Consider the following 115,343-nt stretch of genomic DNA (forward strand, 5'->3'; position numbering starts at 1 on the left):
ATTTTTCCTTTTGATTTAAAATTGCCTATAAGTTCGCCATCTAATCTAAAATCGGCTAACGAATCAATATCGCCACGAATAACGGTGCCTTCTACAATTCTGTTGGTTTTACCCAATACATCGGTTACAACTTTTGGTTTTTTGTCAAACATTTTTTTTGGTTTTTAGTTTATAATTTTCAGTCTTTAGTTTTTAGTTTTTGTGGTGGCACTTGGTGGTGCCAGTGTTGGCCCTGTGTCTTCTTGTAATGTTTGGTTATTCAAACTCTCGGCCTGAATGGTGTTTTGAGGTTTTTGAAAATCTTTTCGTTTTACTTCGTTGTCAACTGGTTGTTTTGGATTGTTATCAATTATTTCCTGCTGCACTGGTTTTGCTATTTTCTTAGGATCTAGCAAATAGTCGTCTATATTTTTCTTTATTTGTACTACTTTATAATTGGTGTTTGAAATTACAATTGGTTTTTCCGTTACGCTATATGCTTTTATTTCTTTTAAAACTACTCCAATGCCATGTGCAATTTCCTCACTTTTAAATCCATGCAAAACTACAAAGTTTTCGTTGAGGGTATATACATCAACAGAATATATTTTTTTAGTCCCTCTATCGTCGCTAAATTTTTTAATTTTGGCTAATAATGCTTGACTATTTTTATCCTCTATGGCACCAATTCGATACAAAACTTTCCAACTCGAAGGGGTTTCGCCGTTTATTTGTAGGGCTTCTAATTTTGGAACATTTTGGTTTACAAATGTTTCGGCACTTTTGCCTTCGGTGGTGTTTGGATAGGTAAGCGCTACATAATTCAAGGCTTTTCGTAGTGCCAGAACACCTTCTACTTTGCCAATGGTATTAGCCCTCAAAAGTTCAATTTTTGGCAATAGTTCATCTCCGTCCCATTGGGTTACTGCATTTTTTGTTTGGTCCAATACTGCTCTGTAATCGCCTTCGCTGTAAAGTTGGTACCATTTCATATACATTGTGGCTCCAGTTGCTAATTGGTTTTGCGAGCCTGGAGTTTGTAATAATATTTGTGCATATCTCGAATCTGGATATTGCGATAAAATGGAATTTTTTAGGGTTAATGCCTTATTTTTATCTGTAATTTCGTAAATTTTATACAAATTATAAAGCGTTGGCAATAATAATCTCTCTTCGGGTTTGTAATCTAATAAGGTTTCGAGTTTGGTTTGTGCCAATGGATATTCTGCAAATTTCTCTTTATAGATGATACCTAGCTGAAAATAAGCAAAATTTCTATCTTTTACTAGTTTTTGAATCTCTTCTGTTTTGGTAGGCAATTGGTTGCTATATGTGCTGGCATTATATTTTGGATTGTCATTCGGATTTGTTAAAACGTTGTCATTACTTGTATTTTTCATATTACCATCTGGGCTATTGTCTGCATCGGAGTTGGTATTTATCAACCTCCAATTGTCTTTCAAAGTTCTGTTGCCCCAGTTTTTTTGAAATTCGATTTTGCCCAATGTCAATGTTGATGTATTGTAAAAATAAAAATCACTTGGCACGCTTTGCAAATTACTTAATGCTTTTTTGCCCATATCCAAATCACCGTTTTTCAATTGGTTTTCCTTAGCTTTTTTTAGTGCATCGGCTTGTTTGAGCCCGTTTATTTTGTTTTCAAAATATTGCTTTCTGTCGGTATCATTCATTGCTAAAATGTGCAAAATACTATCGTTTTTTTGTGCAATTTCTTCATACTTAATTACATCGTCTAGGTTTTCTCGTTTCTTTTTGATGTTTCTAAACAATCTTGTTTTTTTATTCAAATAAGTTAAAGTACTATCAAAATATTTACCTGCCAAAACATATTGGGCATTATAAAAATGAATATCAGCTAATTTTTGATAATTGGTAGCCACTAACGTAAGGTCTTCGCCCCCGTGTTTTAAAGACAGATTGTAATATTTGATGGCTTGTTTAGTGTTTTTGTCTTGTTCATACATCAAGCCCAATTGGTGGTTAAGGGCGTCCAAAAAGGGTCTGTTTTCTCGGTCTTCTAATAATTTGTTGTAATTTTTGAAGAAAGCTACCGTATCCGAATTTTTGAAACTGGTATTTTTGAGTTGTTGGAGTTTAGCATGCACAATATACGCTCGAGGTGCTTGTCTATTCATATTGATGACCGTTTGAAATGCAGCAAAAGCACTGTCCTTATAGTTTACTTTGTCATACAATTGACCTAAAATAAAATGATAACGGGCTTTCTCTTCTTTATTTTTGGTGTAAGATGTTGCTATTTTAAGTTTTTGAATGGCTTTTGTGTGTTGTGCTAATTTGATGTATGCCTGAGCCAAAATAGCATTGGCATCGGCTAAAACTTGTGGTTCCAAATGCAATTCTTTGAGTAATTTGATTAAATTTTCAACGGCTTGCTCGTCATTATCCAATCGGATGTTGGTTTTTTCTCGCCATACTTTTACTTCGTTTATTGTATTGCTTTTTGGCGATTTGTAAATGATGTAGTTAAAAGCCTCGAGTGCTGGCACATAGCGTTGGTCATAATATCTTGCTTTGCCCAATAGCATGTAAGCTTCGTCTATTTGATAATTGCGTTCGGTTCCGTCTATATAAATAGATCTTTTTTGAATAGCTTTTGTTGCTTTTTCTTCTGCCAATTCAAACAAGGGGTTTGTTGGCTTTTTGTCATCTGTCGTATTCAAATCTAATGCCACATCTGGAGCAACATATTCCTGACGCTCTACGGGCAAAATGTCCCAAAAATGATCTCTGTATTTTAAATTCATTTCTAAAACGCCTTTGTCCAAGGCCTCATTGCCGTTAAACAATACATTGTATTTGGTGTTTAAAGCCTGAAAATTTCGGGTAGCAAAGGTGTCTTTTCTTGTAGAACAAGCCCACAAAAAGACAAACACAAACAGTGCAAATATGGGGAAAGTAATTTTATTTTTCAATGTAAAACGTTTTAATCTTTAACTTCAAATTTTAAAAATTATTATAAATGACTGGTAAAAATACGTTTCTTTTTGAAATATAGAAAATTTATGGGCTTTTTTATCAAAAAAAAATTAAAACACTCCCAACTTTGAAAAAATGGATCTCTGTAATATCATTTTTTCTGGCTCAAATCGCTTTTAATTTAATATTTAAAAATGCTACATGGTGGCATAAAACACTTTATGTTTTTGTTTAATAAAAATGAGGTATTTTATTATAAATGAGTTGTTTAAAAATAATTAATACGTTTTAATTATTAGATTTAATAATTTGTAAAACAAACAGTTGCTTTTGATTTTGTTAAAAAAATATAATTTCCAATATTTTTAAGGGTATTTTATTTTTATTAGTTAAAAAAAAACATACTTTTGTTTTTAATTGCATAAAATATAGCAAGGAGTATAATGTTTATTTTGGTGTTCTGAGTAATTTTTTTTGCAAAACAGGCACACCATTTGGACCAATTGTGGTGTTGTAAATCATTTTTAGATGTTTTTGCTAACCACAATTTTAACTGTATCCAATGCTACATTTTTTTTTTAATCAAACTAAAACAACTAAATTTTTATTGAAAATGAAAAAAACACTTTTATTATGGAGTTTTGTCGCCCTTGTAGTATCCTGCGACAAAAAGAAAGAAGCACAACCCAAAGACGCTGAAGTGATAGAGCATCAGGCAGCAGAACAAACACCAAGCACGGGTGCAGCTACGGCACCAGAATTTCAAAAAGGAGCCGATTTGATTGCTCAAAACGATTGTTCGGGTTGTCATAAAGTGGACGAAAAACTTACGGGGCCCTCTTTTAAAGAAATTGCCGCAAAATACACAACTGCAGATGTTGCTACTTTGAGCAAAAGTATCATTGACGGTAGCAAAGGCAAATGGGGTGAAATTCCTATGACTGCACACCCAAGTTTGAGTCAGGAAGATGCTAGTGAAATGGTAAAATACATATTGTCTAACAAATAATTTTTTTGAGATGAAAAAAATTGCAATAGTTGCCGTTTTGGCACTTGGCTTATTGGCCTGGAAACAAGTGGATACTAATACAAATCCTATAAAAGCCGCAGACAATGTATTGACTAAAGCTGAAAAAGCCGCTGGTTGGAAATTGCTTTTTGACGGCAAAACTTTAAATGGTTGGCACAAATATGGAACAGATTCTATTGGAAAGGCTTGGACTGTTAATGACCATGCCATACATTTAGAAGTGTCTGACTTGAAAGATTGGCAAACCAAAAATGGAGGCGACATTGTTTCTAAAAAAGAATTTGCTAATTTTCATTTAAAATTGGATTGGAAAATTGCCAAAGATGGTAATAGTGGCATTATTTTTTATGTGCACGAAGATCCAAAACAATACAAATATCCATGGATGACGGGACCCGAAATGCAAGTTTTGGACAATAATGGACATCCCGATTCTAAAATTATCAAACACCGTGCGGGTGATTTGTATGATTTAATTACTGGTAAAGAAACTGTAAAGCCAGCAGAACAATGGAATCATGCCGAAATTATTTCAAAAAACGGGGTTTTAACTTTCAAGCTTAATCATACGGTTGTATTGTCAACTACTATGTGGGATGACCATTGGAAACAAATGATTGCCAATTCTAAGTTTCATGAATTCCCTGGATTTGGTACTTATAAAAAAGGAAAACTTTGTTTGCAAGACCATGGCAATAATGTATGGTTTAAAAATATTAAAATCAAGGAATTGTAACCTTATAATAAAAAAAAAGACTTGTTCCATGAGCAAGTCTTTTTTTTTGAAATTATCCAAGCCAATATACGGCCATAATCGAGGGTATAAAATAGATGACAATAGTTCTGGCTCCGTCATAATCTTTGGCAATTCGTTGTCCTGTAAGCAACATGATGAGCGTTATACACGAAATGATTGCACCATATAAGCCAAATATTCTACCTCCGTTGATTATCAGTTGGATACACCCAACGATACACAATATTCCAGATAGTAACTCCATGATTAATAGGTGAAAAAGGGCAATAGCTACTAATTTTTTGAGGCTGGTTTCTGCAAAATGGGCTTTCATAAATTCCAGATTACCTTTCCAGTCTATCACTTTGTCTGAACTGGATTGTATAAACGTAATACCTAAAAAAATCAGAATTAAAATAGAAGCTGCGTTGTTCATGATGATTTATTTTTTATGAATTAAACGAGTGAGTTTGATAGACAAATCGGTTAAAATTATTTTGGAATTTCCGTTGCGTTCAATATGGAATATGGCCGTTTCAAGCTCTTTATAAATGCCATGAATGTTGTTGCCGTTTACAAAAGGGGCAAATTTTTCCATTTTGAAAGTATCTACTTTTGGTTCTAAATAGACTAGGGTAGGGGCTTCATAATGGAGTAACAAGGCTTGTCTGAACATTTCGATGCAAAAATCTAAAAATTTTTTTTGGGTTTCTCTTCCTAAAGTCGCAATGGTTTCGCTCCACGAAATCAAATCTTGGATAGCTGCAGCGTTGCCTTTTGCTTTAAAAGCGGCTCTTACCCATGTAACAAACCATTGTTCAAAAGGAAAGTCGTCTTCATTGTGTTCTAGTAATTGTAATGCTTTATTAAAATTACCGTGTGCCTGATGTGCTATTTTTTGAGCTGTAAGGTCGTCAATATTGTTTATAGATTGTAATTTTTCGGCTATGTCTTTTTGATTCAAGGCATTAAAATGCAATACTTGGCATCTTGATCGAATGGTTTGTATAATATCTTCTTCATTTTCAGATATTAATATAAACAAAGTATTGTCTTGGGGTTCCTCTAGTAGTTTCAAAATTTTGTTTGAAGCCTCAACATTTAGTTTATCGGCCATCCAAATGATCATTACTTTATAACCACCTTCATAAGCCTTTAACGACAAAGATTTGATCATTTCTTGAGCATCTTCAACTCGAATCAATCCTTGTTTGTTTTGAACGTCTAAAGCACGATACCAATCGAAAAGGCTTCCATAAGGATTTGAAAGCACAAATTTTCGCCAATCGGCTATAAAATCGAGGCTTTTTGGTTTGGTTTTTACAGTATCGGTACTTACAGTTGGGTATATAAAATGCAAATCGGGATGCGAAATACTATTGAATTTGATGTTGCAAGATGCGTTGCCTCCTGAATTTTCGTCGGACACGTTTTGACACAAAATGTATTGTGCATAAGCAATTGCCATTGGCAAAGTACCAGAACCTTCGGGGCCAACAAACAATTGGGCATGGGGTATCCTTCCAGTAGTTGCACTATGGATAAGGTGTTTTTTGATGTGGTTTTGACCTAATATTTCTGAAAATAGCATGAAGCAAAGATAGGAATTTAAGTATGATAAAACAAATGAGTATATGAAACCCATTAGATTTTTTTAATTGAGGTTAAAGATATATTTTTTTTACTTATGTTGTTTTAAGATAGTGCTGTTTATTATGTACTTGTATAAAATTTTTTGGTTATACTTTATACTAATACCAAATATACATATAAAATAGTCCAATCTAATGGTTTTTTTGCTAAAATGTGTCAAAAAATAACAGTTAAGTAGCCCAGCTAAGCAACGATTTTTTTTGAAAATTTTTTCTAAAAAATAACTACGCATTTTTAGTCTATTTTATAAACATATTTGATATTCATTTGGTTTGAAGTACTAAGTTTGCAATAGAGCCCTAGCCCAGATTGAAGTGGAAAGGACAAAGCCTCAAAAGGGATTTTTTTGTTGCTACAAAAGAGCGACCACCGGAAGCTCCTTTTGTAGCATACAAAAAACCCTTTTGAGGCTTTGGACTTGAAACGAAAAGCTGGAATAGCTTCTTGTAAAATAGTTAGTTGATGATTGATTTATTCTGTTGGTATAAACTCTTCTGTATTTTGTTCGACATTGGTTGTATCTACAACGGGCTTACGGTAAACAGGGGTATAACAATCTACTTTTATGGATAAATTTTCGGGTCTGGTAAAATTTTCTTTAGAAATATTAAGTGTTTCGTCGGCATAACATTTTTTCATAAAATAACCCCAAATTGGCAGTGCAGCAGTGGCACCTTGCCCATAAGTAAGGCTTTTGAAACGGGCCGAACGGTCCTCGCAACCTACCCAAACACCTGTTACCAAATTGGGTACCATGCCCATAAACCAACCATCGGATTGGTTTTGAGTAGTTCCTGTTTTTCCAGCAATGGGGTTTGTAAACATATATGGGTAGCCAGTCCAGCGGTTGTCTCCAGCACCACCCCCTTGTGTTCTCAATCTTTCGCCCGATCCGCCTTCGGTTACACCTTCTAAAAGTTTGATTACAGCAAAGGCAATATCTTTGTTTAAAACATCGTGGGTTTCTGGGGTGGGCTCGTAGATGGTTTTGCCATTTTTATCTTCAATTCGTACTAAAAATTGTGGTTTCATGTAAACTCCTTCGTTTGCAAAAGTACTATAAGCGGCTACCATATCGTGTACCGTAATTTCTACAGCACCTAGTGCTATTGATGGTTGAACAGGTATTTCTGATTTAACGCCTAATTTGTGTGTGAGTTCTACAACGTCTTCTGGACCTGTTTGGTCTATCAGCTTGGCCGATACGGTGTTGATGGAATTGGCTAAAGCTCTTTTGAGGGTTACCATGCCTCTATATCGGTTGTCTGAATTTCGAGGTTCCCAGTCTTCGGTAACATGATGACGGCCTTTGTGAATCATAAATGGGCCATCGATAATGGTGTCGCATGGCGATTTGCCCAACTGTTGTATGGCTGTTGCATAAACAAATGGTTTAAAGGTAGAACCTACTTGTCTGGCTCCTTGCCCTACGTGGTCGTATTGAAAATATTTGTAATTGATGCCGCCAACCCAAGCTTTTACTTGGCCTGTTTGGGGTTCCATAGACATTAATCCAGCTTGTAAAAAATGCTTGTAATATCTAATGGAATCCATTGGTGTCATTTCCATTTCTTTGTCGCCATCCCATGAGAATACGGTCATTTTGGTTTTTATCGAAAAAGATTTGATGATTTCCTCGTCCGTTTTATCTTGTTCTTTTAGTACTTTCCATCTTTCCGACGATTTCATGGCTTGCATCATGATTTTATCTGTTTCGGCTGCGGTGATGTTTACAAATGGGGCATTTTTATTGTCTTTGGCTTGGCTAAAAAATTCTTCTTGCAAATTTTTGATATGTGCCGATACGGCTTCCTCGGCATATTGTTGGATGCGAGAATCGATTGTGGTGTATATTTTTAATCCGTCTCTATACATGTCATAATCAGATCCATCTGGTTTTTTGTTCTCTTTTATCCAAGCTTTCATATAGTCTCGAAGGTATTCTCTAAAATAAGTTGCCATACCGTCCAGATGACTTTCTGGATGAAATTTTAAAACAAGAGGTTTGTTTTCTAATTTTGATTTGGCCGTTTCTTCCAAGTAGCCGTTTTTAACCATTTGGTGCAATACTACATTGCGACGTTCTTTGACTTTTTCTGGACGACGCACAGGGTTAAACAACGAAGGGTTTTTGAGCATTCCAACCAACATGGCACTTTCTTCGATGGTTAAATTGCGAGGTTCTTTGCCAAAATATACTTTTGCCGCCGATCGTATTCCAACTGCGGTATTTACAAAATCGGCTTTATTAAAATACATGGCAATAATTTCAGATTTGGTGTATTGTCGCTCGAGTTTGATGGCAATGATCCATTCTTTTACTTTTTGAACGATGGCAATAATTGGGTTTCTTGATCTTTCGCCATGAAATAATAACTTGGCCAACTGTTGTGTAATGGTGCTGGCACCTCCGTTGGTTCCTAATTTTAATACGGCTCTTAAAGTACCACGTGCATCAATACCCGAATGGTCATAAAAACGTTCGTCTTCTGTGGCCACAAGGGCATCTACTAAATGTTTGGGCAAATCTTTGTATTTGATAGAAGTACGGTTTTCATTATAAAATTTGCCTAGCAAAACCCCATCAAATGAGATGATTTCTGTGGCTAAATTTGAATTTGGATTTTCCAATTCTTCTACGGAAGGCATAGAGCCAAATAGTCCCCATGATGTTAAAAGCACAAACAGAAAAAGACCGCTTATTCCATACAAAAACAATCTCCAAAATTTTCTTTGATAGTGTTTAATATCTTTATTTATTGTGGGGTTTGAGGTGTTTTTTTGGGATATTTTCATGATTTTTTATTTTATTTCACGTTTCACGTTAGTTTGATGGTATGTCATGATTTAGTTTAAAGTTTCAATTCTAAAACCAACTTCGGTTATGCCTTTCAATTCTTTTACACCGTTTACTTCGCTCGATTTGCGAAGGGCTTGTTGGATGTTTACTTTGTAAACGCCATTTTGTTTGAACTGAAATTTTTCTTTGTAAAATAATTTACTCAGCTTTACATCGGTTATGCCTTCGCCCATCAGACTGCCATCTGGATTGGCCATTTCATATTCAAGAGTATCTACTTTGGTTACACCATCGGGTTGTGTCATGGAAACCAATACAAATATGTTGTTAAACGGGTAATCATCATTACATCTGATATTCAAAAATAAATTATAATATTGTTGCTTGTCGAGTTTTGGTAATGTAAACTTCAAAGTATCATTTTTGCTCCAAGTGCCACCAAGGGATTCGTATTCGTCAAAAACCCTTTGTTTGTCGCAACTAAAAAGACAAATGGAAAGCAATAAAATCCAGTAATTATTTTTCAGATTCATTGTTATTATTTGGTGTTTTGTTGTCGTTTCGGTTTGATTGATTGTTTCTGTTTTTGTTTTTATTTCGATTGTTTTTGTTTCGGTGATTGGGTTTTTTGGCAACCGATGTGTTTTCAGAAACAGTGTGGTTGGCTGCTGTTTTCTCCAAAGCTGGTGTTGCATTGGGTTTGATAATGGTTTTGTTTTCTGTATTGTTTTTAACCAACTTGTTCGATTGGTTTTTGTTTGGTACTATTTTATTTTGGTTTGGCACTTGGTGTGCCACTTTGCCACCCTCGGTTTTATTTTCGGGTTTTGCATCTGTGTTAGACACTCGTTTTTTGACAGGTCGTTTTTTTCGTTTTGGCTGATCAAAACGAGTCAAACTTTCTTGTCCCATAGCATTTTTAAATTCTTTTTGTGGCTCTTCAACAGTTTCTAAAGCATAATCTTCTAAAGATGACACTTTGTTTTTGAGTTTGTTTTCGGCAATAATTTCCTGCACTTGTTCTATCTTCAATACTTGCCAATTGGCAAAATTATTTGTATAGGCAAACCACATCAAGCCCTTGAAAATATCCTGTTTTTGGCATACGGCATCTCCTTTTTCTGTTATCAACTTGGTGTCAAAATCAGGAAAAGCTTTTAGTGCATCCATATAAGTGTCCAACTCATAATTCAAACAACACTTGAGTTTGCCACATTGTCCCGCTAATTTTTGTGGATTCAAAGACAATTGTTGGTATCGAGCAGCCGAGGTATTGACACTTCTAAAATCGGTAAGCCAAGTAGAACAGCACAACTCTCTACCACACGAACCAATACCACCAAGTCTTGAGGCTTCTTGTCGAAAACCTACTTGTTTCATTTCGATTCTGGTGCTAAATTCTCGAGCAAATTCCTTAATTAAGGTTCGAAAATCAATCCGATCGTTTGCGGTATAATAAAAAGTGGCTTTTGATCCATCACCCTGAAATTCGATGTCAGAAATTTTCATTTCTAATTTTTGTTCGATGGCTAGTTCACGAGCTTTCACTTTCATGACCTCTTCCTTTTCTCGCACTTTTGTCCAAACATCAATGTCTTTTTGCGATGCTTTTCTGTATATTTTTGCAATTTCGGCTGTTTGATAATCAGTACCTTTTTTTTTCATTTGAATTTTAACCAATTCACCTGTCAAGGTAACTATGCCAATATCGTGGCCTGGCGATGCCTCTGTGGCAACAATATCGCCAATAGACAATACGAGCTTTTCGGTATTTCTATAAAATTCTTTTCGGCCGTTTTTAAAACGTATTTCAACACAATCAAAAGTGGCTTCGCCATTGGGCAAACTCATATTGGAAAGCCAGTCAAAAACCGTCAATTTGTTGCAGCTATCGGTGCCACACGAACCATTATTTTTACAACCCTTTGGAGCTCCCCCCTCTGAAGTCGAACAACTTGTACATGCCATAATTGATATAGTAGTTTTGCATCAAATGCAAATTAAGTTCTTATTTTGTTTTGAGTGTAAAGATATTATTTTTAGTTAAACTTTATTACCATGTATTCAAGTTTTTTAAAAAATTATCATTTTGCAACAGATGTACAGACGCAATAACTCCAATATTTTATTCCAAAATCACTTTTTTGAACTTGAAGCAAACAAAACACGCCATTTTTTATGGCAATAATAAAGCTATTATTTCCAGGAATGTAAAACTGGCATCGACCTATCAATAAGAATAACATCATTATACCGATTCCCCAAAAGTCAATAAATTATGATCGGGGTCGAGAATGGAAAATTCTTTTTGCCCCCACGGTTTGGTTTGCAAATGTCCCGCTGGGTGGATTTTTACGTTGTTTTTGACAAAATTTTGATAAACCGTTTCAATATTTTCGGTTCGGATATAGACTTGCCCATAATTTTCTAGCGGATTGAGGCTTGGAAATTCAAAAAAATGGAGTTGGATTTGGTCTTTTTCGATCATCAAATAGCCTTCAAAATCAGCACTTCCAAAAACGTTAAAGCCCAATTGCTTGCAATAGAAATCTTTGGTAACGGCTTTGTTCCGCATGGGGAGTTTGGGGTGGGTTTGGGTGAGCATGGGTTTAGGTTAATTTTTTAGTTTTAAATTTTTCATTCTCTATAAAAGAACGCAACTTTTCTGCTGCATTTTTATCTACATTTTCATCCTTATGCTCGAGGTGACCACCAAAGAAATTTTTCTATTGTTTAAAATATTTTTTGGATTTATAAAAACCATCATTCTAATTCTTTTTTTATTAAATCCTCTAATTGATTTTTTGGTAACAATAATTGATATTCGGATACACCAATAGGTTTGTTGATGTCTTGCAGAGCAATTTCTACATCTAAATGGTTTTTATCGGCACACAAAATAATTCCAATAGGTTGGTTTTCGTCTGGTTTTCGTTCAAATTTATCTAACAAGGTTAAGTAAAAATTCATTTTACCAATATATTCTGGTTGAAATTCGCCTATTTTTAATTCAATAGCTACAAGCGATTTTAAATCCCGATGAAAGAAAAGCATATCTACAAAATATTCTTTCTCATTGTATTCTAAACGATATTGGTTCCCGATAAACGAAAAACCTTTACCCAATTCTAAAATAAAATGTTTTATTTTTTCGACCAGTCTCTTTTCCAGCTCTCGTTCTTTTATGGTTTGCGTTACTCCCAAAAAACCTAAATTGTAACTACTTTTTAATAGTTCATCAGCATGATTGGCTACGTTTTCGGGTAATGTTGCTGCAAAATTATGACTTTTTTCAAGGCTGCTTTCTTGCAAAAAGGCTTTGGCTTTGATGTAATTGAGCAAAATATCTCTGGTCCACGCCATTTCTACTGTTTTTGAAGCATAAAACAACGCTTCTTCATCAGTAGTGGTTTTGCTCATTATTAATAAAATATGACGCCACGGCAAAACTGCAACGCAGCGTTGCAGTTTTTCGTTTACACTACAAAATCTATCATAAAACTTCTTCATATTCCACAAATTACGTGGAGAAAGTCCCATGTCTGGAAACTCTTTTTTAAGGTCGATAGAAAGCTTTTTTATGACACCACTTCCGTAAGATTCTACGGCAACTTTTTCGGAAAGCAATTTGCCCAAATTCCAATATACAGAAATAGTGCCTTGATTTATTTTTATAGCAATACTTCTTCTAGCCGTTTGTATCTCGCTAATACAACTGCTTAATATTTCTTTATAAACTATAATTTTATCTTCCATAACTATATTGCAAAATTATCATATTCTTGTTTACTCAAACTAAACTCTGGCTCAACAACCAAAACTTCATCATAACTAAGCTCGTAAAGTTTATAAACCATGAGGTCGGTTTTGGCTTCTAAATCAGTAGTGTCAATGTTATCTTTTTTGTCCCCAAGCTTTGGTTTCCAAATGTCCTGCCGGATGAATGGCAATGTTGTTTTGTACAAAATTTTGATAAACCGTTTCAATATTTTCAGTTCGGATATAGACTTGCCCATAATTTTCTAGCGGATTAAGGCTTGGAAATTCAAAAAAATGGAGTTGGATTTGGTCTTTTTCGAGCATCAAATAGCCTTCAAAATCGGAACTTCCAAAAATTTCAAATCCCAATTGGTTACAATAGAAGTCTTTGGTAACGGCTTTGTTCCGCATGGGGAGTTTGGGGTGGGTTTGGGTGAGCATGGGGGTTACATTAATGATTAATACCGAATTTTTTTAATTTTTTTATTGATTTTAAAGCATTTAATATATTGATTTCTTTCACAGATTCATTTTTAAAAAGAGCCTTTTGAACAGATTTCAAATTCAATAATTCTAAATTATCAAATATTTTAGTTTGTTCACCTAAGTCGAATATTTTAGACCAATCATTTTTAGAAATTAGCTTTAATCTATCATAAATTGCTTTAATATCGATTACTTCAACTTCTACCTCGTTTGATAATGATTTTATTTCTTCAATATTAATATTGTTTTCTTCGATGTATAATAGTAATTTACTTCCAATTGAAATATCTCTGCTATTAAAATTTTTAGACCTTTTAATTTTACTTGCAATTTCCCATATATCGGTTGAAAATTCTTTAAATTCTTCAATATTCATTGACCATTTTGAAACACCATCCCAAAACTTATTACCGAAACCTAAAATTTTATTGATATTCATCAAATTATTTTCTGATTTGTTATCAATTTCTACTGTTTCTATTTCCCTTGCTAAGACCTGTTCTTTTGTTATGAAACAATCAGAATATTGTTCAAAATTGAATTTATAATCTTCATCTTTTAATGACTTCCAACTTGATTCTCTTTTTGCATATTCAGAAATAAGTGAATTATTTGATGATTTAACCAATTGATGGTAAACATAAACAATTAATTTTTGCAATTCATTTATTATTCTAGCGTCAACTCGCTGCTCTTCATAAATTTTCCACAAATCAATTCTGTTGTCAGTCAAAAAATAAAAGTAAGATAATGTATAAGCAACCGTAAATGATTTTAAGTTAGTATCTCCAATGGCATCTATGTTTTTTCGACCAAAAAGTTTGTCAACTACCTTAAAAAGAATAGCATTAGCAATTAATTTTTTATAAAAATTTTCACCAGGAAATTTATTTTTCTTCACTAATTCATTAATATTTTTTGTGTAATGAATAAAGTTTTTCTGAGCACCTTGTGAAACATAATGTGGTTCTAATTCCCAAATATTTATGTACTTAGCAACATCAGATTTAACAAATTTTTGATTGGTAGGATTTTGTTCCTTGAATTTTCTTTGTTGAGCTGGAGTTGCTAATTTATTTAAAGATTCCTTATACTGACCATTAACTCTTTCAAAATACCACAGTGTAGACATGTTTTTATTATCAGGATCAATAACATATTTTTTTCGTGATAATGATTCAATTTGAACAAAAAATGGATTATTAGAAGATAAATCTAATTCTGATACTTTATTTTGACTGTTGGCATATCTAGCAATGTTCGGAACTTCAATGTTCTTTTGTTCAACATCTTTTATAACCGTTAATTTCATCTGAACAAAAACATTACTCAAATCGGCATCTTTAAACTTCTTCTGTGTATGAAATAATGAGGCAGTCGTTTGACCACCATTTACAATTTGAAAATCTAATAATTTAGTTAGGTATAGTTGATTATCATTAAGAATGGTTTCAACATTTTCTGCTGTTGCAGTAATACCATTATTGTATGGAAGAAACATTTGAGGTTTTTCTCTAATTGTATCTCTTATACCTTTATTAAATTTACCTGTTTGACCTAAAAAAGCTCTAACATTACTTTCAAGTAATTCATTTGAATATTCTTTGTAAAGTTTGGATAAAATTTCACCTGGTAAAATTGCCAGATAACATTCATATAAATCATTAATATTAGGCATTTTCAAACATTGAATACCGTGCTGATTATTTGATATTAATTCTTTAAAATCAATTTCAATTGGTTCTCTATTGCTTGAAGATTCACTTAATTTATAAAACCTTGGAATATCCCAAACATGAACAAAAATATCCAAATCCTCATAATCTTTAATATTAACTTTTTCAACATCATAATTTGAATTACCATTTATTAAATAAAACACATTAACTCTTTCAAATTCTTTTCTCTGTTTTTTTATGGTGTCCAAAAGTTTATTTAATTCTGTTTGTGCTGGATCAATGTAATTAATAGAACCTTTTAGAGAAGAATTAAGAAATCTTTTTATTTGATTTATTCCTTTATCAAAATCAGCTTTAGTTATATTATAATCATATTTTAAATGATTATAATTTGTAATAAAAACATCAAGAGTTTCATAATAAATTTTCTTTTTCTCATCATCTTCAAATTCATCTTTAAGACAATAACCGTTTATTTTCCAGTCAATTCTTCCTTGAGAATCAGGGTTTATATAAGACAATACTCTGGCACCTTCTGATTTGCCAATATTATCCAATATTTCAATGCAATGCTCTGTAAATTTATCTTCAAAACTTGCTCCTTCGCCATCTGAATATACTAATGCTGAAACATCGGACTGAATGGCTTCAATATAATTTTTTAATCCTCTTTCCATTATTTTATTAATTCAAGAATTGATTCATTACTTAATAAAAATTGTTCTATTGCTGATAATTCAATGTTGTATTTTGTATCAAACAAACCAATAGGTAAATCTGAAGCTACTAATCTTGGAAAATCATTTGACACTTCATAAAAATTTCTCTTTCTAAAAGCATACTGACGTTTATAATTTTCAAAATCTTCATCAAAATATCCAACTAATAAAAGTCTCTCGTTGAAAAACTTTAAAGCATTCTGATTGTTATTAATTTTAGTTCTGATTTGCTCGATAATAGAATTTAGTGAAAATCCTTTATCCTTAACTTCTTCGACCACATATAATACTAAATATAACTTTGTTATATTCTCATTATCTAACTGTCTTTCACTTGAAATCTTAACTTTTGGAACTTTTGATGAAGTTAACTTTACTTCAATGCCAAATGAACCAAAACGAAAGTCTTTATCATTAAAATCTGGGCCAGTCCAACTTTCTAATAAAGCATCAATAGAATATTCTTCATCTAATATGGAATTGAATAATAAAAGTTCTCCAATTAATCCTTTTTGTCTTTCAATTGTTAGCCCTTGAAAATTTATTTTATCAAATAATTTCTTCCATTTTAAAACAACATTAGAAGTTTCAACTAGAGCTTCATTTTCGGTAATACTTTTTGAAATTTCTTCAACAATATTTTCAATAAATAAGCTAAAGATATCTTTTAATTGATTGTCTAAAAGATAAATATGTAACTCTTTTGTTTCATCAAATTCAAATATTTCAATGAATAATCCCTTGAATTTAAAATTTTTAAATTCTGGAAATTTTGCGTTTTTTGAAGTTTCAAATATGTATAAATGATTACCAGTAATATGATTTGTAGCCGCAAAACATTTGAACGGTTTAACGTGTTCAAGTTGCGTTTTTATAATAATTTCATCAGTAGGAACATGACTTTCCCAAATAGATTTAATACTTACCATAATTATTCATCTTCGTTAATTAAATCATCATCTTCTTGAGTTTCTTCATCAAAACCGTTATTTATTGTCGCTGTATAAGACACTTTTTTTTCATTGTCAATTATAGGAAAATGAATACTATAGCCAATAATTGGAATGTCATTCTTTACGTTTGGTGTACCACGTTCATCTAATGCGTAAATTAATAATAATCCTTTCTTTTCTTTTGAGCGTTCAATTTTAATATCACTATTCAATTTAAAGCCAGTTTTTGTTAAATCAATCTGTCTATCAGCAGTGTCATCAATTTGATTTTTTGAAATATGATAATATTCACCAGGTCTATTTAATTGTTGATTACGAACACTACAACCTAATTTAATTTCTTGATTACCAATTGAAATTATGTAGTTTTTTAATTCTTCATTTTTATCTCGTTCTCCTTTTTTTGAACCACCTTTCCAGTCAATAAAAACTCGTGTATCAGTGTTAGAAACTATAGCAACTGCCCATTCTTTTATTTCAGATTGTTTTAAAATGTATTCACCAAGTTTAGCGTTTTTAATTTTTGGTAAATCAATTTTAAAATTATCTAAAAAAGAAGCTATTTTTTCTTTGTCAAAATCCTTTATTAAAACATATCTTGGAATTGAATCGGTTTCTTTATGTTTAATTATTTCAATTTTTTTATTTCCAATGTTAAGTAATTCTTTAAACTGCTTGAAATTATTTTCAATAGCTGATTTAGTTTTCAATAATTGATAAGTTTGCGGATTTGTGCCAGAAAAGGAAATTTCAATTTTTTCGGAAAAATTTAATTTTGCTAAACTTGTTATCGTTAATAAACCATGATGATTTCGTACTTTGAGTTTGAAATCTTTTGGTTTTTGCAAAGCTGCTGTCATTTCATCAAAATCATCACGCATTTCTTCTGTAGCCATTGTAATATGGTTAAACCATTCAAAAATTTGTTCTGTTGTATAAAGTCTACATAAGTCTACATAACCGGGACGATAACCAAACCAACGCCCCATTTGCATTAATGAATCATACATTTTTGTAGTTCTTAGATAATAACTTACAGATAATCCTTCTAATGTTATTCCTCTCGATAATCTGCTTCCTCCAACTGCAATCACTGAAAAACCATTATCGTATCTACTATAATCAATTTCTTCAATATTGTGATATTCAAGATTTGTTGTAGAACGGGTTCCGTGAACAGAACGAACTTCAATTTTTGAAGCTGCTTTTTTCAATTCTTTTTTTATTTCTTCCCAAGAGTGTGTTTTAATTCTTATGTCTGTATAATCTAAATTTTCTATAACATTTTCAGTTGTCGGTAAAAAGTCGGACTCATACAGATGTTCTAAATCATTCATTAATGTTTCATCATTACCATCGATTGCGTTTTTGTATTCCCGCATTTTATCATTAACCAAATAGGCAACTTTATCAATCCATTTTACCAATAAAGCAACATGGATTAGCATAGAATTGTGTTTCTTTTCGTGACCTCTAACTCTTCTGATTGCACAAGTTAGAATGAAAGATTTTATAGCTTTTTCTAAACTTTTAGGTAAATATTCTGGCAAATCTACTTTATTATATTTATTGATTGTTTTGAAAAAAGGTGGGTCAAAATCGTCAATAGCACGAAAAATATCTAAAGGTTCATTTTCTGTTCCATTTGGATTTTCAAAACCAAATATTTTTGAAGCACCAATGTAATTAGTAGGTGCTTTTATATTTATTATAAAATCTCGAGGAAATAAATCTTCTCCAATTTTATATTCTTTATTTTTAACAATAGTTTTTAAGTCCTCATTGTGTTCTTGTGAAATAAATAAATTAGCATAAGGAGTTGCGGTGTAACCGATAAATGTATTTTGATTAAAAATATTTAATAAAGTTCTAATTAACTTATTGATTGTTTTTATATCATTAATGTTTTTTGTAGTATTAACAGAGGCTGCATCTGCCTCATCATCTATAATCAAAGCAGGAACATCAAACAATTTAGGAGTTCCATCTATGTTTTTAATGTTTTCATTTTTTGAGAACCAATCTATTAAATTTTCGAGAATACTTTTATTTTTTTTAATTACAAAAACAACAGGGTTTTTTCCAATTGGAATGTTTAATCGATTGGCTACTGATTGGCTAAAATCTCCCTCATCACCACTTTTATAATATGAAGAAGTTAGTGAATAAATATCTGTTTCCACTTTTAAGTTTCCAACACCAATAAGTCTATTTTCATTTTCTCGGATAAATGCGGAACTACTTCTTCCAATGAATCCAGCATCAATTCTTTCTTGCGTTTGCCTACGTAGTGAACTAATTGTTCCAGCAATCACAATAATTACTTTATATCCAGAATCAGTCGCTTTGTTTATTAAACCAACATAATTTGATGTTTTGCCCGATTGTACGTGTCCTACAACCATTCCACGTCTGTCCCAAGAATTTTTGTCTTTAGGATTTACACATTTATCCAAAATTTTATCTGTAAAATCATCCAAATCATTAACTGGAAATGATGGGTCATTTTGAGACATATATAATTTATATCTATTCCATAATTCAAAATTGATATTGCTTTTTTCTTCACTCAACCAAGGTTCAATGTCATCAGACATTATTGTTATTTCTCCTTTTCCTATTCCACATTCGGATCTGATTACTTCAAATAAATTTGTAAAATCAACATCTTTAAACTCTGGAGCTGATTTGATTTTTTCATTTATTATTTTTATTATAACATCATCAGTTATTTCTTCCTTAGATATCATATTTAGGAATGCATAACAAACTAATTTAGCAGTTTGATTTATATCGTTCATATTAAATAGTCATTTATTAATGGAAATAGATTGAATGGAGTTGAATTCATTATTTGCTGTTTTGCTAAATTTTCTGGTATTCCTTGAGTAATGTAAATTTTATATAATTCTAATGCTAAATTGATTAACTCATCACTAGGAATTTCAGGAATACTTTCTAACTCATGAAAAGATGGGTTCTCATTTTGATTGTATAAAATCAATTCTAAAGGAATATTCTCTTCAATTAGTTTTATAGCTTTTGAAAAAAGCTTGTTTTCTTTTTCGGAATCAAGCAATTGTTTTATAATTGGGTGCTTCTTATTTATTTTATATTTTTTTATTCCTTCTCTGTTTGTTTCATCTTTCCATAAACTCTCAAAAGATTGACTATTATAATCTGAAGACACTGTTTTTTGACCTCTCCAATTATATATTTTTGCAGATTTCATAACCGCCATTTTTGCTATTCTGGCTAATTCTTTTCTTATCTCAATTGGTGGTGTAGCAGTTGATTTTTTTATATCCAGATTCCAATCAAAATCGTTTGCATTAGGAAAGTTGATAGCAATTCTTGCTAGTTTTGAATATTCTCTCTTTTTTTCAATACCCAACCAGTCACCAGATACAAGCAATCTATCTCCTCTATAAATATAAAAACCTTGTTGTTGATACCATCCTAATGGACCTCCCGATTTTTCGTAATCTTCATTGCTGATTTTTGACATGTGAGGAAGAATGAAATAGGTTACTTCAACATTGTTGATTAACACTTCTAATTGTCCCATTTCAGGCTTCGGAGTAAGGTTTAAAAGGAAAGGATTCCATGGTTCTATTACATAGGTATTTGTAAAAAGTTTAATTTTTTTACTTTCAATAAAACGATGAAAAACTAAACTTAAATGCTCATTTACTGTTGCCATTTCTTGATAGAAAGCATTTTTAACAGCTTCATTATCAACTTTAGAATTACCAACAATTCTATCTAATAATTCCCAAACAATTAAAGTTCCACTTATTAATTTTTCGACTTTCTCTAAATATGATTCATCTGAAACATAATCTAATAAAGTCCATTCTTCTTCACTATTTATAAAATCAATATCCCAACATCTTTTAATAGTAGCAAAACCGTCTTTTTTTGTAATAACAGTAAGCCGTTTACATTGTGAAAATGAAGCGGTTTTTAGCCCCATACCAAACCTGCCCAAATCTTTTTCATCTCTAGTGTCTTCAGGATCTTTACTTCCTGGAGTCATAGCGATAATTAATTCCTCTAAATTCATTCCTTTCCCATTATCGAGAATTGAAATAGTAGAATCTTTACCTTTCCAAAGAAAATCAATTTCAATAGCATTAGCGTTAGCAGATATACTATTATCAATAATATCTGCTATTGCTGTTGAAAGGTTATAACCAAAACTACGATATGAATTTATTGTTGATTTTGGATTTGGCTTGGCGTTTTCGGCTTTGTATTGGTGCATAAATTTTTATATCATTTCTTTAATTTTCTTAGCAATTCCTTCTGCCATTAATACTGGCACAGCATTTCCAATTTGTTTAAATGCAGCGGTTCTGCTAGATTCAAAGAAATAGTCATCGGGAAAAGATTGAATTCTTGCGGCTTCTCTAACAGTTATCGAACGATTTTGTGTAATATCTGGGTGAATATAATAGTGTCCGTCTGCACAGATGTGTGCAACAACGGTATGTGAAACACCTTTGTGATTTACTACTTGAAACCTATTTGAAAATGTTGAGGTATTATTGTGTTTGATTAACCTTGTAGGTAATTCGGCATAATTTAATCTTTTGCCCTCGTTAGTCCATTTCTCAACAGCTATTCTATAAATTTCTAAATCATTTTCATTGTTAAATCTAGAAACGTGTTGTGTTGTAAAATCAATACCATTGCGAATCCCTGTTGATTCTAAATAACTATTTGTTTTCTTTGCATATTTAGAAACATTCCATTCACCTTGTCCGCTTTTTATTTTGGGTAAATCAGAAAATAAATGTTTTAATATTTCAAAATTATTTTCTTTGACTTCAAAATGAGGATATTTAAATCCTAATTCTCTTTTCCATCCGATGATAATTACCCTTTTCCTATCTTGAAGAACTCCAAAATTCTTGGCATTTAAAACAGATTTCTCTAGTTCGTAGCCGGCTTCTTTTACTGCTTCAAAAATTTTATCTAAGTAAATTCCATTACTTGCAGACAAAATTCCAGGCACATTTTCAAATACAAACATTTTAGGATTGTAGCGTTTTAAAAATTCAACGTAGTGAAGATATAAATGGTTTCGAGGGTCGTCTGCCATGTTTTTTCTTGCCCGTCCTGCAACAGAATAAGCCTGACATGGCGGACCGCCAATTACTAAATCTACTTGATTTTTTCCTAATTCTTGATCTATTTTTTCAAAAATAAAGGGTAACGTTTCTGTTGAAATTTCTTTATTTATAACAGAATCGATTATGTTGGTTGGCACTTTATTCCACAATTCTTGTCTTGAAATTTTGCCTTTCAAATAGTCATAATATATGTTTATTTCTTTATTTTCTTTTAAATGATGGAACGCAGCTCTTGTTTTTAAAGTGTCGCAAGCGTCTTTATTCATCTCCACATGGGCAATAGGATTAAATCCGTTACGGATAAATCCTTCGGATAAACCACCAGCTCCAGCAAATAGATCTATATAATTCATTTTGTTATTTCTTAAAAATTTCATCGTTAAAAAAAACAGAAAAATCCAACTCTAAAGCAACTATGATTTTTTCTAATACAACTAATGATACATTCCGTTTGCCTTTTTCAATATCAGATAGGTAATTTCTGTCTATGTTTGCAATATTTGCCAAATGTTCTATCGAAAACTTTTTTTGATTTCGTAGTTGATGTATTTTTTCGCCTGTTTTTTTATTGATATCCATAATATGTAAAATTAAATTTGAAATGATGGGCTAACCGCTTACTATGGTAAGCGTGAATTAATTTTTATCCACAATTTTTTTAGGTATATATTTAACGTGTGGCACAAATAAAATGGGTTGTTTTTCATTTGCAAGGGATAGTGTCAAAATAGGTTGTTTGGGTACCTTTTTGGCTCTTTTTGGAAGGTGCTTTTACCCTAAAACTAGGGTTCTAAGCATAAAAAAAACCGAAATCACACTGCTAATTTCGGTTTTTATATATCTAAACATTAATTATGTTTTTCAAACACGCTACAAAAAAAAACCCGTTTCAAACTGAAACGGGTTTTTGATGACTTTATATTTTTTTAATAATTAAAGTTGGCTCTGTTGTCCACAATTTTGGCATTGGCTTTTAAAGCTGGGATAACACCGTTAATTTTTCCGGCATTGGCGGCTTTTACTTTTGCCAAATAAGGGTTGTAATCTTTTAAAGCGAGTGCTTTTGTAACTGCTTTTGTACGTACTACATATACTCCTGCATTGCCATCTATTGGGCTAGAGGTTTTGTTGGCACCAATTCCAAAGGCGGTACCAACTACTTTTGCTTCTTGACCAATGTTTTGTAATACAGCGTTTTCTAGTGTTACATCTGCTGCGTTTTGTACTTTTACTTGGTTGGCCGTTGCCATTGCTTCTAATGAAGTACCTTTTAGTTTGGCTTTAATCATTTCGGCTTTTTTCTTGTTTTTCAAAACAGGTTCTACAGACAATCTGGCATCTTCTACAGCCATCAATCCTGCTGGATAGGATTTTTTGTACTTGGCAATTACTTGTCCTAAATTTGCTATTTCAAATCGTTTGATGTCGCCTACGTTTGTTTCTTTGCTAAATGCCCATCGGATAACCTGACGTTGTGGTCCTAATCCGCCTGCGTTTTCGTCTAAAGCTTTAAATTTTGTGGCTGGCGAAACCGTTAGTTTCATGGCTTTGGCCACTTCTTCAAAGGCTTTTGCGTTGGCATCCATTTCAAACTTGGTGGCTTGTGTGTATATATTGTCTGTTGTTTTTTCTGATGCTTGAATTTTTCTAGCAACAGTAGCAAGTCTTACAGCATCTTGTTTGTCTGTAACATTGATGATGTGAAAACCAAATTGTGTTTCTACCAAACCTATTTTGCCCACTCCGTTGTTGAACACAAAGTCGTTAAAAGGTTTTACCATTTGTCCTTGGCTAAAGTAACCTAAATCACCACCTTGCTGAGCAGATGAATCGTCGGAGTATTGAAAAGCCATCATCATAAATCCAGCTGGATTGGCCAATGCTTGTGCCAACAACGCTTGTGCTTTTGCTTGTGCTTCTTCTTTGGTACGTTTTTCTCTTTTGTTTGGTACAGGAGTACCTTCATAGCTGATCAAAATGTGGCTTGCTTTGGCATTGACATTGGCTTTTTTGCCTAATGATTTTGATAAGCAATAGTATTTTCCGTTAATATAAGGGCCATATACAGATCCTACTGGCAAGTTGAATAACTTGTCGGCATCCATGGCTGGCAAATCTTTTTTGGCTATGTATGTAGAGTCATAAGGTACGTCGGAATTGGCATTTACAAACTCGGCAACGTCTTTTGCAGCTCCAAATCCGGCAATGGTATCATTGGTTTTGGTGGTTGCATTATACACCACACTTTTAGACAACAAAGAGGTTATCGACGATTTGATGTCGTTTTCATCTTGTGCAGAAGGTTTGTCTTCTATTAATACATATTGAATTTCACGAGCTTCCTCAGTTTTGTATTTTTTCTCGTTCTTTTTCATATAGTCCGTAATTTCTGCGTCAGAAATTTTTACTTCGCTATCTTTGATAGCGGTATAAGGCACGTTTACATAATCAAAAGTAACTTTGTTTGTTTCAGCTTCATATTTCAATTTGGCTTCGGCTTTGGTTGCATGAAAACCTGCTTTGAGCAACGTGCCATATATTTCGTATTTGGCATTAAGTGCTGCATCATCTTCAGCACCTTTCAAAGAAGCGGCCTGATCTGGATTGGTTTTGAAATAATCTTTAAATTTTGAAATATCAAAAACACCTGCTTCGTTTTGAAACATTTTGTTTTGCCCAATATTTTGATTTTGCTTCAACGCATTTACAATTTGATTTTCGCCTACTCGCAAACCGATTTTTTTGAATTCAGCATTCAAAAGAGCCAACGAAATTTCTTGTTCCCACACCTGATTCACGGCTTGGATGTTGGTTGTGCCTCGACCACTTTTTTCTAAATTGTTTACTTTTTGGTTAAAACTTTGAAAATTAATATCTTCTCCGTTGATAGATCCTACGTCTTTTGAGGAACCAAAATCTCCTTTTCTCCAAAAATCTTGGATAATAAATGCAAACAAGGATATTGCAATAATTGAAATTAGTAATATCGAACGCTGTCTAATTTTTGCTAAAACTGCCATTTTCTATAAGTGATTAAATTTTATTTCAGTTTGCGAAAATACAATTATCTATTTAATAATTATACTTTGTTGGTTATTTTTACATGATTTTTTTAAAAAATATTGTTTTTTATTTTATTTTAGTCAATTTTACAGTCAATATTTTGTTGTTTGAAGCCTCTTCAATGTCAAATTTGAAATTTTCGATATATATTTCATCGTTTGTTTGAGGGATTTCGTTGGTATAATTGACAATATACCCTCCTAATGTTTCATAAGAATCTCCTTCTGGAATGTTGAGTTTGTAGGTTTCGTTGATGTATTGTACATCTAGCCGTGCCGAAAACAGGTAGCTGCCGTTGTCCAACGCTTGTTCCAAAAGTTCTTCGTCCAAGTCGTGTTCGTCCTGAATATCGCCAAAAAGCTCTTCTACAATATCTTCCATCGTAATAATACCCGATGTGCCGCCATATTCATCCAATACTATGGCTACGCTCTTTCTTTTTTTAGTAAGTAAATCCATAACATCTTTTATGAAAATGGTTTCGGGTACAAATTCAATTGGAATGGTAATGTCCTTTATATGTTTAGGTTTTTTAAACAATTCAAACGAATGGATGTAGCCTACGATATCGTCTAATGAATTTTGATACACTAAAATTTTGGAATACCCTGTTTCTATAAACATTTGTCTCAAATGGATGATGCTGTCGCCCATTTCGATAGCCTGAATTTCTGTTCGTGGTGTCATGATTTCTCTTGCCTTTACTCCAGAAAATTCTAATGCGTTTTGAAAAATTTGTATTTCCGAATCCAGCTCTTCCTGGTTGTCTATGGCATCCATTTGTTGCGAAATATAATCGCCAAGTTCGGTTTTACTAAAATGGAGTTGCACTTGATCGCCTTCTGTTTTGAAAAATTTTTTTAAAACAATATCCGAAATCCAAATGGTAAATACCGAAATGTAATAAAAAAGGGTGTAAAAAACATAAGCAGGAACTGCAAAAAATTTGATTAAATTATTAGCATATATTTGAAAAAACACTTTAGGTAAAAACTCGGAAGTTACTAATACCAAGAGCGTTGAAAGTATAGTTTGAATCAATAGATTTGTAAAATTTGTGAAATGGTACCCCCATGAAAGGATGTATGTCATCAGCAAATCGCCCATATAAAAACCATAAATTACCAATGCAATATTATTGCCCACCAGCATTGTTGTAATAAATTGCGAAGGTTTTTCGGTAAGTTTGGTAAGTATTTTTGAAATGAAACTGTCTTGTTTTTTTTCGATTTCCAAATAAATTTTGTTAGACGATACAAAAGCAATTTCCATACCCGAAAAAAAGGCACATAAAATTAGACAAATAACTATTATGATGATTTCCATTGCTTATTGTTTGGGTCCAAAACGTTTTGCCATTTTTCTTTTGATAAAAAAAAGGGCAATGGCCATGCCAACAAACAACAAACTAATCCAAAAAGTTTCGCCGTTTTGATATTGTCTTATCGCATCTATCAAAAAAAGAAGGGCAATGCCCAAATACACATATTGAATATATTTTTGAAAAATCATTTTTTTAAATTTATTTAGATTGTACTTCGCCAGTAAGTCTTTGGGTATTCATTATTTTAAAATCTTTACTAAAATCTACTCCTTCGCCAGTTAAATTGCCTTCGGGCGAATGAAATTCATAATATTTTTCTGTATAAAACCATTCGTTTTTTTGATCAAAAAACAGTTGATTGGTTTTCATTTGTTGTCCCATTTCGTTAGTAATGGTTACATTGCCTTGCAAATCAACGATTTGTGTTCGTTTATAATTAATGGCATATTTGGATTTTATAAACGTTCGTTTGCCATTTTTATCATATAATGTAAGGTCTATTCCTTTTGGAAATTCAATAAACGGGAACGAAACCGTGGAAAAATCCAACATTTTTGGGGTGATTAAAATAGCGGTTATACGTCCAGAATCAGTATATTTTAAATTGATATCATCCGATTCGCCTGCAGGTTTGAACGCTACAAAATTTATTTTTTGAACGTCCTTAAAGTGGCTTTCGCAACTTGTCAAGCCCAACAGTACACTCCCCAAAAGAAGTCGCATAACATAGTTTAGTTTCAAAATCATGTTTTTGGCACTTTTATGGTTTTGTTTATCCAACAATGCAATTGTAGGTCTTTGCCCGCTTTACCAGAATCCATAATTTCAGCTCGGTTTGGGGCCTTTTTCAAATATTTATCAGCAATAATGCGGGCAGTTTGTTTGTAATTGGCATCTACTTCTCCCGCTTTTTCTACCACCGAAGCCATAAGCCAATAGGTAGCTTTTTTTTCAAAATTGTTGCTGCCGCAGTTGCCCGATTCGTATAATTGGGCCATATATAAATATGCTTTTGCCAACTTGGGGTTTTCTATCAAGGCTTTTTCTAAATATTGAGCCGCTTTTTCAAAATCGGATGTGCCAAATACAGTAGTGGCCAATTGATAATATAACAAGGCCCGTTCTTGTGGGTCTGATGAACGGCTAACGGCTGTGTCTATCCATTGGGTGGTTAATGGGACATTTGATTGCATCAAATAAGTATATGACATAATTTTTGCCGAAATGGAATTGTGGTTCAATGCTTCAGACTGGGTGGCAATTTTATTAAAAAAAGGAGTGTTTACACAGTTTTTTTCAAACATCAATTGGGCCATTTCAAATAACCAAAACGAATCATTTTGATGACTTTCAAATGCTGCTTGTGCAAAATTTTGGATATTTTCGTTAGTTTCATAAGGTGCCATCAAAGCATTGTTGCCTTCTACAACCGTTTGAAATGAAGCGATCAACTGGTTGTTGCTGTCTATTTTTTGTTTGTAATGTTCTGATTGTATTGTAGATGAGTTGTCTAGCCCTATGTTATTATCCGCTTTTAGTGCGGCTAATTTATCTGCAATCAAAGCAGCTATTTCTATTTTTTTGGACATCAATTGGTGCAACGAAACTTTTTTATTGGCTAATTGATATTGTTTTTCTAACAATAAAAAATAAATACTCAAGGCTTCAGGATTTTGAAAATCAGCTTTGTTTTTAACAAATTCTCGATGTAAAATATCAAAAACTACGTCGTCTGTATCCCATTTTTGATTGAATAATAGCAATGCTTTTTTGACATTACTTCCCTTACTATTACTAGGATAATTCAAATTATATTGGGTATAAATTTGTATTAAATCCTTGTATATCATCACGTTTTCTTCTTTTGTACGTGCTATTTCTAATGATTGATAAGCTAATTTTTCGCCATCAACAAAAAAAGCTTCACTTGGATTGGGGCATGTTTTAAAAACGTCTTTCCAAATGGTATAAGCCTCTGTTGTTTTATTTTGATTAATAGCAATAGCCAATGCCTGTTTTTTCGACAGGCATTCTTGGTCTTTTTGTTGAGCAATTATTGCACTCGTAAAACCTAAAAATAGATATATTAGTTTTTTTGACATCAATTAATCATTTTAGTGTTGTAGGTTTATTTTAAAACAATTTTTATTATATGGCAAAATTAATCATATTTGCGTTTTTGAAACCATTTATCGTTAAAAGAAACGCCAATACTTATATTAAAATAATTTTCTTTAACCAAACCAGCTGTGGTTGTTCCTTTTGAGCCTAATTCTAACCCAATATTCAAGTTAGACGTGTAGCCAGGCAAAGGCAAGCCAAAACCTAACGATACAGATTGGTCTTTGATGGATTGATTGTTGATCATCAAACCTGTATTTTCAAATTTCAAACCTCCTCTATATACAATTCTATCCAAATAACTGGTAAAAGAATTGTATTTTGGTATATAATAGCCTCCAAAACTCCATTTTGAACCATTTTCAAAACGAACATTTGTTAATGGATCATTGAATACATTACTAAAATTACTGCTTTTTCTAAAATGATACTCTGTTCCAATTAACCATTTTTTGGGTTGTCCAATGGCAATGCCCATAGTGGTTTTTTCAGAAAAATTCAAAGTCAATTTGGATAAAATAGCATCATTGGTTTCAGTAACAGACCCACCATAAGATAGGGTAGATATTGACCTATTGTTATTGACGTTCAATTGAGATTCTGGACTATATGAAACACTGGCAGAAAGTTCTAATTTTTTAGAAATTTTATCTTTAAACGCCATGGCAAATGTAAAATTTGTTCCTTTTATAATAGAGGTATTGGCTTCAATAGTGCCAAGTTCTACATCTGATATAAATTCAGAACTTTGTGTTGTTATTTTTCCAAAATTATAATCAAAATTAATCCCTATACTCAAAGCTTTAGTAATCGAATAGCCCAATCCAGCATATACTTTATTCAAACCACCTGTGCCATTGTAGCGAATTAAATCGGTTTTTTGAATTTTGTATCCCACAGCAGAATAGGGTATTACACCAAAACTGGCACCAAGTTTTCCAATAGGAAGACCAACTGCCAAATAATCAAGAGAAAAACGTTTGACTGTTTCTGATTGAACATCAGATTGTATTTTATTCTGATTGTTATTAGTACCAATGGCAAAACTTGTAAGTTTTAAGTGCGAATATGAAGCGGGATTCTCCATATTGAGATGGATGCTATCGCACAACAAAGACAAACCTCCCATCGAACGATTTTCGACAGTTCCTTTAAATTTTACTTCACCAATACCAAAGTAGGAATAAGGCGACGAACTACCTTCCTGAGCGAAGGTGCTTACGGCTAAAAATAAGCAAAAGCTTGTAATAATATTTTTAATCATTTTTATTTATATATTGAAAAGTTTGATTCAAACTTTCGAGTAGAAAATTTGAATTGGCAAATATGGTGTTTTTTAATCGTTTAGCCAAAAAATTAGCATCGCCACCCGTTAAAATTATGATAAAATTGGCATATTTTGCCAAATATTGGTTAATAAATCCATCAATTTCATAAATCATACCATTTACAACCCCCGAATGTATAGCGGCAGTTGTCGAATTTCCAATCCAATCGTCGGGGGCTTGCAAGGTAAGTAACGGCAATTTGGCCGTATAATTGTTTAACGATTCATATCGTAATCGAAAACCAGGCGAAATAGCTCCTCCAAAATAGCGGTTGTGCTCGTCAACAAAATCATACGTTACACAAGTTCCTGCATCTATAATCAATCGGTTTTGATTTGGAAATTGTAAAACGGCACCTGCACTCAACACCAAACGGTCTATTCCAACTGTTTGAGGCGTTTGGTAACAATTTTGAAATGGAAATGATATATTTTGATCCAAAAAACAGATTTTTACTTTTGATTTGAGGGTAAAAAAATCGTTTTCAGCCCATTTTCCCACCGATGAAACTACCATATCGGTAATTTTTGGATATGAATTTAAAATATTTTCGATATTATTTAAAAATATTTTCGATTCAAACGATTCAATAAATACAATTCTATCCTCTTGAAATACAGCTACTTTGATTCGAGTATTTCCAATGTCTAAAGCTAAAAGCATATATTAATTTTGATTTTGCAAACATACAAATCATTTTTTTTATAAAAATGTTTTGGAGAAACAAAAAAACATCTTATATTTGCACTCGCAATAGCAAAGGTACCTTAGCTCAGATGGTAGAGCAATGGACTGAAAATCCATGTGTCCCTGGTTCGATCCCTGGAGGTACCACAAAACCCACTCAACAGAGTGGGTTTTTTGTTTCTTATCTTTTTACATTATTTTTCAATCAGGTTGCTAGATATACAATAAATCATCTTATTGGAGGTGGATCGCAACATCTCATAATTTGGTGCTACTTCGAGCTTTTAGATCATATATAGATAATAATACTAAATATACATTTAAAATAGTCCAATCTATTGGTCCTTTTTTGCTAAAATGAGTCAAAAAAAAATAGTTCTGTAGCCCGGCTATGCAACGATTTTTTTGGAAAATTTTTTCTAAAAAATATCTTCACATCTTTGGACTATTTTATAAAAATATTTGGTATAAAAGAGGAGGCATCATTTTTTTTACTTTTTTTAAATATATGGGTATTTATAAATTTTTCTATTCATTATTAGTTTTTTAAAGTTTGTTCATTATAATTGAAAGCAAACCAATAAGATATTAACTAAAATTAAAACAAATTTACATCGATTTCGCAATATTATTATCTGTTTTTTAGAAAAATGATGGTTTTGAAAAATATATTTATACTATATTTGTGAATAATTTTAAAATATTTAAACCCAATACAATATGAAAACAATTCAGGATTTTGATTTTCAAAACAAAAAAGCGATTATAAGAGTTGATTTTAATGTGCCATTAGACGATGAATTTAATGTAACAGATGCTACAAGAATAGAAGCCGCAAAACCTACTATTGACAAGATATTGAAAGATGGCGGCAGTGTGATTTTGATGTCGCACCTTGGCAGACCCAAAGGAGTGGAAGCCAAATACTCTTTGCAACATATATTGAAAAAAACTTCAGAAATACTGGGTGTTGATGTACAATTTGCTTCAGATTGTATTGGCGAAGTTGCCGCAACCGCTGCTCAAAACTTGAAACCCGGTGGTGTGCTATTGCTTGAAAATTTACGTTTTCATGCCGAAGAAGAAAAAGGAGATGTGGCTTTTTCAAAAGCCTTGGCAAGCTTGGGCGATATTTATGTAAATGATGCTTTTGGAACAGCACACCGAGCACATGCTTCGACCACCATAATTGCGCAGTTTTTTCCAAATGCTAAATGTTTTGGTTTGCTATTGGCAAAAGAAATTGAAAGTTTGAATAAAGTTTTAAAAGATTCTGAAAAACCCGTAACGGCGGTATTAGGCGGTAGTAAAGTGTCGTCTAAAATAACAGTTATCGAAAATATTTTAGATAAAGTAAACCACATGATTATTGGTGGCGGTATGACTTATACTTTTGTAAAAGCCCTTGGTGGCCGAGTTGGCGATTCTATTTGTGAAGACGACAAACAAGACCTGGCATTGGAAATATTAAGATTGGCCAAAGAAAAAGGAGTTCAAATTCATATACCTGTTGATGTAGTGGCAGCAAATGCCTTTTCAAAAGATGCGGATACACAAATTGTGGATGTTCGTGAAATTCCAGATGGATGGCAAGGCCTTGATGCAGGACCAAAATCGTTGGAAAATTTCAAAAAAGTTATTTTAGCTTCCAAAACTATTTTGTGGAATGGCCCATTAGGCGTTTTTGAAATGGATAAATTTGCTGCGGGTACTATCGAACTAGGGCATTATATTGCCGAGGCTACAGCAAACGGTGCTTTTTCATTAGTTGGTGGGGGCGATTCTGTTTCGGCAGTAAAACAGTTTGGATTTGAACACAAAATGAGCTATGTTTCTACGGGTGGAGGGGCCATGTTAGAAATGCTAGAAGGTCGAATTTTACCAGGAATTGCGGCTATTTTAGAATAAAAAATAATTTTTAACAAATTTTATACAATTTATTGGAATTAACCTTTTATTTTTGCAATTCTTTGAATTATAATTGATTGCTAAATTTAAGGTTTATGACTAAAAAAGTATATACACTCGCTATAGCATTTTTTGCATCAACAACGTTATTTGCTCAACATGAGACAGATAGCGTTGTTCGTGTAAATAATGCCCCTAAAGTTTCTGTTTTGGATTCTTTGAAAAAAACTTTTGTAAAACACGATGCTATTTCAAAAATTGATGCCCAATGGATGAAGGAGCTTTCAAATGATGCCCTTTCGGCCGAACAATTTGAGGATATATCCAATATGAATATGGACGAAACGGTTGCCTACGATTTGCCAACAGATATTTTAAAAGCTCGTTTGAAAAAATTAGATGCCAAATCGCCTTTCAATATCGAATATAATCCAGGTTTGGAAAACGTCATCAAATCGTTGTTAAAAAACAGAAAAAAATCGTATGCCCGTTTGATGGCAATTGCAGAGTATTATTTTCCAATGTTTGAAGATGCCCTTTCTAAATATGATATTCCTTTAGAAGTCAAATATTTAGCCATAGTAGAATCTGCTTTAAATCCAAGAGCCAAATCAAGAGTAGGAGCGGGGGGACTTTGGCAATTTATGTATGGTACTGGTTTACAATATAATTTGAATGTTAATTCTTATATAGACGAACGTAGCGATCCATTAAAATCGACCGAAGCGGCTTGTAAATACTTATCGGGGATGTACAAAATTTTTGGCGATTGGGATTTGGTTTTGGCCTCATATAACTGTGGGCCAGGCAATGTAACCAAAGCCATTAGACGTTCAAATGGGCAAAAAAATTACTGGAACATACGCAAAAATTTACCACAAGAAACGGCTGGCTATTTGCCCGCTTTTTTGGCAACTATGTATATTTTTGAATACCATAAAGAACATGGTATTACCCCATTAAAAGCTCCAGTAACTTATTTTTCTACGGATACCTTGATGGTAAAAAGGCAGTTGAGTTTTAAACAAATTTCTAATTTATTAGATATTCCAGTTACTGAACTACAATTTTTAAATCCATCTTACAAGCTAGATGTTATCCCTTTTGAAGCTGATAAACAAAATTATCTAAGACTACCACAGGATAAAGTAGCTGTTTTTGCATCAAACGAAGATAAAATTTACTACTATGCCGATTATGAAGATAATTTAAGAGAACGCCCAAATACCCGACCTTCTATAGCAAATGATTCTTTAAGAAACAATCGTCAAAGATATGTTACCCGCTATAAGTTTCATAAAGTGGGCAAAGGGGATAGTTTGAGCGAAATAGCACAAGCTTATGGAATTTCAAAATCTGAATTAAAAAAATGGAATCATTTGCGTAGCGACAAAGCACCATTGGGTAGAAATTTAAAAATTAGAATTATCGAGAAAGTTCAAGCAACAGAATTGGCAGAGGCAAAAACACCAAAATTGGATAAAGCTACTGACTTGGCCTCTCAAGATACCAATAAACCTCAAGTTGAAAAAACAAGTACTGATCATGTATCTGCATCGTCGGATTTGATAACAGAAAAGGTAGTATCATTTAAAAACGTTACCAAATCTTATAAAGTTAAAAAAGGAGACGATCTGGGCGATATTGCTAGACAATATGATGTAGCTGTTTCTGATATTAAAAAATGGAATAAACTAAAAGGCGATAAACTTAAAAAAGGAAAAACGTTAAAAATTCATACTACAGAAAGAGTTGTTACAACTGTTAGAAAAAAAGAGAAAAAACCGGTAACAACTCATGAAGATAATGAAACTTTAGTTGCCAATAATGACGAAAAACCAGAAGCAGCAACTAAAATTGAAAAAGAAGTAAAACCTGAAAGTAAAAACACCAAATTTATTTATGAAATAAAAGAGGAAAAAGTAGTAGCTTTCAAAGACGTAGCTAAATCTTACAAAGTTAAGAGTGGTGATAATTTGAGCGAGATAGCTGAAAAATTTAATGTGTCTGTTGCCGAATTAAAAAAATGGAATAAAATTAAAGGCTCGACTGTAAACAAAGGCAAAACTTTAAAAATCATTTCAAATGAAAAAGTAGTTACTGTTGTAAAGAAAAAAGTCAAAAAAGAAGTAGAATTTAAATCAGAACAACAACTTGCCACTGTAGAGCCAAAAGAAGTAAAAACTAAAAAAGTTCAAAAAGTAGATACAACAAAAGCTACTAACGAGTATTTAGTAAAAGAAGGGGAAACACTGGCTACAATTGCAAAAAATCATAAAACGACGGTTGCCAATTTGAAGAAATGGAATAATTTTGAAGATAATTCCGTAGAAGCCGGAACTAAATTGGTAGTGAGCAAACCAGAACATGCAGAAGCAGAATGGCAAGCCAAAGAGGTACAAGAATATGTAGTTGAAAAAGGAGATAACGTATGGAAAATTATAAAAAAATATAATATTTCATTAGCAGATTTAAGAGCTTGGAATAATTTGACAGACAACAATATTCAGTTAGGTACTACGCTTATCGTTTCAAAACCCGAGGTAAGTCCAAAGGAAAAGAAGCAGTTGCAAAACAATAAGATGGTTGCCAGTTCTAAAAATGGCGAAAAAATGTACCAAGTAAAAAAAGGGGATTCGCTTTTTAGCATATCGCAAAAATACCCTGGTGTTACCGTTTCTGATTTAAAAAAATGGAACGGCATTAGAGATGGCGATATCAAACCAGGAATGAAATTAAAAATCAGTGGTTAATCAATTGACACATAATATCCAACTAATTACCAAAAAGAGCGGTCTTTTAACCGTTTTTTTTGGTTCTTTTTTTTGGATGTCGTGCCATTTAAAAAAAGAAGAAACCCAACAAGTAACTTCGGATAAAATAAATAATGTATCGATTATTATAGACGATCAATTGTGGGATGGTGAAATTGGTGATACTTTACGAAATAAATTTGCATCACCAGTTTTAGGATTGCCTCAAGAAGAACCACTTTTTACAATAAACCAATACCCTTTAAAACTTTTGGAAGGTTATATGACCAATAGCAGAAATATTATGGTTATTAAAAAAGAATCCAAAAGCAAGTTCAGTCATCAAATTAATGAATATGCACAACCCCAAAATGTGTTTCATATATCGGGCAATTCTGTAAAAGAAATTATTGACACTATTGAAAAAAATAGCAATATTATTATTAGTAAATTAAAAAAAACTGAAATAAATGAAATACAAAATAGAAATAAAAACAATGTTTTACGAACCAAAAAAATAGCCAATAAATTTCATATTACGCTAGAAATTCCCAAAAATTTTAGCATCGTACGCAGAAAAGCCAAGTTCATGTGGTTTAAAAACGAAATCTTGGGAGGTAGTATTAGTATTGTTATATATGAATTGCCTTTTAAAAATTTTACCCAAAACGAGGTTATTCGAATCCGTGATTCTATTGGGAGTTTGTATATTCATGGTAATGAAATGGGTACCGAAATGAAAACCGAAGATTCCTATTCGCCGTATTCAACTTGGATACAAATGGCACATAAACGGGCTTATGAAACACGTGGGACTTGGATTATGAAAAATGATTTTATGTCGGGGCCTTTTTTGAATTACTTTATTTTAGATCATAAAAATAAAAGAATTATGGTTTTAGAAGGGTTTTGCTATGCACCATCAAAACCAAAACGTGATTTGATGCTAGAGCTAGAAGCAATAATAAAAACAATACAATTTAAAAAATAAATGGAAACAGTACAGTGGGAAGTAAAGCCTTTTGAGGCATTAACGGTTTTTGAACTCTATGAAATATTGCAATTGAGAAGCGAAATTTTTGTTGTTGAACAAAATTGTGTATATCAAGATTTGGATTTCAAAGATTATAAATCGTGGCATTTGATGGGCAAAATAAACCATCAAGTTGTTGCTTATTCCAGATTGTTTGATGCAGGCCAATATTTTGAATATACCTCTATCGGAAGGGTAACTGTAAATGCTCAATACCGAGCAATGAAAATGGGCCATGCCTTAATAGTCGAATCAAAAAAACAAATCAAAAACCTTTTTGGCACTACAAATATTACCATATCGGCACAGTTGTATCTTAAAAAATTTTATGAACAACATGGTTTTGTTGCCACAAGCGACGTGTATTTGGAAGATGATATCGAACATGTCGAAATGAAATTATCCTCCAATTGGGGTGTGTAATCTATAAATTGGCATGAATAGAAAATAAAAAACGTTACATTAAAATTGATTAAGTAACGTTTTTTTTTGATTAGTCCGAGTTTTAGTCGAATGCTTGTGCTATATCTGCCAATAAATCTTCAATATCTTCGATACCAACGCTCAACCGTACCATATCGTCTGAAATGCCAACTATTTTCCTTTTATCTTCAGGAATAGAGGCGTGTGTCATCAAAGCAGGATGATTGGCTAAAGATTCTACGCCACCCAAAGATTCGGCCAATGTAAATACTTTCAATTTTTCTAAAAATTTAATAGCCTCTGTTTTTTCGCCAGAAGCAAAAGTAAAAGTAACCATACCACCAAAATCAGCCATTTGTTTTTTGGCAATGTCATGATAAGGGTGGTTTTCTAATCCTGGATAATATACCGTTTTGACTTTTGGGTGTTGGTTTAAAAAAGTTGCCACTTTTGATCCGTTTTCACAATGCCTTTGCATTCGGATATGTAGGGTTTTGATTCCTCTAAGTACTAGGAAACTATCCATAGGGCCCAATGTAGCTCCAGTAGCAAATTGTTGAAAATGTAATTGATTGCCTAAAACTTCGTCTTTTACAATTAAGGCACCAGCTACCACATCGCTATGGCCACTCAAATATTTTGTGGCCGAGTGCATTACTACATCGGCACCTAGGTCTAGGGGTTTTTGCAAATAAGGTGTCGCAAAAGTATTGTCCACCGCAAATAGGATTTGGTGATGTTTTGTAATCGTTGCAATGGCTTCAATGTCTGCCAGTTTCATCAATGGGTTTGTTGGCGTTTCTACCCACACCATTTTGGTATTTGAATTGATTAATGCCTTAAAATCTTCCAACCGATTCATGTCTATAAAATGGAATTTGATACCTGAATCTTTATAAATTCGTGTAAACATTCTAAAAGTTCCACCATACAAATCGTCCATAGCAATCACTTCGTCGCCCGCTTTTAGTGAGCGTAATAAACAATCAGTAGCGGCTAATCCAGACGAAAATGCTAGGCCACGTGTACCGTTTTCAATACTTGCCAATGCGTTTTCTAATGCCGTTCGTGTTGGATTTCCTGCTCGGCTGTATTCATAAGCTCCAATTGGATTTCCTGGACTCGATTGTACAAATGTAGAGGTTTGATAAATAGGAGGCATTACAGCTCCCGTACTTGGATCGTGATGTTGCCCACCATGTATGGTTTTGGTATTAAATTTCATTTTAAATCAATTTATTTTTTACAAAGTTATTTTTTTTATTTTGAAATGACTAACAGAAGCTTTAAAAATTCTACTTTTGAACCAAAAAAAGTATGTTAGAGATTGAAAGAAAATTTAAAGTAACATCAAACGACTTTAAAACTGCTGCAAGTACATCCAACGAAATTGCTCAAGGCTATTTGAATAACCATCCAGATAGAACCGTAAGGGTGCGAATTAAAGGTGCTAAAGCTTTTTTGACTATAAAAGGCAAAAGCAATGCCGCTGGAACCACACGATTTGAATGGGAAAAAGAAATTCCCGTTCATGAAGCACGAGACTTACTTTTATTGTGTGAAAAAGGAGTTATTCAAAAAAAGCGTTATGAGGTTTCAATAGGCCAACATGTATTTGAAGTAGATGAATTTTTTGGAGACAATCAAGGTTTAATTATTGCCGAAATAGAACTGACCACAGAAAATGAAGTGTTTGAAAAACCATTATGGTTGGGGACTGAAGTTACAGGCGATGAACGCTATTATAATGCTTATTTGAGCCAAAACCCATTTGTTATGTGGGAAAAATAATTAATAGCATTAAAGGCGGCTATTTTGAATTTTACTTAGTGCAAAAAAACAACTTTTTTAAATTCATTTGTGATTCAAAAAAGTTGTTTTGAATATTTCAAATTGTTCCTATCTTGTAGTTGAACAATTTATTTGATTATGGTTTTGCCAATTCGGCAATGCTTACTTTGATAGAACCTCCATAACTTTTGGGTGCAATTTCCATAAAAGCTCTTTTTGTAAGGTCTATGTCTCGACCTTTTACAAATGGGCCTCGGTCTGTAACGGTTACAATAACAGACTTGCCTGTTTTGTCGTTTGTAACTTTTAATTTTGTTCCAAATGGATATTTTCTATGGGCGGCTGTATAACCATTGTTGTTAAAAATTTTGCCACTAGCTGTTTTTCGACCAGTAAATTTATCTGCATAATAGGAGGCATGGGCTTCGTTTTTTACGATTTTATAAGCCTCCTTTGGTGCCAACAAGGTATCGGGTAGCCATGTTTTTGTAACTTTTGAAAGGGCTTCGGCTTTTACAGTGTCTTGTATAGCCTCTGTTTTGGCCGAAGCTTTCTTTTGAACAACTGTTGTTGTTTTTTTGGTTTTGGTTTTTTTTGGTTGTTTTTTTTGAGCTTCTATTGTATTTACAAGTAACAAACAAAGCAAAAAGCTGAAAATTTGTTTCATATATGTGATTTTTATGAGTTAGCGGTCATATATGTTATCGCCGTTTGTTGTTGCTATTTGCAAAAAATATAGTTGTTGGCGATTTCATTTGAGTTAGTCTATAAGTTAAAAAATTATTAAAGTTGGGTGTTTTATTAATAATTTTTTTTGAAGATGACAATCAAATTCAAGCGTTGAAAAGAAGTTTTTTTAGAACCACAAATTCCAAGGGATTCTACTTAAAATAAGCAAAAGTCCTAATCCATAAAACAAAGCAATGGCTTTAAATTTGGATTTGCTGTCTGTGGCTTTTTTGTGTTTGACCCATCCAATGGTTATCAATACAATTCCAATAATATTAACCAATGGATGTTCTAATGAAGTTAATCGAAGGCTACTGTCTTGCATTTGTCCAAAGGCGGCAGCGCCAAGTGGCGAAATAAAATAAGTAATCAAACCAATGAGCAGTTGTGTGTGTGTAAATATAAGACCCAATAATGATATTTTTCGGTCTTTTGGAGTAAATTCTTTTGATGATTGAAGCCCTAAAACAGCATTTATTATGGCTATTACAAGGAATAACAATACCAAATAGGCCCAGCCAGAATGTAAGTGTTGCATGATAATTTGTTTTTAATTTATTTTTAGATTTCAAATATAATAAAAATCCATAAAAAAACGGCACTCTTTATTAAAGAATGCCGTTTTTTTGTGAAATTAATATTTTGATACTAGAAATTATATGTAATTCCAAAGTTCCAAGTGCGACCAAATCCAAAATTTACTTGGTTACCTGTTGCAACGCCATCATAAGTTTTACCAGAAGAGGCATAAGTTGGTCCAGAAGTTCCAGAAACGTAGTCGTTAGCAAAAATATTTGTACTAGATTCAGCAATGAAAATAGTATTCAAAACATTGTTTACATTAAATCTAAAACCTACGCTATTGGCTTTGTCTTTACCAACCAACATTTTATAAGAAAAACCAGCGTCAAGAAGGCCGTAAGAAGGCAATTTTAAAGCACCTTTATCCGCAGCTGCTTGTGTTTTGAAGGCAGATGGATCTATATTAGAATATAAGTTGTCCACAAAGTTATAATTTGCATCAAAAGATACTCTTTTTACTACTTCGTAGCTAGCACCAATACTTGCAGTGGTTTGGGCAGTATTACCTACTTTTAAACCATTGATGTATAAAGTTTCAGAAACTGGATTTCCTGCAGTATTTGTAATCACGTTATTGTTGATATCTTGATAAGATGCAGTTACATTGGAACCATATTTCCAGTTACCAATAGAAACAGAACCATTGATAGACAATTGTGTAAATGGTTTGTATGAAAAATCAACCTCTGCTCCAGTATGGATTTGTTCAACACCTGTTAAGAAAGCAGTACCCGCAATTGCAGGCGTTGATGACAATCCATCATGATCAATATTGGCAGTTGTAGTTACATAACGATCTTTCCAAGACGTTCTGTACAAGTTTACATTTGCATTAAATTTATCAGAACGGTATCCATATCCTAACTCAAAACCAAGAATTTTTTCGTTAGTTACATTTTCATTCAATACAGAAAGGTTGTTTGGATAAACAGAATTGAAGAAAGGTTGTTTTAGATAATAGCCTGCATTACCAAATACGTTATTGTGTTTGTCTAAATTGTAATTTAAACCTGCTTTAAAGTTACCTCCAGTTAGGTTTTTGTAGCTAGTACTAGACAATGGATTTGAAGCTAAATAACTAAAACGATCAACTCTTTTGAAACCTTGTTGAGAAACGGCAGCTTGAATAAATGCAGTTAAATCGCCTGATGCGTATTCTAATTGTGTAAAACCACCATACCAATTTACTAAACCATCATAATCTCTAACAACGGCTTTGTCATTCAAAACATTGTAAAAAGGATTCCAAGATGGAGTAGCAGTTGAAGTTTGGTTTACATATACTGTTGGGTTGTTTTTATCAGCAGTATCCAAGAAAGAAGTAGCACCAAATAAATAGTTCAAATTTCTTGTATGAATTCCTTTGTAGCTTCTAACATCAATACCAAAATCCAATGTGAAATTGTCGTTTAATTTGGTGTTCAAATTGGCTAAACCACCATACCAGTCATGAGAATTGATTCCAGATATCATCGAAATACCATTTGTAGTATTTGTACTTGTTGAAGCTGTATTTACAAAACCTTGTCCAGCAACTTGTGTTCTTGTATAGTTTACTCCTGTATTTGATGTAATTGTGTTTCCAGAGTTATAGTTGTAAATTCTGTCGTAATCGGTGTTTAAATTACTTGTCAATAACTTGGTGTCATTAAAAGCCAAACCGTTTATTCTACCATAAGCTCCAGATCCTCCTCCACGTCCCCATGAAGCATACCCAACTGCTGAAACTTTTGTGTTATCTGATACTTTCCACTCATAGTTCAAAGACATTACAGGTTTGCTATAAAAATTACGCATGATGTTGAATCTTTTGCCTTGTAAATATCCTGCATCTCTGTTATACTTAACATTTGGTTCGCCATTGGCACCTGCTGCTAAATAATCGGCAATGGTTAGACGAGTTGATTTTTGACTATGCCATTGAGGAGCACCTGTAAAAGTAAACATTACATTGTGTTTTGGGTTAATTTCATATCCTAAACCAATAAAATAGTTGTATCCTTCAGCCTCTGTCCCTTGAACATATCCATCTTGAATAGTTCTACTCATTAATATAGATGATGAAAAACCATTTTTAAGTTTTCCTGTATTGTAACTAGCTACCCATTTTAAGTAGTTTTGATTACCAACTGTAGAAGAAATACTTCCGCCTTCTTTTTTGTCTGATGTTCTTGTCAATACGTTTACAGTACCACCAACAGATGCAATGGCAAGTTTAGAAGAACCTAAACCTCTTTGTACTTGCATAGCGGTTGTAACGTCTGACAAACCTGCCCAGTTACTCCAATATACAGCCCCATTTTCCATGTCATTTACTGGAACTCCATTTATCATTACGGCAATATTTTCTTGAGCAAATCCTCGAATAGTCATACGAGAATCACCAAAACCTCCAGCACCTTTTGAAGTATATACAGATGGGGTATTTTTTAATATCTCTGGAAACTCTTGATTACCTAATTTTTGTTGAATTTCTGCGGCTTTTATAGTAGAAACTGCCACGGGTGTTTTTCTGTCTTTTGCCACGTCGATAATAGTACTTTTTACAACCACTTCGCTCAATTCATTGGAATCTGCAGCTAGTTGAATTGTACCCAAATCTTTAGTCTCCCCTTTTTGAACGGTAAAACTTACGGCTTTGCTTTGAAAGCCAATAAACGAAATGGTTATTTGCCCTGAAGCTGGTACATTTAAGGTAAATTTACCATCAAAATCTGTCGAAGTTCCTGTCGAAGTTCCTTTAACTACAACATTTACACCTGGTAATGCCCCATTTTGTGAATCGACAATTTTTCCTTTTACTTTTCCTTGTGCAAACATCATGGTTGCCATCAATAAAAAGAAACCTGAAAATAAACTGTTTTTAAAATTTTTCATGTTTGTTTTGGTTTAAAAATTTTTTGCAAAAATCCAATATTTTAAACTAACGTATGTTAAGTTAATGTTAAGAACTAAATAACATTTAACATATTTTTAAGTAAATTACCTTTTTTTAAGATTTTGCTAGTCTATGTTTGATTAAGACGTTAAAAGTATTTGGAGGAATAACATTCAAAGGTTTTTCTTATTTTTTATAAAAATTATTATGATCTATATATTCCCAAACTTTTTCTGATAAAAGGGGCTGTACATTAAAACCTTTTTGAATGTTGTTTCTGATCCATGTTGATGAAATTTCTACTTTTGGAGCCGCTATTTTTACGACATTCGTCAATGGTATTGTACTATTTTCTATTGCCGATCCAACTCTTGGATACACATAAATGGTGTAGTTTTTTACAATAAATTCATAATTTTTCCACTTGTGTAAACTGTCTAAATTGTCTTCGCCCATTATCAAAGCAAATTCATGTTGTGGGTATTTGTCGGCCAAATGAGCCAATGTATTGACTGTATAATTGGGTTGCGAAAGTTTAAATTCTATGTCTGAAGGGCGTAATTTTGGATAGTTTATTGTTGCAATTCGCACCATTTCAAGGCGACTGTAATTGTCCAATAACGTTTGCTTGTTTTTTAGTGGGTTATGTGGTGTTACTACCAGCCATATTTGTTCTAAATCGCTGTGTTCTGCCAAATGATTAGCAATAATCAAGTGCCCGATATGGATGGGGTTGAAGGAACCAAAATAAAGTCCTATTTTCATGAGGCTTTTTACTTTTTAGGGTTGCAAATTATTTTTTTACACAAATTTTAAAGCTAAAAATACTTTATGTCAAATTGAAAATTTTCTTAAAATGATGCTATTTCAAATTTTTATCTGTGGTTTGTGGCAATACAATAGGCAAAACAAATTGTGTGTTTACTGGGATTCCCCGTTTTATTGCAGGGCTAATCTTTGGAAAATCAGTTAATTTGATAGCCAAAACACTATCTGTTTTTTGTCGCATCACTTGGGTCGTGTCTTTTGGAAACTGACTTTCAAATTTGAGCTTGGAAGTTGCAAAAACAGTTACTTTTATTTTTAATGTATCCGCAGTTGCATATATAACGCTCAAGGAATCTGTCCCAATTTTATCCTGAATATTTTGAGTTAAAAACTCAAAAAAACAAGCTTTTTGTTGGTTGCTTTCAGTAACAGTTTCACAGGCAACAATAGAAGGTAATTTATCAACTTTTTTCCAATCAATTTCTTTCATCCTTTTGTCTAACAATTCTTGTTCTGTTGGTGCTTTTTTATCTAAATACTGGCAAGCAATTAATAAAAAGGGTATAACCGAAAATAGTATTTTTTTCATTTGACAATGTAATTTTATGATAAAGTCTTTTTTTAAATAATTTCCAAAATGAAGTTTAGTTTCCATAAAATAAGGTGCAAATTTACATAATTTATCATGAAAAACAGCACCAATAAGGTCTAATATAAAAAAATGCTTTTTTTTGTAAAGTTATTATTTTATAACTACAACCACAACTTTAAATTTTCTGAATGTTTGGAGCCTTATTATTTTATAACTGTCCGTAACTCATACCAAATAGGCTTGTTTTAATTTGTATTGCACTATCAACGGGCCTTCATAAAAGGGAAAGTCCTATTTTTTTTGAAAGAATATTTTTTTAGTATCAAAATAAGAATTTGTATTAGTAGTTTTTTATATATATTTGCAACAAAATTATTATTTAAAAATATATCATCAATTATGGCTTTTTGCCTTTCAAAACATACCAATAACAACAAATGATAACATTAATTGCTACGATAGGGTTAGGTGTTTTATGCCTTTTATTAGAGATTTTAGATTTTAGAAAAATTATAATTCCTATTACAATAATAGGCCTTTTGGGTATATTAGGATTCAATGCAATAGATTTATGGAGCATTGCTGCAGATTTTAATCAGTACAATAATCCAAAATATCATAATATGATCATGGTTGATGGGTTTTCAACCGGCTTTTCTACATTGTTTGTTCTTATCACTATTTTTTTAGTAGCATTAAGCCAGCCATTTTATGAAAATCACCAATCCAAACTTTCAGATTATATTGCTATAAAAATATTTTTGCTTTCAGGAGCCATTGCCATGGTGTCATTTGGTAATTTGGCCATGTTTTTTCTAGGTATAGAAGTTTTGTCCATCTCGCTTTATGTTTTGGCAGCTAGCAATCGCAATCAAATCAAAAGTAACGAAGCAGGAATGAAGTATTTTTTGATGGGATCCTTTGCCTCGGGTATTATCCTATTTGGAATATGTTTGATTTATGGTGCCATTGGAAGTTTTGATGTAGTAGAAATTAGCGAATTGGCACAAGGAACAGGACTTCCTGTTTGGTTTCCAATAGGTATTTCGATGATTACTATTGGAATGTTATTTAAAATTGCTGCGGTTCCTTTCCATTTTTGGGCTCCAGATGTGTACGAAGGAGCACCATCTTTGACAACTGCCACTATGAGTACGCTAGCCAAAGTAGTTGCTGTGGCTACTTTATATAAACTACTTACTGTTTTGCATGCCGATTTGACAGATGGTTTCAAAATAGTCATTTCGGTGGTATCTGTTGCATCCATGACAGTAGGCAACATTATGGCACTTAAACAAGCCAATGTAAAAAGAATGTTAGCCTTTTCGGGTATTTCACATGCAGGATTTATGTTAATGGCTTTCTTAAATTTACAAAACGCTGCACCTAGCTTATTATATTATACGGCAGCTTATGCACTGGCCGGAATAGCAGCATTTAGTGTTTTACTATATGTTTGTAAAAATAGAAATAATGAAGACCTTGTCAATTTTCAAGGACTAGGATCTACCAATCCATTGTTGGCAATAGTGCTTACAAGTGCGTTGTTGTCTATGGCAGGAATACCAATATTTGCGGGTTTTTTTGCTAAGTTGGCCTTGTTTAATCAAACCATACAATCTGGATATTTGATTGTAGTTATAGCAGCTGTTATCAACTCTATTATAAGTGTTGGTTATTATTTTAAACTAATTTTAGTAATGTACACCAAAGAGGCAAACGAAACCCGAACAGGAACTCCAATTGTTTTATATACAGTAGCCCTAGTATCGATAGTATTAAATTTGTTGTTAGGCCTTTTTCCTTCAATTGTTTTAAACTTGTTACATTAATTTAACCATCCATTGTTATAAAATGGCTCTTGTATTAAAAACACATAGATGATATTCTATACGAATAAACAAGATGTAACCCTATTCCTAATAGCAATTAATGACTTAATTATCTATTAAAATTATAAAATTCTATGACTAAAACCATCCAAGTAAATTTGATGGTTTTTTTTGTTTTATATTTAAAAATCATTAACTTTGAACCAATTAATACAAAAAAAAATGAGTGGTACATTAAACAAAGTTATGCTAATTGGTCATTTGGGCGAGGATGTCAAATTACATTATTTCGAAAATGGCAATTGCATAGGCAGATTCCCGTTGGCAACAAATGAAACATTTACCAATAAATTAACCAACGAACGCACAACGGTAACCGAATGGCATAATTTAGTAGTACGAAATAAAGATGCTGAAATTTGCGAAAAATACCTTTCAAAAGGAGATAAAATTTATGTAGAAGGCCGAATCAAAACCCGCCAATGGCAAACCGAAGACGGAACTGTCAAATATACATCAGAAATACAAGTACGTGAATTTACATTTTTAACATCAAAAAAAGAAAGTGAAGCAAGGGCAGAATCCAAAAAAAACACTACTTTTGACAACGCTAACGTACCAAAACCAGAAAACGATTTGCCGTTTTAATTGTTGAACTAAATTTTATCCAGTTGGACCCAGAACCCAGTTTTATTACAACGCCCTATTTTGATGTCAATTTAATCATTGGATTGCTAGGCATTGTTGTTTTGCTTTTTTGTTCAGCTCTTGTTTCTGCTGCAGAAATAGCATTGTTTTCGTTGTCGCCAAAAGATTTGGAAAAAGCTCAAGAACTAGATCCTTTCAAAGCTCAAACCATTCACAAACTTTTATCAAAACCCAAAAAATTATTGGCCACCATTTTAGTTACCTATAATTTTATGAATATTGGGGTGGTGATGCTTTTTTCATTTATTGCCGAAGTGCTTTTTGTTACCATTACGCCATATTGGTTGCGTTTTTTGATAGAAGTAGTTGTAGTAACCTTTCTGATTTTGCTTTTTGCAGAGGTATTACCCAAAATTTATGCCAGCAGAAACAACCTCAAATTCTCTTTTTTTATAGCCACACCACTCTCCATTTTGGACCAAGTTTTAACACCAATTAGCTTGCCCATGAGGGCCACAACAGTTTTTTTGACAGATCAATTGGGTAAACAAAAAACCAATTTTTCTGTAGATCAACTGTCTCAAGCCTTGGAGCTTACATCTACGGCTGAAACATCGCCAAAGGAACAAAAAATTCTCGAAGGAATTGTTAGTTTTGGCAATACTGATACCAAACAAGTGATGAGTCCTAGAATAGATATTTTTGGACTTGAAATATCTAGTAGTTTTGCCGAAATATGCGAACAAATTATTGCAAAAGGCTATTCAAGAATTCCAGTATATCAAGATAATATAGATAATATTAAAGGAGTATTGTTTGTAAAAGACGTATTGCCTTATATAGACCAACAACATTTTGATTGGAAGTCTTTACTTAGAGAGCCCTTTTTTGTTCCAGAAAACAAAAAACTCGATAATTTGCTCAAAGATTTTCAAACCATGAAAAACCATTTGGCCATAGTTGTAGATGAGTATGGCGGCACCTCGGGTTTGGTTTCATTAGAAGATGTTATCGAAGAAATTGTTGGCGATATTAGCGATGAGTTTGATGACGATCCAATAAATTATACCAAAATTGATGCTCATAATTTTGTGTTTGAAGGAAAAATCAACCTTAAAGATTTTTATAGAATCATCGATTGCGACGAAACCCCTTTTGAAACACACAAAGGCGAAGCAGAAACATTAGCTGGATTTATACTTGAAATTTTGGGTAATTTTCCCAAAAAAGACCAAAAAATTAGCTTTCATAACTATATATTTACCATATTGGTACTTGATAATAAAAGAATCAAAGAAATTAAAATAACAATTGAAAATACTTTGAAATAAATGAAAAATAGCGTCCTTATAATCCTAATATTTGTCTTGATGCCCCCTTTATTTACAGCTTGTCAAAAGGAAAAACTCCCAAAGCCTACGGGATATTTAAGATTGGATTATCCAAAAGCCCAATATGTACATTTTGAAAACCATTGTCCCTTTACATTTGATATGAATAGCGAGGCGATTATCAAAGAAAAGTCAAACTGCAATTTGGAAATAACCTATCCCAAAATGAAAGCAACATTATATTTGAGCTACAAACCCGTTAATCAAAACATCAAATTGTTATTAAAAGATGCTCAAAAATTGACTTACGAACACGTAATTAAGGCCGACGATATATTAGAGCAACCCTATTTGAATCCAACCAAAAAAGTGTACGGTATGTTTTATCAGGTCAATGGAAATGCGGCCACCAATGCCCAGTTTTATGTAACGGACAGTACCAAACACTTTGTAGATTGTGCTGTTTATTTTTATGCAAAACCCCATTTTGACTCTATCATGCCTGCCGCAAACTATATTAAAAACGATATGCAAACGATCATCGAAACATTGCGTTGGAAATAAAACCTAACAATTTGATTTTAAATTTTTTACAACATTTATTTAAACCATTAGTGCAGATAACAATATATCAGGCTCTCGTTTTTAAATAGATACCACATCATACCAAAAATATACATCTTCGTATAATGACTAGATAGGATTTTAAAAAAAATATTTAATACCAAATATATTTATAAAATAGTCCAAAGATGCATAGTTATTTTTTAGAAAAAATTTTCAAAAAAAATCGTTGCATTGCTGGGCTACGGGACTATTTTTTTTTGAATAATTTTAGCAAAAAAGAACAAGTAGATTGGACTATTTTATATGTATATTTGGTATAAAATAAACACTTAACGTTTAATGAAAATTATCAAAATAAAAAGAACGCTATGAAAATGATTTTTATAAAAAAATAAAATAAGATTGATTTTATCGGTACTTTTAGCATTATGTCTTTAAAACAAATAAAATCTAAAATTAGCAACAAAAAAATTGTCGGATTGTAGTTTTAATTTATATATCTTTGCACGTAAAAATAATATGAATACTAACCCCTTATAAAATTATGGGATTTTTTGATTTTATGACCGAAGATATTGCGATAGACCTCGGTACAGCCAATACTTTAATTATTCACAACGACAAAGTTGTTATTGATAGCCCGTCTATTGTAGCTCGAAATCGAGAAACGGGAGCCATAATTGCTGTTGGTAAAGAAGCCAACTTGATGCAAGGAAAAACCCATCAAAATATTAAAACCATCCGACCATTGAAAGACGGGGTAATTGCCGATTTTGATGCCTCGGAACAAATGATAAAAATGCTTATCAAAAGCATACCCGCTTTACAAAAAAAGATGTTCCAACCCGCACTTCGAATGGTAGTTTGTATTCCATCTGGGATAACCGAAGTAGAAATGCGAGCCGTAAAAGAATCGTGTGAGCGTGTAAATGGGAAAGAAGTATATTTGATACATGAGCCCATGGCTGCCGCAATTGGTATTGGAATCGATATCATGCAACCCAAAGGCAATATGATAGTAGATATTGGAGGCGGAACAACGGAAATAGCTGTAATAGCATTAGGAGGTATCGTGTGTGATAAGTCTGTAAAAATTGCGGGCGATGTGTTTACAAATGATATTGTATATTACATGCGAACACAACACAACTTATTTGTTGGTGAAAGTACAGCCGAAAAAATTAAAATAGAAATTGGTGCCGCCATCGAAGATTTGGACTCGCCACCAGAAGATATGTCTGTTCAAGGACGAGATTTGCTAACCGGCAAACCCAAACAGGTTGATGTTTCGTCGAGAGAAATTGCAAAAGCATTGGATAAATCGATTCAAAGAGTTGAAGATGCTATTTTAGAAACCTTATCCCAAACACCACCAGAATTGGCAGCCGATATTTACAATACAGGTATTTATTTAGCCGGTGGAGGCTCGATGTTGAGAGGTTTAGATAAACGAATTTCGTTAAAAACAGATTTACCTGTCTATATTGCCGAAGATCCATTAAGAGCCGTTGTGAGAGGTACAGGAATTGCCTTAAAAGGTTTAGCCAAATTTAAAAATATTCTAATTAAATAATTTTCAAATAACAATGGGTTATTTTATCATTTAGATTGAACAAAGATGCAGCAAATAGTAAATTTTTTAATTAAAAACAGTAATAACTTACTGTTTTTGTTGCTATTAAGTACTGGCTTGGGTTTTACCATTCAATCTCATTCCTATCATAAAAGTAAAATAATCAGTTCGGCCAATTTTGTAAGTGGAAATGTGTATAACGAATTGAGCAAACTAAACGAATACTTAAGTCTTCGTGGTCAAAACCAGGCACTTGCTGCAGAAAACGCCCGATTGAAAATGCTGTTGTTTAATAAGAAAGATACTGTTGTACCCATTATCAACCCAAATTTAAGTGGCTTTCATCATACAGATGTTATTTTGGCCAAGGTTATTAATAATTCTTATACCCGACAAGAAAATTATTTGACCTTGAATGTAGGACAAAAAATTGGTGTCAAAACCGATATGGGAGTTGTAAACGACCAAGGCATTGTTGGAATCATCGAAAATACATCTGCTAATTTTGCAACTGTACAAAGTATTTTGAACGTCAATTCTAAAATAAATGCCAAGTTAAAAAAATCAAATCACTTTGGCACATTAACTTGGAATGGTGAAAATACAGGTTTTGTACAATTAGTGGATATTCCAAGATTGGCCTCTGTAAAAAAAGGCGACACCATTGTTACGGGCGAACAATCAGATATTTTTCCTGAAAATGTCAATATTGGTATAGTAGAAAAATTATATACAGATGATGAAACCAATTATTTTACATTAGATATCAAATTGTTTAATGATATGACCAATTTAGGACATGTATATGTAATAAAAAAAGCAGTAAGTTTAGAAAAAAAATCATTAGAAGCCAAGACTACTAAAAATGAATAGTACTGTATTACATAATATGGCCCGTTTTGTGCTGCTTCTTGCCGTGCAACAAGTGATTTGTAGTCGTTTAAATTTGGGCGGTTTTTTAAATCCATATCCCTATATTTTATTCATTATCTTATATCCAGTAAATAGCAATCGGAATGGCCTTTTATTGGCAAGTTTTGCTTTAGGTGTTTTTATGGATTTGTTTTCAAATTCAGGAGGGGTTCATGCATCAGCTTGTCTTGTATTAGCCTATATTAGACCATGGTTGTTTAAAGCCGCATTTGGATTGAGTTATGAATATCAAACCGTTAGGCTCAACGATGTCCTTTCGCCCGAAAGATTTTCATTTATTCTTTTAGCTGTAATGATACACCACTTGGTGTTTTTTATATTAGAATTGTTTAGCTTTTATTTGCTTTGGGAGCTGTTTTACAAAACAATATTGACTGCTGCATTTACAATAATAATAAATATATGTATTATTTATTTAATAAAGCCAAATAAGAGATGAGAAAAATGTTACTACCCGCTATTGTTATTGGAGCTGCGGTATTGCTTTTGATTAGAATTTTTTATTTACAAATTATTGATGATTCTTTTAAACTAAAATCGGAAAATAATGCCATAAAAATCAATTATAATTACCCTGAACGTGGCTATATTTATGACCGTTATGGCAAATTGCTTGTTGCCAATCAGCCTTCTTATGATATTATGGTAACTCCAAGATATGTAAAGGAAATAGACACTTTAGAATTGTGTAATTTGTTGCATATTACAAAACAAGATTTTTTGCGAAAGCTGGAAAAAGCCAAAACGTATAGTCCCATGTTGCGTTCGGTATTTTTGCCACAATTGAACAAACAAGAGTATGCAGCTTTTCAAGAAAAAGCTCGAAAATTTTCAGGATTTGAAATTCAAAAGCGTTCATTAAGAGATTATCAAGTGGCTGTTGGGGCCAATGTTTTTGGATTCATTACGCAAGTAAACGAACGAATTATTTCCAAACAACCCTACTATAAAAGTGGCGATTTGATTGGAAAACAAGGTGTTGAAGAAAGTTATGAAGAAATTTTGAGAGGTGTAAAAGGCGTTAAATACCTTCAAAAAGACAAATACAACCGAGAAATAGGATCTTATAAAGAGGGCAAGTTTGATACCGTTGCCGTGCAAGGAAAAGACATCAAACTTACGATTGATATTGAATTGCAAAAATATGGCGAAGCTCTTATGAAAAATAAAAGAGGCGGTATAGTAGCCATAGACCCCAAGTCGGGCGAAATATTGGCTCTTGTAACAGCTCCTTCTTATAACCCAGCTTTACTTGTAGGACGAGAAAGGTCCAAAAATTACACCATGTTGTATAACGATTCGTTGGCAAAACCAACATACGATCGTGGACTTTTGGCAGAGTATCCACCAGGGTCGCCCTTCAAAATCCTTACAGGGCTTGTGGCACTTCAGGAGCAAGTAATCGATGAAGAAACAACATTTTTTTGCCACCACGGAATTGGCTTGGGTAGAGGTCATTTTATGAAATGTCATGGAGGTTCTGGTCCACACCAATTGCACAATGGTATTTATAGGTCATGCAATGCTTATTTTGCAAATGCTTATTTGCGAACTATTGGCAAATATAAAGCACCAAAAGCTGTTGATATATGGAGCAATCATGTAAAAAGTTTTGGTTTAGGTCAATTTATGGGATATGATTTGCCAACCGGTAGAAAAGGGCATGTGCCAGATGCCACTTATTATAAAAAAGTGTATCCAAACGGAGGTTGGGGCGGAACTACTATTGTTTCAAATTCTATCGGCCAGGGCGAAATTTTGACTACACCTATACAATTGGCCAATATGATTGCTACTGTAGCCAACAAAGGTTATTATTATACACCTCATATTATTAAAAATATTGAAGGACAATTGATCGACATAAAATTCAGAACCAAACACCAAACAAGTATTGATCCAAAATATTTTGATCCCGTAATTTCTGGTTTGTTCGATGTATATAACCACGGAACAGCTCACGGACTTGGAGTGCCTGGTATTAATATATGTGGAAAAACAGGAACTGCAGAAAATTATGCCAAAATTTATGGACGACGTGTAAAATTACAAGACCATTCTATCTTTGTAGCATTTGCACCCATGGAAAATCCAAAAATTGCCATTGCCGTTTTTGTTGAAAATGGAGGGTTTGGAGCCAATATTGCTGGGCCAATTGTGAGTTTAATGATAGAAAAATACATCAAAAAGAAAATAACCCTTACCAGATTAGAGCAACGCATGTTCAATACCAGTTTGCAACCACTTTATAACCGTTATGAAAATAAACCAACCGATACTATAAAAAAAGAAACTACTAAACCATTAGTACCAAAAAACACAAGCCCTGAAACAAAACCCGCAGTAAAACCTGCCGATAAGCCCAAACCTAATACCGTAGATGCCGAATTAGATTTAGGGAATCCATAACACCAAAACGACACCTAGTTTGTACTCTTAAAAATTATTGACCATACAAAAATTAAAAGTTCATGAGAAATCAAAATGTTATTGGTAATATTGATTGGATTTGTGTATCCATTTATTTTGTATTGGTCATCATGGGATGGATGAATATCTTTTCGTCCACCTTAACTACGCCTTTAGAAGAAACTTTTATCTTCGATTTGTCGGAGTTGTATGGCAAGCAATTGATGTTTATTTTACTTTCTATACCCATAATTTTGATGGTGCTGTTTGTAGAATCTCGTTTTTATGAAAAATATACCAGTATCCTTTATGTAGTTTCTTTATTATCATTACTAGGCCTTTTTGTTTTTGGCAAAACCATTGCCGGACAAAGATGTTGGTATGGGATTGGTAGTTTTACTTTGCAGCCCTCAGAATTTGCAAAAGCAGCAACCGCATTAGCATTAGCAAAATATTTGAGCGATGTCCAAATCAATTTAAAAAAATTGGACAGCCAAATCAAAGCTTTGGCAATTGTATTTTTGCCCGTATTACTCATATTGCCCCAGCCAGATCCAGGAAGCGCTATGATCTATTTTGTTTTCTTTTTTGTATTGTACAGAGAAGGTTTGCCCACTTGGTATTTGCAAATAGGTTTTTTAGCCATCCTATTATTCGTATGTGCTTTGGTTTTTCAGCCTATTTATATTTCGCTGGCGGTATTGCTATTGTTGATTATCCATTATGTCAAAAGCCGTAAAATCAACAGAAATCTCATTTTTAGTTCCATATTATTATTTTCAGTAACCAGCTATGTATTTTCGGTTGATTATGTGTTTAACCATGTTTTCAAACAACACCATCGAGACCGTTTCAATATTTTATTGGGCAAAGCAGTCGATATGAAAGGAATTGGTTACAATACCAATCAATCAAAAATAGCAGTAGGCTCTGGAGGCTGGTTTGGCAAAGGATACCTTGAAGGCACACAAACCAAAGGCGGTTTTGTACCAGAGCAGCATACAGATTATATCTTTACAACTGTTGGCGAAGAGTGGGGTTTTTTTGGTTGTGTACTTGTTATTGGCTTATTTGTAGTGCTAATTATTAGAATATTATACTTAGCCGAACGACAACAAACCAAATTTAGTAGGGTATATGGCTATTGTGTTGCGGGCATTTTATTTATACACACCTTTGTAAATATCGCCATGGTTTTGGGTATTTTCCCAACTGTTGGAGTTCCATTGCCGTTTTTTTCCTACGGTGGATCTGGCTTATGGGGCTTTACTATTTTGTTGTTCATTTTTTTGAAAATGGATGCTAAAAAAATATTTTAAGGCTCAATTCTAAATAAAGCACCCAATCAATAGCGTATATTTTGGGCGTTACCACAAGGGTCGGGCTATCCGTTGCAATCTTTTTTTGGGCGGGCACGGGCAGAAAAAGCCCGCACCCTCCCAAAAAAAGGATTTCCACTGCTATCCCTAACGCAAAATGCGGTAATATTAGCAATCAGCTAGTTTTATAGGTATATTTGGTATTAATTTATTTTAGCATTTTGTTTTGCACTATACATTGTTTTTATCAATGTAATGTTTTATATAGTAACTAATTAGTAGTAAATCAGCAGACACTGTATAGATTTTTTTTCCAAAACATAAAAGCACTAGTTACCGATAGGCATAAAGCTTAAAATAATCAATAATGCTTTTTTTTACTTAAAAATTTGTAACTTTTTCAGATTCTTACGTACAAATAGAAAAAAGTATTTCGTATGTACAAAAAATTACTTTATCTCGAGTGGAAATCTTTTAGCAGGTCGGCTTCTTTTACTAAAAATGTAGCTTACAGTATTTTTTTAATCTGTATGGCTTTTGTGTATGGTGCATTGCTGCTTTTGATGGGAATAGGGGCTTATTATGCCCTAAAACAAAATGGGTTAAACCCCTTATTTATGGTTAATAAATATTTGATTTATTATCTTTTGGTCGATTTAGTGTTTCGTTTTGGTTTACAAAAAATGCCCGTTGTGCATATCAAACAATTACTAACATTGCCTTTCAATAAAAACGGTATTGTTCATTATGCCATTGGCAAAACCATGGTGTCGTTTTTCAATTGGTTACATGCTTTGTTTTTTATTCCATTTTCTATTGTTCTAATTGTAGAGGGGTATGCCGTAGGGCAAGTTTTGGCTTGGCATTTGGCTATTATGGCCATTATCTATTGCTTGAATTTTATAAATATTTTATTAGACAACAGTACCACTTTTCTAACATATTGTTTCGCTGTTGTGGCTACCCTTGTGGCATTGGAATATTATCAAGTGTTTGTTATTTCAAATTATACTCAAGTTTTTTTTGATGCTCTTTTTAACCAATTCGGATTGTTTTTGTTGCCTTTAGGCTTGGCTGTTTTCTTGTATCGATACACCTTTCGTTTTTACAAAAAAGAATTGTATTTAGATGCGGGTTTAGCAACAAAAGTAGCCAATGCAACTACCGAAAACATGAAATGGCTGGACCAATTTGGACATTTGGGTACATTTTTGAAAAATGATATTCGATTGATCAAACGCAATAAACGGTCCAAAACAACCGTCATGATGAGCATTTTGTTTTTGTTTTATGGCATCCTATTTTTTAGAGAAAACGCCAACCAACCTCAAATTATGCACATTTTTGCAGGCCTCTTTGTTTCTGGTGGTTTTTTGTTTACTTTCGGACAGTTTGTTCCAAGCTGGGATAGTCAGCATTATTCGTTTATGATGACACAAAACATTCCTTATCGAGCCTATCTAACCTCAAAATGGTGGCTTATTGTTATAGCAACTACATTCAGTACGATAGTTGCCTCGGGATATATCTATTTTGGCATGCATGCTTATTGGTGTATAGTTGCGGGAGCTATCTACAATATTGGTATCAACTCACATCTTGTGCTTTTTGCGGGTGCCTATACTAAAACGCCTATCGATTTGGCTGCAGCTAAAGGGGCTTTTGGCGACAAAAAAGCTTTTAATGTACAAACCTTGCTCATCTCTATACCAAAAATGTTAATTCCCATACTGTTGTATGCCTTGGGCTTGTATTTATTTGATGCAAACACAGGTTTATTGTTAGTGGCATTTGCTGGAATATTAGGTTTTGCACTTAGAAATAGGGTTTTTACTCAAATTGAAAAAGTGTACCAATCAGAAAAATATAGTACAATTAGTGCTTATAAAAAATCATAATGCCGCTACAACAAGTCGTTTGTGTCAATAAAAGACTAAAAAAAAGTTTAATAAATTCAATAATTAATTTCCATTTTTAAAAAAACATTAATCCATTCAAACTACAAATTGATGATACAGATACAAAATTTAACCAAAACATACAACGGTACTACGGTATTGAATATAGCACAATTAGAAATAAAAAAAGGAGAAAGCTTTGGGCTTGTAGGTAATAATGGTGCGGGAAAAACTACATTTTTTAGTCTTCTTTTGGATCTTATCAAACCCACAACAGGACATATCATTAACAACAATGTTAAGGTAGCTATTTCAGAAGATTGGAAGCCATTTACTACTTCTTTTTTAGACGAAAGTTTTTTAATTAATTACCTTACTCCCGAAGAGTATTTTTATTTTGTGGGCGAATTAAGAGGCATGACAAAATCTGATGTTGATACTGATTTGAATCAATTTCAAGATTTTTTTAACAACGAAATATTAAATAGCAAAAAATATATTCGCGATTTTTCTAAAGGCAATATGAAAAAAATAGGTATTGTAGCCACATTATTGGGCAAACCAGAAGTGGTTGTGCTTGATGAACCTTTTGCAAATTTGGATCCTTCGACCCAATTTAGATTAAAAAAAATCATCAAAGACTTGGCCGACAATCCCAATATTACCGTTTTAGTATCTAGCCATGATTTGACTCATACCGTAGAAGTTTCAAACAGAATTGTAGCCCTCAACAAAGGCGTTATTGTAAAAGACATCCAAACTACTTCGGAAACGTTAGCAGAATTAGAACAATTTTTTGCGGTATAACTATTGATAGTCAATTGTTTATACGAAAATAATACCAAATATATTTATAAAATAGTCCAAAGATGCGTAGTTATTTTTTAGAGAAAATTTTCAAAAAAAATCGTTGCATAGCTGGGCTACGGAACTATTTTTTTTGGATAATTTTAGCAAAAAAGAACAAGTAGATTGGACTATTTTATATGTATATTTGGTATAATGTTTTGATATCGGTTTGACATTACAAGAGGGTGGCCTAAAAGTATAAAAAAATCAACTTTTTTGGCCACCCTTTATCTGTAAATATATTTTGTATTTGCTTTATTTGTAGTATTTACATTTAAAAATTTATTTATTTTTCAAATAATAATCCAATAAAAAAGCAGTCGAATGGTCATGTGCATTTATTTTACCTGTTTCAATTTCGGACAAAATAGAGTTGGCTAATTGTTTGCCAAGTTCTACACCCCATTGGTCATAACTAAAAATATTCCAAATGATACCCTGAACAAATATTTTATGCTCATACATAGCAATCAAAGCTCCTAAAGTACTTGGTGTTAGTTGTTGAATTAAAATAGTGTTTGTAGGTTTGTTTCCCTCAAAAATTTTGAAAGGTGTCAAAAAAGCTGCTTTGCCAGTAGCAAAATCATTTTTAGAAAATTCTGCTTGAACTTGATCATAATTTTTGCCATTGAGCAAGGCTTCGGTTTGAGCAAAAAAGTTAGACATCAGTTTGTTGTGGTGGTCTTCATTACCATATAACGATTTTACAAATCCAATAAAATCAGACGGAATCAGCTTTGTCCCTTGATGGATCAATTGAAAAAAAGCATGTTGCGAGTTGCTGCCAGGCTCTCCCCAAACAATAGTTCCTGTTTGATAAGTTACAGCATTGCCATTCCTATCAATGCTTTTGCCATTGCTTTCCATAATTCCTTGTTGCAAATAAGGAGCCAACTTTTGAAGGTACTGCGTATAAGGAATAATGGCTTCACTTTCTGCTCCAAAAAAGTTGTTATACCAAACACTGATTAAGGCCAAAACTACGGGTATGTTGTGATCGAATGGGGTGTTTTTAAAATGTTGGTCCATTTTATGAGCACCGCTCAATAAATTGTCAAATTGATTGTAACCAATAGCCAAACTTATTGTAAGACCAACGGCACTCCACAACGAAAAGCGTCCGCCAACCCAATCCCACATTGGGAAAATATGATCGGGGTGAATTCCAAATAAAGTTACATTTTGAATATTAGTTGATACCGCCACAAAATGTTTGGCAACATCTTCTGGCGAAGCTTTTTGCAAAAACCATTTTTTTATGGTTTCAGAGTTTGTTAAAGTTTCTTGAGTTGTAAACGTTTTAGAAACAATAACAAACAAAGTGGTTTCTGGATTTAAGTTTTTGATAATTTCCTGTGCATGATCACCGTCTATATTTGAAACAAAATGAACATTCAAATGATTTTTATAAAATTGCAAAGCCTCGACAACCATTGCAGGCCCTAAATCAGATCCTCCAATTCCAATATTCACTACATCAGTAAAATTTTGATTGGTATATCCTTTTTTATTTCCAAGAATAATATCGTCTGAAAATTGTTTCATTTTAGCTTTTACGGCCGCAATTTCCAAAAGTACATTTTGATTATCTACCATAACGGCTTCGGCTTCGGTACTTCGCAAAGCCGTATGCAAAACAGCCCTGTTTTCGGTTTTATTGATAATTCCGCCTTCAAAATATTGGTCTATGGCCTCTTTGAGCTGTACTTCCTTTGTCAAATCCAGCAAATGTTGCATGGTTTTGCTGTTTATAATATTTTTGGAATAATCTATCAAAAAATCATCCCATTGGATGTGGAATTTTGATGATCTGTCGGGGTCGCTTGCAAACATTTCCTTCATTGAAATAGTTTTCATTTCCTGAAAATGCTGTTCTAATAATTGCCAAGCACTCGTTTGTGTTGGATTGGTGTTTTGTAATGCCATTTTTTAGTTTTTTTATAATAGTTGCTGTATTATGAAATGCAAATTTACAAATTAACTCTTAATGAAACGACATTAAAATCTATTTGCTATAAAAAGTGATTAAAAAAGAGGCTAAAATTGTACTTTTTGAACCAAATCGAAAATCCAAAACCAATCCAAAAACCTTGTGTAAATGGATAATAAAACCATTGCACTACAATACAAAGCACCATCGGGGTAGTTACAATCGGTGGCTAGAAAATGAGGTATAAAAAGTCATCAAAAGGCTGGCAAATGCGGCGATTTAAAGAGGTATTGAATTGGAAAATAAACAGTAAATTACATTTAAAAACAGCTGTATCCTAAGTGCAATTTTAGAATGGCATCATAAAAAAAGGTAACTCGTTGAAAAGCAATAAAAAAAGAAAATAAAAATAGGTTTTGTATTTAAAATAAATAATGTACTTTTGCAGTCCGAATTTCGCATAGTCGAATTTGGAATGGAATGTTTAATTAAAAAAATTTATTGTGAACGCATTAAGCTACAAGACAATTTCAGCAAACAAAGCCACTGTAACAAAAGAGTGGATAGTTGTAGATGCTGAGGGTCATAACTTAGGACGTCTTGCATCAAAAGTCGCTATGATTTTGAGAGGCAAGTACAAGCCAAGCTATACCCCCCACGTGGACTGTGGAGATAACGTAATAGTTATCAACTCAGAAAAAATCAACCTTACAGGTACAAAAATGAATGACAAAATTTACATGCGTCATACAGGTTACCCAGGAGGACAAAGAACTTTGACTGCAAAAGTACTACAAAGCAAAAACCCTGCATTGTTAGTAGAAAAAGCAGTAAAAGGGATGTTGCCAAAAAACAAATTGGGAGCAGAACTTTTTAGAAACCTAAATGTTGTTGTAGGTTCAGAGCACAAACAAGCGGCTCAAAAACCTAGAACTGTTAACCTTAATGATCTTAAGTAATGGGAGTTATTCACAAAATCGGTAGAAGAAAAACCGCTGTTGCACGTGTTTACGTTTCGGAAGGAACAGGAGTAATCACTGTAAACAAAAAAGAATTTGCAACATATTTTCCAACAGCTACCTTACAATACAAAGTATTACAACCAATGTCTATGACAGAAAACGTAAGTAACTTTGATGTAAAAGTAAATGTTTATGGAGGTGGAGCAACAGGTCAGGCAGAAGCTGTTCGTATGGCAATTGCCAGAGCAATGTGTGAAGTTGGCGAAGGAAATAGAGCCATCTTGAAACCACAAGGATTATTAACAAGAGATCCAAGAATGGTTGAACGTAAAAAATTCGGTCAGAAAAAAGCTCGTAAGAGATTTCAATTCTCTAAACGTTAATATTTTCAGCTATTTTATAAAGGTTTTAAACCTTTTAAAAAGCAATTTAAAAAATTTAAAAACAATGTTGTTGTTGCCTACCGAGGTAGGAATTAGTTTAGCATCTAAATGAAACCGGGGTTAAAAAGTTTGAAACATCAAAATTTTTAAAACATCAAATCCAAAACGGAACATTGCTAATCAACAGAACGTAAACTAAGTAAAAAAAATGTCAAACAAAGTTGAAGTAAAAGAATTACTAGACGCAGGTGTTCACTTTGGACACATGACTAGAAAATGGGATCCAAATATGGCTCCTTACATCTATATGGAGCGTAATGGAATACACATTATCAATCTATATAAAACTGCAGCAAAAATTGAAGAAGCCAACGAAGCTTTGAAAAAAATTGCTGCATCTGGTAGAAAAATATTATTTGTTGCTACCAAAAAACAAGCCAAAGACATTGTAGCTGAAAAAGCAAAAGCTGCAAACATGCCTTATATTACAGAAAGATGGCCTGGCGGAATGCTTACCAATTTTGTAACTATCAGAAAAGCCGTTAAAAAAATGTCTTCTATTGATAAAATGAAAAAAGATGGTACATTCAACACACTTTCTAAAAAAGAACGTTTACAAGTAGATCGTCTTAGAGCAAAATTAGAGAAAAATTTAGGTTCAATTGCAGACATGTCAAGATTGCCAGCTGCATTGTTCGTTGTAGATATTAAAGCTGAGCATATTGCAGTAAAAGAAGCACAAAAATTAAACATTCCAGTTTTCGCTATGGTAGATACAAACTCTGACCCACGTGAGGTAGATTATGTAATTCCAGCCAATGATGATGCTTCAAAATCAATCGACAAAATTTTATCTCTTGTAACAGCTGCCGTAATTGACGGACTTTCTAACAGAAATGCTGATGCAAAAGAAACTGAAACAGTAGCCGAAGTAGCAACTGAAGCTCCTGCAACAGAAGAATAAATCAAACAAATTTAAAGATTGAAAGATTTAAGTTTTGAAAAACTACGGCCTTTAAATGGAGTTTTGTTTTTTAAATTTTTAAATTTTTCAATCTTTTAATCTTTAAATTAAATTATAAAAAATATGGCAACAATTACTGCTGCAGACGTTAATAAATTAAGAACAATCACAGGTGCAGGAATGATGGACTGCAAAAAAGCTTTGGTTGAAGCAGAAGGAGATTTTGATTTGGCAATCGAAAACTTACGTAAAAAAGGACAAAAAGTAGCCGCTAACCGCTCAGACAGAGAATCTACTGAAGGTGCTGTTATTGCAGCTGTAAATGCTGATAAAACTGTTGGAGTTGTAGTGTCTTTGAACTGCGAAACAGACTTTGTTGGAAAAAACGAAGGATTCGTAAAATTAGCTACTGATTTTGCTGCTTTAGCTTTGAACTTTGACACTAAAGAAGCTTTTTTGGCTGCCGACTACAACGGTATTACAGTAGCCGAAAAGTTAATCGAGCAAACTGGTGTTATTGGTGAAAAAATCGAAATTGGAGCTTTTGAAAGATTAGAAGGTGCTTTTATTGGTTCGTACATCCATGCTGGAAACAAAATTGCAACGCTTACGGCCCTATCAAAAAACATAGAAGGAGCAGACGAAGTAGCCAAAAACATTTCGATGCAAGCCGCTGCAATGGCACCAATTGCTTTGAATGAAGATGGTGTAGATGCTGAAACTATTGCTAAAGAAATCGAAATTGCTAAAGACGTTCTACGTCAGGAAGGTAAACCAGAAGCGATGTTAGACAATATTGCTAAAGGTAAATTAGCCCGTTTCTTTAAAGACAATACATTAGTAAACCAAGATTATATTAAAGACAACAAATTGAGCGTTGCGGCTTATGCCAAAACATTAGACAAAGATTTAGTTGTTACTGGATTTAGAAGAGCTGCGTTAGGCTAATCAAATACCAAAACCATTTTAAATAAAACCATTTCATACCTTTTGAAATGGTTTTATTTTTTTACTAAACATTTCAATAAAATTATACCGTTAGTTTGTACTTTAGTTTACAATCTGTCTAATAAATTTGGTACACAGTAGGCCTTTGGAGCCTTTGTAAGTAGCAATTATATTACTAACTTTGTGGGCAAGGTATTATGACCCAAGGATTAGTATTTGGGCGAGTGTGGATCCGTATCAATTTGATGGCACTTATTGGAACGGAGACCATAACGGCGGTTTTTATAACCAATTTAATTTTAATACTTATGGGTATTGTTATCAGAATCCAGTAAGACTAATTGATCCAAATGGTAAACAAACAGATGTTGTAAATAGAAATGTTATTTTCTCTGTAGACAAAGATGTTCAAATTGACAAGAGTTTAAGAGGTAGAGAAAGATTAGATGCAATCAGTCATGTTAGGGTAAATCAAAATATTATTAATTCTGCAAAGAATCAAAAACTTGAAACAGGAACATTTCATGTTTATGGTCATGGATGGGATGGATACTTTGCTGTTTTTGATTATCCTGGTACTAGGTCTGGATCTTATACGGGAGTTTATAATTCTGAGAATTTAAAAAGTTGGTTTAGTAAATATAAATTTGATTCTTCTATTTTAGATAAAGAAAACAATATTTTAATTTTCCATAGTTGTAAGTCAGGAGAAGAACAAATAGGAATAGCGTTAAAAATATCTAAAGAAAAACAAAATATCATTACAGTAGGTGTTTCAGGCCCTGTGTTGTATTCTAAAAATGGTGAAATTGGAACGGCAAGCAATGGGAGGAAGTAAAAAAGAGAAGTGGAATGTGTTTAAAGGAGGAAAAAAAATACACTCCTTTAATTGGGATTGGAAGCCAAATAAAAATGACATCATGAAATTATTTAAGAAATAAAAGTTATGAAAAGTATAAAAAAAAATGTTTTATTTTATTTTTTAATATTAATTTTATTTAATAGTTGTAAAAAAAGCACTGTAATAAATTTTGACGAAGTTTATTATTATAAATATTTTTTCAATGTAAGAAGTGAGGTGACAAGTCCAAGAGCGACAAAATTCATGAATATATGTAATAATGATACTGTTTTTGATAAAAAAGATTACTTAAATCTCCAGCATTTTGGATTTAAAGGAAAGAGAATAAATAATCAGATTATATATGAATTAAATTCTATTTTTGTAAATAAAAAAGAGTTGGTTAAAGAGGATTATAAATGTCTAAATGCTTATTGTGATATTTTAGTTTTTTTAAGACAAAAACAAATAGTTGGTGTAGCTAAATTTGATTTTAAATGTAACAATTGTATGTATAATAATTTTGATAATGAAATTGACAACGTGTTTATCAAGAATAATTGTTCAGATTTTGAAAAAATATTTAAAAAAGCATATGAAGAAGGAGATAATATCCCCGCTGTTGCACTAACCCTTTCGGGCAGTGGTATTTAAATGAATAAAGAAACATTAAAACAAACAGTTCATAACTAAGTACTCCTTGCTCCCCCTTCGGGGGTTGGGGGGGGCTTTGGAAGTTCCAATTATATTACTAACTTTGTGGGCGAAGTTTCGCAACACAGCGAGTACTTTGCCTTTGGGGAAACTTTCATTGAAGAGCATAAAAATAGCCATAACTCACCGTATAAGTTTAACGGCAAGGAGCTGGATGAGGAAAGCGGTTTGTATTATTATGGGGCGAGGTATTATGATGCGAGGATAAGTATTTGGGCGAGTGTGGATCCGTTGGCAGACTTTAACCCAGTGATGAATGACCAATTTTATTATGATGGTCAGCATAATGACGGATTATATAATTCTTTTAACCATAGTTCTTATACTTATTGTTACTTAAACCCTGTAAGACTAGTTGATCCTGATGGCAAACAAGTTGAATCTGAATATCTAGGTAGTTGGAGTACCAGAAGTTCCTTTGCAAATGGGATGATTGATGGAATGTTGAATAATATTCCTGGATTGGGTACTGCAAATGAAGCTTGGAAGTTAACAACAAATTCAGAGTATAGAGCTCAAGTAATGGGAGTTATTAAGCAAATTGCTGCTAATCCAATTGCTTTTTTAGAGAAAGTAGCCAAAGATAAAATTGAGGCTTATAAAGCGGTATTAAGTGGTGGCGGAACAGACCAACAAAGATATGATGTTGGGAATGATATAGGAGGTATCTTACCAGGGTTGATTGCTGGTGGAGTAATGGTAAAATTACTCAAGGACATAGAGAAACATGGAGCGAAGGCCGCCCTTAAAAACACAATAAAACAATTGTGCTTTGTGACAGGAACTTTAGTATTAACTTCAAACGGAATAAAAAAGATTGAAGTAATACAAGTTGGGGATAAAGTATGGTCGTTTAATGAGCAAACGGGTGAAGTAGAACTCAAAGAAGTAGTTTCGTTATCGCAAAACACAGCCAAAGAGCTAATTGAAATTTCAGTTGGTAACGAAAAAATTGTTTGCACACCAGAATATCCTTTCTATGTTTCCAACAACTGGGTTGAAGCCAAAGATTTAAAAGTTGGGGATAAACTTACATTAAAAGATGGTTCTTTTGTACTTATTACTGCTTTAAAGCAACTGGATAAAACCGAAAAAGTCTATAACTTTGAAGTAGCACAAAATCACAACTATTATGTTTCTGAACTTGGGGTTTTGGTGCAAAATGATTGTGGATTTTTAGCAATAAAATTTAAAGAAATAAATAAAGGAATTCAAGATGTGTTAGCAGGAAAGGGTAAACCCAGAGTTGATGGTAATGGAGTTCAAAAAAGTGTTTTAAAATAGAAAAAATACTACAAAGTAAAGAAAATGGGCAGGAGCAAAAGAATTTGAAGTTGAAGGACCAGCAGGAAATACTTATAGAATTTTAGAAAGACCCAATGCTGATGGTACAAAAACTTATGGTTATACAACAGATCATTATAATACAATTCATGAATTTAAAAAATCCAATTGATGATCAAAATAGAAGTAAAGTCCGAAGGAGTTAATTTATTTACAACAGATGACATATTAATAATAGCTAAAAATTATACTCTTTCTCATGATGTATTTTTCAACAATGAAGATTCATTAGCAAAATGCTTAGAGAATATAGAAATTATAGAAATTGATATTTATTTTACCAATGCAAAAGGTATAGATTGTCTGTTATATAATTTTTCTTTTATTATTGAAGATTTTATTCAAAATAAAAATGGTTTTTTTGGAAATTTAATTATTGATGAGTTAGTTAGTTATGATCAATATGTCATTAACTTTATGAGTAAATGGACAAATTTGAGTATAAATTGGGAAAAATTAAACACAGATGAAAAAAAAGCATACTTATTATGTTGCTTTTATTGGTCTGGGATACCAAAAAAAGTCAATGTCAAAGATTTAATAATTGATGCAAGTCAAATTTATGAAGAATATGATATTTACTATTATTTATCAAAAAATTTTGGGCAACATTTTTATTTTGGGCAATCAATTGAAAGTTTTGAGGATTGTATGTGTGAACTAAATTATCCTTTAATATCTATAACTAATAGTAACCTATTAAAAGAAAGATTGGATATGGAATATTTTAATTTTTTCATGGAAATTATTAAAGTGAAGCCAAAGATTTAATAGTTGGCGATAAACTAACATTAAAAGATGGTTCTTTTGTACTTATTACTGCTTTAAAGCAACTGGATAAAACCGAAAAAGTTTATAACTTTGAAGTTGCAGGAAATCACAACTATTATGTTTCTGAACTTGGGGTTTTAGTTCACAATGCATGTTTTAAAGATTTCAATCAAGCAAGAAATGCTGCCCTAAAATGGCTTCAAGAAAAAGGTGATTTTAAAGCAGAAGTAGAGGTTATAGGTAAGTTTGGAACTAGTAAAGGCAAAGTTATTGGTATGATGTCTAAAGATGGGAAGACTGGATTTCGAGTAGAATATGATGGAAGAAATGGGGCTCACATTAATGTGTGGAATGGTAAAGAAAAAGGTCCGCATATAACATTTGAAGGAACTGAAAAAGAGGTAAATAATATTATTAAGAATTATATCAAGCAAAGATAATGACAGAATATGATAAAGAACTTTTTGAAAAATTGAAAGATTTAGTAGATAATAAAATTATAAAAATTCATGAGAGTAATGAATTTGTCTTTAAAATATTGGAAAGTAATTATCCTATGGGATTTTCAGGAATAGAATGGAATGAAAATTATTATATAGAAAATCTAATCAACACAAAAATAGATTCTATATTTAATATACTATCGAATAATAAACTTAAAAACAATGAAAAAGTTTATGTTTTTGGAGATGGTTTAACAGATTTTTGCTATGAAATGAAGTTTGAAACATTCAAAGATTATTCATTTCTATTTTTAGAAATACCTCAAAACTTTTTTCTTTATTTTAAAGATACTCAAAAGTGCTTAAATATAACATTTGCAAATGAAATTTTTTTTGGATAAAACCCCGACCGCTCGGATATGTCTAACGGTCGATAGTGCGGAAATGCTTTCCGTGCCCACAAAGAGAATAAAACCAAAAACCACAACCCTAAAAAGTTGTGGTTTTAAAAAAAGTTCCTTGAAATATAAAGAGTAAGCAGCAAAATAGGCACCACCGCCAACCTCGATAAATTTTTACAAGACTGGACACTTATAGAAAATAGTAGTGGCGAGGCACCAATAAATTTAGTTTCTACCAGCCACGACCAATTGACTGTGGCTGAAGCTGGAGTGAATCATGTTTACTCACTTTTTTTAGGACAGTATCAAGAAAAAAAAACCAAAATTCACTTATTTGTAATGAATTTTGGTTTTTTAAATTTTTTATCCAAACTAATGTGAACGTCCTTTTAGTTTATACATGGACTTAATTTTTATATAATTAATGTTTGAAATGACGTGTTCCTGTGAACACCATGGCTATATTGTTTTCATTGCAATAATTGATGCTTAATTCGTCTTTTATAGAGCCACCAGGTTGGATTACTGACGTAATTCCCGCTTCTTTTGCTAAAGCTACACAATCTGGAAATGGAAAAAAAGCATCGCTAGCCATAACAGCTCCTTGTAGATTGAAGCCAAAAGTTTGGGCTTTTTCTACGGCTTGTTTTAAGGCATCTACTCTTGAGGTTTGTCCTGTTCCAGAGGCTATTAATGTATCGTTTTTGGCAAACACAATGGTGTTGGATTTGGTATTTTTACAAATTTTTGATGCAAATATCAAATCGTTTATTTCTTGTGGAGTGGGTGTGGTATGGGTTACTGTTTTCAAGTCTGTTGCAGCGTCTGTTTTGGTATTTCTATCTTGAACTAAAATACCATTTAGGCAGGTTCGCACTTGTTTTTCGGGCAATGGGACTTCGTTTAGAATCAAAATGATTCTGTTTTTCTTTTCGGATAATATAGTGAGGGCTTGTTCATCAAAACTTGGTGCAATGACTACTTCACAAAATAAGCTGTTAATTTCTTGAGCTGTTTCAAAATCGATCGGGCTATTTGCAATAAGTACACCTCCAAAAGCCGAAGTAGGATCGCAGGCAAGTGCGGCTAAATATGCGTCTTTTATGGTGTTTCTAGATGCTAATCCGCAGGCATTATTGTGTTTGAGAATTGCAAATGTTGGTTTTTCGTTTTTAAATTCAGATATTAATTGTACTGCTGCATCTACGTCTAACAAATTGTTATAAGATAATTCTTTGCCATGTACTTTATTGAACATTGAGTCAAATTCACCAAAAAAATAGCCTTTTTGGTGTGGGTTTTCTCCATATCTTAATATTTGTCCTTTGTCAAAACTTTGTTTTAAAATGGTTTCGTCTTCATTAAAATAATTAAAAATGGCAGCATCGTAATGAGAAGATACATGAAAGGCTTTTGTGGCCAATAATTTTCTGTTGGCTAATGTTGTAGCACCTTGTTGTGCAGTAATCATGTCCATCAAAACTGGATATTCGTTTACGGAGGCTACAATTGCAGTATCTTTAAAGTTTTTGGCAGCGGCTCTTATTAATGAAATGCCGCCTATATCTATTTTTTCTATAATATCGGACTCGCTGGCACCAGAGGCAACTGTTTTTTCAAAAGGATATAAATCAACTATAACCAAATCTATTTGTGGAATATCAAAAGTTTTCATTTGCTCTGCGTCCGAGGCGTTGTCTTGTCTGTTTAAAATACCTCCAAATATTTTGGGATGCAACGTTTTTACTCTACCTCCAAGTATCGAAGGGTAGCTTGTAACGTCTTCGACGGCTATAACAGGAATACCTAAACTTTTTAAGAATTCCTCTGTTCCGCCAGTTGAATAAAAGGTTACATTCAAATCATGTAATTTTTGTACTAATGGTGCTAATCCTTCTTTTGAAAAAACCGATATAAGCGCTGATTGAATTGTTTTTGTTGTGTTCATTGGTCTAGTTAGAGTTTAAGGTGCAAAAGTAGTTTTTTTGTAAACAAATTCAAATCAATTAACAGCCTTTTTGTGTTATTGGTAATTTGATACTTATGGGGTTTTGATACAGTTGTTTTTTAGGTTTATTGTTTAAAAAATAAAATTCTAAAAAACAAGTTATTATTTTTTAGAATTTTATTAATTAGTTATTTTAATATAAATATTATTTTACAACGTTCCTCTCAGTTCTTGTTCTCTTTCAATCGATTCAAACAAGGCTTTGAAATTTCCTGCTCCAAATCCTCTGGCGCCCATTCTTTGGATCACTTCAAAGAAAAGCGTTGGTCTATCTTCTACCGGTTTGGTAAAAATTTGTAATAAATACCCTTCTTCATCAGCATCAATCATGATTCCAAGTTTTTGAAGTTCGTTGATGTCTTCCTTAAATTTAGACATGTGATCTTTCAATCGTTCTGGAATGGCATCGTAATACGCTTGTGGAGGTGTGCTCAAAAATTCAATCCCTCTTGCTCGCATATCTGCCACTGTTTTGATGATATCGTCTGTTGCCACCGCAATATGTTGCACGCCTTCGCCTTCATAAAAATCTAAATATTCTTCAATTTGCGAACGTTTTTTCCCGTTTGCAGGTTCGTTGATTGGGAATTTTATTCTTCCGTTTCCATTGCTCATTACTTTCGACATCAAAGCCGAGTATTCTGTTGTAATTTGTTTGTCGTCAAACGATAAGAAATTCACAAATCCCATCACGTCTTCAAACCATTTTACGGCTTCATTCATTCGGTTCCAACCGGTATTTCCTACCATGTGGTCAATGAATTTTAGCCCAACAGGTTCAGGATTATAGTCTGATTTCCATTCGCTATACCCAGGTAAAAAGATGCCGTTGTAATTTTTTCTTTCTACAAAAACAAAAACAGTTTCGCCATAAGCCCCATAAATTCCTGCTCGAACCACTTCTCCGTTTTCATCTGATTCAACTACGGGTTCAAAATAAGGTTTGGCACCTCTTTTGGTAGTTTCTTCAAACGATTTTCTAGAATCTTCCACCCAAAGAGCGATTACTTTTACGCCATCGCCATGTTTTTTTACATGTTCACCAATTGGAGAATTGCTGTTTAGAGCAGTTGTTAAAACCAAACGGATTTTATCTTGTTTCAACACATAAGACGCTCGGTCTTTTACTCCCGTTTCCAATCCAGCATAAGCTAACGATTGAAATCCAAAAGCTGTTTTGTAGAAATGAGCCGCTTGTTTGGCATTTCCAACATAAAATTCTACATAATCGGTTCCTAATAAAGGTAAGAAGTCCTGTGCTCCTTCAAATATTTTTTCTAAGCCGTACTCGACTGATTTTAATTCTTTTTTCATGTTATTATAAATAATATTTAAGGTTTAAACTTCCAAAAAAATACGACTTTGACGGGCCAGGGTTCACATCTGTTGCTACTCCAGTAGGGTAATTGTTACCCACATCATTGTCATTAATATTATTTCCTAGAAATAAAAAGTTGTAATTTATTTTGTTTGTTAAATTATTTCCAGCAATATAAAAATCCAATAAACATTTACTATTAAAAAAATTTTTTTTGTAACCAATTTTCATGTTAAATTGTTCAAATCCATGAACCAAATTAGCATTTTCAAAATCAGTATATACACGTCCCATTTGACTATAAGTAGTATTGACATATAAATTTTTAATCAAATTAAAATCAAATCCTATTGAAAATTTATAGTCTGGAGTACCTACAACTATTTTATTGGTGTAATCAACAATGGAATTACCAAATTTAGTGTTGAAATTTTTATATTTAAAATCATTATAATTAAAACTAAAAAAAGGTTGAATTGATTGAATCACTTTACTAAATTGAGTTTCAAAAATATAACCCATACTCAATTCTATACCTTTGTTGGTTTGGTTTCCTGTATTAGTCCAATATTGATATGCTGTACCACCAATTGGATTGACACCAGAAAGTTGTGTAAGTTTGTTTTTGATTTGAATGTTATAAAAAGCCAATTGATAATCTAATTTGGTGTCCAAAAACAATCCGTGAATACTAAAATCAAACATTTTAGCCTGCTCGGCTTGTAATAGATCATTGGTTTGATTTAAGCCACTAATAAATGCAGTTGAAGCAGTTGGAGCATTATATCCATAACTCAAACTTAAATTAAAGATGTGATTTTTGATTTTTTTCTGAAAAGCCAAATGTGGATTTAATTTCCATCCGAACGACTTTGTCAATGACAAATCTTTATTATAATTATTTATTAAACCTGGAATAGCTAACAAATCTGTTCTTTTAAATTTTACATTATTGGTACTTAGACCTACTATGAATGTCAGCTTCAAGGGCTGGTATTCTAATCGGTTATTGGTAAAAAAAGATATTTGCTGGTTTTGATAATTAAAATATGAAGCCTTTGTAATATCAGACACCAACCAAGGATTGTTGTCATCAGTACCAAGAAAGCGATAATTAGATATAAGCGATGTGGTTACATGAATTTCTGTACCCAATTCATTGGAATAATGCCATTTTTCATTGATATTTTTTTTAAAAGTAAACTGGCTTCTAATGCCATAATTTGTGTTTTTACTTATTTCAAAAGCACCTGCGGCTATACGTTCAAAATCAGAATTATAATAAAAAAAAGTGGTGCTGTTTTTTATTGTTTTTGAAACCTGATTGTCATACGAAATTCCAAATCGTAAAGATTTTAATTTGTTACCCGCATTTTTTTTTATATAAGCACTATTCCCATTATCTATACCTTGATAATAATCGGAATACGAAATTTGACCCGCAACTTGTTCAAACGAAAAATTATGGCTTGCATATATATTCATTTTTTCTGAATCGGATATTTTGAAATCACCTAAATATGTTATAAAATTTTTTAGGCTTGCACCATGTGGTCTATACCCATTGGTTTCTAAATGGTTATAACTTAAACACATTTTAGTTTGATTCGTGTTATAATTAAAAATCAAATTGGATTGAAATAAATTATTAGTTCCAAAGCCTGTCCGTTGTTCTATAGAATGACCATTTTCGTTTTGAGTTTTGCTGTAAAATCTAACTACTCCTCCAATACCACCTCCGTAAAGTGTTGCAGCTGGCCCTTTGACCACATCGATAGCGTGTACAAACGAAAAATCAATATCGTCTAATATTGTTATTCCGTCAGCATTTGTAAGCGGCATATTGTTGTAATACATTTTAATTCCCCAATTATTAAATTTCTGATCATTGCCATACCCTCTTATCACAATGCGTTGCCCACCTATTGCAGTGCGTTTATCAACCTGAATTCCAGCAACAGTATTTAAACTTTGCTCAATAAAATTTGGATTGTTTCTATTCAATTCATATTCAGACAATGATTCTATACTTTGAGCATGTTTTTCAAATTCCTTATTTTCTTTATTTGTCTTTTTTCTAGCTTTTATTATTACCTCTTCCATTATTATAGGCTGTTCTTGTCCATTTAAAGCTGTAATCCAACATATCAACAATAACCTACATGTTTTTTTATACATTTTTCATAATTATTTTAACCACGATTGAAAATACGTTTCATCAGCAATTCCCATGGCATCTTCTGTTACCATAAGCGGTTTGAAAGTATCCACCATAACGGCTAATTCCAAAGTTTCTTTTTTACCAATGCTTCGTTCTGCGGCTCCTGGGTGTGGCCCATGCGGAATGCCTGCTGGGTGCAGTGAAATATTACCTGGTTTCACATCATTTCTACTCATAAAATCGCCATCAACATAATACAAAACCTCGTCGGCATCAATATTACTATGATTATAAGGTGCAGGAATAGAAAGCGGATGATAATCGTAAAGCCTTGGAACAAAAGAACAAATCACAAATGCACTTGTTTCAAAAGTTTGATGAACAGGTGGTGGCAAATGAATTCTTCCTGTTATTGGTTCAAAATCGTGAATAGAAAAGGCATACGGATAATTGAAACCATCATAACCAATCACATCAAAAGGATGCGAGGCATATACCAATTCAAAAATTTCGTCTTTCTTTTTTACTTTGATGACAAATTCTCCAGTTTCATTATAGGTTTCCAATTCTTCGGGACGACGAATGTCTCTTTCGCAAAAAGGCGAATGTTCTAATAATTGTCCGAACCAATTGCGGTATTGTTTTGGAGTATAAACGGGAGCGTGTGACTCTACAATAAACAAACGATTGTCTTCTGTGTCGAAGTCGATTTTATAAATCATGCCGCGAGGCACAACAAGATAATCCCCATAACTGAAATCTAAATTTCCGAGCATGGTTCTTAGTTTTCCTGTTCCTTTATGGATGAAAATGACCTCATCAGAATCGGTGTTTTTATAAAAATAATCGGTAGTTGATTTTCTAGGAGCAGCCAAAACAATATGACAATCGGAATTGGTCAGTACAATTTTTCTACTTTCTAGATAATCATCTTGCGGTGCTATTTCAAATCCTCTTAATTTATAGGATTGAATGTTGTTTGCTTTAGCAATTTTTGGAGCAACGCTGTATTGTTTTCTAATTTCTTTTACTTGCGTTGGTCGTTGTTCGTGATATGAGTTGGTGGACATTCCGTCAAAACCAACGGTTCCAAACAATTGTTCATAATACAAATCGCCATTTGGTTTGCGGAATTGCGTATGTCTTTTGCGAGGAATTTCTCCTAATTTATGATATATTGGCATTTCTTTAGGTTTAAAAATTAATATTTTAAAGTTTAAAAAATGGTTTTAAACTTATCTACAAAACAAAAAGAAACCTACTCATTCAGGATTTCTCTTGATGAGGAATTTAAGAAGTATGGGTAGATTTATCCAAATTTTCATATTAGTTGGATTAAAGGCAATTTTTTTTAAATTCAATATTTGACAGAAAATAAAATGTAGCCATAAAAACTATTTTTAAATAATTAAAATTCTAAAAACTTGAATTAAAAGGTTGAATTAGGTTTTAATTATGTCATCAATCGTTTTTTATAGGAGTAAAATTTTGATCAAAATTTAATGTTATAATATTTATTTTCTACAAATTAAACACATCAATTATCTTCTAGTAAAAGGCTATACAAATATATTAAAAAAAATCATTGTACAAAAAAAAAGGGTTTGTTTTTTAAATATTTAAAAAACAAACCCTTTTTTTAAGAATATAATAAAATTATTTTTTAACTCTCAAGAGGCTTAAAGAATAAATAATGGCATGAACTACAGAAAAACCTAATGCAAAATAATACAAATACACATCATCAATATTTGGATCGCTATGATGAATAATTGCAATAATAATTAAGGCAATAACCATTGCTAAACCTGAAAATGCAACAGTTTTATAGTTATTAAAACTAAATTCACCTTTGTTTAATATACTGTTTTTCATTCCATAAAAAATATAAATGTCAAAACCTATCATCATCCAAGCAATTAATCGAATCCATGTATCCAAAGGTAAAAAAACCATCATACCAAGGCAAACTAATATACCTAAAATAGGTACCAATGGCACCATTGGTGTTTTAAAGGCACGTGGCACTTCGGGCATTTTGACACGCATGATCCATACGCCAAGACAAACTAATATAAAAGCAAAAAGGGTTCCTATACTTGTCATTTCGCCAACAACACGAGCAGGGATAAATGCTGCAAAAATACTAACAATGAGCATAAACAACATATTGTTTTTTGCAGGAGTTCTAAATTTTGGGTGTATTTCAGAAAACACTTTTGGCATTAAACCATCTTTACTCATAGAAAAAAACACTCTACTTTGTCCCATAAGCATTACTAGAATTACAGAAGCATATCCACCAAGAATAGCTAAAATAATAGCTTTATTTAACCAAGGAAAAGCAGGTATAACAGCTCCCGAAGCACTAACTTCGCCCATATTGTCTATGGCAATGGCTACAGGAGCAATTCCATCTGCACCAGCAAAAGCAGTATAATTGACTACCCCTGTCATTACATGTGCAAATAATATATACAATACAGTACAAATTCCTAAGGACAATAAAATTCCAATAGGCATATCCTTTTTAGGGTTTTTAGCTTCTTGTGCAGCTGTTGAAACGGCATCAAAACCGATATAAGCAAAAAACACAATAGCTGCCGCTCTAATAATACCAGAAAAACCAAATTCGCCAAAAGTCCCTTTGTTTTCTGGAATATATGGAGTGTAATTTTCTGGTTTGATATATTGCCAACCTAAAGCAATAAAAATTAACACCACCGAAACTTTAAGCATTACAATAATTCCATTTACTGTTGCCGATTCTTTTGTTCCTCGCATCAAGATGAAAGACATGAGCATTACAATAAAAACAGCAGGAATATTTATCAAACCCCCTTCAAATGGCGAATGTGTAAAATTTTCGTTGAGATGAATTCCAAAACCATCGAGAAATTTTGTTAAATACCTGGACCAACTTATGGATACTGTGGCAGCCCCAACGGCATATTCGAGTACTAAATCCCATCCGATAATCCAAGCGATAAATTCACCCATTGTAGCAAATGAATAGGTGTAGGCACTTCCAGCAACGGGTATCATTGATGAAAATTCTGCATAGCACAATCCTGCAAATACACAACCGATAGCCGCTACAATAAACGAAATGGTTATGGCAGGCCCAGCATTAGATGCTGCTGCTAAACCAGTTATCGAAAATAACCCTGCGCCGATAATGGCTCCTACCCCCAAAGCAGTTAATCCTCTGGCGGTTAGCGTTCTTTTTAATCCTTTTTCAGATTCAGACGCTTCTTCTAATAATTGATTGATTGGTTTTCTTTTCCAAATAGACATAATTTTTCTATTTTAATTTAATTTGTTGGTTCAAATATATCAATTTTTTAATAATCTACAACATTTTTTATTTATTTCGTTTTTAAAACCAAAAACCTACGGCAAACCAAGTATAACCTTTGCCTGTTTCGGGCGAATAGGTTTGCTTAATTTCTATTGGGCCAATAACCGTTTCTATCCCATAGCCCAAGGCATAACCCGAATATTTGGATCTTGAAATCCAATTGACTTTTTCGAATAAATTATTTTCGATATTGGCAAAATTTGCCGAAAAATTCAAATGGTTTTTTTTGAAAATTTCATAATCCATCGTTACGGTTGCTTTTATATAGCTATTGCCCGAAACACTCAGAAAGTCATATCCATAAAAAGGTTTGATGTTTTTTGTAGGATTAAAACCATAACCTCCAAACACAAAATCAAAAGCGGCTGTTTGTCTTTCGCCAATACTCAAACCCGCATCTGCCTGTACTGTGAGGGTGGTTTTTTTGTGAAAACTTCTGGCTATTCCAAAATCTACTTTTAATATGGAAAATGGTTTGAAATTGGTTTTTAATGTTGACGAATACAAATAGGTTTGAAAATCGCTACTGAAATAAAATCCTTTTTTTGGAAAATATTTATTGTCAAAATTGTCAAATTTCAATGCCAAATAACCACTTGCAAATTCGTTTTTTTCAATGATTTGAGCGTTATTATCTAAATTATTAGAGGATATTTTTAAATGATCAAACTCTGCACCTATACCTAATAAAAATTGTTGTGCAAAAACCGTTTGTACATATATTTGGTTACTCAAACTGCTAAAATCAATGTTCAAACTTCGTAATCCTTCAAACTGCAAAAAATTATTTTCTTTGAAGTCAGAATATACATTTCTATTAAACACATTGTATTTTGATTTGACTCCAAAACTCCAATAAAATCCATTGTCAATATAATAGTCAAAATTATACCTAAAATTGTCTCCCAAAATTACGTCTATAGAGGCAACATCATTTTTAAATAATAATTTTTTTTGTGTCAAATTTAAAAGTAAACCACTTTTGTATAAACCATCATAGTGCATACCAAATTTTAGAAATGTTTTAACTCTATTTTCTTTTAACTCCATAATTAATTCGTTTTGACCATCGGAAGTTTGATGTATTTTGTAATTAATATCACTGAAGTTTTGTGTAGCATTGAGTTTATTTATTCCTAAATTCAAATCTGTAAATGTTATTTGACTACCACCCCTAAATCCTAGTTTTCCAATAACATAATCATAAGTGTAATTTTTTAGATGGTTGATTTGGATAGAAGCAATACATATACTTTCGTTTATTGGTTTGGCCTCTTGTTTTGTATCATTATTTTGGACGGCAGCCAATGCTTTGAATTTTTCATAAACAGCAAATGCGGCTTCCTCGCCTTTTTTGATAATCGCTCGGCCTTCGTCAAACGATACAACACCATATTTTTCTATATCAGGTTTGATGTATATATCGGTTAGATTTTTTTTGGCTTGCATTTTTTCAATCATCTGAAGATTGGAAATTTGTGTAAAAATTTTAGTAGCATCTGTCAATGCTCGTCTGCCTTTCAAATCGTCTTGTACATCTACCCCAATGATGATATCGGCTCCCATTCTTCGAACCTCTTCTACAGGATAATTATTGGAAACACCACCATCTACTATTAGTTTATGATCTATTTCTACGGGCATAAACAAGGTTGGAAACAAAATAGCTTGAGGCAAATACCCTCCTTTAAACAGCACTTCTTTGCCTGTTTCAACATCCGTTCCTACGCAGACAAATGGGATTGGAAGTTTTGAAAAATCATTTATATTTCTAACATGGTGCGTTAGTTTTGTAAGTAAATTGTAGTTATAAAGCCCTTTTGACAGTGCTAAAGGCAGTCCGATTCTGAATTTTCTGAAAGGAAGGGTTACGGCATACAATTCGTCATTTTTTTTCTCATAAAATGTTTTGGAGGACCTAGGTATAAAGTCTTTGATCAACTCATCAAAATCGGTCGATTTGAATATAGAATCAATTTGTTGTGCATTATAGCCCGAAGCATATAGCCCCCCAACTACAGAACCCATACTGGTGCCTCCAATGTAATCGATTTTGACTCCTGCTTGTTCTAATACTTTTAAGACGCCAATGTGTGCAAACCCTTTGGCTCCTCCTCCGCTCAAAACCAAGCCCACTTTGGGCCTTTGATTTTGAGCATAACTGTATTGATAGCTCCATAAAAAACTCATGATGACTATCATTTTTAGAGACTGCCAAAAAATAGTATTGTCCTTCATTTGATGTTTTTGAAGTTGCATAACTTTTATTTTTTTAAACAAATTATTCCAAACGATGTATTAAGTATGATTTTTAAACACTTTTAAAATTTAAGTAATTTGATGATTAATATAAAAAAAAAGACCGTTGCAGGGCTGCTGTAGGTATCCGTTTTATGGATTGACTATCAGGGTATTATTGTCTTTTTTAACATCGGCCATCAAATTCAAAGGGTCTATAGTTATTTTTTTAATATTTTTTTTAGTTTGTTGTATGTCAAATTGATACGTTGGATAAGCCCATGCCCAGTCTGTCAGTACAGTCCTTTTGATATCAGGCGTTGGGTTTGCTTTTTCGAAATGCATCATTCGCAGTGGAATATAAATATTTTCTGTAGAACCATCCGTATATGTGATATTCAAATCGATAGGCATTGGCATCCTACCTATTCTTTCCAACACGATACTGGTTTTTTCGCTATTGTCAATGACTTCTTTAATAGCATAATCAATAGTATTGGTAGTTGTAGTCCAATCTGTCAAATACCAATCCAGCGATGCACCAGATATTTTTTCTGCTACTCTTTTAAAATCGTTGGGTGTTGGGTGCTTGAATTGGAATGCAGTATAATATTGTTTCATGGTTTGCATCATCAAATCGTCGCCAATTAAATAACCCAATTGACGTGCAAACACACAACCTTTGCTGTATGACGTAATGCTATATACCCTGTTTTCATCAAATCTGTCGGCATGTGTGCTTTGTGGCTGTTCTTTTCCAGAATTGGCCATTGCCATATAACTTTTGTATTCAGCTTCAAATGGATTGTCCGTTTTTTTATCGGCAATGGCATTAACGCCCAAGTTTTCTATAAAAGTAGCAAAACCTTCGTCCATCCAACCGTGTTTGCTTTCGTTGGTTGCCAAGATGTGTTGAAACCACGAATGCCCCATTTCGTGTGCTATCAAGCCAGTCAATCCATCAAGGGTGCCTTCGCCAAGAATCAAGGTACACATAGCATACTCCATTCCGCCATCGCCTCCTTGAATAATACTGTATTGTTTATATGGATATTGACCAATTGTTTGGTTATAATATTGCATCAACTGAACCACTTTTGGCATTACAGCCTTCCAATTGTCAATAATTTTTGGATTGTTTTTATACAAAAAATGAAGCGTTGCACCATTTGGTACTTGAAGAACATCGTGCAAATAATTTTTATCTGCAGCCCATGTAAAATCATGTACATTTGGAGCTATAAAGTGCCATGTATTTGTTTTTTTCTTCGGCTCGTTTTTTACAACTACTCCCGCATCTTGGTAGCCATAACCTATTGCATTGGCATTTTCTAAATAGCCCGAAGCACCTAAAATGTAATCTTTGTCAATTGTAATTTGAACATCAAAATTACCCCAAACACCATGAAACTCTCTTGCAATATAGGGATCGGCATGCCAACCTTCAAAATCATATTCTGCAAGTTTTGGATACCATTGTGCCATCGACAATTCGACACCTTCTTTATTATTTCGACCAGAACGTCTAATTTGAACGGGGACTTGCCCTTCAAAATCCATTGTAAAAAGCGTTTTTGCATGAGGCAAAAGGGGAGTGCTTAATGTGATTTCTAATATAGTTCCTAGTTCTTTTGAAGTAGTAGCAATTCCATTTTGTTTCAAATTCGATACGTGTAAATACCCTATTTCATTTGGTAGCAATTTTGAAATCCGACTTTCTTTAACTTCCTTGTCGCCTATTTTAATTTTATTTACCATGCGAGCGTCAGGGTCTTTAATAGTTTGAAGTCGGGCATCCATTTCGCTTCCTGGTTGAAAAGCATTATTAAATAAATGAAAATATACTTTCTTTAAGGTATCAGGAGAATTGTTTGTATATTCTAAAATTTGATTCCCTTTATATTGGTATTTTTTGCTGTCCATAACTACTTTTATTTTGTAGTCCACATGTTGCTGCCAATAGCCATTTTGGGCTAAAACATTGCCAATGCTACTGCAAATCAGGGCGATGATTATTTTTTTTTTCATTTAAAATAAGGTCTTTAAGGTTGAATATTTTCTAAACGTTCATGATAACGACTATCTATGAGCTGTAAACAAAATTAACAAAAATACAATAACTTGTTTTGTTTTTTGATATTTTTATCAATATTTTGATAATATTAACATTTTGTTTTCAATAATGGATAATAAACAAATGAAAGCCTCTGCTAAATTGAAATGGCTTTGTTGGTTTGGATTCTTATAAAATTAGAAAACCAAAAAAACCAATTTAATAGTTTTTTTGGTTTTCAAAATGCTATTGTTTTTATTACAATATAATGGCATTTGAGGTTACCTATGGTTGTTTTAAGGAGTCATCTGGAGTTGCCGATGAAGGGTTTTCTGAAGCCTCGAACGGAGTGTCATCTGGAGTTACCGACGGATTTTCAACGGGTATTTGATAAACATCTTGCTGACTTAAATCATTCATATTGTTAGGATTGACTTCCTTATTTTCATTTGTTTCTTCTGTATGGATTGTTTCCTCCTCTGTATTATTTTTCGAGAAAAATCCCAATACTTTTTTCTTGAATGCACCAAAAAAGCCTAAAACAGCCAAAGCAATCAATTTTCCAAATTTGGCAATTAGAGCCAATATCCCAACTTTTGTAAGTACTTTACCAGCAACTAATCCGCCAATGGTCCAAGCAGCTACTTCGTCTATACTGCTGTCAAATTCTTCATATTTGTAACCGTCATTAAATTTTACTATATCCAATACTTGGTTTATGTCCTTTTGAACCAAAGGCAATTCCGATGTTTTGGCAATGGCATTAAGCACCAATACCCCTTTTCTGCCTAAAATACGAACGTTGTAGTTGAGTGTTGAATTTATAGAATCGGTGTCAAATTTAATTTCTTTTGCCCAATGCAATATTTTTCTTTCCTTGTCATAAAATGGTTTTGCTGCCCAGCCCACTAAATTGATTGCTCCATAACCTTCTTTTTTTCTGGCTTCGTTCTCTTCGTCTGTATCTTTTTTCATTTGCGTTAGCAGTTCATCATAATCTATTTCATCGGCATCATCATCTTTTACATAGCCAATTTCGTCATATTGAATATTAAAAACATAGCCATTGTCGCCCATGATGCTTTGTTTTTCGGGTAGGATTAATCCCATTGTAAGGTTGTCAGATTTTGGATTTCCCCATAAATCCACGAGTACTTTTTCTGCTTGGATTGGGTTCAAATATTTGAATCCGTTTGGTACATTGATGCTTCCTATGCCGTTTGCTAACATGATTGTTCCATGCTCGTAATGGAATGATTTTTCGATAGAGTCTATTTGAGTAACTGTAAAATCTTGTGCATAAGTGGAAAACCCAATCAAACACAGGGTAATGAATAAAGTGGTTTTGGTTATTAATTTTTTCATTTTTTGGAATTAGTTTAGTTTGTATTATATGGTACATATTATTTTATGACACTAATAAAATACTTATCAAATAATATATTCGACAAATTAAAAAAAAATATTTTAAACAAAAAAATTATTATTAAAATACTTTATAATTCCTATTTTTACCCCCTTATTTTTTAATAATAAAATGTTAATACCCCATTTATACCCAATATACATAAAAAATAGTTCCATGTTGTGAAGTTATTTGTTTGAAAAAATGAGCTAATTTCAACCAGTAAATGCACCTTTTTAGATTTTGATAATACATAAATATAATGAATTTGGTAAAAAAAGCAGCTAAAAAAATAGACGAATACAACTATAAATCGCAATGGAATCAAGTTTTAAATATCCTAGAACCAAACCCTTTCTTTCGATTTAGACACAAAAAAACCAGAGCCATACCTTTAAAAACATCACCTTATCTGGTGTCATTTGAAGTTCATAAAAACGGAAGCATTGTATATGTTTACTCGGTCTTTCATACAGCTCAAAACCCAACTCAAAACCCAAAATAGCATCAAAAAATATTTGAAGCCGCCACTTTTGGCATTTTCACGCAGGGTCAGTTCCCGCCTTACGCTACAATCTTTTTGTTTTTAAAGAAAAAACAAAAAGGATTTCCACTCCAGTCGGGGCTAGATTGCCACTTTTGGAGGTGTTCCCAAGTGCAAAGATTTTAAAAACCCTATCAGCGTTTGAATCGCCGATAGGTTGAAAAGGAAGTTTTAAGGGTTGAAGTATTGCACTTCATTTATTATTACGCAAGGTCAGGAGAACATTGCAGAACATCAAGGTACTATGGACTCTTTGCGGAGCTGAGATTATTTAGGAATATTAAATAAACCTTCCTCAGAAATAGAAAGCCCTTCAATATTTTGATCAAATAATTCGCAAAATAACATAACTGTTGTAAAAAAAACAACAAAATCTGTTGTATCTACAGGGTTATAAGAAATACTATTAATAATAATACACAATTTTTGTCTATTTTTTTTAAATAAAGACTTGTTGTAAAAATAATGTAATCCAAAAATGATTGCACTATGGTAACTTTCATTATAATCTAAAGGATTTTTATATGAAATTTCTACACCAACATCACTTTTTAATTCATATTCTATTGATAAATCACAATAAAACCCTTTCTTATTGACTAATTTTTTTAATTCGTAATTATATTGTTTCATCTATTCTGGTTTTAAAAATTCATCTATATTTTGTATTTTCCCATTCAAATAAAAGTCTGTTGAATTTTTGAGAGAAGGGTTTTGTATGATTTGATTTATTTCTCAATTAGTAGCCCCAGCTCCTTTTTCATAAAAATCCATTCCCTTTTGTGCGTTAACCAATGCAGGTTCTACATTGTCTAAATTAAATTTTATCCGTCCTCCTGATTTTAAAACTGCTGAAGTTGCTTCAAAAAATTCGTCTACGAAATTATTTGCTTCTCCTGAAGTTATTCCTAAGTTTCTCCATTGAGTAGCGTTAGGTGCAGAATACATCTTAGAAAAGGCATTTAAATCTCCCCATGCTGAACCAGCTAACCCTAATGCTATATCCGTTTTCATAGCTGCACTAACCTCTGTCTCCACAATTGCCACTTCGGGAGCTGCAACAGATGCAGGAATTAATTTAGTAGCAACGCTTGCTGCTCCAGCTGAAGCAACGTATGTAAGTGTTTCTCCAGCACTTTCAGAAACTTGTTCGGTGGTTAGAGTTTCTCCTGTTATTATATTTTTCTTGGTATAGAGTTCAACTCCAGATTTTACGACCGCTCCTGATAGTAATACAGTACCTGCTATTGATGCAGCTGATGTAATTGTTGCTACCGTACCAGCACCAACCGTTACTCCAGCAAAAGCTAATATTGCTGGGCCTGCTATAACAGCTACAGTTACAATTGCAGCAACTACAACTACAGCCTTAAGGCCTTTTATCACCCCTCTACCAAAAGCTCCCCAACTAAAACTTGATTTTTTTCCAGCAACCACAGAAACTTCATTCAATGTACCACCGTTTATTTCGTTGGCATCAGTCTGTTTTCCGTTAGGATCAATTAAATTTACAGGGTTTTGATAACAATAAATATAGGAGCCATGATTAAACATATTGTATAAACCACCATTATGCTTACCAGCCCAAAACGTACCGTCATACATCAACGGATCCACACTCGCCCAAAAACTTATCCTCGCATCATAATACCTCGCCCCATAATAATAAAGCCCACTTTCCTCATCCAACTCCTTACCGTTAAACTTATACGGTGAGTTATGGCTGTTTTTATGCTCTTCTACAAAACTTTCTCCAAATGCAAAGTACTCACTATGTTGTGAAACTTCGCCCACAAAGTTAGTAATATAATTGGAACTTCCAAAGCCCCCCAGCCCCCGAAGGGGGAGCTACTGCCGTATGAATGAAAAACTAGATTAAATTTGAAATTTTACTCAAGCAGTAGGTTTCAAAAAAATGAAAAAACCCCGTAGCGTTTGAACGCTAACAGGGTTTGAAAAATTAAATTATTGGTAAAAAAATAGAATTTTTTTATGAATTTATATTTGGTTCAATCTTAGTAATCAGGGGGGGCTGGGGTTAAAAATCTCTATCTCATTATTTTCGTTACTTAATAACACCATACCATTTAATTTATCATCATTGGCAATATATTTTTTAAAATCAATAAGTAATGAATTCAAAAATAACACATCTTTATATTGGATGTCAAAAAAATAGAAATTTTCATCATCAAAATGTTTTTCGATGATTTTTTGATTAGTTACAGAATAATCACGAATAAACTCCATTTTTCTATCATTGTAAATGAAATGAAAATATATTTCATTTCTTTTAGTTTTTGAATTTATAAAATAAATAGTGTCTTTGTCTTCAAAATCTTTCATTAACTTTGTGTTAGTTAATAAAAACACTTTAAATACATCAATTAATGACTTGTCTTTAGCAAAAAAAGTTAGTATTTTCATTTTCTTAATTTATTTCACTATCTTTTTTAATTCTGCAGGGTTGGTAACTACTCTTACGCCTTGATTAGCTGCTTCTTGTATTTGCTTTTTTGTTGCTTTTGGCATGTAAAGTAAATATCCTTTTCCTTGGTCTTTTGCGTATTGTGAATTTTTGTGCGATTGATTTAATTTCATCTTATTGCCAGATTTCACTTCAATGTTGAAATTTTTAGTTGATATATCAACATCTCCTGCACCTCCAGAAAATTTATAATTAACATCGATATCATCAACTAACTCTCCTAATTGATTAGCTAATTTACCTACAAAATTTCCATCAGTAGCACTATGCCAAACACCCGTTAGAGAATGGACTTTTTTTGCAGCCATCCCTAATTTTGTAACTAAACCTTTTGCAACATTGCTACTACCGTATTTAGAACAAAAATCCGCAAATTTTCCTCCAGCTAATTGTATAATAAAACCTAAAGCAAAATCTGTTCCTGCTTGTTCTAAACTATAATCGTCTTGGCTTAGTGCATTAGTCATTACATCAGTTGCTCCAGCAAAACCTGCTTTACCCCATTTACCGCCTGGAGCATTCCAAGGTATAGCTGCAAGGGCACCTGAAATTCCAACTTGCTTCCAATTCACTTTGTCAAACGCTTGTCCCCATGTATTTACACTTGAATCAAACAAATATGACATTGTCATTTGTGCCATCATATCAACAGAAGCACCAACTCCAAATTTAATCAACATTGGAACAATCGGAATCTTTCCGTTTGGATCAACTAAATTAACCGGGTTTTGATAACAATATCCGTAACTTGAAGAAGTTTGTTCAACTAAAGGATCCACACTAGCCCAAATACTAATCCTTGGGTCATAATACCTTGCTCCATAATAATACAAACCACTTTCCTCATCTAGCTCTTTACCATTAAACTTATACGGTGAGTTATGGCTGTTTTTATGCTCCTCTACAAAACTTTCCCCAAAAGCAAAGTACTCGCTATGTTGCGAAACTTCGCCCACAAAGTTAGTAATATAATTGGAACTTCCCAAATGGTCGGGGTGAAAAAAGTATTGTTCAGTTTCAAGCCCAAGCCCCCCAGCCCCCGAAGGGGGAGTTAGAAACGCAGGAACTGGCAAGAAAGCGGTGTTACTTGCAAAAGTCTGTGTTGGCATATTAAACTGCGTGTAAACATGATTTACAGCTGTTTCTGCCACAGTCAATTGGTCGTGGCTGGTACTTACTAAATTTATAGGTGCCTCGCCACTACTATTTTCTATAAGTGTCCATTCTTGTAAAAACTTTCCAAGATTGGTGGTTGTGCCTAATTTTACTACTTACTCTTTTTTATTTCAAGGAACTTTTTTTTTGTTTGCTTATTCTTGTTTGGCATAAACATAACGGACTATCATTGTTGGCACGAGCTTGAAGCTCGAGCTACCCCAAGGTTTTCTAATGCTCGGACTAGCGGAGCTTGAGTTTTTTATAAACCACAAGCAGTTAAAGATAAACTTTTTTGCAAAGCAATTTTACAATATTTTTGCTTTGATTAGTTAAAATATATCTTTATAATTTCAATTAGAGATGATTTCATACTCAAATTCATAACTATTTCAATAAAAAATAAATATGATAAGAAGTATAAAATTCGGTATGTTTTAAATTCATTTTTTAAATAATTTTTCCTTACAAAAAAAGCAATTATAATTGGTATTAATGAAATAAAAAAGTATAATAAAAAAATGCAATCTAAGTTAAATTTATAAAAAAACATAAAAAGAAAGTATATAATCACAAAAGAAATAATACTATAAATTAAACTAAAAATAAAAGATAGAATAAAATTTTTAAATAAATCAATGTATATCCAAATAATCGTTACAAAGGAAATTTCAAAACAAGAAAATATTCCATTATCTTTACTCTGATAAAATCTCAAATCATAGTTTCTTATACATTCTTCAATATAATTTATACAAAAAAAATATGAAATTATTATCAATAAAGGTACAAACAAAGTGTCTTTTTTCATGAACTATTTAGTTAATATAGCGTTTTCTACTTTATCATTTATTTGCTTTGTTGCTCTTGTAGCTACTTTTTCAGCGGCTCTAGTATTCCAATTTACTTTTTTTCCTTCAACCTCTGGAACTGAACCTTCATAACTTGAACCGCAACCTATGTCATGATTCATCCCCTTATGTGAATTTTCTCCTGTGCCAGGATAAATACCCGTTTTTAAATCTTTTTTTAGTTTGTCTGCAAATATTTCATATTTAGAATCTGATAATGCTTCTTGTAAGGTAGGTATTTTTGAAAATGCTGTTTCTCCATACACTTCTTTATAAATTTCTATATAATTCGAATGAGAATAAAAATCTTGAATTGCATGATATTCTTCACCTATTACCTTAGCTAATCCTACTGCATCAATTTTATTATTTTTAAAGGAATTAATTGCGGTTTCGATACTTTTAAAAGTTCCAGTAAAATTTAATAAAATTTCTTTATAATTCATGCAATCAAAATGATCAGATTCTATAGACTTATGACCGTACCCTCCAAGATACCAAGGTAAACTCCTTACATCAGGAGCAACAACGCTACCATCGAAAATTGCCAAACCATTTCCAATTAATCCTCTTCTAAATAGAATAATATTTTTAAGTTTTATTTTATCAGTTATATTAGTAATACTAGAAAAAGAATTTCTAGTAATTCTTTTATGAACATCAATTAAAAAACGACCATCAGGGTCTATAATATTAACTGGGTTATTTGCACAATATGTATAACCACCTATATTTGGGTAATCCTCCATCAACGGATCCACACTCGCCCAGATACTTATCCTCGCATCATAATACCTCGCTCCATAATAGTACAAACCACTTTCCTCATCAAGTTCTTTGCCGTTAAACTTATACGGTGAGTTGTGGCTGTTTTTATGCTCCTCTACAAAACTTTCCCCAAAAACAAAGTACTCGCTATGTTGCGTTACCTCGCCCACAAAGTTAGTAATATAATTGGAACTTCCCAAATGGTCAGGGTGAAAAAAGTATTGTTCAGTTTCGAGCCCAAGCCCCCCAGCCCCCGAAGGGTGAGCTAGGAGTACTTACTCATGAACTGTTTAATTACATGTTTCTATTTTTTTAAACTACCACCCGAAGGGATTCAGGCGGCAGCGGGGGAAAACTAGATTGGCTATTTTAATTTTCTTTATTTTTCATAATTGTGAAAATTATTATTAAGACAAGACTAAACGCAATCATAGAGATTAACCATCTGCTAGAATCTTCAGGAATATTGTGACCACTACCATAAGTAATAACACAAAGGAAACAAATCAAAATAAAAAAACATAAGCCAATATTAATAAAATATAAATTATTTTTTTCACTAGAAATTTTGTTTAAGAACATAAGTATTATCTAATTTTTTTGTTTTCTCTAAAACAAAACCATTTTCATAAAGTAAATTAGTAACTTTTTCCAATTGTTTATTCGACATTCCATTAAAATCTAATTTCATTCCATTTTTTAAATTAGCTGCATTATTTTTTTTATTAAATAAACTCAAAACAACTGCTGCAGTTTCCGTTATCAATTCTGCTTTTGAAGTATCACCATACATATCGTTTCTTAACATTTCTATCGCAGATATTGTAGGAAGTTTTAAGTGTTCATCAGTACTTGCTCCATTGTGTGCGTAAGCGTCCTGAAGTGCATGTAATCCTTGATATATTTTACTCTCATCCAATCCTTCTTCTTGAGCAAAAATATTTGACCATCCAAATTGCAATCCTCTTTGCATAGCTTCATAATGTGTCATTCCATTTTTCTTTTCTTCATTAGACATCATTGAATGCCACCTACTATTTTTTTCGTCCTGGGATCCAGCTGTTTTAGAATAATCCATATCATCTCTGTAATGCAGACTTCCTGATTTTCCTAAATTATTTAAAAAAAGAGCTTTTTTATCAGGGTGATCTGCATACATACTAGCTCCATGAGCAATTCTTCTAGCTACCTCCTTACTATAACCCATTTTAATCATTGCATTAACAGTAATACGATAATGAACAGAAACTGCATATCTCCCATCTGGATCTACCATATTCACTGGATTATTATAACAATACCCATAAGGTGACATTGTCTTCTCCGCCAGTGGGTCAACACTCGCCCAGATACTTATCCTCGGGTCATAATACCTCGCCCCATAATAATAAAGCCCAGATTCCTCATCAAGTTCTTTACCGTTAAACTTATACGGCGAGTTGTGTGAGTTTTTATGCTCTTCAACAAAAGTTTCCCCAAAGGCAAAGTACTCGCTATGTTGCGAAACTTCGCCCACAAAGTTAGTAATATAATTGGAACTTCCAAAGCCCCCCAGCCCCCGAAGGGGGAGTTTGAACTAGAAAAATATTTGAAGCCGCCACTTTTGGCATTTTCACGCAGGGTCAGTTCCCGCCTTACGCTACAATCTTTTTGTTTTTAACGAAAAAACAAAAAGGATTTCCACTCCAGTCGGGGCTAGATTGCCACTTTTGGAGGAGTTCCCAAGGGCAAGTATTTTAAACTCAAACACTAAACAAAATTAGGTAACATATTAAAAAAAAGTAAAAAAACCGAGTAAACATTTGTTTGTTCGGTTTTTTTGTTGTTATTTTGCAGTTACCTAAATAGGTTATATTTTATTATGGAAACAACTAAAAAAACACACCCTGATTGGGTTCTTATACACAAAAAACAAACACCGAAATCAAAAAAATAAACGGTAGATATTATCTCTATGGCGTAAAGTCTGTTTACGACAAAACCACCAAGCGATCAAAAAAAGTTTCCCTGGGTATTTTGGGAAGTATTACTCAGGAAAAAGGGTTTGTACCCTCTGAAAAAAATGAATTGAAACTAAAGGGTCAAAAATCATATCACAATAAATCCATATTGGCTTTTGAGTACGGATTGGCAAAATGGCTTTTGGAAACATTTGATAATGAAGGAATTACTTGCGAACTGAAAAAGCATTTTCCTAATCACTGGGAATTTATTATCATTATGGTTTATTGTAGAATCGGATATCAAGCACCTTTAAAAAATGTTCCGTTTATTTTAGAACAATCTGCCATTGGTGATTTGTTAGGTTTTGAAGATAAAATTAGCATCCAAAAGTGTAGTGATTTGTTGTTTGAATTAGGTTCAAATCAAAAAATGATTCACGATTTTATGACACCAAAAAACCAATATACCAGAACTGTTTTGATTGACGCAACAGATATTGCCTTGCAATCCAATAATATAGCACTGGCTCAAAAAGGGTATAATCAAAATATGGATTTTCAACGTCAGTTTGTTCTACTCTATCTCTATGATGCTACTAGTTTCAAACCTTTGTATTATAGAATTTTTCCAGGCAATCTGAAAGATGTTTCTACCCTAAAAAACACCATTTCTATAAGTGGACTTGAACAATGCGTGTATATTGCTGACAAAGGATTCTTTTCCGAAGCTAATATTTTAGAGCTTGAACGTTTGGGTATGCAATATATTATTCCGCTCAGAAGAGTAAATAAACAAATACCTTATGACCAAATAAAGGATATAGAACTTACAGATAATTATTTTGAACATGCCGAACGATTTATTTTTCATGCCCAAGGGATAAAACAAGAAAACAGAACCATTGAATTATTTTTGGACGGTAAACTAAAAGAGCAAGAAAAAAATGACTATTTGAAAAGAATTCATACTCTTCCAGAAGATTTTTCAAAAGCAAAATTCAATGAAAAAATAAAAGCAATGGGAACGCTTTCGCTTATTCATAACACCCAACTAGATTCTAAGGACGCATACAAAGAATATAAATCAAGACTCCAAATAGAACAGTTTTTTGATCACTACAAAAACACCATAGATGCATCCTGCACCTATATGCAAAGAGAAGAGTCTTTAAATGGTTGGATGTTCATCAATCATCTGGGAATGCAAATCATTTACAGCCTTTTTTACAAATTGAAAAACACTCCAATGACTAAAAAATTAATGCTCAATCACAAATATTCGATAAACGATACTATCGAACATTTAAAATCAATTAAAAAAATACAATTCTCCAAAAATGAATTCGTAATATCTGAACAAAATAAACTAACCAAGACCCTCCTAGAAAAACTTAATTTGTCTATTACCTAAAAGTTTTAGTGTTTGAGTTTAAAAACCCTATCAGCGTTTGAAAAGCTGATAGGGTTTGAAAAATTATTTAGTTTTAAAACCACAAGTTTTTAGGATTGTGGTTTTTGGCTTTTTATCACTTTTCTCTCTAAGGGATTCGCATGTGAGTCTAGGTGAGCTTCATAAAAATTTTTGAAAAAACCATAAAAATATACTGCATAATTAGAACAAAGCAACCTTAATGCGTGTATTTCAGATTCTTTATTTTTAGTTACTAAAAAAGAATATTCATTTCTTACGTAATTTTTTAAATTATCAAAAAAAAGTACAATTTCATCATTTTTTTGAATGTATTTATAACCATTGAAAAAAATCATAAAATCATCAAAAGTATAAATATTTAAAAAATGATTTTTCTCTAATAATGTTAACAATTTAACTTCTTTAGATAATTTATCAAAATCAGATTCTTCGTCATTAAAAATAACTTGAAATTTATTTTTATCATATACTTTTTTGAAATTTTCCAACAAATTAAAATATAATTCAATTGCACAATCCATATCTTTGCTGTTGAAAGAGATAATATATTGAGAACTAAAATGTCTCATTTTATAATGATCTTTTATATATTGCTCAAACTCAGAAAAAAAAACTATGAAATCATGATTACTTGTATTTTTGCAATAATTTAAAGCTGTTACTAATCCGCTAATAAACAACCACAATTCCTCAATTTTTTTGAACTCTTTATTTTTTATCTTTAAATTTATACCATTTAAAATTTTATCTATATCTTTCATATCATCTAGCTTTGTTAACTGTTTTTGCGCCATTAACAAGATCAGCACCAGAAACTACCCTTCTTGTCTTCAAATTAAAACCATCTATTTTCTTCATATAATCAGATTTCAAAAGTCCTTCTGGATTCATATTATCAAAAATAATTGATTTTCCGTCAACAATTTTTTCGACAAAATAATGATTATCACCATAACCTAGTGAGCCACTGTCACCAACATTAATGTTACTACCAATACTTTTAATTTCACCTCCTATTTTTTTTGCAATGTCATTAGCAAATTCAACACATTTATTCAATTTACCAGCCCATTTAGAAGAAGACGCTGTATTAACAATTTTGTCTAAAACCTTTTGTGATTGAGCAGAAATTTTCATTTCATATTTTGCTAAAGCTGCTAGCAAATGCTTGCTACCGCCTTCAGCAAAAACTACTCCACCTCTTTTTGCAGCTTGAGCAGCTGCAACTCTCGCTAAAACTTTGGATTCAGTTTTCAGAGCCATTTTAACTCCTGCTTTTAGAAGTCCTTTTCCTCCCGAACCCCCACCCAAAGTGCCAATATCAATTGCTAAGCCAACAATACCAATTGCTAAAGTTGTACCATCACCATCTCTAACCCCTCTAATTATATCTCTTATGCTTCCTACAACAGGAATAAAGTCTATAACATCAACCTGTTTTCCATTCGGATCTATAAGTCTTAAAGGATTTTGATAATAATAAGAATATATTGAATGATTGAAAGAATTTTCTAAACCTCCATTATGGTCGCCATCAATATAAAACTCATCGTCCATGAAAGGATTATAGTTTGCCAACGGATCCACACTCGCCCAGATACTTATCCTTGGGTCATAATACCTCGCTCCATAATAGTACAAACCACTTTCCTCATCCAACTCCTTACCGTTAAATTTATACGGCGAGTTGTGGCTGTTTTTATGCTCTTCAATGAACGTTTATCTCACATCGATTTTATTTTTTTATTGGAGTTCGATGAATTTTATTTCCCCAAAGGCAAAGTACTCGCTGTGTTGCGAAACTTCGCCCACAAAGTTAGTAATATAATTGGAACTTCCAAAGCCCCCCAGCCCCCGAAGGGGGAGCTACTGCCGTATGAATGAAAAACTAGATTAATTTTGAAATTTTACTCAAACAGTAGGTTTCAAAAAAATGAAAAAACCCCGTAGCGTTTGAACGCTAACAGGGTTTGAAAAATAACTTATTCGTAAAAAAAACTCAAATTTTTTATGAATTTTTATTTGGTTGAATCATAGTAATCCTTGAGGGCTTTTTCATAAATGTTTGAATCTTAAAAAAAAGTTTAATTCTTTTTTTGGAACACCATTTTTTTTACTAAATTTGTTTATTCTTAAATTAAGAAACAGAATGTATTATATAAAAAAATAAAGTGTTATTATATTATCTTTTTTAAATAAAATTAAAATAAATTTATATAAAAAAATATGATTTTACGAATAATAAAAGGCGATAACGAAAAACCTATAAAAAAGAGTTTATTAATGTTTTTATTCTATAAAGGCTACCTACAACACAATTAACTATTTATAAGAAATCATTATGATCCTATATAACGTAGCAATTCCCGACAACAAGCAACAATTTTTTCAAGAATTTTTGGAGCTTATAGGTGCTAATTATGAAAAAGAAAATCAAAACTTTTTTATAACCGACCAACAAAAAAATATATTGGAAGAACGTTTAAAAGAAGACAAAACAAGTTTTATTTCCGCAAGAGAATCTTTGAGTCAATTGCGAGAAAAATATGACTTATAACCTTGTTATTTTACCCCAAGCCCAAGATGAAATCCATAAGGCTTTTGAATATTACCAACATTTGTCCGCATCTGCGCTTACAAATTTCGATAAACAGTTAGAACAAGTATATCAAAACCTTGAGACAAATCCGTTTTATCAAATCCGATACAAACATTTAAGAGCTATACCCTTCAAATCGTTTCCGTTTTTAGTCTTTTTTGATGTGGACCAAGAAAATTATATCATTTATATATATTCGCTGTTTCACACCTCTCAAGACCCTAGTAAATATCCTATTAGATAACAAAAAAAATACCACATCTTTTTAGGGTTGTGGTATTTTTTACATTATGGGCACGAGCGTGATGCTCGCGTTATCGGGGTGAGAAAAGTAAATTTCAGTCGCAGTAAATGCCGCAATAGGAACAAAACTTGTTGCTATTAAATGTCTGCGTTGGCATATTAAATTGGGTGTAAACATGATTCAATCCGGCTTCAGCTACAGTCAATTGGTCGTGGCTGGTACTTACAAAATTTATAGGTGCCTCGCCACTACTGTTTTCTATCAACGTCCATTCTTGTAAAAACTTGCCAAGGTTGGTGGTTGTTCCAATTTTGCTACTCACTCTTTGCGAGCCCGCAAAATAATGCTTGGTGTAACTCAACGCTCCGTTTTCGCCAGGGTGTGCCACAAGCATACCACTTGGGTACAACATAAAATCGTTCTTTATGGCTGTGCCCACTTGCAGGGCATTTTCATAAATGGCAACACTAGTTGCGTTTTGTTTAATGATTCGTTCGCCACCTGCATCATACGTATATATCGCCACAGGATGTACAGTATTTGGCTCTGGGTTTAGGTCAATGGCACGCAAACGGTTTTCTTCGTCCCAAAGGTTTTTACGCAATACATCTGCGGTTTCGCTAGAACATATTTTGCTCGATATTTTGGTTTGATTCCCATTTTCATCATACTCAAACGACTTGACTTTTACGCGTGGGTCTATTTTTTTTTAGAAGCACACAACCACTTTCCAACACCCATTTTGTCCCGTTATCGCCTTTATCTCCCTCGCCCTACGGGACTTCAGGAGGATATCGGCTCTCCCGGGGCTAGAGTAGACGAGTATTATTTCAGTTGACTTATTGTTGCTTGTTTCAAGTTTATTTGGTTTTAAGTTTCAAGTTAAAAACCCCGTTAGCATTTGAACTCTAACAGGGTTGATTTACTATGTGGGCACGGATTGCAAATCCGCGCTATCCATTGTATGACTAACCCGAGTCATCGGGAACATTACCAATATTACCAAAGAGGAGTTGCTTTACCTACTTTATTTTTATAAATACCAGAAATCATTCTTTCTTCATATTTTCCTATCTTTTTTATTTTATTTGTTTTTAAATCGAATTGATAGATAATTGAAGAATTTGGTGATTGAAAAAATATTTCATTATCCAAAAGGTACATTTCTGCTCCACTAAAATCATTAAATTCAGATAGCTTAAATATTTTTTTACTTGACATATTACTAATATTGAATTCATTTAACGCAGAATCAAATGTATAATAAATAATTCTATCTCCTTTTAACAAAGGTTGAATTCTAGGCTCGAAATTAGATTTTTCTTGATAATCTATTTTTCCAGTTTTAGCATCAATTACTCTAATAAACCCACTTTCATAAGAGTAATTAGAACCTACAAATAATTTGTCTTTATAAAGTACTAATACAACACTTGTTGCTTCTTCTAACTTTAGTTTCCAAATTTGTTCACCATTACTTATTCTGTACTTCGTTATAGCATTACACATCCAACTAGAAATATAAAAATAATTTTTGTCTGATACTATTTGATAAGGTGAACTATCTGGCAATGAACAGTTCTTGTCATAAACATAATCTAATTGATATTTCTCTTTTCCTGTTTTTATATTTATTATTCTGAAACCAATTCCTTTAATATTTATTATTAAATTTTCATTATTTAAAATTTGTATATTACACAATTTATTTGATGTTTTTATTTTCCATAATGTTTTTTTGGATTTTAAATCATGGCAAATAAATTCTTCATCAGAGACAGGAAAGTAAATTTTACTATCTCTAATGATTGGTTTTAAATAACAAATATCTTTTAAATTTCGTTTAAATTGAATTTTGTTACTTAAAATGTTTTCTACTATAACTTCTTTCGAATTAAAAGTAGAATAAGCAAGAATTGAATCATACAAAGAACAGTAAACAATATCTCTATTATTAATTTTAATTTCTTTATTGTATTTACTACAAGATATCATCATACAACTTAATATGAAAAATTTAATATATTTCATTATTTTTTGTTTTTTTGTATATGAAAAAATGGTGAGATTCTATTCCATTGAGGTATAGCTACATTCATCCCATGATTAAATCGTTGTTTCCAATCTAATAAATTATTTCCCCTAAACTTCATATAACGAGGTTGCATATTATTTGGGAAACCAATTTGCTTAGCCATGTTATTTAATTCTTTTTTTACAGCAGCAGTTTGTTTGTTTGTTATATATTGGGGCCACAACATCTTTCTGTTCATGTGTTAGTATTTTTATATCCCAATTTTTAGCATCCTTCCCTTTTAAAGGTAAACCTGAATATAGCTTTCCTAAATCATCAAATACGTCATCAAAAATTGCTTTATTTCCTTCGTTTGCAAATTTTATCATTCTTTCTGATATTAGCCCAGCATCCTTCCCTATACCGCCAGTTGCCCCCATTTGATACGCTATAACATAAGCTCCACCTGCCCATTTAGTTTCAAAGCCCATATCTTCTGTTTCAAGTTGAAACCATTTATAAAATGCAGTTCTTTCAGGAATACTATTATATTCCAAATTTCCATTTTTTTGTTTTAAGTTATATTTATTAGCTTCTTGCCAGATTTTAGTGCCATTAATTCTATCAGACTTATGCCAATCTCCTTTACCCAATTTTTGGTCATCAGGTAATTCCTTAATCATCCCTGTAGGATCAACAAACATTATCGGATTATTTGAACAATAAACATATGGGCTTTCGTGTGGACTAACTTCCGCCAACGGATCCACACTAGCCCAGATACTAATCCTCGGGTCATAATACCTCGCCCCATAATAATAAAGCCCACTTTCCTCATCCAACTCCTTACCATTAAACTTATACGGTGAGTTATGGCTATTTTTATGTTCTTCAACAAAAGTTTCCCCAAAGGCAAAGTACTCGCTATGTTGCGAAACTTCGCCCACAAAGTTAGTAATATAATTGGAACTTCCAAAGCCCCCCAGCCCCCGTAGGGGGAGTTTGAACTAGAAAAATATTTAGCAGCCGCCACTTTTGGCATTTTCACGCTGGGTCAGTTCCCGCCTTACGCTACAATCTTTTTGTTTTTAAAGAAAAAACAAAAAGGATTTCCACTCCAGTCGGGGCTAGATTTCCACTTTTGGAGGTGTTCCCAAGGGCAAGTATTTTAAAAACCCTATCAGCGTTTGAATCTCCGATAGGTTGAAAAGGAAGTTTTTATATAAAAACCACAACTATTTAGGGTTGTGGTTTTTTTTATTTACCATTAGAAGGGGATCGGGCGGGATCGGTGGAAATATTTAATAACAATTTAATATTAAAAATTTAAAATATTCTCTATATTCTAAATCTATATTTTCTATTAAAAAACTATCTATGTTATTAATAGCATTAGTTTCATTATTACTTAAAAAGAAAATATATGAATCTAATAGTTTAAATATAAAGTCATCTATATAATTATAACATCTTCTTATAATATAATTATTAATGTAATCGAAAATCAAAACAACACCTGTTTCTTTATCTAAACATAAGTTCCCATCGCTACTCCCATCGTTTCCAATGTACAAATACTTTGTATCTTCTTTGAAGTCTTCCTCATTGTATATATTTATAAAAAATATTGAAAAATTTGATGTTTTGTAATTTAAAACTAATTCGACAAAAATGCTTTTATCATATTGATATTTTGTGTTTTTTCTTTTAAAATAGAAAGAATGAATAAGTTCTTTTTTAGATAATTCATCTAGTGTATTATCATTTTCAAAAATTTTTATAATTTTTTTTGTTTTTTCAAAGAATAAGTTAATATTATTTTTCATAAAATTCTATTATACAGTTTGTTTATTTATAATTGCTTCAAAAATTTACCTATTTTTACTCTAACTCTTTCTTTTCTCCAATTCCATTTATAATCTAAAAAAATAATAATACCAAATATACAGGCCATCTCTAAAAACTCAATATTTTTATCCAAATCATTTTTCTTGATTTTTTTTTTTGATTTGGATATTTAAGTTTTTATTTCAGGTCTCATTCTTAATTTTATAAATTATTGATAATCAGTATTTAACGTTTTTAATAGAATACAACAAACCGCACGTTCCCTTATTAAATAGCTTGTAATTGAATTTTTCTGAACATATTGTAGGTCAAATTCATCAATCCAACAATACCTTCAACTCTTTTTATTCCGATTGCATTTAAATTCATTCCGTTCATACTTCCTTCCATGAATCCAAAAATGTGTTCAACTCTTGATCGTATTCTTGATTTCTCTTTATTTATTACTTCGTCTTGTTCAGTCAATGGTTTGTTTTTATATCCTTTCTTACATGTTTTATCGATCTTTTCGTTTTTCAAAATTGCATCTTTTTGTTTTTTTCCACTATATGCACTATCGCCATATAAGTCTTCGTACTCATCTTTTTTATCTAACAGATTTTCAAGCATTTGAGAATCATGTACCGAGGCGTCCGTTACCTCATATTTTACAATTAATTTGCTCTTGGCATCTGCTTTTACATGGTTTTTATATCCATAAAAACTAACATTATTCTTTTTAGTCCATCTTGCATCTAAATCTTTCTGTTGCTTTTGATTGGGATTTTCTTCAAAGGATACTGGTGTTTCTCCATTCTTAATCTGTTTATTCTCGTCTCTTGAATTTCGTTGTTTTGGTACTTCTATAAAGCTTGCATCAATAATTTTACCTTCATTTACAACAAGTCCTAAAAGTTCTAATTCTTTTAAAAAATAAATCAAAAACCAGGTCAACTAGCTCTAAATTAACCATTTGCTCTCTAAAATTCCAAACTGTTTTACTATCTGGAATATCATCAGAAATAGTTAGATTAAGAAATCGCATAAAACTCATTCTATCTTTAATTTGATATTCTATTTGGTCATCAGATAAATTATAGTAACGTTGTAATATCAGTATTTTAAACATCATTACATAATCAAAGGGGCGACGACCGCCTTTGCCTTTGGCTACTTTTTCAAAGCCATTCTCTAGTACTTTTCTAAATAACTCAAAATCAACACCTTGGTTTAATTTTTCTAATGGATCACCTAATTTACTCAACTTTGTAAGTCTAATATCTTGGTCGAAAAAACCGTAATCTCTATATCTCTTAAATGCTTTCATAATGACCGCAAAATACTGATTTTTAATTTATTACACAAATAATTAATAGTGTTTTTTGTAATAAAGTAGTTTTTATAGGTTACCTATAATTGTCTTCATTTTTATTATTTTGACAGCTAAAGAAAATAAATAAAATATAGATAAAAAATACATTCATATTATTTAGTATCTTCTTTGTTCCAAATAAATGTTCCATTGAGTCTAATTTCTAAAATTGTAAATTTCTTTCGTTTTTGAATTAGGTGTGAATAAATTAAAATAGGAGACTTATTTGGTTTTTATTCTCCAAAAAAAATTAAAATTCTAATGGATCTTGTTCGCCATCTTGCTCATATACCTGATCAACAGACAATTGAGGCAAGCCCGATGCCATAACGGCCAAGGCATCGCAACGTTCGTTTTGGGGGTGGTTGTTATGTCCTTTAATCCATTTAAAATCAACCTGATGGGTTCTGTAAATTTTCATAAACCGCTTCCACAAATCAGGATTTTTTTTGCCTGCATAGCCTTTTTTTTCCCAACCAAAAACCCATCGTTTTTCTACAGCATCTACCACATATTTTGAATCTGAAATGACCAAAACACTCGTTTTGGGGTGTTTCAATTTTTCGAGCCCTACTATAACGGCCAAAAGTTCCATACGATTGTTGGTTGTATGCCTAAATCCTTCATAAAATTCTTTCTTATAGGGCTTGCCCACCCATTCCATAACCACGCCATAGCCGCCTTTGCCGGGGTTGCCTTTTGCGGCACCATCTGTATATATATGTACTTGATGTTCGTTCATGATGTCATTTTTGATAAAATGGCTTCAATTACTATTGGAAAAAATTGTTGTTCCAACTCATGAATTTTTACAGCGATGTCCTCTGGACCTAAACAATCTGTAATAGATACTTTTTCTTGAAAAATAATTTGGCCTTCGTCATAATTTTCATTCACAAAATGAATGGTAATGCCTGTTTCTGTTTCATGATTGTCAAAAACAGCACGATGTACACGCATACCATACATGCCTTTGCCACCATATTGTGGTAACAAGGCAGGATGCACATTGATGATTCTATTGGGGTATTGCAATACGATTTCTTCGGGAAATTTCCATAAAAAACCAGCCAATACAATCAAGTCAGGGCAAAATTCATTTATTTTTTGAGTTAATTTACCTAATAAAACATCATTTTTGTCAAACACAAAAGTAGGGATGTTTTGTTTTTTGGCTTTTTCTAAAACCAAAGCATTCGGATTGTTGCAACAAACAGCTTGCACACCAAAAAGGTTGGATTTTTGAGAATGAATGATAATATTTTCGGCATTTGTACCCGAACCAGAGGCAAAAATGAGGACTTTTTTCATGATAAAATATATTTATAAAGTGCAAAAAAAAGAATAAAAATCGACAAAAAATAGCAAATAAAAATCTTTGTTAAAAAAAGTTTTAAATACTTACTAATTATTTATTAATTAAAAATGTTGTTTTCAAATAAAGTTTTTTATTTTTGCCAACAATTAAAATTTTAAAATCAAAGATTATGTCAGACATTGCATCAAGAGTTAAAGCGATTATCGTAGACAAATTAGGCGTTGACGAAAACGAAGTAGTATTAGAAGCAAGCTTTACTAACGATTTAGGAGCAGATTCATTGGATACTGTAGAGCTAATCATGGAATTCGAAAAAGAATTTGATATTCAAATTCCAGACGACCAAGCAGAAAACATTGCTACTGTTGGTCAAGCAATATCTTATATCGAAGAGGCAAAAAAATAATAAATTCACTCGTTTCTATCAATAATTAGGAACGAGTGTTTTTATTTTTAATCAAAAAAGAAGACTTGTTTTTTTATAAATTAAAAAAAACACTATATATTTGTACTATCAAATAGGGTGGTACTAAGCCCATTGGATATGTTGTTTTATAATTATTATGATACTTTAAAATATGGAATTAAGAAGAGTCGTTGTAACAGGTTTAGGAGCACTAACTCCCATTGGCAATACGATTGAAGACTATTGGCAAGGATTGATTCATGGTGTAAGTGGTGCAGCTCCCATAACTTATTTTGATGCATCAAAATTCAAAACACAATTCGCTTGTGAATTGAAAAATTTTAATGTAGAAAATTTTATCGAACGCAAAGAAGCACGTAAAATGGACCGCTATGCACAATATGCGGTAGTATCATCTGAAGAAGCCATGAAAGATGCTGGTTTTGATATGGATGCCATAGACAAAGATAGAGCTGGAGTTATTTGGGGATCGGGTATTGGCGGTTTGGAAACATTTCAAATAGAAGTACTTAATTTTGCGGCTGGAGATGGTACACCAAAATTCAATCCTTTTTTTATACCAAAAATGATTGGCGACATTGCTTGTGGTCATATTTCTATAAAATATGGCTTTAGAGGCCCCAATTTTGGAACTGTATCTGCCTGTGCCTCATCAACTAATGCCATTATCGATGCTTTTAATTACATCCGATTAGGTCATGCCGACATTATGGTAACTGGAGGTTCTGAAGCCGCTGTAACCATAGCTGGTATGGGAGGGTTTAATGCCATGCACGCCCTTTCTACCCGAAATGACGACCCACAAACGGCCTCTCGACCAATGGACAAAGACCGTGACGGATTTGTACTAGGCGAAGGTGCGGGTGCCTTGATACTAGAAGAATATGAACATGCAAAGGCTCGTGGAGCCAAAATATATTGCGAAATTGGCGGTGGCGGTATGTCTGCCGATGCCCACCACATTACAGCACCTCACCCAGAAGGACTTGGTGCAAGAAACGTAATGCTCAATTGCTTACGTGATGCAGGATTGCAACCAACAGATGTAGATGGTGTCAATATGCACGGAACTTCTACACCACTTGGCGACATTGCAGAATCTAAAGCCATCTTACAAGTTTTTGGAGCACATGCTTACACTATGAACCTGAATTCTACCAAGTCAATGACAGGGCATTTGCTAGGTGCAGCAGGAGCTATCGAAACCATTTCGTCTATTTTGTCTATCAAACACGGGATTGTTCCTCCAACAATCAACCACTTTACCGACGACGAAAATATAGATTCCAAATTGAACTTTACATTTAACAAAGCTCAAAAACGTGATGTAAAAGTTTTGATGAGCAACACCTTTGGATTTGGCGGACACAATGCTTGTGTATTGGTAAAAAAATTAGAACTATAATGCTTTATGCAGTTTATAAAGAAAATATTCACAAAAAAATCCCGCTCCACTCAAGACGGGATTTTTTTTAATGATTTAAAAAAAATATTAGGCTTTGCTCCCATTCAATTAGACTATTACAAAAGAGCATTTACACACCGTTCGTCCAACAAAACCGACGATAAAGGCAATGCTATTAGTTATGAAAGATTAGAATTTTTGGGCGATGCCATGCTCAGTTCGGTTGTGGCGGCTCATTTGTATAAAGAAGTTCCCAGCGGCAACGAAGGTTATTTAACCAAAATGAGATCGAAAATTGTTAGTCGTGAGCATTTGAACGAATTGGGAAAAACCCTTTTATTAGTTGATTATTTAGACTGCAAAATACCCCCTCGAAATTTTGGGGAAAACATCCATGGCAATATTTTTGAAGCACTTGTTGGAGCCATCTATCAAGATTTAGGCTACGCTTATTGCGAAAAATTCATACACAATCGAGTGATCAAACCTTACGTTAATATCCAAAAATTGGAGGGTAAGGTGATCAGCTACAAAAGCCTCCTAATAGAATGGTGCCAAAAAGAGAAAAAAAACTTTTATTTTGATGTTTTTGATGATAATGGCATAGATGGCGAACGCCTTTTTGGTGTAAAATTAAGCATAGACGACAAAGTAATTTCAAAATCAAGAGCTACCTCCAAAAAGAAGGCCGAAGAGATTGCCTCAAAAAGAGCTTTTTTTGCATTTCAAGAAAAAATAGAGAATAAAAAATAAGAATTCTTAAACCTATAACGATTTCGTTAGTAAATTGTCAATTTTTTACAATTCGAGTTGTCGTTTTCTCAATTAGAAATACTATATTTACCAACAATTTATTTTGACATGGCAGTTCACAAATTAGAATTTGATGATTTTGAAGAAATAGATTATTTTTTATTGGCTATTCATACCCATTTAGAAGATTATAGATTGGCTTATTTTATCAATCAAGCATTACACATTAATCTTTCAAAAAGTGCAGAGGAAGTAGCAATTAGAAAAAATAATTTAGACTTATTATTTGAAAAATTTGACTATTTTGACGAAAATAGCGACTGGATTTGGACGCTCATTCAAAATAAATGTATAACAACAGCTTATAAAAAACAAGAAAATTTTAATTTGTTTGATAACGAAATAGTCGAAGAAACCAATACAAATTATTTATTACCAGAACTAAAGACGGTTTCGTATTTTTTGAGAATAAATGACGAAATAAACTTGGATGGTATAGAAAAAATCGTCGCAAAATTAAGTGCCGTTGAAAGAATTGCAATGGTATATCAAATTGATAAAAACAAAGTAAAGAACAAAAACAATTTAATTTTTTAATAAAAATGTCAACAAACAAGAAAACTAAAATTGTAGCCACACTTGGGCCTGCATGCAGCACAAGAGAAGTCCTGAAAGACATGATTGAGGCTGGAGTAAATGTATTTAGAGTTAATTTTTCTCATGCAGATTACAACGATGTAAAAGCAAAAATTGATTTAATTAGAGGATTGAACGAAGAGTTTGGCTATACAACCGCCATTTTAGGAGACCTTCAAGGGCCAAAACTTCGTGTTGGAGTAATGACAGAAGACGTTGTAGTAAACGATGGCGATTTGATTACCTTTCAAACGGCCGAGGATATTCCTGGAACTGCACAACGGGTATATATGAATTATAAGGAGTTTCCAAAAGATGTGAACCCAGGAGAAAGAATTTTGTTGGACGATGGTAAACTGATTTTTGAAGCCGTAGAAACAGACCGCAAGTCTGAAGTGGTGTGCAAGGTAATTCAAGGAGGACCTTTAAAATCTAAAAAAGGAGTTAATTTGCCTAACACCAAAGTATCTTTGCCTGCTTTAACTGCCAAAGATGTAAAAGATGCCATTTTTGCTATCGAACAAAAAGTAGATTGGATTGCTCTTTCTTTTGTTAGAACTGCCGAAGATTTGATAGAACTTCAAGAACTGATTGCCCAACACTCTGATCATAAAATTCCAATTGTAGCCAAAATTGAAAAACCTGAAGGGGTGGCCAATATTGATAAAATTGTAGCTTACTGTGATGGTTTGATGGTAGCCCGTGGTGACCTTGGAGTAGAAGTACCCGCACACGAAGTACCTTTGATTCAGAAAAAATTAGTAAACAGAGCCAAAACAGCTAGAATACCTGTTATTATTGCTACACAAATGATGGAAACCATGATTACGAGCCTTACTCCAACTCGTGCAGAGGTAAACGATGTGGCCAACTCGGTAATGGATGGAGCCGATGCTGTAATGCTTTCTGGAGAAACATCAGTGGGGAATTATCCTGTACAGGTTATCGAAAAAATGACACAAATTATAGAAGCCGTAGAAGACTCGCCTCTAATTCAAGTGCCACAAAACACCCCACAAGTACGTACAAATCGTTTTGTTACTAAAGCTATTTGTCATCATGCGGCCACATTGGCCAATGTAATTAAAGCAAAAGCCATTTGTACTCTTACAAATAGTGGTTATACAGCCTTTCAAATTTCGGCTTGGAGGCCTTCTGCTCACATTTTAGTGTACACGTCTAATAAAAGTATTGTTACCCAATTGAATTTACTTTGGGGTGTCAAATCATTTTATTACGACAAATCTGTAAGTACAGACGAAACGGTAACCGATGTAAACAATATTGCAAAAGAAAATGGATTTGTATCCAAAGGTGATTTTTTAATCAACCTTGCTGCTATGCCAATTGTTGATAAAGGAATGGTTAATACCATGAGAGTATCTGAAATAGAATAAACTTTTTTTTTATTGTACCAATATATACAAACCCTACTGGAATAGCTGCTATTTTAGTAGGGTTTTTTTAAATAATTTACTCATTTATAATCTTTCAATCATGATTCCTACAGCTGTTGCTATCAAAAATCCTCGTATAGAGGTTGTCGATGTGTTGCGTGGTTTTGCTATAATGGCCATCATGCTTTTACATAATGTTGAACATTTTGAGTATGTATATACGCCTGATTATTTTCCAAGTTGGCTTTTGGCACTCGACAAAATGATTTGGACCTCTATGTTTTACCTTTTTGGCGGCAAAGCCTATGCCATTTTTGCCTTACTATTTGGATTCAGTTTTTATATTCAAAACGATAATCAAGTACAAAGTGGCAAAGATTTTAGACTTCGTTTTTTTTGGAGAATGTTGCTTTTATTAGGTTTTGGATATCTAAACACGGCCTTTTATCAGGGAGATATTTTAACGCTGTATGCCATATTTGGTCTTGTTTTAATTCCAGCATGTCGTTGGAACAACAAAACGATTTTTGTAGTTGCTACTTTTTTAATGTTGCAACCTTTAGAATGGCTTCGATGGATTTATTATGTTTTGCACCCCGATTTTGTTCCTGAACCAAATGCCTCAGAAGCTTATTATGCACAAATTACCCATTACATGCAAAATGGCAATTTTTTGGATTATGTTATTGGCAATGTAACCCTTGGCAAAACAGCATCGTTGTTGTGGTCTTGGGAGTTTGGGCGGTTTTTTCAGGCTCCAGCCTTGTTTTTATTTGGTTTTTGGGCTGGCCGAAAACAGCTTTTCTCTTCAACAAACGACAATGTGCTTTTTTGGAAAAAAGTTCTAAAAATAGCTTTTATAGCATTTATCCCATTAAACATAATCGTAATGGTTTTGCCCAATGTAGTGGCCCACAAAGCCCAATTGAGCCGTTTGATGATAGTATTCATGTCTTGGAACAATGTAGCCTTAATGTTGGTTTGGGTGTCGCTCTTGTATTTAGCCTTTCAGTATGAAAAAGGCAAACGACTGTTATCCAAGTTAATTCCATTTGGCAAAATGAGTTTGACCAACTATATAGTTCAATCCATCATTGGATCTACCATTTATTATAAATACGGATTGGGAATGGCCATGAAAACGGGTGCTACATACTGCTTGCTGATAGGAATAACCTTGTTTTTGTTGCAACTTACTTTTTGTACCTGGTGGCTCAAAACCCACAAACAAGGTCCATTAGAATATATATGGGGCAAAGCCACCTGGATAGGCACAAAAAAATAACAAAATATTTAGAATGCTACTGCTTTTTAAACAACATTTTATGCAAAACTTATTTTATATTTGTCCAAAAAATAATAATTGTAGGATTCAATATTTTTTTTTGAAGGATTTACAATTTAAAATAATTTAAAAATATGAAAACAAAATCGATTTTAGTAGTATTGGGTGTAGTTACACTTGGTGTTTCACAGGCTCAAGCACAAATTAGTTTAGGCGAAAGAGCCTTGGGTGCGGTACAAAAAGGAATTGCTGGATTTACATTTAGCGATGCCGATGCAGCCAAACTGTCCAAAGATGCTGTTGTAAAAATGGATGCAGAAAACAAAGTGGCAGGGCCAAAGGATGCTTATGCCGTTCGATTGGAAAAAGTATTTGGAAAACACAAAAACGAAAATGGTTTAACTTTAAATTACAAAGTTTATTTAACCAAAGACGTCAATGCTTTTGCAACTGCTGATGGTAGCGTTAGGGTTTTTTCTGGATTGATGGACATTATGGACGACAATGAATTGCTGGCTGTTATTGGCCATGAAATTGGCCATGTTGCCAATCACGATTCTAGAGATGCTGCCAAGGCTGCCTATCAAAAAGAGGCACTTATAGACGCCGTTGCTTCGCAATCAGACAAAGTGGCTGCTGTAACAGACGGCCAATTGGGCAAAATTGGAAGTGCGATGATAGACAGCAAACACAGCCGCAAACAAGAATCTGAAGCAGATGATTATTCATACGAATTTATGAAACGCAACAAGTATAATGTCAATGCGGTTGCTTCGGCCTTTAATATATTGGCCACGATGAGTCAGGGTACCGAAGCATCTTTTTTAGACAAAATGATGAGTTCGCACCCCGATCCAAAAGATAGAGCAGACAAAGCCCGCCAAAGGGCCGAAGCTGATGGCTTGTTTAGCCCTTATGTAAAACAAACCAAAGCAACCAAAAAACCAGTAGCCAAAAAAACGACACCTAAAAAGAAATAAAACCATGCTTATTAGACCAGGACAACGCTCGGATGCCGCAGCCATATTGTCATTAATTAAGGAATTGGCGGTATTTGAAAAAGAACCCGAAGCCGTACTAGTAACTCAAACCGATATTGAAAATGACGGTTTTGGCGACAAACCACAATTTAAAACTTTCATAGCCGAATATGATCATGAAATCGTTGGAATGGCTTTGTTCTATAATCGGTATTCTACTTGGAAAGGTACTACCATTCATTTGGAAGATTTGATTGTAAAAGAAAAAATGAGAGGCAAAGGTGTTGGGCTTGCACTTTATAAAAAAGTAATGGAACAAGCACAAGAAGATGGCGTTAGACGGGTAGAATGGGCGGTTTTAGACTGGAACAAGCCTGCGGTAGATTTTTATGAAAAATCTGGGGCAACCGTTTTGCCTGATTGGAGGGTTGTGCAAATGAACGATGTAGCAATTGCCCATTTTTTGGACAAACTATAAATGACTAATGCCTATTTGAAACCGTATTTTGCGTTTGGGATAGTAGTGGAAATCCTTTAAGAAGCTCCAGTGTTGTATTGCACGAATATAGTTTCTGAATGTGGTAATCAAAAAAGATTATTTCACAATATTATGTTTCTTTTGGAGTTCATTGAACGTTGTTTGAAACGGATTGAACGACCCTTGGGGAACGCCCAAAAAAGGCAATTTTTCTTGCTGTTTTTTATATAGGACTGTCGTTGTTTATACCCAATTGTCAAAGTATTTCATTTACTTTATGTTTCTGGGACTTTGCGTGAAATGGTATTTGCAATGCCGCAAAGTAGGAATCAAGTTTTGTAAAAATAGTAGAAAACTAACCTATCGTTTATGAAGAAGTACTCGTTGCGGATAGTCATTTTTTTTTGATACTCTATTTAGGAGTATTTTTGGAATCATTAGAATTTAACCTAATCAAACTTTTTGAAAGCAATTGGCTTTTGAACTTAAATTAATTTTTTTTTGAAATGAAAATTTACAAATTTGGAGGAGCATCTGTAAAAGATGCCGATGGAATTAAAAACGTGTATGACGTTTTGCAAAAAGCGGGCTATCAGGATGTGTTGTTGGTGGTTTCGGCAATGGGCAAAACGACCAATGCCTTGGAACTTGTTGTTAAAGATTATTTTGACAAAGCACCCAGTTTACAATCAACGCTTCAGGAGGTAAAAAAGTACCATAATCAAATACTTTTAGACTTGTTTGAAGAGGATAATCACCCTGTGTTTGGAGCAGTAAATGCTTTATTTACTGATTTGGAATACTTTTTGAACCACAATAAATCTCCGAATTACAATTTTGTTTATGATCAAATTGTGAGTATGGGCGAGCTCGTTTCGACAACAGTTTTATCTCATTATATGAATTATAGAGGGATAGAAACCCATTGGGTTGATGTAAGAAATTTTATCAAAACAGACAATACCTATCGAGATGCCGAGGTGGATTGGAACGCTACACAAAAATTAATTTCAAACAATATAGCCCGAAACGTTTTGAATATTACACAAGGCTTTTTGGGGTCTGATTTGAATGGTTTTACTACAACCCTTGGCAGGGAAGGTTCGGATTATACGGCAGGTATATTTGCCTATTGTCTTGGAGCAGAAAGCGTTACGATTTGGAAAGACGTTCCTGGGGTAATGAATGCCGACCCTCGATATTTTGAAAATGCCAGTTTGTTGAATCAAATATCTTACAGAGAAGCCATAGAATTGGCGTTTTATGGAGCCAGCGTTATCCATCCGAAAACGCTTCAGCCATTGCAAAAAAAAGAAATTCCATTGTATGTAAAGTCTTTTCTAAACCCTTTGTTGCCAGGTACAAGTGTTGCTAAAGGGGCCGATTTAGAGCCACAATTGCCTTGTTTTATCGTAAAAAGAAACCAACTTTTGGTATCGCTATCGTCCATTGATTTTTCATTTATCATGGAAGAAAATATTTCCGAAATATTTGGGCTTTTGCACCAATTCAAGATGAAAGTGAGTTTGATTCAAAATTCTGCCATCAGTTTTTCTATATGTGTTGAAGATAAGTTTGGTAATTTTAACGACCTGAAAAACATTTTGTCCAACAAATTCAAACTCAACTACAACGAGAATGTTACACTTTATACCATTCGTCACTTTGATGAGGCGGCTGCCCAAATGGTTGAACAAGACAAAGAAGTATTGCTCAAACAAATAAGCCGAGAAACCATGCAAATTGTAACCATGTAGCAAATAACCAGCCACGTTAGTATTGAACCCAAAATATATGGTTTTATAATGGGTTTCATGTCATGATGCTGATGAAATTTAAAAAAATCTTTGTCAAAAGGGATAGCCTTTTGGCAAAGATTTTTTTGTTGCAAAGGGTTTTATGCAGCTTGGTATTTATTAAATCAGGCTGGCCTACCTTTTGGGTAGGTCGGCCTACCTTTTTAGTAGGCGAGCCTACCTTTTGAGTAGGTGAGCCTACCTTTTGGGTAGGTGAGCCTACCTTTTTAGTAGGCGAGCCTACCTTTTGAGTAGGCGAGCCTACCTTTTTAATAGGCAGGCCTAGCTTTTTAGTAGGTGAGCCTACCTTTTGGATAGGTGAACAAACTAAAACAACCAATTTGCAAGATTTTAATAAATGTATTACAAAGTAGGCGTTAAAATTATATTTGATTGGAAAAATTGAATAGCCTTTGGCTAAAGCCAAAGGCTATTCACTAAAAGAATAATTTAAAACGTTTTTTATTCGTTTTTCTGCTGGCCCGATTTACAAAATAGTCCAAAGTTGCGACCCGAGCGGTAGCAAACTGGCGAAGGAAGTTATTTTTTAGAAAAATTCTTCGGATAGTTGTGTTACGGAGCATTTTTTTTTTAAAGAAAATAAAGTACTGTTTTGCTATTTTCCCGACTTGATTCTATTATCGAGTTTGCAAAGCATTTGGCAGTTTTCGGCAGTAGTTTTGCCACCTTCGTGCCAAGGGGTAATGTGGTCGGCTTCCATTTCATTTAGTTCAAATTGTTCACAACATTTCACACAAATACCTTTTTGACGTTCAAAAGCTTCTCGCTTTTGTTTTTCGGAAAAAGCACGAATGCTTAAATGTTTTTCTTTTCGGGTTAAGATGTATTCATAAATACCTGATTTTTTGGTAACATCATCGTCTTGCATCAAATTTGAAATTTCTATTTCCAAGGCTTTGGTATCAAATATCTTATCTTTAAAAGAATCATACAAAAACCCCCAATTGATACCTTTCATTTCTTTTCGATAATTGGTAAAAGTAGCTTCGACCCATGAAATAACATCTTGAAAATAACGCCACAAAGCACTTGCATTTGGGTCGTGCTGATGATTAGACATATACACTTCAATATTGCCTTTTGAAATCCAACTGATAGCCGTTTCAAAATAATCTTGTCTGTTTACAGTTCCAGTTAAATATTTATTTCCAATTTGATAGGCAACACAACCCGATTTGCTAAAATATTTTTTAGCATCAGTAACCCACGAACCAGAATAAACCGCATTTCGTAATTCTTGATCAGATAATTTTTCGCCTGCTATATTTATTGTTTTAAACCATTCTAATTTTTCGCTTTCGGTGCCACTGCAAATATAGACCATCAATTTGTAAGCTAGAATTTGCTCTTGTTCATTGTCTTGCAAGTTATGAAATGCCCGATGATTCGGAATATTACCTACCATAACAGAATAATCACCGTTTATATACTGACAAATAGATAAAGTACGTTGTTGCCCATCAATCACTTCAAAACTACCATCTTCACGCACTGCCCAGTACATTACATTTAGCGGATAATCTTTTGTAAGGGTGTTTATCACGGCATCTCGTTGCTTGTCTTTATATATAAATTCCCTTTGATATGGAGGACGAATATCAAGTTTGCCACCATATCCAACAACACCATCTGCGTTATTGTCTTTATAACCGTTTACTAATTCTTGTACGGAAATTTCTTTGAGTGTTATGTTCATAGTTTTTTGTGTTTGATTATTATTCTCATATATGGAATTACGGGTTTACTATTTTTGTCATAATAGCCTAATACAGGATGATCTTCTTTAATAGAACCTGTTCCCCCACTTTTGTAATAATCTTCTACAAATTTTTTATTTAGCCCTTTATCGGTCATTTCCCTGTAAAGATTTCCTTGCCCTTGCCCTATTATTTCAAATTGATCAGGGTTATACTTATCTAAAAATGTTATTGGAACGCCAATATGCCCTTTATAATCTACTGGAATATCTTTGGTTTTGTTCACATTAATAGCGTCGTAATTGTCATAAGTGGGATATTCTTCAGGAGTGTATTTTTTATATAGGGTTAGGTCTAAGTGTCGTTTTTCAATGTCTAAATTCGTAAACCAAGTTACATTCCTGAATTTCACAAGTCCTGTTTCTAAATTATAGACTCCTTCAACAAAATTATCATTTGAATATGGTGTTTTAAAATAAGCATTACCGCCATTAAATCCATAACCAAGCCAAAGCTTATTTTCTTTAATTAATTTAAAAATATCTTTATAAGTAATTGAATTGTAACTTCCTACAATAACAAATTTTTTATCGTATTCAATCAATTGAGCTACATATTCTCGAAATAAAGAAAAGGGAGGGTTTGTTACCACAATATCGGCTTGTTTGAGCAGTTCTATGCTTTCGGCACTTCTAAAATCGCCATCGCCTTGCAAGGGTTTGATGCCTATTTCTTCAATATCTGGGATTTTATTGCCGTTTTTGTCGCCCGTGTATTCGAGGTAAACGGCTTGTTCGGAATCATTTTTGCTAAACAATTCCATGTTTTGATTTTTATAGCAAGTAGCAATGAGTTTTTTGAGACCCAAATGTTCGAAATTATAAGAGAAATAATGAAAAAAATTACTCACTCTGGGGTCGTCGCAATTGCAATACACGATTTTATCTTTAAAATGATGTTTATAATGCCGTAATTCGTTTTCAATATCCTCTCTTTGGGTATAAAACTCGTCTTTTTTATTGTTTTTGGCTTTGTGAAGATTGGTGTTAGATGATTGCTTTGCCATAATTTAGTTTAAAAGCGAAACTTGCTCTTAAACTAATAAGCAAAAAAAGAAGGTGTGGTTTCCGTTCTTTAATGCTTATCCGTAACTCAGGCTCTGGTAAGACCGTAACAGAAATAAGCACGAACGGTCCACACCTAATTGGTGCGAACCTCCGCGACTTATTCTCCTGTTGTATTTGAAATTTACCAGATTTCGAGTTACGAGAATAAGAGCTAAAAGCTCAACGATATGTTTATATTTTTTATGTTGCTATAATTTGTTTTTTATTATTTGGTTGCAAATATAATTTGTTTTTTTTGATTGTTTTTTTAAAATTTGTGAAAAAATAATCGAAAAGATTTTATTTCCCCTGTTTCTTTATCATAAATCCTCATTCTAACCTAAAATTAATTTTTTATAAGAATTATTTAAAATCGCTATTAAACCGAAAAATTTAGGCTGTATATTTTTGTCGAAGGTTAAAAGTTTTGAAAATCTCAAAGAACAATTAAATTTTGTGCTGCATAATTTTGGAACAAAACACGGCTTTAAATTTTGGCAATTACTTACATAAACGATTTGCCATTTTTTTTGGATGAAATATATAAACGATTTTTTTTTTTTTTATAATTGATAAAATTGTAATTTTGCACGATTATTGATAAGGATTATAAATTAAAATCTAAATTCTATTTATTATTTTAATACTTTAATTTAGACCATTCTAATTTTAGATAAATAGAAATTAACAAATAAATAGATGAAAAACAGTGTATTGCTTTTTATTTTACTGCCATTTTTAGTATTTTCTCAAACACAAGAATATTATGCAGGCATTGAAATAGGGGGTAAAGGAATGAAAACAACCATATTGCAAATCTCTAACATAAAAACGAGTAGTTACAATGTTATAGAATCATGGAGTGAAAGTACACCTATTAGCAAAAATATTTCGAAAACTGACTTTATAAGTAACGAAGATATGATTACTACATTAAACCTACTTAAGAAAAATTTTGACAAGGTAAAATCAATAAAAAATATCGACAAAAACAATATTTATATAGTAGTCTCATCTGGTGTTGGAATAGCTAAAAACACAAATGATTTTTTAGAGAAAATTAATGTATTATTGCAAGTAAAATCAAAAGTAATAAGTGTTGAAGACGAAGTAAGATTAATGATTTTAGGGGGGATTCCATTCTATAACATTAAAGATTCTTTTTCTATAGATATTGGAGGAGGCAATACAAAGGGGGGGTATTTATTAGACTTTAAAACTAAAAACGACTCCACTTTTTCGCCAATTAAATTAAATTATGGAACAGTTTCTCTAACTGAAAAAGCGAAAAAAAATCTAACAAACCCTGCTGATTTTAACGAATATGTTTCTGAAATTTCAAAATTAAGCGACTCTTTAAACCAAACATTTAAGCAAGCCTTTGGTGCTGATAGTGTTTTAAATAAAAGAAAAAAAATTTATTTTTCTGGCGGAACTTTATGGGCTTTTATTACCTTGACACAAAATCAAGACAAAGACGAATATAAAAAATTTCATGCAAATGAAGTAAAAATGCATCAAAATGATTTGTTAACTAATTTTGAAAAATTTCAAAATTTAGCTTTAACGAATTCTGAAATCAAAAGAGTACTAGATACCTACTCAAAACAATATTTGGTAACTGGAAATATCATATTGCTCAATTTTATCAATAATATAGATGACATCGAAACTAAAGATTTATATTTTGTTTCTAGCGGGCACTTATCATGGCTAAAAGCCTATATTTTAGAAAGCAAAAAAGACACTGATAAGGAAATAAAAAATTCAAAAATTATCAATCCAAAAAACATTGTATCTTTTAGATCTACTGAATTTTAAAATAATAAATACAAATAATACATTCAAATTATGAGAATAACATCTATTTCAAAAGCATTAATACTTTTAATATTGGCCACAAGTTGTGTTAGTAAGCGTCAAATAGCTGAGATCAAAAACAAAGTAGCAGAACAAAAGAATATTGAAAATCAATTATTCAATAGAATTACAAAATTAGAAGAAAAAAGAGTTGAAAAAAATGCACTAGGTGAATTAGATGACAGATCTAATATGTCTATCCAAAAAATAATAGATGGCGAGAAAAATGCTGTTATAAAAAAAGCAGATTCATTAATTAAAATTGATGAAATGCTATCCTCTAATAAAAGAATTAAGGTAAAAGATTTTAGAAAAATAGTTACTGTTATTTCAATTTATAATGATGAAGTGAAGGATGTAAAAACGGAGACCCTCGATTTTATCGAAAATTTATTTAATCAAAAAACATTTATAAAATTTAACAGTGCTGCTTTTTTTGGACCTGGAGGATATAAAATCCCTGACGAAAAAATGGAGGAAGCTAAAAATGTTTTCTCGCCTATTGTGGATAGTTTATTAGTTTTTATTAAAAAATACCCTAAAATAAATTTATCTTCGTCAATTGTTTCTAGTGGATATGCAGATGGTCAGGGGTTTAGCGAAGGGGAATTGGTTAATCAATTAACAGCTAATTTAAACAAAGCTCTGGCTTCTAAAGAAGAGCTAAATGCCGAGCTTTCTAGATTAAGAGCAGAAGAAGTATTGTCTATTTTGATGCAAATTTATAAAAACAAGATTCAAAATATTGACAATCAAAATAAATTTCAAACTGATTTTTTCGCAATAGGAAAAGGAGAGGAGTTTCCTAATAAAAAAATAACTAATTATCAAACAGACGACGAAAGAAGAAGAATTGTTGTTATTTATTGGAATTCCTTACCAAAAGATTAGATTATTTTTTTTGGATCAAAATACTTCTTTGATCACAGCCCTTGATTGATTTGATACATTTTATATAACAAAGGACGGTTTTTGACTGTCCTTTGTTATTTCTAGTAAATTATCATACTAAAACCATCAATACATTTCATTTTTTTGCACACTCTCAGGAGGATTTTTATATATACCCAACCCGTTTTTGCTTTTGAAAAATATTTATCAAAATAAAACTATAAAATTGAAGTTTTGTTTACCTTTGTCGCATTAATTTTTACAATGAAACAAGCAGATAAAAATAATTTTTGGGAACACATTGCGGGTGTTGTACTACAAAAAAGAGGGTATATTTTAGGTTTAATTTTTGGCATTACCCTGTTTTTAGGTTACCAATGGAAAAACCTAGCCATGACTTATACAGAGGCAAACCTGCTTCCAAAAGACCATATTGTAAACCAGCAATATGATGATTTTTTAAACAAATTTGGCGAAGAAGGCAACTTGATAGTCATTGGTTTTCAGAACAATACATTTTTTACACCCAAAGTTTACAAGGCTTGGAACGAAATGATGACAGGCTTAAAAAAATCTAAAGAT

General features: G+C 32.7%; 100 protein-coding genes, 1 tRNA gene and 2 pseudogenes (2 of these 103 running past the window's edge). 46 read left to right on the plus strand and 57 right to left on the minus strand.

Features of this window, described 5'->3' with window-relative positions; genetic code table 11:
* Together FBFL15_RS00775 and porW are read right to left on the minus strand one after the other, a co-directional pair.
* Nucleotides 1-152 carry the 5' portion of a bactofilin family protein gene (locus FBFL15_RS00775; RefSeq protein WP_014082781.1) on the minus strand. Its footprint begins 247 nt before the window's first position, so only the first 152 of its 399 coding nucleotides appear in the window; it begins with the start codon at nucleotides 150-152; the stop codon falls past the left edge of the window.
* A 33-nt stretch (nucleotides 153-185) separates the two neighbouring features.
* Nucleotides 186-2,933: a type IX secretion system periplasmic lipoprotein PorW/SprE gene (gene porW / locus FBFL15_RS00780; protein WP_014082782.1), complete on the minus strand. Its 2,748-nt coding sequence runs from the start codon at nucleotides 2,931-2,933 to the stop codon at nucleotides 186-188.
* Nucleotides 2,934-3,550: 617 nt separating this feature from the next.
* Here porW and FBFL15_RS00785 point away from each other — a divergent pair.
* Nucleotides 3,551-3,946 carry a c-type cytochrome gene (locus tag FBFL15_RS00785; protein WP_014082783.1) on the plus strand — a complete coding sequence of 132 codons (396 nt, stop codon included), beginning with the start codon at nucleotides 3,551-3,553 and terminating at the stop codon, nucleotides 3,944-3,946.
* Nucleotides 3,947-3,956: 10 nt separating this feature from the next.
* Nucleotides 3,957-4,703 carry a 3-keto-disaccharide hydrolase gene (locus tag FBFL15_RS00790; protein WP_014082784.1) on the plus strand — a complete coding sequence of 249 codons (747 nt, stop codon included), beginning with the start codon at nucleotides 3,957-3,959 and terminating at the stop codon, nucleotides 4,701-4,703.
* Between the two features lie 52 nt (nucleotides 4,704-4,755).
* Here the strand turns inward: FBFL15_RS00790 and FBFL15_RS00795 are convergent, their stop codons facing one another.
* From FBFL15_RS00795 to FBFL15_RS00900, 21 genes are all read right to left on the minus strand, one after another.
* The gene (locus tag FBFL15_RS00795) at nucleotides 4,756-5,139 is read right to left on the minus strand and encodes a hypothetical protein (RefSeq protein ID WP_014082785.1); all 384 of its coding nucleotides are present in this window, start codon (nucleotides 5,137-5,139) and stop codon (nucleotides 4,756-4,758) included.
* Between the two features lie 6 nt (nucleotides 5,140-5,145).
* The gene (locus tag FBFL15_RS00800; protein WP_014082786.1) at nucleotides 5,146-6,294 is read right to left on the minus strand and encodes a DNA polymerase III subunit; all 1,149 of its coding nucleotides are present in this window, start codon (nucleotides 6,292-6,294) and stop codon (nucleotides 5,146-5,148) included.
* A gap of 533 nt (nucleotides 6,295-6,827) precedes the next feature.
* A complete protein-coding gene (locus FBFL15_RS00805) occupies nucleotides 6,828-9,152 on the minus strand; it encodes a penicillin-binding protein 1A (RefSeq protein WP_014082787.1) in 2,325 nt (774 codons plus the stop codon).
* Nucleotides 9,153-9,203: 51 nt separating this feature from the next.
* Entirely contained in the window at nucleotides 9,204-9,689 is a 486-nt protein-coding gene (locus FBFL15_RS00810) for a gliding motility lipoprotein GldH (RefSeq protein WP_014082788.1), read from the minus strand.
* On the minus strand, nucleotides 9,673-11,124 hold the full coding sequence (locus tag FBFL15_RS00815) for a PSP1 domain-containing protein (RefSeq protein WP_014082789.1): 1,452 nt from the start codon (nucleotides 11,122-11,124) through the stop codon (nucleotides 9,673-9,675). Before FBFL15_RS00815 ends, FBFL15_RS00810 begins: the two co-directional genes overlap by 17 nt.
* Before the next feature lie 280 nt (nucleotides 11,125-11,404).
* Nucleotides 11,405-11,761, minus strand: a complete 357-nt coding sequence (locus FBFL15_RS00820; RefSeq protein ID WP_014082790.1) for a bleomycin resistance protein — start codon at nucleotides 11,759-11,761, stop codon at nucleotides 11,405-11,407.
* Between the two features lie 158 nt (nucleotides 11,762-11,919).
* Nucleotides 11,920-12,912 (minus strand): PDDEXK nuclease domain-containing protein, encoded by a 993-nt coding sequence (locus tag FBFL15_RS00825; RefSeq protein ID WP_014082791.1) that lies wholly within the window; start codon nucleotides 12,910-12,912, stop codon nucleotides 11,920-11,922.
* 138 nt (nucleotides 12,913-13,050) lie between these two features.
* Complete coding sequence (locus FBFL15_RS00830) at nucleotides 13,051-13,356, minus strand: glyoxalase/bleomycin resistance/extradiol dioxygenase family protein (RefSeq protein WP_014082792.1); 306 nt, start codon at nucleotides 13,354-13,356, stop codon at nucleotides 13,051-13,053.
* Nucleotides 13,357-13,366: 10 nt separating this feature from the next.
* On the minus strand, nucleotides 13,367-15,757 hold the full coding sequence (locus FBFL15_RS15625) for an AIPR family protein (protein WP_014082793.1): 2,391 nt from the start codon (nucleotides 15,755-15,757) through the stop codon (nucleotides 13,367-13,369).
* Nucleotides 15,757-16,728 carry a PD-(D/E)XK motif protein gene (locus tag FBFL15_RS00840; RefSeq protein WP_014082794.1) on the minus strand — a complete coding sequence of 324 codons (972 nt, stop codon included), beginning with the start codon at nucleotides 16,726-16,728 and terminating at the stop codon, nucleotides 15,757-15,759. Before FBFL15_RS00840 ends, FBFL15_RS15625 begins: the two co-directional genes overlap by 1 nt.
* 2 nt (nucleotides 16,729-16,730) lie before the next feature.
* The gene (locus tag FBFL15_RS00845) at nucleotides 16,731-19,553 is read right to left on the minus strand and encodes a Z1 domain-containing protein (RefSeq protein WP_014082795.1); all 2,823 of its coding nucleotides are present in this window, start codon (nucleotides 19,551-19,553) and stop codon (nucleotides 16,731-16,733) included.
* Nucleotides 19,550-21,019 (minus strand): ATP-binding protein, encoded by a 1,470-nt coding sequence (locus tag FBFL15_RS00850; protein WP_014082796.1) that lies wholly within the window; start codon nucleotides 21,017-21,019, stop codon nucleotides 19,550-19,552. Before FBFL15_RS00850 ends, FBFL15_RS00845 begins: the two co-directional genes overlap by 4 nt.
* A 6-nt stretch (nucleotides 21,020-21,025) precedes the next feature.
* Nucleotides 21,026-22,243 (minus strand): DNA cytosine methyltransferase, encoded by a 1,218-nt coding sequence (locus FBFL15_RS00855; protein WP_014082797.1) that lies wholly within the window; start codon nucleotides 22,241-22,243, stop codon nucleotides 21,026-21,028.
* A gap of 4 nt (nucleotides 22,244-22,247) precedes the next feature.
* Nucleotides 22,248-22,469, minus strand: a complete 222-nt coding sequence (locus FBFL15_RS00860) for a helix-turn-helix domain-containing protein (protein ID WP_014082798.1) — start codon at nucleotides 22,467-22,469, stop codon at nucleotides 22,248-22,250.
* Between the two features lie 347 nt (nucleotides 22,470-22,816).
* Nucleotides 22,817-24,910, minus strand: coding sequence for a peptidylprolyl isomerase (locus tag FBFL15_RS00870; protein ID WP_014082799.1), 2,094 nt, complete (start codon nucleotides 24,908-24,910; stop codon nucleotides 22,817-22,819).
* A 109-nt stretch (nucleotides 24,911-25,019) separates the two neighbouring features.
* A complete protein-coding gene (locus tag FBFL15_RS00875; RefSeq protein ID WP_014082800.1) occupies nucleotides 25,020-26,279 on the minus strand; it encodes a hemolysin family protein in 1,260 nt (419 codons plus the stop codon).
* A gap of 3 nt (nucleotides 26,280-26,282) precedes the next feature.
* On the minus strand, nucleotides 26,283-26,465 hold the full coding sequence (locus FBFL15_RS00880; protein ID WP_014082801.1) for a hypothetical protein: 183 nt from the start codon (nucleotides 26,463-26,465) through the stop codon (nucleotides 26,283-26,285).
* Nucleotides 26,466-26,475: 10 nt separating this feature from the next.
* A complete protein-coding gene (gene lptC, locus FBFL15_RS00885) occupies nucleotides 26,476-27,024 on the minus strand; it encodes an LPS export ABC transporter periplasmic protein LptC (RefSeq protein ID WP_014082802.1) in 549 nt (182 codons plus the stop codon).
* The gene (locus FBFL15_RS00890) at nucleotides 27,021-28,379 is read right to left on the minus strand and encodes a tetratricopeptide repeat protein (protein WP_014082803.1); all 1,359 of its coding nucleotides are present in this window, start codon (nucleotides 28,377-28,379) and stop codon (nucleotides 27,021-27,023) included. Before FBFL15_RS00890 ends, lptC begins: the two co-directional genes overlap by 4 nt.
* 59 nt (nucleotides 28,380-28,438) lie before the next feature.
* A complete protein-coding gene (gene bamG, locus FBFL15_RS00895) occupies nucleotides 28,439-29,662 on the minus strand; it encodes a BamG family beta-barrel-assembly machinery protein (protein WP_014082804.1) in 1,224 nt (407 codons plus the stop codon).
* Nucleotides 29,655-30,389, minus strand: a complete 735-nt coding sequence (locus FBFL15_RS00900; protein WP_014082805.1) for a type III pantothenate kinase — start codon at nucleotides 30,387-30,389, stop codon at nucleotides 29,655-29,657. The genes bamG and FBFL15_RS00900 overlap by 8 nt, the downstream gene beginning before the upstream one ends.
* Nucleotides 30,390-30,487: 98 nt before the next feature.
* On the opposite strand from FBFL15_RS00900, the gene FBFL15_RS00905 reads away from it, so the two are divergent.
* The 5 genes from FBFL15_RS00905 to FBFL15_RS00925 all read left to right on the plus strand — a co-directional run bounded on the left by FBFL15_RS00905 (nucleotide 30,488) and on the right by FBFL15_RS00925 (nucleotide 36,530).
* Nucleotides 30,488-30,560, plus strand: a tRNA-Phe gene (locus FBFL15_RS00905).
* Nucleotides 30,561-31,133: 573 nt separating this feature from the next.
* Nucleotides 31,134-32,321 carry a phosphoglycerate kinase gene (locus tag FBFL15_RS00910; protein WP_014082806.1) on the plus strand — a complete coding sequence of 396 codons (1,188 nt, stop codon included), beginning with the start codon at nucleotides 31,134-31,136 and terminating at the stop codon, nucleotides 32,319-32,321.
* A 95-nt stretch (nucleotides 32,322-32,416) separates the two neighbouring features.
* Nucleotides 32,417-35,074 carry a LysM peptidoglycan-binding domain-containing protein gene (locus FBFL15_RS15970; RefSeq protein WP_014082807.1) on the plus strand — a complete coding sequence of 886 codons (2,658 nt, stop codon included), beginning with the start codon at nucleotides 32,417-32,419 and terminating at the stop codon, nucleotides 35,072-35,074.
* Nucleotides 35,075-35,078: 4 nt separating this feature from the next.
* Nucleotides 35,079-36,065 (plus strand): DUF4837 family protein, encoded by a 987-nt coding sequence (locus tag FBFL15_RS00920; protein ID WP_231847476.1) that lies wholly within the window; start codon nucleotides 35,079-35,081, stop codon nucleotides 36,063-36,065.
* The gene (locus FBFL15_RS00925; RefSeq protein WP_014082809.1) at nucleotides 36,066-36,530 is read left to right on the plus strand and encodes a GNAT family N-acetyltransferase; all 465 of its coding nucleotides are present in this window, start codon (nucleotides 36,066-36,068) and stop codon (nucleotides 36,528-36,530) included. It abuts the gene before it with no gap.
* Between the two features lie 82 nt (nucleotides 36,531-36,612).
* On the opposite strand, the gene FBFL15_RS00930 is transcribed toward FBFL15_RS00925, so the two are convergent.
* Complete coding sequence (locus FBFL15_RS00930; protein WP_014082810.1) at nucleotides 36,613-37,755, minus strand: cystathionine gamma-synthase; 1,143 nt, start codon at nucleotides 37,753-37,755, stop codon at nucleotides 36,613-36,615.
* 92 nt (nucleotides 37,756-37,847) lie between these two features.
* Here FBFL15_RS00930 and FBFL15_RS00935 point away from each other — a divergent pair, with 92 nt between their 5' ends.
* Entirely contained in the window at nucleotides 37,848-38,321 is a 474-nt protein-coding gene (locus FBFL15_RS00935; protein ID WP_014082811.1) for a CYTH domain-containing protein, read from the plus strand.
* A gap of 136 nt (nucleotides 38,322-38,457) precedes the next feature.
* Here the strand turns inward: FBFL15_RS00935 and FBFL15_RS00940 are convergent, their stop codons facing one another.
* The 5 genes from FBFL15_RS00940 to FBFL15_RS00960 all read right to left on the minus strand — a co-directional run bounded on the left by FBFL15_RS00940 (nucleotide 38,458) and on the right by FBFL15_RS00960 (nucleotide 43,867).
* A complete protein-coding gene (locus tag FBFL15_RS00940; RefSeq protein ID WP_014082812.1) occupies nucleotides 38,458-38,988 on the minus strand; it encodes a septal ring lytic transglycosylase RlpA family protein in 531 nt (176 codons plus the stop codon).
* A 189-nt stretch (nucleotides 38,989-39,177) separates the two neighbouring features.
* Entirely contained in the window at nucleotides 39,178-39,588 is a 411-nt protein-coding gene (locus FBFL15_RS00945; protein WP_014082813.1) for a hypothetical protein, read from the minus strand.
* A 110-nt stretch (nucleotides 39,589-39,698) separates the two neighbouring features.
* Nucleotides 39,699-42,509 (minus strand): TonB-dependent receptor, encoded by a 2,811-nt coding sequence (locus FBFL15_RS00950; protein WP_014082814.1) that lies wholly within the window; start codon nucleotides 42,507-42,509, stop codon nucleotides 39,699-39,701.
* Between the two features lie 187 nt (nucleotides 42,510-42,696).
* Entirely contained in the window at nucleotides 42,697-43,275 is a 579-nt protein-coding gene (gene nadD / locus FBFL15_RS00955; protein WP_014082815.1) for a nicotinate (nicotinamide) nucleotide adenylyltransferase, read from the minus strand.
* Nucleotides 43,276-43,372: 97 nt separating this feature from the next.
* Nucleotides 43,373-43,867 (minus strand): hypothetical protein, encoded by a 495-nt coding sequence (locus tag FBFL15_RS00960; RefSeq protein ID WP_014082816.1) that lies wholly within the window; start codon nucleotides 43,865-43,867, stop codon nucleotides 43,373-43,375.
* A gap of 440 nt (nucleotides 43,868-44,307) precedes the next feature.
* On the opposite strand from FBFL15_RS00960, the gene FBFL15_RS00965 reads away from it, so the two are divergent.
* The 11 genes from FBFL15_RS00965 to FBFL15_RS01015 all read left to right on the plus strand — a co-directional run bounded on the left by FBFL15_RS00965 (nucleotide 44,308) and on the right by FBFL15_RS01015 (nucleotide 57,187).
* Complete coding sequence (locus FBFL15_RS00965; protein WP_014082817.1) at nucleotides 44,308-45,702, plus strand: NADH-quinone oxidoreductase subunit N; 1,395 nt, start codon at nucleotides 44,308-44,310, stop codon at nucleotides 45,700-45,702.
* Nucleotides 45,703-45,924: 222 nt separating this feature from the next.
* A complete protein-coding gene (locus FBFL15_RS00970) occupies nucleotides 45,925-46,350 on the plus strand; it encodes a single-stranded DNA-binding protein (protein WP_014082818.1) in 426 nt (141 codons plus the stop codon).
* Nucleotides 46,351-46,373: 23 nt separating this feature from the next.
* Nucleotides 46,374-47,681 carry a gliding motility-associated protein GldE gene (locus tag FBFL15_RS00975; RefSeq protein WP_014082819.1) on the plus strand — a complete coding sequence of 436 codons (1,308 nt, stop codon included), beginning with the start codon at nucleotides 46,374-46,376 and terminating at the stop codon, nucleotides 47,679-47,681.
* A complete protein-coding gene (gldD, locus tag FBFL15_RS00980) occupies nucleotides 47,682-48,245 on the plus strand; it encodes a gliding motility lipoprotein GldD (protein WP_014082820.1) in 564 nt (187 codons plus the stop codon).
* 547 nt (nucleotides 48,246-48,792) lie between these two features.
* Nucleotides 48,793-49,821 carry a rod shape-determining protein gene (locus FBFL15_RS00985; protein WP_014082821.1) on the plus strand — a complete coding sequence of 343 codons (1,029 nt, stop codon included), beginning with the start codon at nucleotides 48,793-48,795 and terminating at the stop codon, nucleotides 49,819-49,821.
* 45 nt (nucleotides 49,822-49,866) lie between these two features.
* On the plus strand, nucleotides 49,867-50,694 hold the full coding sequence (mreC, locus tag FBFL15_RS00990; RefSeq protein WP_014082822.1) for a rod shape-determining protein MreC: 828 nt from the start codon (nucleotides 49,867-49,869) through the stop codon (nucleotides 50,692-50,694).
* Nucleotides 50,687-51,193: a hypothetical protein gene (locus tag FBFL15_RS00995; RefSeq protein ID WP_014082823.1), complete on the plus strand. Its 507-nt coding sequence runs from the start codon at nucleotides 50,687-50,689 to the stop codon at nucleotides 51,191-51,193. The genes mreC and FBFL15_RS00995 overlap by 8 nt, the downstream gene beginning before the upstream one ends.
* Nucleotides 51,190-53,163 carry a penicillin-binding protein 2 gene (mrdA, locus tag FBFL15_RS01000; protein WP_044031975.1) on the plus strand — a complete coding sequence of 658 codons (1,974 nt, stop codon included), beginning with the start codon at nucleotides 51,190-51,192 and terminating at the stop codon, nucleotides 53,161-53,163. The genes FBFL15_RS00995 and mrdA overlap by 4 nt, the downstream gene beginning before the upstream one ends.
* Before the next feature lie 62 nt (nucleotides 53,164-53,225).
* A complete protein-coding gene (gene rodA, locus FBFL15_RS01005) occupies nucleotides 53,226-54,482 on the plus strand; it encodes a rod shape-determining protein RodA (protein ID WP_014082825.1) in 1,257 nt (418 codons plus the stop codon).
* Between the two features lie 437 nt (nucleotides 54,483-54,919).
* Nucleotides 54,920-56,380, plus strand: coding sequence for a DUF5687 family protein (locus FBFL15_RS01010; RefSeq protein WP_014082826.1), 1,461 nt, complete (start codon nucleotides 54,920-54,922; stop codon nucleotides 56,378-56,380).
* A gap of 111 nt (nucleotides 56,381-56,491) precedes the next feature.
* On the plus strand, nucleotides 56,492-57,187 hold the full coding sequence (locus FBFL15_RS01015) for an ABC transporter ATP-binding protein (protein WP_014082827.1): 696 nt from the start codon (nucleotides 56,492-56,494) through the stop codon (nucleotides 57,185-57,187).
* A 324-nt stretch (nucleotides 57,188-57,511) separates the two neighbouring features.
* Here the strand turns inward: FBFL15_RS01015 and pgi are convergent, their stop codons facing one another.
* The gene (gene pgi, locus FBFL15_RS01020) at nucleotides 57,512-59,155 is read right to left on the minus strand and encodes a glucose-6-phosphate isomerase (RefSeq protein WP_014082828.1); all 1,644 of its coding nucleotides are present in this window, start codon (nucleotides 59,153-59,155) and stop codon (nucleotides 57,512-57,514) included.
* Between the two features lie 507 nt (nucleotides 59,156-59,662).
* Here pgi and rplM point away from each other — a divergent pair.
* The 11 genes and pseudogenes from rplM to FBFL15_RS01065 all read left to right on the plus strand — a co-directional run bounded on the left by rplM (nucleotide 59,663) and on the right by FBFL15_RS01065 (nucleotide 66,930).
* A complete protein-coding gene (gene rplM / locus FBFL15_RS01025; RefSeq protein WP_014082829.1) occupies nucleotides 59,663-60,118 on the plus strand; it encodes a 50S ribosomal protein L13 in 456 nt (151 codons plus the stop codon).
* Nucleotides 60,118-60,504, plus strand: coding sequence for a 30S ribosomal protein S9 (rpsI, locus tag FBFL15_RS01030; protein WP_014082830.1), 387 nt, complete (start codon nucleotides 60,118-60,120; stop codon nucleotides 60,502-60,504). The genes rplM and rpsI overlap by 1 nt, the downstream gene beginning before the upstream one ends.
* Before the next feature lie 208 nt (nucleotides 60,505-60,712).
* On the plus strand, nucleotides 60,713-61,468 hold the full coding sequence (gene rpsB / locus FBFL15_RS01035) for a 30S ribosomal protein S2 (protein WP_014082831.1): 756 nt from the start codon (nucleotides 60,713-60,715) through the stop codon (nucleotides 61,466-61,468).
* Between the two features lie 123 nt (nucleotides 61,469-61,591).
* Nucleotides 61,592-62,416, plus strand: coding sequence for a translation elongation factor Ts (gene tsf / locus FBFL15_RS01040; RefSeq protein WP_014082832.1), 825 nt, complete (start codon nucleotides 61,592-61,594; stop codon nucleotides 62,414-62,416).
* 181 nt (nucleotides 62,417-62,597) lie between these two features.
* Nucleotides 62,598-63,254 (plus strand): RHS repeat-associated core domain-containing protein, encoded by a 657-nt coding sequence (locus tag FBFL15_RS01045; RefSeq protein WP_044031977.1) that lies wholly within the window; start codon nucleotides 62,598-62,600, stop codon nucleotides 63,252-63,254.
* Between the two features lie 108 nt (nucleotides 63,255-63,362).
* On the plus strand, nucleotides 63,363-63,911 hold the full coding sequence (locus FBFL15_RS01050) for a hypothetical protein (RefSeq protein ID WP_014082833.1): 549 nt from the start codon (nucleotides 63,363-63,365) through the stop codon (nucleotides 63,909-63,911).
* A 105-nt stretch (nucleotides 63,912-64,016) separates the two neighbouring features.
* Nucleotides 64,017-65,255: a polymorphic toxin-type HINT domain-containing protein gene (locus FBFL15_RS01055; protein WP_044031980.1), complete on the plus strand. Its 1,239-nt coding sequence runs from the start codon at nucleotides 64,017-64,019 to the stop codon at nucleotides 65,253-65,255.
* A 171-nt stretch (nucleotides 65,256-65,426) separates the two neighbouring features.
* A complete protein-coding gene (locus FBFL15_RS01060; protein WP_014082834.1) occupies nucleotides 65,427-66,086 on the plus strand; it encodes a hypothetical protein in 660 nt (219 codons plus the stop codon).
* 44 nt (nucleotides 66,087-66,130) lie between these two features.
* A pseudogene (locus tag FBFL15_RS17185) lies at nucleotides 66,131-66,229 on the plus strand (hypothetical protein); the annotation flags it as partial.
* Nucleotides 66,230-66,361: 132 nt separating this feature from the next.
* Nucleotides 66,362-66,526 (plus strand): hypothetical protein, encoded by a 165-nt coding sequence (locus FBFL15_RS16730; protein WP_158309081.1) that lies wholly within the window; start codon nucleotides 66,362-66,364, stop codon nucleotides 66,524-66,526.
* Nucleotides 66,526-66,930: a hypothetical protein gene (locus FBFL15_RS01065; protein WP_014082835.1), complete on the plus strand. Its 405-nt coding sequence runs from the start codon at nucleotides 66,526-66,528 to the stop codon at nucleotides 66,928-66,930. Before FBFL15_RS16730 ends, FBFL15_RS01065 begins: the two co-directional genes overlap by 1 nt.
* Nucleotides 66,931-67,351: 421 nt before the next feature.
* Here the strand turns inward: FBFL15_RS01065 and purH are convergent, their stop codons facing one another.
* The 8 genes from purH to FBFL15_RS01105 all read right to left on the minus strand — a co-directional run bounded on the left by purH (nucleotide 67,352) and on the right by FBFL15_RS01105 (nucleotide 81,434).
* Nucleotides 67,352-68,878 (minus strand): bifunctional phosphoribosylaminoimidazolecarboxamide formyltransferase/IMP cyclohydrolase, encoded by a 1,527-nt coding sequence (gene purH, locus FBFL15_RS01070; RefSeq protein ID WP_014082836.1) that lies wholly within the window; start codon nucleotides 68,876-68,878, stop codon nucleotides 67,352-67,354.
* A 210-nt stretch (nucleotides 68,879-69,088) separates the two neighbouring features.
* A complete protein-coding gene (gene hppD, locus FBFL15_RS01075; RefSeq protein ID WP_014082837.1) occupies nucleotides 69,089-70,252 on the minus strand; it encodes a 4-hydroxyphenylpyruvate dioxygenase in 1,164 nt (387 codons plus the stop codon).
* A 4-nt stretch (nucleotides 70,253-70,256) separates the two neighbouring features.
* Nucleotides 70,257-72,434, minus strand: coding sequence for a TonB-dependent receptor (locus FBFL15_RS01080; protein ID WP_014082838.1), 2,178 nt, complete (start codon nucleotides 72,432-72,434; stop codon nucleotides 70,257-70,259).
* Between the two features lie 9 nt (nucleotides 72,435-72,443).
* Nucleotides 72,444-73,601 carry a homogentisate 1,2-dioxygenase gene (locus FBFL15_RS01085; protein ID WP_014082839.1) on the minus strand — a complete coding sequence of 386 codons (1,158 nt, stop codon included), beginning with the start codon at nucleotides 73,599-73,601 and terminating at the stop codon, nucleotides 72,444-72,446.
* 472 nt (nucleotides 73,602-74,073) lie between these two features.
* A complete protein-coding gene (locus tag FBFL15_RS01090) occupies nucleotides 74,074-75,714 on the minus strand; it encodes an amino acid permease (protein WP_014082840.1) in 1,641 nt (546 codons plus the stop codon).
* A gap of 82 nt (nucleotides 75,715-75,796) precedes the next feature.
* The gene (locus FBFL15_RS01095) at nucleotides 75,797-78,037 is read right to left on the minus strand and encodes a patatin-like phospholipase family protein (RefSeq protein WP_014082841.1); all 2,241 of its coding nucleotides are present in this window, start codon (nucleotides 78,035-78,037) and stop codon (nucleotides 75,797-75,799) included.
* A gap of 132 nt (nucleotides 78,038-78,169) precedes the next feature.
* Nucleotides 78,170-80,044, minus strand: a complete 1,875-nt coding sequence (locus tag FBFL15_RS01100) for a M1 family metallopeptidase (protein WP_014082842.1) — start codon at nucleotides 80,042-80,044, stop codon at nucleotides 78,170-78,172.
* A gap of 310 nt (nucleotides 80,045-80,354) precedes the next feature.
* Nucleotides 80,355-81,434, minus strand: coding sequence for a DUF2167 domain-containing protein (locus FBFL15_RS01105; protein ID WP_014082843.1), 1,080 nt, complete (start codon nucleotides 81,432-81,434; stop codon nucleotides 80,355-80,357).
* A gap of 302 nt (nucleotides 81,435-81,736) precedes the next feature.
* Here FBFL15_RS01105 and FBFL15_RS01110 point away from each other — a divergent pair, with 302 nt between their 5' ends.
* Nucleotides 81,737-81,979 carry a hypothetical protein gene (locus FBFL15_RS01110; RefSeq protein WP_014082844.1) on the plus strand — a complete coding sequence of 81 codons (243 nt, stop codon included), beginning with the start codon at nucleotides 81,737-81,739 and terminating at the stop codon, nucleotides 81,977-81,979.
* Nucleotides 81,980-82,285: 306 nt separating this feature from the next.
* Here FBFL15_RS01110 and FBFL15_RS01115 read toward each other — a convergent pair whose 3' ends face one another.
* The 6 genes from FBFL15_RS01115 to FBFL15_RS01145 all read right to left on the minus strand — a co-directional run bounded on the left by FBFL15_RS01115 (nucleotide 82,286) and on the right by FBFL15_RS01145 (nucleotide 88,796).
* On the minus strand, nucleotides 82,286-82,651 hold the full coding sequence (locus FBFL15_RS01115; protein ID WP_014082845.1) for a hypothetical protein: 366 nt from the start codon (nucleotides 82,649-82,651) through the stop codon (nucleotides 82,286-82,288).
* Between the two features lie 102 nt (nucleotides 82,652-82,753).
* Nucleotides 82,754-83,812 (minus strand): RHS repeat-associated core domain-containing protein, encoded by a 1,059-nt coding sequence (locus FBFL15_RS01120; protein ID WP_044031983.1) that lies wholly within the window; start codon nucleotides 83,810-83,812, stop codon nucleotides 82,754-82,756.
* A gap of 228 nt (nucleotides 83,813-84,040) precedes the next feature.
* On the minus strand, nucleotides 84,041-84,445 hold the full coding sequence (locus FBFL15_RS01125) for a hypothetical protein (protein WP_014082846.1): 405 nt from the start codon (nucleotides 84,443-84,445) through the stop codon (nucleotides 84,041-84,043).
* A 9-nt stretch (nucleotides 84,446-84,454) separates the two neighbouring features.
* On the minus strand, nucleotides 84,455-85,657 hold the full coding sequence (locus FBFL15_RS01130; RefSeq protein ID WP_231847478.1) for an RHS repeat domain-containing protein: 1,203 nt from the start codon (nucleotides 85,655-85,657) through the stop codon (nucleotides 84,455-84,457).
* An 818-nt stretch (nucleotides 85,658-86,475) separates the two neighbouring features.
* Nucleotides 86,476-87,450, minus strand: coding sequence for an RHS repeat domain-containing protein (locus tag FBFL15_RS01135; protein ID WP_197535533.1), 975 nt, complete (start codon nucleotides 87,448-87,450; stop codon nucleotides 86,476-86,478).
* 389 nt (nucleotides 87,451-87,839) lie between these two features.
* Nucleotides 87,840-88,796 (minus strand): RHS repeat domain-containing protein, encoded by a 957-nt coding sequence (locus tag FBFL15_RS01145; protein ID WP_044031995.1) that lies wholly within the window; start codon nucleotides 88,794-88,796, stop codon nucleotides 87,840-87,842.
* Between the two features lie 345 nt (nucleotides 88,797-89,141).
* Here FBFL15_RS01145 and FBFL15_RS01150 point away from each other — a divergent pair.
* Nucleotides 89,142-90,634: pseudogene (locus FBFL15_RS01150) on the plus strand (transposase).
* Nucleotides 90,635-90,723: 89 nt separating this feature from the next.
* Here the strand turns inward: FBFL15_RS01150 and FBFL15_RS01155 are convergent.
* Both FBFL15_RS01155 and FBFL15_RS01160 read right to left on the minus strand, forming a co-directional pair.
* On the minus strand, nucleotides 90,724-91,416 hold the full coding sequence (locus FBFL15_RS01155; RefSeq protein WP_014082849.1) for a hypothetical protein: 693 nt from the start codon (nucleotides 91,414-91,416) through the stop codon (nucleotides 90,724-90,726).
* Between the two features lies 1 nt (nucleotide 91,417).
* Complete coding sequence (locus FBFL15_RS01160; RefSeq protein WP_262493581.1) at nucleotides 91,418-92,368, minus strand: RHS repeat-associated core domain-containing protein; 951 nt, start codon at nucleotides 92,366-92,368, stop codon at nucleotides 91,418-91,420.
* 628 nt (nucleotides 92,369-92,996) lie between these two features.
* On the opposite strand from FBFL15_RS01160, the gene FBFL15_RS01165 reads away from it, so the two are divergent.
* Together FBFL15_RS01165 and FBFL15_RS01170 are read left to right on the plus strand one after the other, a co-directional pair.
* On the plus strand, nucleotides 92,997-93,212 hold the full coding sequence (locus FBFL15_RS01165; protein ID WP_014082850.1) for a hypothetical protein: 216 nt from the start codon (nucleotides 92,997-92,999) through the stop codon (nucleotides 93,210-93,212).
* Nucleotides 93,202-93,498, plus strand: a complete 297-nt coding sequence (locus tag FBFL15_RS01170) for a type II toxin-antitoxin system RelE/ParE family toxin (protein ID WP_014082851.1) — start codon at nucleotides 93,202-93,204, stop codon at nucleotides 93,496-93,498. The genes FBFL15_RS01165 and FBFL15_RS01170 overlap by 11 nt, the downstream gene beginning before the upstream one ends.
* A 94-nt stretch (nucleotides 93,499-93,592) precedes the next feature.
* On the opposite strand, the gene FBFL15_RS01175 is transcribed toward FBFL15_RS01170, so the two are convergent.
* The 8 genes from FBFL15_RS01175 to purN all read right to left on the minus strand — a co-directional run bounded on the left by FBFL15_RS01175 (nucleotide 93,593) and on the right by purN (nucleotide 100,022).
* Nucleotides 93,593-94,102 (minus strand): hypothetical protein, encoded by a 510-nt coding sequence (locus FBFL15_RS01175; protein ID WP_044032003.1) that lies wholly within the window; start codon nucleotides 94,100-94,102, stop codon nucleotides 93,593-93,595.
* A 395-nt stretch (nucleotides 94,103-94,497) separates the two neighbouring features.
* Entirely contained in the window at nucleotides 94,498-95,529 is a 1,032-nt protein-coding gene (locus FBFL15_RS01180) for a YncE family protein (protein ID WP_014082852.1), read from the minus strand.
* Between the two features lie 168 nt (nucleotides 95,530-95,697).
* The gene (locus tag FBFL15_RS01185; RefSeq protein ID WP_044032005.1) at nucleotides 95,698-96,459 is read right to left on the minus strand and encodes an RHS repeat domain-containing protein; all 762 of its coding nucleotides are present in this window, start codon (nucleotides 96,457-96,459) and stop codon (nucleotides 95,698-95,700) included.
* Nucleotides 96,460-96,813: 354 nt separating this feature from the next.
* Nucleotides 96,814-97,338, minus strand: coding sequence for a hypothetical protein (locus FBFL15_RS01190; RefSeq protein WP_014082853.1), 525 nt, complete (start codon nucleotides 97,336-97,338; stop codon nucleotides 96,814-96,816).
* Nucleotides 97,339-97,627: 289 nt separating this feature from the next.
* Nucleotides 97,628-98,293: an IS5 family transposase gene (locus tag FBFL15_RS16665; protein ID WP_197535535.1), complete on the minus strand. Its 666-nt coding sequence runs from the start codon at nucleotides 98,291-98,293 to the stop codon at nucleotides 97,628-97,630.
* Nucleotides 98,232-98,666, minus strand: coding sequence for an IS5/IS1182 family transposase (locus tag FBFL15_RS16670; protein WP_050881265.1), 435 nt, complete (start codon nucleotides 98,664-98,666; stop codon nucleotides 98,232-98,234). Before FBFL15_RS16670 ends, FBFL15_RS16665 begins: the two co-directional genes overlap by 62 nt.
* Before the next feature lie 295 nt (nucleotides 98,667-98,961).
* Nucleotides 98,962-99,453 (minus strand): ribonuclease HI, encoded by a 492-nt coding sequence (rnhA, locus tag FBFL15_RS01205; RefSeq protein WP_014082854.1) that lies wholly within the window; start codon nucleotides 99,451-99,453, stop codon nucleotides 98,962-98,964.
* On the minus strand, nucleotides 99,450-100,022 hold the full coding sequence (gene purN, locus FBFL15_RS01210; protein WP_014082855.1) for a phosphoribosylglycinamide formyltransferase: 573 nt from the start codon (nucleotides 100,020-100,022) through the stop codon (nucleotides 99,450-99,452). The genes rnhA and purN overlap by 4 nt, the downstream gene beginning before the upstream one ends.
* 176 nt (nucleotides 100,023-100,198) lie before the next feature.
* On the opposite strand from purN, the gene FBFL15_RS01215 reads away from it, so the two are divergent.
* The 9 genes from FBFL15_RS01215 (at nucleotide 100,199) to FBFL15_RS01255 (ending at nucleotide 109,147) form a co-directional block, all read left to right on the plus strand.
* Nucleotides 100,199-100,435, plus strand: a complete 237-nt coding sequence (locus FBFL15_RS01215; RefSeq protein ID WP_014082856.1) for an acyl carrier protein — start codon at nucleotides 100,199-100,201, stop codon at nucleotides 100,433-100,435.
* A gap of 172 nt (nucleotides 100,436-100,607) precedes the next feature.
* On the plus strand, nucleotides 100,608-101,861 hold the full coding sequence (fabF, locus tag FBFL15_RS01220; RefSeq protein WP_014082857.1) for a beta-ketoacyl-ACP synthase II: 1,254 nt from the start codon (nucleotides 100,608-100,610) through the stop codon (nucleotides 101,859-101,861).
* 6 nt (nucleotides 101,862-101,867) lie between these two features.
* Entirely contained in the window at nucleotides 101,868-102,614 is a 747-nt protein-coding gene (locus FBFL15_RS01225; protein WP_014082858.1) for a ribonuclease III family protein, read from the plus strand.
* A gap of 108 nt (nucleotides 102,615-102,722) precedes the next feature.
* Entirely contained in the window at nucleotides 102,723-103,211 is a 489-nt protein-coding gene (locus FBFL15_RS01230) for an IPExxxVDY family protein (protein ID WP_014082859.1), read from the plus strand.
* Between the two features lie 5 nt (nucleotides 103,212-103,216).
* Nucleotides 103,217-104,647 (plus strand): pyruvate kinase, encoded by a 1,431-nt coding sequence (gene pyk, locus FBFL15_RS01235; RefSeq protein ID WP_014082860.1) that lies wholly within the window; start codon nucleotides 103,217-103,219, stop codon nucleotides 104,645-104,647.
* A gap of 100 nt (nucleotides 104,648-104,747) precedes the next feature.
* Complete coding sequence (locus tag FBFL15_RS01240; protein WP_014082861.1) at nucleotides 104,748-105,932, plus strand: DUF418 domain-containing protein; 1,185 nt, start codon at nucleotides 104,748-104,750, stop codon at nucleotides 105,930-105,932.
* A gap of 134 nt (nucleotides 105,933-106,066) precedes the next feature.
* Entirely contained in the window at nucleotides 106,067-106,912 is an 846-nt protein-coding gene (locus tag FBFL15_RS01245) for a M48 family metalloprotease (RefSeq protein ID WP_014082862.1), read from the plus strand.
* A 4-nt stretch (nucleotides 106,913-106,916) separates the two neighbouring features.
* Entirely contained in the window at nucleotides 106,917-107,390 is a 474-nt protein-coding gene (locus FBFL15_RS01250) for a GNAT family N-acetyltransferase (protein ID WP_014082863.1), read from the plus strand.
* A gap of 506 nt (nucleotides 107,391-107,896) precedes the next feature.
* Nucleotides 107,897-109,147 (plus strand): aspartate kinase, encoded by a 1,251-nt coding sequence (locus FBFL15_RS01255; RefSeq protein ID WP_014082864.1) that lies wholly within the window; start codon nucleotides 107,897-107,899, stop codon nucleotides 109,145-109,147.
* Between the two features lie 55 nt (nucleotides 109,148-109,202).
* Here FBFL15_RS01255 and FBFL15_RS17190 read toward each other — a convergent pair whose 3' ends face one another.
* The 3 genes from FBFL15_RS17190 to FBFL15_RS01270 form a co-directional block, all read right to left on the minus strand.
* Complete coding sequence (locus FBFL15_RS17190; protein ID WP_044032010.1) at nucleotides 109,203-109,613, minus strand: hypothetical protein; 411 nt, start codon at nucleotides 109,611-109,613, stop codon at nucleotides 109,203-109,205.
* 189 nt (nucleotides 109,614-109,802) lie between these two features.
* Nucleotides 109,803-110,903, minus strand: coding sequence for an HNH endonuclease family protein (locus tag FBFL15_RS01265; protein ID WP_014082865.1), 1,101 nt, complete (start codon nucleotides 110,901-110,903; stop codon nucleotides 109,803-109,805).
* The gene (locus tag FBFL15_RS01270; RefSeq protein WP_014082866.1) at nucleotides 110,900-111,970 is read right to left on the minus strand and encodes an adenine-specific methyltransferase EcoRI family protein; all 1,071 of its coding nucleotides are present in this window, start codon (nucleotides 111,968-111,970) and stop codon (nucleotides 110,900-110,902) included. Before FBFL15_RS01270 ends, FBFL15_RS01265 begins: the two co-directional genes overlap by 4 nt.
* 739 nt (nucleotides 111,971-112,709) lie before the next feature.
* Here FBFL15_RS01270 and FBFL15_RS01275 point away from each other — a divergent pair.
* The 3 genes from FBFL15_RS01275 to FBFL15_RS01285 all read left to right on the plus strand — a co-directional run.
* Nucleotides 112,710-113,831: a Ppx/GppA phosphatase family protein gene (locus tag FBFL15_RS01275; protein WP_014082867.1), complete on the plus strand. Its 1,122-nt coding sequence runs from the start codon at nucleotides 112,710-112,712 to the stop codon at nucleotides 113,829-113,831.
* A 30-nt stretch (nucleotides 113,832-113,861) separates the two neighbouring features.
* Entirely contained in the window at nucleotides 113,862-114,761 is a 900-nt protein-coding gene (locus FBFL15_RS01280; RefSeq protein ID WP_014082868.1) for an OmpA family protein, read from the plus strand.
* Nucleotides 114,762-115,025: 264 nt separating this feature from the next.
* Nucleotides 115,026-115,343: the beginning of an efflux RND transporter permease subunit gene (locus FBFL15_RS01285; RefSeq protein ID WP_014082869.1), read on the plus strand. The gene runs 2,043 nt beyond the window's last position; 318 of the gene's 2,361 nt are visible here — the first part of the coding sequence; it begins with the start codon at nucleotides 115,026-115,028; its stop codon lies off the right edge, out of view.

The sequence above is a fragment of the Flavobacterium branchiophilum FL-15 genome, from assembly GCF_000253275.1.
Taxonomy (GTDB): Bacteria; Bacteroidota; Bacteroidia; order Flavobacteriales; family Flavobacteriaceae; genus Flavobacterium; species Flavobacterium branchiophilum.

Bases quoted from the DNA above. Each gene is read 5' to 3' on its own strand.
- FBFL15_RS16730 (WP_158309081.1), top strand. From the start codon at position 66,362: ATGATGTCTAAAGATGGGAAGACTGGATTTCGAGTAGAATATGATGGA.
- FBFL15_RS01255 (WP_014082864.1), top strand. From the start codon at position 107,897: ATGAAAATTTACAAATTTGGAGGAGCATCTGTAAAAGATGCCGATGGA.
- lptC (WP_014082802.1), bottom strand. From the start codon at position 27,024: ATGATTTTGAAACTAAACTATGTTATGCGACTTCTTTTGGGGAGTGTA.
- FBFL15_RS00965 (WP_014082817.1), top strand. From the start codon at position 44,308: ATGATAACATTAATTGCTACGATAGGGTTAGGTGTTTTATGCCTTTTA.
- FBFL15_RS15625 (WP_014082793.1), bottom strand. From the start codon at position 15,757: ATGGAAAGAGGATTAAAAAATTATATTGAAGCCATTCAGTCCGATGTT.
- nadD (WP_014082815.1), bottom strand. From the start codon at position 43,275: ATGAAAATAGGACTTTATTTTGGTTCCTTCAACCCCATCCATATCGGG.
- FBFL15_RS16670 (WP_050881265.1), bottom strand. From the start codon at position 98,666: ATGAAAGCATTTAAGAGATATAGAGATTACGGTTTTTTCGACCAAGAT.
- FBFL15_RS01095 (WP_014082841.1), bottom strand. From the start codon at position 78,037: ATGCAACTTCAAAAACATCAAATGAAGGACAATACTATTTTTTGGCAG.
- FBFL15_RS01275 (WP_014082867.1), top strand. From the start codon at position 112,710: ATGAAAAACAGTGTATTGCTTTTTATTTTACTGCCATTTTTAGTATTT.
- FBFL15_RS01180 (WP_014082852.1), bottom strand. From the start codon at position 95,529: ATGAAATATATTAAATTTTTCATATTAAGTTGTATGATGATATCTTGT.
- FBFL15_RS01010 (WP_014082826.1), top strand. From the start codon at position 54,920: ATGTACAAAAAATTACTTTATCTCGAGTGGAAATCTTTTAGCAGGTCG.
- rodA (WP_014082825.1), top strand. From the start codon at position 53,226: ATGAGAAATCAAAATGTTATTGGTAATATTGATTGGATTTGTGTATCC.
- FBFL15_RS00800 (WP_014082786.1), bottom strand. From the start codon at position 6,294: ATGCTATTTTCAGAAATATTAGGTCAAAACCACATCAAAAAACACCTT.
- FBFL15_RS01125 (WP_014082846.1), bottom strand. From the start codon at position 84,445: ATGAAAATACTAACTTTTTTTGCTAAAGACAAGTCATTAATTGATGTA.
- purN (WP_014082855.1), bottom strand. From the start codon at position 100,022: ATGAAAAAAGTCCTCATTTTTGCCTCTGGTTCGGGTACAAATGCCGAA.
- FBFL15_RS00890 (WP_014082803.1), bottom strand. From the start codon at position 28,379: ATGTCAAAAAAACTAATATATCTATTTTTAGGTTTTACGAGTGCAATA.
- FBFL15_RS00910 (WP_014082806.1), top strand. From the start codon at position 31,134: ATGAAAACAATTCAGGATTTTGATTTTCAAAACAAAAAAGCGATTATA.
- FBFL15_RS01215 (WP_014082856.1), top strand. From the start codon at position 100,199: ATGTCAGACATTGCATCAAGAGTTAAAGCGATTATCGTAGACAAATTA.
- FBFL15_RS00825 (WP_014082791.1), bottom strand. From the start codon at position 12,912: ATGGAAGATAAAATTATAGTTTATAAAGAAATATTAAGCAGTTGTATT.
- FBFL15_RS00860 (WP_014082798.1), bottom strand. From the start codon at position 22,469: ATGGATATCAATAAAAAAACAGGCGAAAAAATACATCAACTACGAAAT.
- hppD (WP_014082837.1), bottom strand. From the start codon at position 70,252: ATGAAAAAAGAATTAAAATCAGTCGAGTACGGCTTAGAAAAAATATTT.
- mrdA (WP_044031975.1), top strand. From the start codon at position 51,190: ATGAGAAAAATGTTACTACCCGCTATTGTTATTGGAGCTGCGGTATTG.
- FBFL15_RS01155 (WP_014082849.1), bottom strand. From the start codon at position 91,416: ATGAAAGATATAGATAAAATTTTAAATGGTATAAATTTAAAGATAAAA.
- rnhA (WP_014082854.1), bottom strand. From the start codon at position 99,453: ATGAACGAACATCAAGTACATATATATACAGATGGTGCCGCAAAAGGC.
- FBFL15_RS00995 (WP_014082823.1), top strand. From the start codon at position 50,687: ATGAATAGTACTGTATTACATAATATGGCCCGTTTTGTGCTGCTTCTT.
- purH (WP_014082836.1), bottom strand. From the start codon at position 68,878: ATGAACACAACAAAAACAATTCAATCAGCGCTTATATCGGTTTTTTCA.
- FBFL15_RS00785 (WP_014082783.1), top strand. From the start codon at position 3,551: ATGAAAAAAACACTTTTATTATGGAGTTTTGTCGCCCTTGTAGTATCC.
- FBFL15_RS01115 (WP_014082845.1), bottom strand. From the start codon at position 82,651: ATGAAACAATATAATTACGAATTAAAAAAATTAGTCAATAAGAAAGGG.
- mreC (WP_014082822.1), top strand. From the start codon at position 49,867: ATGCAGCAAATAGTAAATTTTTTAATTAAAAACAGTAATAACTTACTG.
- FBFL15_RS00935 (WP_014082811.1), top strand. From the start codon at position 37,848: ATGTTAGAGATTGAAAGAAAATTTAAAGTAACATCAAACGACTTTAAA.
- FBFL15_RS01050 (WP_014082833.1), top strand. From the start codon at position 63,363: ATGAAAAGTATAAAAAAAAATGTTTTATTTTATTTTTTAATATTAATT.
- FBFL15_RS00820 (WP_014082790.1), bottom strand. From the start codon at position 11,761: ATGCTCACCCAAACCCACCCCAAACTCCCCATGCGGAACAAAGCCGTT.
- FBFL15_RS00945 (WP_014082813.1), bottom strand. From the start codon at position 39,588: ATGCAACACTTACATTCTGGCTGGGCCTATTTGGTATTGTTATTCCTT.
- FBFL15_RS01165 (WP_014082850.1), top strand. From the start codon at position 92,997: ATGATCCTATATAACGTAGCAATTCCCGACAACAAGCAACAATTTTTT.
- FBFL15_RS01250 (WP_014082863.1), top strand. From the start codon at position 106,917: ATGCTTATTAGACCAGGACAACGCTCGGATGCCGCAGCCATATTGTCA.
- pyk (WP_014082860.1), top strand. From the start codon at position 103,217: ATGTCAACAAACAAGAAAACTAAAATTGTAGCCACACTTGGGCCTGCA.
- FBFL15_RS01245 (WP_014082862.1), top strand. From the start codon at position 106,067: ATGAAAACAAAATCGATTTTAGTAGTATTGGGTGTAGTTACACTTGGT.
- FBFL15_RS01100 (WP_014082842.1), bottom strand. From the start codon at position 80,044: ATGAAAAAAAAAATAATCATCGCCCTGATTTGCAGTAGCATTGGCAAT.
- FBFL15_RS01060 (WP_014082834.1), top strand. From the start codon at position 65,427: ATGATCAAAATAGAAGTAAAGTCCGAAGGAGTTAATTTATTTACAACA.
- FBFL15_RS01225 (WP_014082858.1), top strand. From the start codon at position 101,868: ATGCAGTTTATAAAGAAAATATTCACAAAAAAATCCCGCTCCACTCAA.
- FBFL15_RS00960 (WP_014082816.1), bottom strand. From the start codon at position 43,867: ATGAAAAAAATACTATTTTCGGTTATACCCTTTTTATTAATTGCTTGC.
- FBFL15_RS00940 (WP_014082812.1), bottom strand. From the start codon at position 38,988: ATGAAACAAATTTTCAGCTTTTTGCTTTGTTTGTTACTTGTAAATACA.
- FBFL15_RS00795 (WP_014082785.1), bottom strand. From the start codon at position 5,139: ATGAACAACGCAGCTTCTATTTTAATTCTGATTTTTTTAGGTATTACG.
- bamG (WP_014082804.1), bottom strand. From the start codon at position 29,662: ATGATTAAAAATATTATTACAAGCTTTTGCTTATTTTTAGCCGTAAGC.
- FBFL15_RS01280 (WP_014082868.1), top strand. From the start codon at position 113,862: ATGAGAATAACATCTATTTCAAAAGCATTAATACTTTTAATATTGGCC.
- FBFL15_RS00840 (WP_014082794.1), bottom strand. From the start codon at position 16,728: ATGGTAAGTATTAAATCTATTTGGGAAAGTCATGTTCCTACTGATGAA.
- FBFL15_RS00875 (WP_014082800.1), bottom strand. From the start codon at position 26,279: ATGGAAATCATCATAATAGTTATTTGTCTAATTTTATGTGCCTTTTTT.
- FBFL15_RS00805 (WP_014082787.1), bottom strand. From the start codon at position 9,152: ATGAAAATATCCCAAAAAAACACCTCAAACCCCACAATAAATAAAGAT.
- FBFL15_RS01230 (WP_014082859.1), top strand. From the start codon at position 102,723: ATGGCAGTTCACAAATTAGAATTTGATGATTTTGAAGAAATAGATTAT.
- FBFL15_RS00845 (WP_014082795.1), bottom strand. From the start codon at position 19,553: ATGAACGATATAAATCAAACTGCTAAATTAGTTTGTTATGCATTCCTA.
- gldD (WP_014082820.1), top strand. From the start codon at position 47,682: ATGAAAAATAGCGTCCTTATAATCCTAATATTTGTCTTGATGCCCCCT.
- FBFL15_RS01190 (WP_014082853.1), bottom strand. From the start codon at position 97,338: ATGAAAAATAATATTAACTTATTCTTTGAAAAAACAAAAAAAATTATA.
- FBFL15_RS00830 (WP_014082792.1), bottom strand. From the start codon at position 13,356: ATGCTCACCCAAACCCACCCCAAACTCCCCATGCGGAACAAAGCCGTT.
- FBFL15_RS00870 (WP_014082799.1), bottom strand. From the start codon at position 24,910: ATGGCAGTTTTAGCAAAAATTAGACAGCGTTCGATATTACTAATTTCA.
- FBFL15_RS01110 (WP_014082844.1), top strand. From the start codon at position 81,737: ATGAATTTGGTAAAAAAAGCAGCTAAAAAAATAGACGAATACAACTAT.
- FBFL15_RS01065 (WP_014082835.1), top strand. From the start codon at position 66,526: ATGACAGAATATGATAAAGAACTTTTTGAAAAATTGAAAGATTTAGTA.
- FBFL15_RS00985 (WP_014082821.1), top strand. From the start codon at position 48,793: ATGGGATTTTTTGATTTTATGACCGAAGATATTGCGATAGACCTCGGT.
- rpsI (WP_014082830.1), top strand. From the start codon at position 60,118: ATGGGAGTTATTCACAAAATCGGTAGAAGAAAAACCGCTGTTGCACGT.
- FBFL15_RS00790 (WP_014082784.1), top strand. From the start codon at position 3,957: ATGAAAAAAATTGCAATAGTTGCCGTTTTGGCACTTGGCTTATTGGCC.
- FBFL15_RS00925 (WP_014082809.1), top strand. From the start codon at position 36,066: ATGGAAACAGTACAGTGGGAAGTAAAGCCTTTTGAGGCATTAACGGTT.
- FBFL15_RS00815 (WP_014082789.1), bottom strand. From the start codon at position 11,124: ATGGCATGTACAAGTTGTTCGACTTCAGAGGGGGGAGCTCCAAAGGGT.
- FBFL15_RS01105 (WP_014082843.1), bottom strand. From the start codon at position 81,434: ATGAAAAAATTAATAACCAAAACCACTTTATTCATTACCCTGTGTTTG.
- fabF (WP_014082857.1), top strand. From the start codon at position 100,608: ATGGAATTAAGAAGAGTCGTTGTAACAGGTTTAGGAGCACTAACTCCC.
- FBFL15_RS01240 (WP_014082861.1), top strand. From the start codon at position 104,748: ATGATTCCTACAGCTGTTGCTATCAAAAATCCTCGTATAGAGGTTGTC.
- FBFL15_RS00930 (WP_014082810.1), bottom strand. From the start codon at position 37,755: ATGAAATTTAATACCAAAACCATACATGGTGGGCAACATCACGATCCA.
- FBFL15_RS01015 (WP_014082827.1), top strand. From the start codon at position 56,492: ATGATACAGATACAAAATTTAACCAAAACATACAACGGTACTACGGTA.
- FBFL15_RS15970 (WP_014082807.1), top strand. From the start codon at position 32,417: ATGACTAAAAAAGTATATACACTCGCTATAGCATTTTTTGCATCAACA.
- FBFL15_RS00970 (WP_014082818.1), top strand. From the start codon at position 45,925: ATGAGTGGTACATTAAACAAAGTTATGCTAATTGGTCATTTGGGCGAG.
- FBFL15_RS01170 (WP_014082851.1), top strand. From the start codon at position 93,202: ATGACTTATAACCTTGTTATTTTACCCCAAGCCCAAGATGAAATCCAT.
- FBFL15_RS00850 (WP_014082796.1), bottom strand. From the start codon at position 21,019: ATGCACCAATACAAAGCCGAAAACGCCAAGCCAAATCCAAAATCAACA.
- FBFL15_RS00900 (WP_014082805.1), bottom strand. From the start codon at position 30,389: ATGCTTTTAGCTTTAGACATTGGAAATACTCGAATCAAAGTAGCTGTA.
- FBFL15_RS01080 (WP_014082838.1), bottom strand. From the start codon at position 72,434: ATGTATAAAAAAACATGTAGGTTATTGTTGATATGTTGGATTACAGCT.
- FBFL15_RS00855 (WP_014082797.1), bottom strand. From the start codon at position 22,243: ATGAATTATATAGATCTATTTGCTGGAGCTGGTGGTTTATCCGAAGGA.
- FBFL15_RS01085 (WP_014082839.1), bottom strand. From the start codon at position 73,601: ATGCCAATATATCATAAATTAGGAGAAATTCCTCGCAAAAGACATACG.
- FBFL15_RS00950 (WP_014082814.1), bottom strand. From the start codon at position 42,509: ATGAAAAATTTTAAAAACAGTTTATTTTCAGGTTTCTTTTTATTGATG.
- FBFL15_RS00880 (WP_014082801.1), bottom strand. From the start codon at position 26,465: ATGATTTTTCAAAAATATATTCAATATGTGTATTTGGGCATTGCCCTT.
- FBFL15_RS00810 (WP_014082788.1), bottom strand. From the start codon at position 9,689: ATGAATCTGAAAAATAATTACTGGATTTTATTGCTTTCCATTTGTCTT.
- tsf (WP_014082832.1), top strand. From the start codon at position 61,592: ATGGCAACAATTACTGCTGCAGACGTTAATAAATTAAGAACAATCACA.
- rpsB (WP_014082831.1), top strand. From the start codon at position 60,713: ATGTCAAACAAAGTTGAAGTAAAAGAATTACTAGACGCAGGTGTTCAC.
- FBFL15_RS01270 (WP_014082866.1), bottom strand. From the start codon at position 111,970: ATGGCAAAGCAATCATCTAACACCAATCTTCACAAAGCCAAAAACAAT.
- FBFL15_RS01090 (WP_014082840.1), bottom strand. From the start codon at position 75,714: ATGTCTATTTGGAAAAGAAAACCAATCAATCAATTATTAGAAGAAGCG.
- pgi (WP_014082828.1), bottom strand. From the start codon at position 59,155: ATGGCATTACAAAACACCAATCCAACACAAACGAGTGCTTGGCAATTA.
- FBFL15_RS01265 (WP_014082865.1), bottom strand. From the start codon at position 110,903: ATGAACATAACACTCAAAGAAATTTCCGTACAAGAATTAGTAAACGGT.